Annotated in this window: 87 protein-coding genes, 1 rRNA gene and 2 pseudogenes (1 of these 90 running past the window's edge); 48 read left to right on the top strand and 42 right to left on the bottom strand. The window is 69.8% G+C overall.

Annotation, left to right across the window (positions count from 1 at the left end):
* The first annotated feature begins 168 nt into the window (after positions 1-168).
* Positions 169-285 (top strand): 5S ribosomal RNA (gene rrf / locus ACIRA5_RS11575).
* 203 nt (positions 286-488) lie between these two features.
* Here rrf and ACIRA5_RS11570 read toward each other — a convergent pair.
* Entirely contained in the window at positions 489-1250 is a 762-nt protein-coding gene (locus ACIRA5_RS11570) for a CDP-alcohol phosphatidyltransferase family protein (RefSeq protein WP_054232199.1), read from the bottom strand.
* A gap of 123 nt (positions 1251-1373) precedes the next feature.
* On the opposite strand from ACIRA5_RS11570, the gene ACIRA5_RS11565 reads away from it, so the two are divergent.
* A complete protein-coding gene (locus ACIRA5_RS11565; protein WP_403689708.1) occupies positions 1374-1916 on the top strand; it encodes a GNAT family N-acetyltransferase in 543 nt (180 codons plus the stop codon).
* A 23-nt stretch (positions 1917-1939) separates the two neighbouring features.
* Here the strand turns inward: ACIRA5_RS11565 and ACIRA5_RS11560 are convergent, their stop codons facing one another.
* The 10 genes from ACIRA5_RS11560 to ACIRA5_RS11515 form a co-directional block, all read right to left on the bottom strand.
* Positions 1940-3442, bottom strand: coding sequence for a type IV secretory system conjugative DNA transfer family protein (locus ACIRA5_RS11560; protein ID WP_403689706.1), 1503 nt, complete (start codon positions 3440-3442; stop codon positions 1940-1942).
* Position 3443: 1 nt separating this feature from the next.
* Positions 3444-4868, bottom strand: coding sequence for an ATP-binding protein (locus tag ACIRA5_RS11555; protein ID WP_067371420.1), 1425 nt, complete (start codon positions 4866-4868; stop codon positions 3444-3446).
* A 14-nt stretch (positions 4869-4882) separates the two neighbouring features.
* A complete protein-coding gene (locus ACIRA5_RS11550; protein WP_352043955.1) occupies positions 4883-6442 on the bottom strand; it encodes an SCO6880 family protein in 1560 nt (519 codons plus the stop codon).
* Positions 6439-7776, bottom strand: a complete 1338-nt coding sequence (locus tag ACIRA5_RS11545) for a hypothetical protein (protein WP_403689702.1) — start codon at positions 7774-7776, stop codon at positions 6439-6441. The genes ACIRA5_RS11550 and ACIRA5_RS11545 overlap by 4 nt, the downstream gene beginning before the upstream one ends.
* The gene (locus ACIRA5_RS11540) at positions 7766-8626 is read right to left on the bottom strand and encodes a hypothetical protein (protein WP_403689701.1); all 861 of its coding nucleotides are present in this window, start codon (positions 8624-8626) and stop codon (positions 7766-7768) included. Before ACIRA5_RS11540 ends, ACIRA5_RS11545 begins: the two co-directional genes overlap by 11 nt.
* 186 nt (positions 8627-8812) lie before the next feature.
* Complete coding sequence (locus ACIRA5_RS11535) at positions 8813-9121, bottom strand: hypothetical protein (protein ID WP_054232206.1); 309 nt, start codon at positions 9119-9121, stop codon at positions 8813-8815.
* Between the two features lie 562 nt (positions 9122-9683).
* Positions 9684-11051, bottom strand: coding sequence for a peptidase S8 (locus tag ACIRA5_RS11530; protein WP_403689699.1), 1368 nt, complete (start codon positions 11049-11051; stop codon positions 9684-9686).
* Positions 11052-11421: 370 nt separating this feature from the next.
* Positions 11422-12324, bottom strand: a complete 903-nt coding sequence (gene bla / locus ACIRA5_RS11525) for a class A beta-lactamase (protein ID WP_403689770.1) — start codon at positions 12322-12324, stop codon at positions 11422-11424.
* Complete coding sequence (locus ACIRA5_RS11520) at positions 12318-12554, bottom strand: DUF397 domain-containing protein (protein WP_403689698.1); 237 nt, start codon at positions 12552-12554, stop codon at positions 12318-12320. The genes bla and ACIRA5_RS11520 overlap by 7 nt, the downstream gene beginning before the upstream one ends.
* Positions 12555-12673: 119 nt before the next feature.
* Complete coding sequence (locus tag ACIRA5_RS11515; RefSeq protein WP_403689696.1) at positions 12674-13558, bottom strand: helix-turn-helix domain-containing protein; 885 nt, start codon at positions 13556-13558, stop codon at positions 12674-12676.
* Positions 13559-13787: 229 nt separating this feature from the next.
* On the opposite strand from ACIRA5_RS11515, the gene ACIRA5_RS11510 reads away from it, so the two are divergent.
* The 3 genes from ACIRA5_RS11510 to ACIRA5_RS11500 all read left to right on the top strand — a co-directional run bounded on the left by ACIRA5_RS11510 (position 13788) and on the right by ACIRA5_RS11500 (position 16629).
* Positions 13788-14546: a trypsin-like serine peptidase gene (locus ACIRA5_RS11510; protein WP_403689694.1), complete on the top strand. Its 759-nt coding sequence runs from the start codon at positions 13788-13790 to the stop codon at positions 14544-14546.
* 189 nt (positions 14547-14735) lie between these two features.
* Positions 14736-15737 carry an NlpC/P60 family protein gene (locus ACIRA5_RS11505; protein WP_403689692.1) on the top strand — a complete coding sequence of 334 codons (1002 nt, stop codon included), beginning with the start codon at positions 14736-14738 and terminating at the stop codon, positions 15735-15737.
* Between the two features lie 190 nt (positions 15738-15927).
* On the top strand, positions 15928-16629 hold the full coding sequence (locus tag ACIRA5_RS11500; RefSeq protein ID WP_403689689.1) for a phosphatase PAP2 family protein: 702 nt from the start codon (positions 15928-15930) through the stop codon (positions 16627-16629).
* Between the two features lie 40 nt (positions 16630-16669).
* Here the strand turns inward: ACIRA5_RS11500 and ACIRA5_RS11495 are convergent, their stop codons facing one another.
* Positions 16670-18256, bottom strand: coding sequence for an FAD-dependent oxidoreductase (locus ACIRA5_RS11495; RefSeq protein ID WP_403689688.1), 1587 nt, complete (start codon positions 18254-18256; stop codon positions 16670-16672).
* 191 nt (positions 18257-18447) lie between these two features.
* Positions 18448-18621 (bottom strand): hypothetical protein, encoded by a 174-nt coding sequence (locus ACIRA5_RS11490; RefSeq protein ID WP_403689687.1) that lies wholly within the window; start codon positions 18619-18621, stop codon positions 18448-18450.
* A 117-nt stretch (positions 18622-18738) separates the two neighbouring features.
* Between ACIRA5_RS11490 and ACIRA5_RS11485 the strand changes: the two genes are divergently transcribed.
* A complete protein-coding gene (locus tag ACIRA5_RS11485) occupies positions 18739-19578 on the top strand; it encodes a hypothetical protein (RefSeq protein WP_403689685.1) in 840 nt (279 codons plus the stop codon).
* Between the two features lie 132 nt (positions 19579-19710).
* Positions 19711-19896, top strand: coding sequence for a hypothetical protein (locus tag ACIRA5_RS11480; RefSeq protein WP_217574644.1), 186 nt, complete (start codon positions 19711-19713; stop codon positions 19894-19896).
* A 42-nt stretch (positions 19897-19938) separates the two neighbouring features.
* On the opposite strand, the gene ACIRA5_RS11475 is transcribed toward ACIRA5_RS11480, so the two are convergent.
* The gene (locus ACIRA5_RS11475) at positions 19939-20424 is read right to left on the bottom strand and encodes a metal-sensitive transcriptional regulator (protein ID WP_403689682.1); all 486 of its coding nucleotides are present in this window, start codon (positions 20422-20424) and stop codon (positions 19939-19941) included.
* A gap of 209 nt (positions 20425-20633) precedes the next feature.
* Here ACIRA5_RS11475 and ACIRA5_RS11470 point away from each other — a divergent pair, with 209 nt between their 5' ends.
* Positions 20634-21254: a DUF47 domain-containing protein gene (locus tag ACIRA5_RS11470; protein WP_054232360.1), complete on the top strand. Its 621-nt coding sequence runs from the start codon at positions 20634-20636 to the stop codon at positions 21252-21254.
* Positions 21255-21259: 5 nt separating this feature from the next.
* Positions 21260-22258, top strand: a complete 999-nt coding sequence (locus tag ACIRA5_RS11465) for an inorganic phosphate transporter (RefSeq protein WP_067371449.1) — start codon at positions 21260-21262, stop codon at positions 22256-22258.
* Between the two features lie 374 nt (positions 22259-22632).
* On the opposite strand, the gene pstB is transcribed toward ACIRA5_RS11465, so the two are convergent.
* From pstB to ACIRA5_RS11410, 11 genes are all read right to left on the bottom strand, one after another.
* Positions 22633-23409 carry a phosphate ABC transporter ATP-binding protein PstB gene (gene pstB, locus ACIRA5_RS11460; protein ID WP_101404245.1) on the bottom strand — a complete coding sequence of 259 codons (777 nt, stop codon included), beginning with the start codon at positions 23407-23409 and terminating at the stop codon, positions 22633-22635.
* A 53-nt stretch (positions 23410-23462) separates the two neighbouring features.
* Positions 23463-24527, bottom strand: coding sequence for a phosphate ABC transporter permease PstA (pstA, locus tag ACIRA5_RS11455; protein ID WP_403689681.1), 1065 nt, complete (start codon positions 24525-24527; stop codon positions 23463-23465).
* A complete protein-coding gene (pstC, locus tag ACIRA5_RS11450) occupies positions 24524-25531 on the bottom strand; it encodes a phosphate ABC transporter permease subunit PstC (protein ID WP_403689679.1) in 1008 nt (335 codons plus the stop codon). Before pstC ends, pstA begins: the two co-directional genes overlap by 4 nt.
* Before the next feature lie 104 nt (positions 25532-25635).
* Positions 25636-26772: a phosphate ABC transporter substrate-binding protein PstS gene (pstS, locus tag ACIRA5_RS11445; protein ID WP_403689677.1), complete on the bottom strand. Its 1137-nt coding sequence runs from the start codon at positions 26770-26772 to the stop codon at positions 25636-25638.
* 271 nt (positions 26773-27043) lie between these two features.
* The gene (locus ACIRA5_RS11440; protein ID WP_403689675.1) at positions 27044-27466 is read right to left on the bottom strand and encodes an NUDIX hydrolase; all 423 of its coding nucleotides are present in this window, start codon (positions 27464-27466) and stop codon (positions 27044-27046) included.
* A gap of 10 nt (positions 27467-27476) precedes the next feature.
* Positions 27477-28580, bottom strand: coding sequence for a CHAD domain-containing protein (locus ACIRA5_RS11435; protein ID WP_403689672.1), 1104 nt, complete (start codon positions 28578-28580; stop codon positions 27477-27479).
* Positions 28561-30792, bottom strand: a complete 2232-nt coding sequence (locus ACIRA5_RS11430; protein ID WP_382016640.1) for an RNA degradosome polyphosphate kinase — start codon at positions 30790-30792, stop codon at positions 28561-28563. The genes ACIRA5_RS11435 and ACIRA5_RS11430 overlap by 20 nt, the downstream gene beginning before the upstream one ends.
* A 318-nt stretch (positions 30793-31110) precedes the next feature.
* The gene (locus tag ACIRA5_RS11425; RefSeq protein WP_403689670.1) at positions 31111-32055 is read right to left on the bottom strand and encodes a hypothetical protein; all 945 of its coding nucleotides are present in this window, start codon (positions 32053-32055) and stop codon (positions 31111-31113) included.
* Positions 32052-33083: an ABC transporter permease gene (locus ACIRA5_RS11420; protein WP_403689668.1), complete on the bottom strand. Its 1032-nt coding sequence runs from the start codon at positions 33081-33083 to the stop codon at positions 32052-32054. The genes ACIRA5_RS11425 and ACIRA5_RS11420 overlap by 4 nt, the downstream gene beginning before the upstream one ends.
* Positions 33080-33985, bottom strand: a complete 906-nt coding sequence (locus ACIRA5_RS11415; RefSeq protein ID WP_403689667.1) for an ABC transporter ATP-binding protein — start codon at positions 33983-33985, stop codon at positions 33080-33082. The genes ACIRA5_RS11420 and ACIRA5_RS11415 overlap by 4 nt, the downstream gene beginning before the upstream one ends.
* Positions 33982-34368 (bottom strand): GntR family transcriptional regulator, encoded by a 387-nt coding sequence (locus ACIRA5_RS11410; protein WP_403689768.1) that lies wholly within the window; start codon positions 34366-34368, stop codon positions 33982-33984. The genes ACIRA5_RS11415 and ACIRA5_RS11410 overlap by 4 nt, the downstream gene beginning before the upstream one ends.
* Before the next feature lie 168 nt (positions 34369-34536).
* On the opposite strand from ACIRA5_RS11410, the gene ACIRA5_RS11405 reads away from it, so the two are divergent.
* From ACIRA5_RS11405 to ACIRA5_RS11385, 5 genes are read left to right on the top strand one after another with little or no spacing between them, the layout of a single operon-like run.
* A complete protein-coding gene (locus tag ACIRA5_RS11405; protein WP_060895010.1) occupies positions 34537-35079 on the top strand; it encodes an RNA polymerase sigma factor in 543 nt (180 codons plus the stop codon).
* Positions 35076-36113 carry a zf-HC2 domain-containing protein gene (locus tag ACIRA5_RS11400; protein ID WP_403689665.1) on the top strand — a complete coding sequence of 346 codons (1038 nt, stop codon included), beginning with the start codon at positions 35076-35078 and terminating at the stop codon, positions 36111-36113. Before ACIRA5_RS11405 ends, ACIRA5_RS11400 begins: the two co-directional genes overlap by 4 nt.
* The gene (locus tag ACIRA5_RS11395; protein ID WP_403689664.1) at positions 36110-36970 is read left to right on the top strand and encodes an ABC transporter ATP-binding protein; all 861 of its coding nucleotides are present in this window, start codon (positions 36110-36112) and stop codon (positions 36968-36970) included. The genes ACIRA5_RS11400 and ACIRA5_RS11395 overlap by 4 nt, the downstream gene beginning before the upstream one ends.
* Positions 36967-38541: an ABC transporter permease gene (locus tag ACIRA5_RS11390; RefSeq protein WP_403689661.1), complete on the top strand. Its 1575-nt coding sequence runs from the start codon at positions 36967-36969 to the stop codon at positions 38539-38541. The genes ACIRA5_RS11395 and ACIRA5_RS11390 overlap by 4 nt, the downstream gene beginning before the upstream one ends.
* Positions 38529-39263 (top strand): ABC transporter, encoded by a 735-nt coding sequence (locus ACIRA5_RS11385; RefSeq protein ID WP_403689658.1) that lies wholly within the window; start codon positions 38529-38531, stop codon positions 39261-39263. The genes ACIRA5_RS11390 and ACIRA5_RS11385 overlap by 13 nt, the downstream gene beginning before the upstream one ends.
* Before the next feature lie 117 nt (positions 39264-39380).
* Here ACIRA5_RS11385 and mshD read toward each other — a convergent pair whose 3' ends face one another.
* Positions 39381-40307, bottom strand: coding sequence for a mycothiol synthase (gene mshD, locus ACIRA5_RS11380; RefSeq protein WP_403689656.1), 927 nt, complete (start codon positions 40305-40307; stop codon positions 39381-39383).
* Between the two features lie 200 nt (positions 40308-40507).
* Here mshD and ACIRA5_RS11375 point away from each other — a divergent pair, with 200 nt between their 5' ends.
* From ACIRA5_RS11375 to ACIRA5_RS11360, 4 genes are all read left to right on the top strand, one after another.
* The gene (locus ACIRA5_RS11375) at positions 40508-42307 is read left to right on the top strand and encodes a bifunctional metallophosphatase/5'-nucleotidase (RefSeq protein ID WP_403689654.1); all 1800 of its coding nucleotides are present in this window, start codon (positions 40508-40510) and stop codon (positions 42305-42307) included.
* Between the two features lie 265 nt (positions 42308-42572).
* On the top strand, positions 42573-42710 hold the full coding sequence (locus tag ACIRA5_RS11370; RefSeq protein ID WP_403689652.1) for a hypothetical protein: 138 nt from the start codon (positions 42573-42575) through the stop codon (positions 42708-42710).
* Positions 42711-42781: 71 nt separating this feature from the next.
* Positions 42782-42922 (top strand): hypothetical protein, encoded by a 141-nt coding sequence (locus ACIRA5_RS11365; RefSeq protein WP_403689651.1) that lies wholly within the window; start codon positions 42782-42784, stop codon positions 42920-42922.
* Positions 42923-43014: 92 nt separating this feature from the next.
* Entirely contained in the window at positions 43015-44769 is a 1755-nt protein-coding gene (locus ACIRA5_RS11360; protein WP_403689649.1) for an ABC transporter ATP-binding protein, read from the top strand.
* Here the strand turns inward: ACIRA5_RS11360 and ACIRA5_RS11355 are convergent.
* Both ACIRA5_RS11355 and ACIRA5_RS11350 read right to left on the bottom strand, forming a co-directional pair.
* Entirely contained in the window at positions 44745-45449 is a 705-nt protein-coding gene (locus ACIRA5_RS11355) for a response regulator transcription factor (protein WP_403689647.1), read from the bottom strand. The genes ACIRA5_RS11360 and ACIRA5_RS11355 overlap by 25 nt on opposite strands.
* 153 nt (positions 45450-45602) lie before the next feature.
* Complete coding sequence (locus ACIRA5_RS11350) at positions 45603-47669, bottom strand: pectinesterase family protein (protein ID WP_403689646.1); 2067 nt, start codon at positions 47667-47669, stop codon at positions 45603-45605.
* Positions 47670-47883: 214 nt separating this feature from the next.
* Here ACIRA5_RS11350 and ACIRA5_RS11345 point away from each other — a divergent pair.
* Together ACIRA5_RS11345 and ACIRA5_RS11340 are read left to right on the top strand one after the other, a co-directional pair.
* Positions 47884-48027, top strand: a pseudogene (locus ACIRA5_RS11345) (DUF397 domain-containing protein); the annotation flags it as partial.
* Between the two features lie 41 nt (positions 48028-48068).
* Positions 48069-48344 (top strand): hypothetical protein, encoded by a 276-nt coding sequence (locus ACIRA5_RS11340; RefSeq protein ID WP_403689775.1) that lies wholly within the window; start codon positions 48069-48071, stop codon positions 48342-48344.
* On the opposite strand, the gene ACIRA5_RS11335 is transcribed toward ACIRA5_RS11340, so the two are convergent.
* The 4 genes from ACIRA5_RS11335 to ACIRA5_RS11320 all read right to left on the bottom strand — a co-directional run bounded on the left by ACIRA5_RS11335 (position 48338) and on the right by ACIRA5_RS11320 (position 52385).
* A complete protein-coding gene (locus tag ACIRA5_RS11335; protein ID WP_403689644.1) occupies positions 48338-49831 on the bottom strand; it encodes a sensor histidine kinase in 1494 nt (497 codons plus the stop codon). The two genes, ACIRA5_RS11340 and ACIRA5_RS11335, sit on opposite strands and share 7 nt — an antisense overlap.
* Positions 49828-50559, bottom strand: a complete 732-nt coding sequence (locus tag ACIRA5_RS11330) for a response regulator transcription factor (RefSeq protein ID WP_266433129.1) — start codon at positions 50557-50559, stop codon at positions 49828-49830. Before ACIRA5_RS11330 ends, ACIRA5_RS11335 begins: the two co-directional genes overlap by 4 nt.
* Before the next feature lie 321 nt (positions 50560-50880).
* Positions 50881-51129, bottom strand: a complete 249-nt coding sequence (locus ACIRA5_RS11325; RefSeq protein WP_403689642.1) for a hypothetical protein — start codon at positions 51127-51129, stop codon at positions 50881-50883.
* A 35-nt stretch (positions 51130-51164) separates the two neighbouring features.
* Positions 51165-52385 carry a S1C family serine protease gene (locus tag ACIRA5_RS11320; RefSeq protein WP_403689640.1) on the bottom strand — a complete coding sequence of 407 codons (1221 nt, stop codon included), beginning with the start codon at positions 52383-52385 and terminating at the stop codon, positions 51165-51167.
* A gap of 370 nt (positions 52386-52755) precedes the next feature.
* Here ACIRA5_RS11320 and ACIRA5_RS11315 point away from each other — a divergent pair, with 370 nt between their 5' ends.
* Positions 52756-54501, top strand: a complete 1746-nt coding sequence (locus ACIRA5_RS11315) for a trypsin-like serine protease (protein WP_403689638.1) — start codon at positions 52756-52758, stop codon at positions 54499-54501.
* A gap of 150 nt (positions 54502-54651) precedes the next feature.
* Here the strand turns inward: ACIRA5_RS11315 and ACIRA5_RS11310 are convergent, their stop codons facing one another.
* Both ACIRA5_RS11310 and ACIRA5_RS11305 read right to left on the bottom strand, forming a co-directional pair.
* Positions 54652-55674 (bottom strand): LacI family DNA-binding transcriptional regulator, encoded by a 1023-nt coding sequence (locus ACIRA5_RS11310; RefSeq protein ID WP_403689636.1) that lies wholly within the window; start codon positions 55672-55674, stop codon positions 54652-54654.
* A gap of 71 nt (positions 55675-55745) precedes the next feature.
* Positions 55746-56537, bottom strand: coding sequence for a winged-helix domain-containing protein (locus tag ACIRA5_RS11305; RefSeq protein ID WP_403689634.1), 792 nt, complete (start codon positions 56535-56537; stop codon positions 55746-55748).
* A gap of 285 nt (positions 56538-56822) precedes the next feature.
* Here ACIRA5_RS11305 and ACIRA5_RS11300 point away from each other — a divergent pair, with 285 nt between their 5' ends.
* The 8 genes from ACIRA5_RS11300 to ACIRA5_RS11265 all read left to right on the top strand — a co-directional run bounded on the left by ACIRA5_RS11300 (position 56823) and on the right by ACIRA5_RS11265 (position 62149).
* Positions 56823-57731 (top strand): alpha/beta hydrolase, encoded by a 909-nt coding sequence (locus ACIRA5_RS11300; RefSeq protein WP_403689631.1) that lies wholly within the window; start codon positions 56823-56825, stop codon positions 57729-57731.
* A gap of 69 nt (positions 57732-57800) precedes the next feature.
* Positions 57801-58055: a MoaD/ThiS family protein gene (locus ACIRA5_RS11295; RefSeq protein ID WP_054232388.1), complete on the top strand. Its 255-nt coding sequence runs from the start codon at positions 57801-57803 to the stop codon at positions 58053-58055.
* Positions 58056-58063: 8 nt separating this feature from the next.
* On the top strand, positions 58064-59269 hold the full coding sequence (locus ACIRA5_RS11290; RefSeq protein ID WP_403689628.1) for a hypothetical protein: 1206 nt from the start codon (positions 58064-58066) through the stop codon (positions 59267-59269).
* Positions 59270-59418: 149 nt separating this feature from the next.
* On the top strand, positions 59419-60171 hold the full coding sequence (locus ACIRA5_RS11285; RefSeq protein WP_403689624.1) for a DUF2993 domain-containing protein: 753 nt from the start codon (positions 59419-59421) through the stop codon (positions 60169-60171).
* Positions 60172-60421: 250 nt separating this feature from the next.
* Positions 60422-60502: a putative leader peptide gene (locus tag ACIRA5_RS11280; protein WP_350310325.1), complete on the top strand. Its 81-nt coding sequence runs from the start codon at positions 60422-60424 to the stop codon at positions 60500-60502.
* Between the two features lie 140 nt (positions 60503-60642).
* Positions 60643-61482, top strand: a complete 840-nt coding sequence (locus ACIRA5_RS11275; protein WP_403689621.1) for a sulfurtransferase — start codon at positions 60643-60645, stop codon at positions 61480-61482.
* A 30-nt stretch (positions 61483-61512) separates the two neighbouring features.
* Complete coding sequence (locus ACIRA5_RS11270; RefSeq protein WP_054232391.1) at positions 61513-61800, top strand: DUF1416 domain-containing protein; 288 nt, start codon at positions 61513-61515, stop codon at positions 61798-61800.
* Positions 61801-61888: 88 nt separating this feature from the next.
* Positions 61889-62149 (top strand): DUF3099 domain-containing protein, encoded by a 261-nt coding sequence (locus tag ACIRA5_RS11265; RefSeq protein WP_403689619.1) that lies wholly within the window; start codon positions 61889-61891, stop codon positions 62147-62149.
* 19 nt (positions 62150-62168) lie between these two features.
* Here ACIRA5_RS11265 and ACIRA5_RS11260 read toward each other — a convergent pair whose 3' ends face one another.
* The gene (locus ACIRA5_RS11260; RefSeq protein WP_101407995.1) at positions 62169-62531 is read right to left on the bottom strand and encodes a DsrE family protein; all 363 of its coding nucleotides are present in this window, start codon (positions 62529-62531) and stop codon (positions 62169-62171) included.
* 135 nt (positions 62532-62666) lie between these two features.
* Here ACIRA5_RS11260 and ACIRA5_RS11255 point away from each other — a divergent pair, with 135 nt between their 5' ends.
* From ACIRA5_RS11255 to ACIRA5_RS11230, 6 genes are all read left to right on the top strand, one after another.
* The gene (locus ACIRA5_RS11255; RefSeq protein WP_403689616.1) at positions 62667-63482 is read left to right on the top strand and encodes a hypothetical protein; all 816 of its coding nucleotides are present in this window, start codon (positions 62667-62669) and stop codon (positions 63480-63482) included.
* Complete coding sequence (locus ACIRA5_RS11250) at positions 63479-64456, top strand: hypothetical protein (protein WP_403689613.1); 978 nt, start codon at positions 63479-63481, stop codon at positions 64454-64456. Before ACIRA5_RS11255 ends, ACIRA5_RS11250 begins: the two co-directional genes overlap by 4 nt.
* Entirely contained in the window at positions 64453-65391 is a 939-nt protein-coding gene (locus tag ACIRA5_RS11245) for a hypothetical protein (protein WP_403689611.1), read from the top strand. Before ACIRA5_RS11250 ends, ACIRA5_RS11245 begins: the two co-directional genes overlap by 4 nt.
* A gap of 248 nt (positions 65392-65639) precedes the next feature.
* Entirely contained in the window at positions 65640-66215 is a 576-nt protein-coding gene (locus tag ACIRA5_RS11240) for an FABP family protein (protein WP_403689609.1), read from the top strand.
* 95 nt (positions 66216-66310) lie between these two features.
* On the top strand, positions 66311-66748 hold the full coding sequence (locus ACIRA5_RS11235; RefSeq protein WP_352044008.1) for a transcriptional repressor: 438 nt from the start codon (positions 66311-66313) through the stop codon (positions 66746-66748).
* A gap of 9 nt (positions 66749-66757) precedes the next feature.
* Positions 66758-67723, top strand: a complete 966-nt coding sequence (locus ACIRA5_RS11230; RefSeq protein ID WP_352044009.1) for a folate-binding protein — start codon at positions 66758-66760, stop codon at positions 67721-67723.
* 27 nt (positions 67724-67750) lie between these two features.
* Here ACIRA5_RS11230 and dtd read toward each other — a convergent pair whose 3' ends face one another.
* Positions 67751-68188: a D-aminoacyl-tRNA deacylase gene (gene dtd / locus ACIRA5_RS11225; RefSeq protein WP_060897698.1), complete on the bottom strand. Its 438-nt coding sequence runs from the start codon at positions 68186-68188 to the stop codon at positions 67751-67753.
* 258 nt (positions 68189-68446) lie between these two features.
* Between dtd and ACIRA5_RS11220 the strand changes: the two genes are divergently transcribed.
* The 3 genes and pseudogenes from ACIRA5_RS11220 to ACIRA5_RS11210 all read left to right on the top strand — a co-directional run bounded on the left by ACIRA5_RS11220 (position 68447) and on the right by ACIRA5_RS11210 (position 71774).
* Positions 68447-69172: an AmfC protein gene (locus tag ACIRA5_RS11220; RefSeq protein WP_403689604.1), complete on the top strand. Its 726-nt coding sequence runs from the start codon at positions 68447-68449 to the stop codon at positions 69170-69172.
* 237 nt (positions 69173-69409) lie between these two features.
* Positions 69410-70387 (top strand): asparaginase, encoded by a 978-nt coding sequence (locus ACIRA5_RS11215; RefSeq protein WP_403689601.1) that lies wholly within the window; start codon positions 69410-69412, stop codon positions 70385-70387.
* Positions 70388-70483: 96 nt separating this feature from the next.
* A pseudogene (locus tag ACIRA5_RS11210) lies at positions 70484-71774 on the top strand (GNAT family N-acetyltransferase).
* Between the two features lie 216 nt (positions 71775-71990).
* Here the strand turns inward: ACIRA5_RS11210 and ACIRA5_RS11205 are convergent.
* The gene (locus tag ACIRA5_RS11205) at positions 71991-72176 is read right to left on the bottom strand and encodes a hypothetical protein (protein WP_054232402.1); all 186 of its coding nucleotides are present in this window, start codon (positions 72174-72176) and stop codon (positions 71991-71993) included.
* A 170-nt stretch (positions 72177-72346) separates the two neighbouring features.
* On the opposite strand from ACIRA5_RS11205, the gene ACIRA5_RS11200 reads away from it, so the two are divergent.
* A complete protein-coding gene (locus tag ACIRA5_RS11200) occupies positions 72347-73267 on the top strand; it encodes a winged helix-turn-helix domain-containing protein (protein WP_099921906.1) in 921 nt (306 codons plus the stop codon).
* 18 nt (positions 73268-73285) lie between these two features.
* Here the strand turns inward: ACIRA5_RS11200 and ACIRA5_RS11195 are convergent, their stop codons facing one another.
* Positions 73286-73474: a hypothetical protein gene (locus tag ACIRA5_RS11195; RefSeq protein ID WP_054232404.1), complete on the bottom strand. Its 189-nt coding sequence runs from the start codon at positions 73472-73474 to the stop codon at positions 73286-73288.
* Between the two features lie 214 nt (positions 73475-73688).
* Here ACIRA5_RS11195 and ACIRA5_RS11190 point away from each other — a divergent pair, with 214 nt between their 5' ends.
* Positions 73689-74570, top strand: coding sequence for a GntR family transcriptional regulator (locus ACIRA5_RS11190; protein WP_403689597.1), 882 nt, complete (start codon positions 73689-73691; stop codon positions 74568-74570).
* The gene (locus ACIRA5_RS11185; RefSeq protein WP_403689595.1) at positions 74519-75307 is read left to right on the top strand and encodes an HAD family hydrolase; all 789 of its coding nucleotides are present in this window, start codon (positions 74519-74521) and stop codon (positions 75305-75307) included. Before ACIRA5_RS11190 ends, ACIRA5_RS11185 begins: the two co-directional genes overlap by 52 nt.
* A 38-nt stretch (positions 75308-75345) precedes the next feature.
* On the opposite strand, the gene ACIRA5_RS11180 is transcribed toward ACIRA5_RS11185, so the two are convergent.
* Entirely contained in the window at positions 75346-75534 is a 189-nt protein-coding gene (locus ACIRA5_RS11180) for a hypothetical protein (protein WP_403689592.1), read from the bottom strand.
* 194 nt (positions 75535-75728) lie between these two features.
* Between ACIRA5_RS11180 and ACIRA5_RS11175 the strand changes: the two genes are divergently transcribed.
* From ACIRA5_RS11175 to ACIRA5_RS11165, 3 genes are all read left to right on the top strand, one after another.
* Positions 75729-76634, top strand: a complete 906-nt coding sequence (locus tag ACIRA5_RS11175; protein WP_403689589.1) for a GntR family transcriptional regulator — start codon at positions 75729-75731, stop codon at positions 76632-76634.
* 220 nt (positions 76635-76854) lie between these two features.
* Positions 76855-79119, top strand: coding sequence for a phosphotransferase (locus ACIRA5_RS11170; RefSeq protein ID WP_403689586.1), 2265 nt, complete (start codon positions 76855-76857; stop codon positions 79117-79119).
* 40 nt (positions 79120-79159) lie between these two features.
* On the top strand, positions 79160-80089 hold the full coding sequence (locus ACIRA5_RS11165; RefSeq protein WP_403689584.1) for a hypothetical protein: 930 nt from the start codon (positions 79160-79162) through the stop codon (positions 80087-80089).
* Here ACIRA5_RS11165 and ACIRA5_RS11160 read toward each other — a convergent pair.
* A complete protein-coding gene (locus tag ACIRA5_RS11160; protein WP_403689583.1) occupies positions 80034-81014 on the bottom strand; it encodes a zinc-binding dehydrogenase in 981 nt (326 codons plus the stop codon). The genes ACIRA5_RS11165 and ACIRA5_RS11160 overlap by 56 nt on opposite strands.
* Positions 81015-81163: 149 nt before the next feature.
* On the opposite strand from ACIRA5_RS11160, the gene ACIRA5_RS11155 reads away from it, so the two are divergent.
* The gene (locus ACIRA5_RS11155) at positions 81164-81769 is read left to right on the top strand and encodes a TetR family transcriptional regulator (RefSeq protein ID WP_403689580.1); all 606 of its coding nucleotides are present in this window, start codon (positions 81164-81166) and stop codon (positions 81767-81769) included.
* 97 nt (positions 81770-81866) lie between these two features.
* A complete protein-coding gene (locus ACIRA5_RS11150; protein ID WP_403689579.1) occupies positions 81867-83987 on the top strand; it encodes a HelD family protein in 2121 nt (706 codons plus the stop codon).
* A gap of 173 nt (positions 83988-84160) precedes the next feature.
* On the opposite strand, the gene ACIRA5_RS11145 is transcribed toward ACIRA5_RS11150, so the two are convergent.
* Together ACIRA5_RS11145 and ACIRA5_RS11140 are read right to left on the bottom strand one after the other, a co-directional pair.
* The gene (locus tag ACIRA5_RS11145; protein ID WP_403689577.1) at positions 84161-85009 is read right to left on the bottom strand and encodes a nitroreductase/quinone reductase family protein; all 849 of its coding nucleotides are present in this window, start codon (positions 85007-85009) and stop codon (positions 84161-84163) included.
* 321 nt (positions 85010-85330) lie between these two features.
* Positions 85331-85540 (bottom strand): hypothetical protein, encoded by a 210-nt coding sequence (locus tag ACIRA5_RS11140; RefSeq protein ID WP_403689576.1) that lies wholly within the window; start codon positions 85538-85540, stop codon positions 85331-85333.
* A 234-nt stretch (positions 85541-85774) separates the two neighbouring features.
* Between ACIRA5_RS11140 and rox the strand changes: the two genes are divergently transcribed.
* Positions 85775-87226, top strand: a complete 1452-nt coding sequence (rox, locus tag ACIRA5_RS11135; protein ID WP_403689575.1) for a rifampin monooxygenase — start codon at positions 85775-85777, stop codon at positions 87224-87226.
* A gap of 223 nt (positions 87227-87449) precedes the next feature.
* Positions 87450-88135, top strand: partial view of a TnsA-like heteromeric transposase endonuclease subunit gene (locus tag ACIRA5_RS11130; protein WP_403689572.1) — the 5' portion only. The gene runs 163 nt beyond the window's last position; only the first 686 of its 849 coding nucleotides appear in the window; the start codon lies at positions 87450-87452; the stop codon falls past the right edge of the window.

Raw genomic sequence — 88135 nt, 5'->3', positions numbered from 1 at the left:
GGTTGATAGGCCGGATCTGGAAGGCGGGTAACCGCTGGAGGTGACCGGTACTAATAGGCCGAGGGCTTGTCCTCAGTTGCTCGCGTCCACTGTGTTGGTTCTGAAACCACGAACAACCCCATTCCCAGGGCCACTGGGTGTGGTGCGGTAGTTACAGTTTCATAGTGTTTCGGTGGTCATAGCGTGAGGGAAACGCCCGGTTACATTCCGAACCCGGAAGCTAAGCCTCACAGCGCCGATGGTACTGCAGGGGGGACCCTGTGGGAGAGTAGGACGCCGCCGAACTAATTGTAGGGAGAACCCCCGTACCGGGAAATCGGTACGGGGGTTTTCTGCGTTCATTTGAGAAGAGCCCCAACTTCGGGTAGGTACCCGAAGTTGGGGCTCTTTTGCGTTCACCTTGGTGTCCGGCTGCGGAGGCGGCGGGGTGCATGCGGGGCCGGACAACAGCCCCGCATGCCCTCACTCGGTTCCTGCGGGCGACTCGGTTACTTCAGGCGGGACGACGCGACGATCGAGACGATGTGCGCGGGGACCAGCAGCCAGACGATCGCCGTCACGGCCACGGTCGCGATCTTCGTCGCCGTCAGGTCGCCGAGCGCCAGGTCGACGATCGCCGTCACGAGCAGCAGGATGGTGCACTCGATGCCGTTGACCAGGCGGTGGAGGCCGACGGCCGAGGTGAGGCGGCGGACCCGGGCGAGGCCGCTGGAGCGCGGGACGACGGACTGGTCGGTGGCCTTCTGCATGCCGCTGTCGGAGCGCGCCACGTGCACGAGGTCGGAGGACGACTTCAGGAGCAGTACGCCGATCGCGGCCGCCAGGCCGGCCACCAGGTAGAGGTTCAGGCCGAGTTCGGCGGCGCGGATGCCCATGCCGACCATGACGGCGGCGTCGGCGAGGTAGGCGCCGAGGCGGTCCAGGTAGACGCCGAGCGGGCTGAACTGGCGTCGCCAGCGGGCCACTTCGCCGTCCACGCAGTCCAGGAGCAGATACAACTGCATGAAGAGGACGGACAGTACGGCGCCGCCCAGGCCGGGGACGACCAGGGCGACTCCGGAGAGTACGCCCGCGAAGACCATGACCGTCGTGATCTGGTTCGGTGAGACGCGGGTGCCCAGCATCAGCCGGGTCACCCGCAGGGAGAGCGATCGCATGTAAAGGCGGCCGGCCCAGTGTTCCGCCCTGCTCTCCAGCTTGCCCGCGGGGTGGATGACCTCGCGGAGTTCCTCTAGTTGGACCTTGGTCATGCGGCTTTCTCCCCTGGGATCAATGTGAGTACAGGGAAGAGCATGACGGGGTCCCGGACGGCGGGGATCGGCAGGGTGGAATTCAGATGAGCGATGTCGAACGCGAAGACTACGGTGGCTTCCATGAACCACGTGATTCGTTCCATAAGTGCCGACGAGTGGCCCGCGGTCAAGAAGTTGCGGCTTGCCGCCCTGCGGGACCCCGTGGCGCACCTCGCGTTCCTGGAGACCTACGAGCAGGCGGCGGCCCGGCCCGACTCGTTCTGGCAGGAGCGGGCGGCGGGGGCCGCCGAGGGGGACGGGGCGCGGCAGTTCGTCGCGGTCGGGCCGGACGGGGTGTGGGCGGGTTCCGTGGTCATGCTGGTCGAGAAGGCCGGGCAGCGGGACTTCTTCGATGCTGTGATCGACCAGGACCAGGGGCATCTGGTGGGTGTCTTCGTGCAGGCCGAGTACCGGGGGAGTGGTGTGACGGATGCGCTCGTCGACGGCGCTCTCGGCTGGGCCTGGGAGCGCGGGCTTGAGCGTGTACGGCTGTTCGTGCACGAGAAGAACGGGCGCGCCGAGGCCTTCTACCGCAAGACGGGCTTCGTGCCGACCGGGGGATCCGTGGCATCCCAGGGGAACGAGGGGACCCGGGATCTGGAGTTCGTGATCGCCAGGCCGTAGGTGTCGTCAGGCCGTAGGTGTCGTCAGGCCGGGAGTTCGTGCTGGGGCCAGCGGGCCCTGGCCTGTTCCTGGGAGCGGAGGAGGGCCAGGGTGGGCAGGCCCTGGTCGGCTCCGGTGGCGAGCAGCTCCGGGAGCTGGGGGAGCGGGGCCACCGCGGCGACGTCGTCCAGGACGAGCGTAAGTGGTGGGTCGAGGCGACCGGAGGATGACCGTTCGGCCATGCGCCGGCCGCGCTCGACCACGCTTGAGGCGAGGGCCGTCAGGAGCGGCATCGCGCCGGGGTTCGCCTTGGGGTCCTCGATGGGTTCACCGACCACATAGAGCGTGCCCCCTTCGTTGACGAAGGAATCCAGCGTGAGGGCGTCACTTCGGTTCGGGGTGCAGGATTCGCGGACGTTGACCGTGAAGAGGGCGGACAGGGCGCGGGCCGTCAACTCCTGTGCTATGTCGCGGCGTTCCGGGTGAGAGGTGAGGGCGGCCTCGAGTTCGCCCGCCGCGCCGGAGGCGGCCTTGGGGTTGGTGCGGAGGGCTCGTACGGCGTCCTGCACCTGGGTGCCCTGGGCCCAGCGGTGGACGTGGCGGAAGGCCTTGCCCTCCACCGCGGCGGCGTGCAGATAGCTGCGCAGGAGCGTTTCAGCGACGTCTGCCATGGCCTGGTCGACCTTGGCGGTGGGGCGTACGGGGCCGAGGAGGGCGGTGGCTCTCGACGCGGCTGTTGCCTTGTCCTCGCAGCCGGCGGAGGGGGACCAGTGGAGGCGCGCCGGGGTGTCGCAGAGGTGGGAGGGGTCGTAGAGGAGGACGGGGCCGAGTTTGGCTCTGGCGTCCTTGGTTTCCGACCAGATGGCGGGGTTGGAGGTGACCACCAGGGCGGGGCCGTCCGCGTCGCGTACGGCTTGGGTCGCGGTGGTGTGGCGGGTTTCGGCGGGGCCGAGGATGAGCGCGGCTGTTGTTGGGTTGCTTTCCCACCCACCCAGCCGTTTACTGTCCGCTGCCAAGGTGGCCGACGCGGGCTGGTGTGGTTCCGTCTCTGCGGGTAGCAGCTCCGTCGGTTCCGGCGCTGGGCGCTGCACCGGAACCTCAAGCTGCGCCGCGGCCGGTTCAGGTACCGGAGCGGGGATCGGCGTCGGCGCCTGTCTCGCGTACGCCCCCGCCCTGCGTCTCGCCCGGACCGCGCGCCACCGTGCCCACGTCCCCATCACGAAGATGGTCATCACGACCAGCACCATCAGCTGGCCGATGAACAGGCCCCAGAAGAGCCCGTACCCCGAGAGCTGGTCCGCGGGAGTGTCCGGCCAGGCGCCCGTCACATCGTGCGGGTGCCCGATGAGGTGCCGCAGGGCCAGCGGCGTACGGGCGAAGGTGACCGCGTTCGGCCAGGCGCCGTGGGCGAACCAGCCGGCGAGACCCGTGGCCGACCAGATCAGGAAGGTCATGCCGAGCAGGAAGGCGAGCACCCCGACCAGCAGGCCGTCCGGGATGCCGCCCTCGCTCTCCGCCTTGCGGCGGTCCCGCCCGTCCCGGCTCATCTCACGCCACCGTGGACTCGGACGAACCGTCGAGGTCGGCGAGGTGCTGCTCCACGAAGGCCGCGGCGCGTTCCTCGGCCTCGAGTTCGGCGGCGCGCAGCGCGTCGTCGGCGAGGTGGTCGGCGGAGGACTCGGTCATGGCGCGGTCGGTGAAGACGAGGGGGCGTTCGGTCTCGGTGATGAGGTGTTTGACCACCTGGACGTTGCCGTTGACGTCCCAGACGGCGATACCGGGCGTCAGGGTCGGGATGATCTCGACGGCCCACCGGGGCAGGCCGATCACCCGGCCTGTCGCCCGTGCCTCGTCCGCCTTCTGGGCGTAGATCGTCCGGGTGGACGCCATCTTCAGGATCGCGGCCGCCTCCTTGGCCGCCGCGCCGTCCACCACGTCGGACAGGTGGTGGACCACCGCCACGAAGGACAGACCCAGGCGTCGGCCGAACTTCAGCAGGCGCTGGAAGAGCTGGGCCACGAAGGGGCTGTTGATGATGTGCCACGCCTCCTCCACCAGGAAGATGCGCTTCTTGCGGTCGGGGCGGATCCAGGTGTGTTCCAGCCAGACGCCGACGATCGCCATCAGGATCGGCATGGCGATGGAGTTGCGGTCGATGTGGGACAGGTCGAAGACGATGAGCGGGGCGTCGAGGTCGATGCCCACCGTCGTGGGGCCGTCGAACATGCCCCTGAGGTCACCGTCGACCAGGCGGTCGAGGACCAGGGCGACGTCCAGGCCCCACGCCCGTACGTCGTCTATGGCGACGTTCATCGCCTCGGCCGACTCCGGCTCGGGGTGCCGTAGTTGTTCGACGATGTCCATCAGTACGGGCTGGCGCTCGACGATCGTCTCGTTGACATAGGCGTGTGCGACCTTGAGGGCGAAGCCGGAGCGCTCGTCGAGGCCGTGACCCATCGCGACCTCGATGATCGTGCGCAGCAGGGCCAACTGGCCCGTCGTCGTGATCGCCGGGTCGAGCGGGTTGAGGCGGATGCCCATGTCCAGGGCCGCTGTCGGGTCCAGCCGGATGGGAGTTATTCCCAGCTCTTCCGCGATGAGGTTCCACTCGCCGACGCCGTCCTCGCCCTGTGCGTCGAGCACGACGACCTGGCGGTCGCGGAAGCGCAGCTGGCGCAGGACGTAGGTCTTCTCGAGCGCCGACTTGCCGTTGCCGGACTCGCCGAGCACCAGCCAGTGGGGCGCGGGGAGCTGCTGGCCGTACAGCTGGAAGGGGTCGTAGATATAGCCCTTCCCGGAGTACACCTCGCGTCCGATGATGACGCCCGAGTCGCCGAGGCCGGGTGCGGCGGTCGGCAGGTAGACCGCCTGGGCCTGGCCCGTGGAGGTGCGCACGGGCAGGCGGGTCGTCTCGACCTTGCCGAAGAGGAAGCCCGTGAAGGCGTCTGTCGCGGCGGACAGCGGATCCCGCATCAGAACATCAGCTCCTACCTGCGGATTCCGGTGGCGAACGGCAGTGTGTTGACGAAGGCCCGGTGATGCTCGCGGTCGCACCACTCCAGCTTCAGATACGACTTTCCGGCGGAGGCGCGGATGGTGCGCTTGTCGCGGGCGAGGGCCTCCGGGGAGCGGGAGCTGACCGTGATGTAGCCGACGAGGTTGACGCCGGCGGCGCCGCTCGCGAGGTCCTCGCCGCGCTGGTCCAGGCGGTTGTGGGAGGCGACGTCGCGGGGGTCGACCGTGCGGTTCATCTTCAGCTGGCGGCTGGCCTCGGCGTCGTCGTTCGTCTTCTCCGTCAGCATGCGCTCGATGGCGACCTCGGTGGGTTCGAGGTCCATCGTGACGGCGACGGTGCGGATGACGTCCGGGGTGTGGACCAGGAGTGGGGCGAGGAAGTTCACGCCGACCGGGGTCATCGGCCATTCCTTCACCCAGGCCGTGGCGTGGCACCAGGGGGCGCGGGTGGAGGACTCGCGGGTCTTCGCCTGGAGGTAGGTGGGCTCCATGGCGTCGAGCTCGGCGGGCCAGGCATTGCGTTTCGTCATCGCCTGGATGTGGTCGATCGGGTGGTCGGGGTCGTACATGGAGTGCACGAGGGAGGCCAGTCGCCCCTGACCGAGCGGCTGGCGTACGCGGATGTCGGCTTCCTGGAGGCGGGAGCAGATGTCGGTCAGCTCGCGTGCCATGACGACGGCGAGCCCGGCGTCGCGGTCCAGCTTCTTGCCGCCCTGGGGACGGGCGGCGCGCGCCATGGCCTGGGCCTCGGCGGCGAGTTCACGGTTGTAGTGCATGCACGCGACGAGGTACGCGCGGTGCTGCTCGCTGCTGGTGGACACCATGGACTGGAGCTGGTCGTAGGACTGCTGGAGCCAGGCCGGTGCCTTCTCGTCCCCGCGCTGGGCGACGTCCTTGGCGTGGGCGTCCGGGTCGGCGGGGAGGGTGCGGGCGAGCATCTGGAGGCGGGTGACGAAGCCGTCGCCGTTCGCCACGTGCTTGAGCAGCGTGCCGAAGCGGTCGACGAGGGCCTCCTGGTCCTCGCTGTCGCGCAGGCCGACGCCCGGGCCCTCGATCTCGATCGCGGCGGTGACGGTGCGGCGGTCGGCGTGCAGGAGTACGGCGATCTCGTCGGGGCCGAAGGGGGCCGCGAGCCAGGAGATGCGGCCGATGCCGGGCGGTGGCCCGATCTCGACCTCCTTGCCGTCCAGACGCGTGCCGGCCTCCTGGACGCTGCTGCGGTACGCCGTGCCGCTGCGCAGGTTGCGCTTGTAACTGCGGTTGATCTCGAACCACTTGTAGAACGTGCGGCGCTTGTACGGGACGTACACCGCGGCGATGGCCACCAGCGGGAAGCCCATCAGCAGCACGATCCGCAGGGACAGGACGGGGACGAGCAAGCCGCACATCATGCCGAGGAACGCGCCCGCGATGATGAGCGCGATCTCGCCGGACTCGCGGTTCCGGCCGACGATCGCGTTCGGCCGGGCGCGGCCGATCAGATATGTACGGCGGGGCGTGACCGGATGGGACACGTGGGAATCGGTCGTCAACGCCCTTCACCTCCCGTGCGGTTGGTACTGCTGCTGTTGCGGGTGTTGCCGGTACGTGGTGGGGGTGCGGCGGAGGGGACAGATCCGCCGCCTCCGTTCGGCGTACGGGTGCTGTGGGCGGACACGCCTCCGGAGACGGGGTTTGCGGGGCGCGGCTGGCTGTTGCCGCCGCCTGCGCCGCCTCCGCCGTTGTTGTCGGCGCGGGTGCTGTGGGTCTTGATGCCCTGGGCGACCAGGGTGGCGGGGGAGCTGATCACGGCCGCGGCCTTGCCTTCGGCGCCCTGCATGATGCGGTTGTTGCGGCCGTTGGCGATCTCGTCGCCGAAGCCGGGTACGAAGCGGTAGATCATCGCGCTGGCGAAGATGGCGAGCAGGATGATCGCGAGGCCGGAGACGACGGCGGAGAAGGAGTCCGGGCCGCCGTTGGTCGACAGCGCGCCGGCGAGGCCCAGCACGATCACGATGACCGGTTTGACCAGGATGACGGCGATCATGATGCCGGCCCAGCGGCGGACGTGGCCCCACAGGTTCTTGTCGACGAGCCCGGCGTAGACGACGGTGCCGAGCAGGGCGCCGACGTAGAGCAGGGCGGCGCGGATGACGAGCTCCAGCCATAGGACGCCCGCGGCCAGGATCGACACCAGGGAGACGACGATCAGCATGATCGGGCCGCCTCCGATGTTCTCGCCCTTGGCGAGGGCGCCGGAGAAGGTGCCGAAGAAGGTGTCGGTCTGGTTGCCGGTGGTCTTGGCGAGGACGTCGGTGACGCCGTCGCTGGCCGAGACGACGGTGTAGAGGATCAGCGGGGTGAACGCCGACGCCAGCACCGTGAGCCAGAGGAAGCCGATCGCCTCGGAGATCGCGGTGCCGAGGGGGACGCCTCGCACCGCCCGCTTCGCCACGGCCAGCAGCCACAGGAGGAGCGTGAGGATGGTGGACGCGGCGAAGACCACGGCGTACTGCTGGAGGAACTTCTGGTTCGTGAAGTCGACGTTCGCCGTGTCCTTGACCGCCGCGGAGAGCTTGTCGATGGTCCAGGACGCGGCCTCGGCGCAGCCCTTGGCCAGCGAGGAGAGGGGGTCGAGCGTGGAGGTGGTACCGGGGTCGGTGGTACCGCCGGTAGTGTCGCCCTTTTTGCAGTACTTCTTGGCCTCGCCGACGATGAGCCTGCACGAGTCGGTCGAGGCGCTCGCGCTCGCACGGGGACTGGGGCTCGAGTTCGGCGTCGGGCTCGGTGGAGCCGCGTAGGCGTGGGACGCCAGCAGAACGACCGCGGTCTGTACGGCCGCGACGGCGCCGGTGAGCCTGAGTACACGGCGCGGGCTACCGGGCATAAGTGAACCCTCCGTACTCCTCGATGACCTTGCTGATCTCGTCGGAGGTGGCGGCCTTGTCGTCGCCGGGGACCGGGGCGGGGCCGTCCTTCTGCGAGTCGGTGACGATCTTCCAGTCCCCGCCGGACCACTGGAGCTCGAAGGTCCACGTCTTCCAGGTCGAGGTGACGGGGTCGGTCGAGTTCTGCGCGGACATTCCGATGAGTCCCAGGTACCAGACCGACACCTTGGCGTCGGTGGCGCTGTACTGCTCGACCTTGCTGCCGACGGGGATCGTGCGGGAGACGAAGGTGCTGCCCCGGGGCGCGTTGCCGGCCGCGTCGAGTCCCAGCTTGTTGAGGAAGCCCGTCGAGTAGGCGTCGTCCAGCGGGCCCTGGAGGCGGCCGGCCGCGGCGGAGGTGTAGAGGGTGTCGACCAGGTTGTGCCGACTCGCCTTCTGGAACATGCTCGTCGACCCCAGCGCCGCCGCGTAGTTCGCCGCCGCGCTCTGCGCGCCCTGCTCGCTGTGCGCGAACCCGGTGGGGATGCCCCCGGTGTTCGTGTCCACCGGGCGTTGGCCCGAGGGGGCCGTGGGGGCGGTCTTGGTGGCGTTGCCGCCTCCGTTGCCGGTTCCGGAGGAGGAAGAGGAATCGTCTCCTCCACGGTTCGCGAAGGCGATGGCCGCGATGAGGAGGACGACGACGCCGACCACCGTCACCAGGCTCCGCGAGGAGGAGCGGCCACGGCGGGCGCCCCCGTAGACGTCTCCGGGGCGGTCGGGGAGGCGGGTCCGGGTCTGGCCCGTCCCCCCGTATCCGCCGTCGTCGCCGCGGGAGCCGTCCCCGTATCCGGGTTCGTCACCGAGACTCATGTCGCGTACGCCCCCTCAACCTCTTCCTGAACCGCGTAGTACGACGGTAGCCGTGCTGGTTCCCGCGCGGACGCGGTGTGGTGACTCGACATCAGGGAAACGCAACCTCAGCCGGTGGGCACGACGGACGGGTGGGTCGGACAGGGAAGGAGGAGATGAGGTGAGGAGCCGGGTGCCCGGCCGAAGCTAGACGGCCATGCCGTACACGATGGTGAAGAGCGTGCCGAGGGAGCCGATGATGAAGACCCCGGTGAGGCCCGCGATGATCAGACCCTTGCCCTGTTCGGCGCTGAACGTGTCGCGGAGCGCCGTTGCTCCGATACGTTGCTTCGCCGCTCCCCAGATCGCGATCCCGAGGCAGAGCAGGATGGCGACGGCCATCACGACCTGGATCATCGTCTTGGCCTCGTTGCCCAGGCTGCCGAAGGGACCCCAGTCCGGGGCGATTCCGCCGATGATTGTGGTGATGTCGCCCTTGTCGGCTGCGAAAAGCATGTAAGTCACCGCCCCTAGTGGGTAGTTCTGCACCCCCTGCCACTGTGCGCAGAGGTCGGGCCCATTCTCGCCGACAATGCCGCTGTCGTATGTCGACTTGGCGTCATTGATTGGCGGTTTTCGTACGAATCCCTTGTCGCCGGCGTACGCGGGCCCCTTTCGGGAGGCGTGCGACGGTATGCAAAGGGTCGTATGGTCACTCTGTGTATCACGCCTGGTCACGCCGGGCAATGAAGTCGAACCGGAACCTGTGGTGTGGTTCCGTCGTTAACCCCTTCTACGACGAGTGCGGGGTGGTCACCCCGCCGCTCCTCGCGGTATCCCTGCGTGCCCGTCGTGTTTCTGACGGGTCGTCGAGCCGATGTTCTCCGGGTCGCGCGTCCGCCCGATGTGGACGCACGGCCGCTGCCCCGAAGGCTATCCCCGTCGCCGTGGCGCACGGAAACGGGCCGCGGCTGGTTGCCGCGGCCCGTTCCCCGCACTGCCGGAGGATCCCCACGTCCTCCCCGGCAGTTCCCCCCGCTTTCCCCTGCTTTCGGGGGTTTTCCGTGTCTCCGGCGGGTCAGCCGGTGAAGGCCGCGACTCCCTCCGGGGTGCCCCAGCCGGTCGGGCCGTCGTAGCCCGACTTGGCGGTGCAGAAGTAGCTCGTGGAGCAGGAGCCGTTGCTGCCCGACGTCACGTCGTTGAGCGCGGACGTGCCGGCCGAGCCGTACGGGAACTTCGCCGGGTACGAGCCGCTGGACGGGGTGCCGGCCAGGGCGTACACGGCCGCGATGATCGGCGAGGAGGCGCTGGTGCCGCCGTAGGTGACCCAGCCGGTGCCGTCGCCGTAGGTGTCGTAGACCGAGACGCCGGTCGCCGGGTCGGCGACGGCCGAGACGTCCGCGATCATGCGCTTCGAGCAGGAGGTGTCGGTCTGCCAGGTCGGCTTCGCGTCGTAGGCGGAGCAGCCCGAGCCGGTGCCTTCGGTGCTGCTGGTGTTCCACACCTTCTCGGTCCAGCCGCGGCTGTTGGAGCTCGAGGAGAGGGCGGTGCCGCCGACGGAGGTCACGTACTTGGAGGCGGCCGGGTACTCGGCGCCGTAGCCCTCGTCGCCCGCGCTGACCGTGATGGCGACGCCCGGGTGGTTGAAGTACGAGGTGTCGTAGGAGGTGTCGGAGGAGGACTCCGAGCCGCCGTAGCTGTTGGAGACGTACTTCGCGCCGAGCTTGACGGCCTCGTTCACCGCGGTGCCGAGGTTGGCCATGGAGGAGGACTTCGCCTCGACCAGCGTGATGTTGCAGTTGGGGCAGACGGCGCTCGCCATGTCGAGGTCGAGCGAGATCTCACCGGCCCAGCCGCTGTCGGCGGAGGGCAGGGAGGTCGTGGAGCCGGTCTGGCTGACCTTCTTGAAGCAGCCGTTGGCGACGGTGCAGGCCGAGAGGCCGTAGTACGAGCGGTACGCGGCGAGGTCGGAGGCCGCGTTCGGGTCGTCGTAGGCGTCGACGATCGCGATGGTCCTGCCCGAGCCGTTGGAGGCGGCGGCGTCGGTCAGGCCGTATGCGTCCTGGAGGTCGCTGGGGCCGTAGCCGGTGGGGGAGTCGGCGGCGGCCTTGGGGGTGACGGCGTTCGCGTGGGCGTTGGCCTGCATGAAGGCGGTCGTGCCGCCGGTCACGCGCAGCGCGTTGCAGGCCATCTCCCCCTTCTTCTTGGGCTCGGCGCAGGAACGGGTCCAGGTGACCTTGGCCGAACTGGCCTTGGCGGTGGTGCTCTTGCTCGCGACGGTCTTCGTCGCGGTCGTGCCGGCCGCCGCGCTCGCGTCGACGGCGGTGCCGAAACCGGCCACCAGGAGGGCGGCGGTGGCGACGGCCGCGGAGCCCAAGCGGCGCCAGTCGGTGCGTGCGGCCGATCTGTTGCCGGGTGTGGGGGGTATGGGGGGTGTAGTACGCAACGTACAGCTCCTGAGAGAGGTTGACAGGGGCGGTGCGGGTGCTGTTGCCGTCGGTGTGGTGTCCCCGGCGGCCGGGTCGTGTGACCCGCGTAGACACTCGCTTGTTGAGTACGCGACAAACAAGAGGGATCTGGAATTCTGACTTCCGCCTTACCGAACCCGGGTGATCGGGTGACCGCTCAATGGCCCCTCGTTGGCCGGAAGTTGACGTCGGCTTGACTTGCTTCGCGGCTCGGCTGTGCGTCGGGCAAGGCACAGGTGGTGACGGCGGAAGCCGCCGCCCGTGGGGCCGCGATCGCACGAGCGCGGCATACACGGGGGCGGCGCCCGCCTAGTGACGACGGGGGGCCGACTGTCTCGGGGGCTCGCGTCAGCCCACGGCCGCGGCCAGGACCGAGGCCGTGGCGGCGACCAGGGGGCTGTCGGCGGCGGCGTCCCGCGCGGGTTTGGTGCTCAGGACGGCGAGGGCCACGGGGGCACCGTCCGGGGTCCAGGCGATGCCCACGTCGTTGCTGGTGCCGTAGTCGCCGGTGCCGGTCTTGTCGGCGATCGTCCAGTCCTCGGGCAGGCCCGCCCGGAAACGGTCGCCGCTGGTGGTGTTGCCGAGCAGCCACGTCGTCAGGCGGTCACGGTCGCGGTAGTGGAGCGCGTCGCCGAGGACGAGCCGGGCGTAGGTGCCTGCGATGGCAGCCGGGGTGGTCGTGTCCTCAACCCGCCAGGGCTCCGCCGAGTTCAGCTCCGGCTCCCAGCGGTCCAGGCGGGTCTTCGGGTCCCCCAGCGAGCGGCAGAAGCGCGTGATCGCCGTGGGGCCGCCCAGCTCGCGGAGCAGCAGGTTGGCCGCCGTGTTGTCGCTGTAGCGGATCGCCGCGTCGCACAGTTCCCCGACGGTCATGCCGCCCGCCAGGTGCTCCGGCTCGCCCGTCTTCGGTGAGTACCCGGCCAGGTCCGCCGCCGTGTAGTGGATGCGCCGGGTGAGTGTCTCCCCGTGCCGGTCCAGATCCCGCAGCACGGCCGCCGCCGCGAGCGTCTTGAACACCGAGCAGCCGGGGAAGCGTTCCGCCGCGCGGTGACGCACGGTGGCCTTCGTCCTCAGGTTGTACGCGAACGCGCCGATCCTCGCGCCGTGTTGTGCCTCCAGCTCTCGCAGCCTGGCGCGGGTGTCCCGTTGCCGGGGATCCTCCGCGTACGCCGGTCCCGCGCCGAGCGCGAGGGTGGCGGCGGTGGTGGTGGCCGCGGTGAGCAGGGTGCGGCGTGTTGTCGTGGTTCCTAAGATCTCTCGTCCTCCAGTCCTTCCACGAAGTGGTCGAACTCGCCCGCCCGTACACCCAGGACGAAGGCGTCCCACTTCTTCTGAGTGGTAGTGACGATGTTGGTGGGGTCGCCGGTTTCGCGGATGTAGACCAGGTCGTCGGCGCCGAAGGCGAGTTCGATCCAGGGGCCGGGGCCGGTCGCGTCGTCCGGGGCGGCACGGACCCAGTCGAGGTCCGGGGGGACGTCAGCCACGGGGAGCTTCCTTAGGGGTGAGGCGGAGGGGTGGAAGAGGGGTGAGGCGGAGGGGTGGAGGAGGGGTGAGGCGGAGGGTGTGGAAGGAGGCGGGGCGGCCCTGAGTGTCTCGGTCCTTTTCACAGGTCGTGGATCAGCTTGTGGAGGAAGTCTCGCGAGTGCTCCGGGGCGAGGGACACCGATTCCATCCGGTCGAGCAGGGCGCGGTACCTCCGCAACTGGGCCTCGGCGTCGAGGAACACCGGGCCGTGGGACTGGTCGAGGCACACGGTGTCGAGTGGGGGGACCGGTCCGCCGAAGTAGAAGACCGACTGGCCGGAACCAGGGAAGGATCCGGTGGCGAACGGGAGCACCCTGAGGGTGATGTGGTCCCGCTCGCTCATGTCCAGCAGGTGCCGCAACTGGGACGTGGCCACGGTGAGACCGCCGAACCGCATGCGCAGGGCCGCCTCGTGGATGACCGCCACCAGGGCGGTCGGGGCGTCTGCGAAGAGGACGGTCTGGCGCTTGACGCGGAACGACACCCGGTGCTCGATCTCCGGTGGCGAGAGCTCGGGCACGACGTGCCGCAACAGCTCCCGGGCGTGATCGGTCGTCTGGAACAGGCCCGGGATGTGCATCGTGACCGCGGTGCGCAGCCGCTCCGCGTGGTGCTCCGTCTCGGCGAGGTCCAGCAGGGCGGCGGGCAGGATCTCGCGGTACTCCTCCCACCAGCCGCGCGAGCGCTCGGTGGTCATGGCGCTGAGCGCGTCGACGAGGGCCTTGTCCGAGCAGCGGTAGTGGCCGGCGAGCGCGCGCACCCGCTCGGCGCTCACGCCCACGCGCCCGGCCTCCATGTTGCTGACCTGGGTCTGCTTGATGCCCATGAGCTGACCGGCCCCGGTGGCGGTCAGGCCCGCGCGCTCCCGGAGTTTGCGCAGCTCCGCGCCGAAGCGGAGTTGGCGACCCGTCGGGTTGCTCCTCACGGGCTCCTCCGTCTCCTGGCTGTCGCCGGTCGTCCGCACGCATGATAGTGAACCCGATCCCTACCGGCCGGTGAACGTGTTTACCGTTCGCCGTGTTCGTCCACAGGCTGTGGACAGTTTGGGGTGTCGAGTGTGCGTGCGAGGGCCGGGGATGGGCCGTACGGTGGACCTGCCGTTGTGACTCCGTTGGCTCCCACCGGTGACTCATAGGAGATTCTCAGTGTGGTTCCAGGATTTTTCTTAATTTCGTGGGCCAGAGTATGAACCGATGAAGCGCACCACTCGTCCCCCTGGTAACCGGCGGAACGCTTTGTTCGTCGTGGTCGTGACGCTCGCCGTCACGTCCGCGTCCGTGGCGTCCGCCGATGACGGCCCCGGGCCGTTCGGCGTGACCGTGCAGGCCGACGCGAACAAGGCGAGCGCCCGCGTGGGCGCCTTGTTCGGCGTGGGTGATGGCCTGAGCGGGCACTTCTGCACCGCCTCGGTCGTGCACAGCGAGGGGCGGGACCTTCTGGTGACCGCCGCACACTGTCTTGACGGGGGCGGAAAGTTGCGGTTTGTCCCGGGTTATCGGGACGGCAAGGCGCCGTACGGGATCTGGGACGTCAAGAAGACCTTCGTCGGTGACGCCTGGACGGGCGGTCAGGACGAGGACAGTGACGTCGCCTTCGCCGAGGTCGCCAAGCGGGGCGCGAAGGGCATCGAGGACGTCGTCGGCGGGAACGCCCTCGCCACGGGGCGGGAGACCGGGGCCACCGCCGTCACGGTCACCGGCTACCCCAGCACCCTCGACGCGCCGCTCATCTGTACGAACAAACCGACCGCCCACAGTCGCACCCAGCAGCGCATCGAGTGCCCCGCCTTCGCCGGCGGCACCAGCGGCAGTCCCTGGGTGAACGGCGACGGGGCGGTCGTCGGGGTCATCGGCGGCCACGAGGCGGGCGGGGACACCGACGACGTCTCGTTCAGCGTCGTCCTCGGGAACGAGGCCGCGAAGTTGTACAAGGCGGCGCGCAAGGCGGGTTAGAGGCGCGCGGGGCGGGTTCGAAGCATGCAGGGCGGATTCGGGGAGTACGGGGCGGGTTCGGGGCGTACGGGAGGGATTCGGGGCGCACTTCGCGCCCCCGTTTCTTGTCGTGTGTGATCGTTTCCTCGCACAGGGGTCGCCTCTAGACTGACGTCCGGCGGACTCCCGGGCGGCGAGGGGCGGTTGACGGTGCGTAAGACGTGGGTCGTGGTGACCGCCGTCGCCGGGGTGGGGCTCGCTTTCATGGCGGCGCTGGTCGTCGGCGTCTACATGGTGGCCGGGAACCTCGCCAACGGGGTCGGCGGCGGATCGGTCGGGCTCGCCAAGGGCGCCGTGCCGGCCGCGTACCAGACGCTCGTACAGAAGTGGGGCAATCTGTGCGGCGCGATCAATCCGGCGCTGCTCGCCGCACAGCTGTATCAGGAGAGTGGATTCAACCCGAACGCCAAGAGTCCGGCGGCGGCCGAGGGCATAGCGCAATTCATCCCCGGCACCTGGGCCACGCACGGAATCGACGGCAATGGGGACGGCAAGCGCGACGTATGGGACCCGAATGACGCGATTCCGTCGGCCGCCTCCTACGACTGCAAGCTCGCGTCCTATGTGAAGGACGCGCCCGGGAACATCACCGAGAACATGCTCGCCGCTTACAACGCGGGGGCCTACGCGGTCATCAAGTACGGAGGAGTGCCGCCGTACAAGGAGACCCAGAATTATGTGAAGACGATCACGACTCTGGCGAAGAGCTTCGCGCGGCCGGTGAGCCGGGTGGATCCCTCGCAGCAGGCCGCCGCGGCGATCTACTACGCGCAGAAGAAGCTCGGCACGCCCTACCTGTGGGGCGGCAACGGAGCGGCTGACCAGGGCGGACGCTTCGACTGCTCGGGTCTGACCAAGGCGGCGTACGAGAGTGTCGGAGTCACCCTGCCGCGCGTCGCCAACGACCAGTACAACGCCGGACCGCACCCCGCGCGCGCGGAACTGCTCCCGGGCGATCTGGTGTTCTTCTCCGACGACCTCACCAACTCGCGGGCCATTCGGCACGTCGGTATCTATGTGGGTGGCGGGTACATGATCGACGCACCGCGAACGGGCGCCGTCATCCGCTTCGACCCCATCGACACCCCCGACTACTTCGGCGCCACGCGCGTGACCGAAGATGGCGCGAAAGCGTTGCCGACGACGGTTTGATCCCACCCCTGAGCTGCGGCGATGTATCTCTCTTCGATAACGTCTGCGTGATCATTCGGTGGAGGGTGGAACGTACTGAAGGGGAATGTGCGTTCCTGTTGACGTAGAGCCGATCTACGACCACGGGGGTGGATCGGGCGGCGCACGAAAGGCTGCGCCCGCGGAAAGACGACGAAGGGGCCGCAGCACCATGGCTGGACTCGCCGAATCCGGTTCGAACCCCGACGTGGACCTGCTGTACGACATCAACGGCCTCGCCAAGAACGCGCCGCACTGGTTCGACCGCGGCATGGAGTTCGTCGGAGAGTACGGGCTGCTGCTCGCCATGGTGCTGCTGGTGCTGTGGTGCTGGTGGACCGTGCGGCGGCGCGGCGACGAGAACGCCGCCCCGTCGGTGGCCGCGCTCGTCTGGGCGCCCCTCGCGGCCGGCGTCGCGGTGCTGGTGAACGTGCCGATACGGGGCTTCGTGGAGCGGCCCCGCCCCTTCGTGGACCACCAGGGGCTCGACGTCCTGGTCGGTGGCAAGACCGACTTCTCCTTCGTGAGCGACCACGCGACGCTCACCATGGCGATCGGCGTCGGGCTGTTCGTCGCGAACCGGAGGTTCGGGCTCGTCGGGATAGGGATCGCGCTGCTCGAAGGCTTCTGCCGGGTCTACATGGGCGTGCACTACCCGACGGACGTCATCGGCGGCTTCGCCCTCGGCACCGCCGTCGCCCTGCTGCTGTCCCCGCTCGCCATGGCCCTGCTGACCCCGGTGATGAAGGCCGTGGAGCACTCGCCGCGCGCCGGATGGCTGATCCGGGCGCGGAGCGTGGGGCGTGCGGGACAGGAGGCGCTGATTCCCGGGGCGCGGGTGGAGCGCCCCGAGGAGCCGGACCTCGCCGCCTAGGCGCTCCGCTGAGCGGCGGGGGCGGTGGTGAGTCTGCGGGTCAGAGTGACTGGGGGAAGGAGAAGAAGCGGTTCGGGTCGTACTGCTTCTTCAGGGCCGCCAGGCGGGTCGCCGCGTCGCCGTAGTACGCCTTGCGCCAGTTGGTGAGGGTCGCGTCCGTGTAGTTCTGGTAGGCGGCACCGGAGGCGTGGGCGGCCATCGCCGAGTGGGCGGAGACCAGCCAGGACTGGACCGTGGTGCCGGAGGCGCCGGCACCCCAGGAGGCGAAGTACTGGGCGAGCATCCGGGAACGCCGGTGCACGAAGGCCGTCGCGGTCGGCGAGACCCGGTTGACCGCGCCGCCCAGCGCGGTGAGCGCGATGCTGCCCGCGCCGCCGCGGACCGAGGAGATCTGGTGCAGCAGCGTCTGGATGCCGGCCGCGGAGATGGACCGGTCGAAGAAGTCCGAGCGGGCCGCGAACGTATCGCGGCTGAGGGAGCCCTGCGGGGAGCGGCCCGGCGTCGAGCCCGGCAGATGGCACTGAGCCTCGGTGGGGAATGAAGAGCAGCCCGCGTACGCCTCCATCGACTCCTTGTAGGAGTGCTTCTTGAGCGAGACGCTGCGCGCGGGGCCGCCGATCTTGGTGGCCAGGCGGTCCACGGCGTTCTGGAGTTCGCCGTAGGTGCCCAGGGAGAAGGCGGCGACGGCGACGGTGGGCGTGCCGCCGCCGTTCTCCAGGTGGAGCGAGGACCAGATCTCGTCAGGCTGGCTGGGACCCCACTCCTGCCAGGCCTTCACCACGGCGGCGGCCTTCGCCCAGGGCCACGTCATATACGCCGACACGGCCTGCGGGGCGGCGTGGGTCTTGAAGCGCAGCTCGGTGACGACACCGAAGTTGCCGTTGCCGGCGCCGCGCAGGGCCCAGAAGAGGTCCTTGTTCTCGCTCGCGTTCGCCACGAGCTGCTTGCCGTCCGCGGTGATCAGCGTCGCCTGGGTGAGGCTGTCGCAGGTCAGGCCGTACGCCCGTGACACCACGCCGTGGCCGCCGCCGAGGGTCAGACCGGAGACGCCGACGGTCGGGCAGGAACCGGCCGGGATCGTGACGCCCTTCGCGGCGAGCGCCCGGTAGACGTCGATCAGCTTGGATCCGGCGCCGACCACCGCCTCGTTCGCGGACGCCCGGATGGTGTTGAGCTTGGACACGTCGAGGATCAGGTGGCCGTTTCCGGAGGACCAGCCCGCGTAGGAGTGGCCGCCGTTGCGGATCGACAGCGGGATGTTGTGGGCGCGGGCGTAGGCCATGGTCGTACGGATGTCGTCCGCGTGGGCGACATACGCAACGGCGGTGGGCTTCAGGGAGTCGAAGCGGGTGTTGTACAGCAGGTGGGCCGTCGACCAGCTGCGGTCGCCGGGGCGGACCAGCGGGCCGTCGAGGTCCTTGGCGAGAGCCGTCCAGTTGGCGGCGGCGTGGGCGGCTACGCCGCTGCCCGTGCTGCTCGTGCCCGTGCCGGTGGTGGCCGTGCGTATCGAGGTGCCGGCCGTGTCCGTGGCCGCCGCCTTGCCCCCGCTGCCCTTGCCGTTGCACGCGGCCGTGGCCGCCGCCGCGAGTGCGGCCGCGCCGCCACCGATGAACGTACGCCGTTGCATGTGCGCCTCCCATTGCTTCCCGTGCGTGGGACGAGACGTGTGCCGGGTCCTGGGGGTTCCGCGGCGGGCGGGCGCGGGACGGAACCGGGACATGCCCGTGATCCCGCGCGGATCTCGTCCCCATCTTGGACCTGGCCTGGGCCTTTTCGGCTGAGGGTGGGCGAGAGGTTGGTCACGCCGCTTACGGGGCGCTACGCGAGCGGTGTGTTCTGCACGTGGCCCTCGGCGTCGGTGCGGGCCAGGCTGCGGGCGCGGCGGGCCGGGCCTCGCCAGCCGCAGGTGCAGCGCGCCAGACAGAAGCGACCCTGCTCGATCGTCGTCGTTCGGTGTTCCTGGACGGGATGGGTCTCCTCCGGTTGCGCCACAGTGACAACGTTACCCAAGGCAAGCAAATGAATCGCCGCCGCGTGACGGCCGTCCCTACCCGTCGTTAACCGGAACGACAGGAGGCCCGGGACGGACCGGCTGGGGGTCGGCGGACGATGGTGGCGCAGCAGCAGAGTCGGACGGGCACGGGCGTCGTCGCGGTCGCGATGGCGGGGCTCATGGTCTGCGTCGGCGGATGTTCCGTCGGCCGGGCCGGTGCCGAGGACGCGCGCGAGGGCATCACCTCCGTCGAGGTACTGCACCGGGCCGCCGCCACACTGGAGCGCGCGGGCAGCGCCAAGACCCGTACGTCGATGGAGATGGCCACCGGCGGGACCCGGGTCACCATCCGCGGCCAGGGTGTCTACGACTTCAAGAAGCAGCTGGGGCAGTTGAAGGTGCTGCTGCCGCAGGATCCTGCGGGCGCCGTCGAGCACCGGCCGATCACCGAACTCCTCGCCCCGGGCGCTCTGTTCATGAAGAACCGCGGCGCCGGTGTCCCCGCCGACAAATGGGTGCGCGTCGACACGGCCACCCTCTCCGACGGGAACCTCGTGACCGGCGGCGCCACCGACCCGTTCGCCGCGGCGGAGTTGCTGCGGGGGGCGCGGACGGCGACGTACATGGGGAGGACGGAGGTGGCCGGGACGCCGGTGCGGCACTATCGCGGGACCGCCGACCTGGACATCGCCGCGCGCGGCGCCTCGCGGGGGAACCGGAAGGCACTCGCGGCGGCGGCGAAAGGGTTCGCCACCGCCGAAGTCCCGTTCGACGCCTACCTCGACGACCAGGGGCGCGTCCGCAAGCTCCGGAACCGGTTCAGCTTCATCAACGGGCGGCAGAAGGGCACCGTCGCGGTCGCCTCGACGACCTTGCTGTACGACTTCGGGGTCCCCGCCCACGTACGGCTTCCGGAACCCGAGGACATCTTCGCGGGGAAGATCGCGGAGCCGTAGACGCCCGTCCGCCGGCGTGGCTGCCGGTGCGTGGACGAGGTGGAGTTGAGGGCTGGAAATGGCCCTTCCGTGCCATGCGCGGTGTGTAGGCCGCTCCCTACTCTAGGAAGTCGGTGACGGCAGGAAGAGGTGATGCACGTGGCTCCGGTCGGCGGTACGGCAGTTCAGGACCACGTGGCCCTCGCCGAGATCGAGCTGTGCGGCGACCTGATCATCGCGGCCTCGGCCGCCCACGAGGAGCGGCTCAGCCTGGAGAGCATCGACGAGGTACTGAAGGTGGCCGAAGAGCGCATCCGGGGGAGCGGCGCGGGGGAGTAGGCCCGCTTCACGTGCGCGCTTCGGTGTCTCCGTGCGTTTGTGTCATGTGCGCAGCAGGCGGCCGATCGCCTTCGTGGCCTCCTCGACCTTCGCGTCGACCTCCTCGCCGCCCTTGAGGGCCGCGTCCGCGACGCAGTGGCGCAGGTGTTCCTCGAGGAGCTGGAGCGCGAAGGACTGGAGGGCCTTCGTGGAGGCGGAGACCTGGGTGAGTATGTCGATGCAGTAGACGTCCTCGTCGACCATCCGCTGCAGACCGCGGATCTGGCCCTCGATGCGGCGCAGGCGCTTGAGGTGTTCGGCCTTCTGCTTGTGGTAGCCGTGGATGCCGCGGTCGTGGTCGGTCACGACGCCTCCGGCCTGGACGCCTCCGGTCTCGGCTCCCCCGCTCACGAGGTCCTCGCTCCCGGCGCCGTCGCTCCCGACTTCCGCGGTGTCGATGGGGGCCTCGATGTTCGAAATGTCCGGGACCTCCTGAACCGTTTTGGCCTTGCCGGAGGGCGCCGTCGCGCCGGCCTCGGTGGTCGTCATCGCGTCCTCCTGATGGTCCGGTATATATACCCCTGGTGGGTATATGGTAACGAACTTTGCTGGGTATAGGGCCCTTGCCGGATGCGGGGACCGGACCCTGTGCTGATCACTGTGTCTGATGGGCGACACTGGGGGACGGCCGGTTAGCCGTGGCCGGATGATGCGCCTAGCATCAGCCTGACCGAACAAAAGGACCCCGAGGACCCCAAGTGCGCTTTCGTCTGACCCCCAGGGAGACGAGCTTCTACGACATGTTCTCCGCCTCCGCGGACAACATCGTCACGGGCTCGAAACTCCTGATGGAACTGCTCGGGGCGGACGCCTCCGCCCGGGCCGAGATCGCAGAGCGCATGCGGGCCGCCGAACACGCCGGTGACGACGCCACTCACGCGATCTTCCACCAGCTGAACTCCTCCTTCATCACGCCGTTCGACCGCGAGGACATCTACAACCTGGCCTCGTCCCTCGACGACATCATGGACTTCATGGAGGAGGCCGTCGACCTGGTCGTGCTGTATCAGGTCGAGGAGCTCCCCAAGGGCGTGGAACAGCAGATCGAGGTACTGGCCCGGGCCGCCGAGCTGACGGCCGAGGCCATGCCGAACCTGCGGACGATGGACAACCTCACCGAGTACTGGATCGAGGTCAACCGGCTGGAGAACCAGGCCGACCAGATCCACCGCAAGCTGCTCGCCCATCTCTTCAACGGCAAGTACGACGCCATCGAGGTCCTGAAGCTCAAGCAGATCGTGGATGTGCTGGAGGAAGCGGCCGACGCGTTCGAACATGTGGCGAACACGGTGGAGACCATCGCCGTCAAGGAGTCCTGAACTTCGTGGACACCTTTGCACTGGTCGTGACCATTCTGGTCGCGCTCGGATTCACGTACACGAACGGCTTCCATGACTCGGCGAACGCCATCGCCACGTCGGTGTCCACGCGGGCGCTGACCCCGCGGGCCGCGCTCGCCATGGCCGCGGTGATGAACCTCGCCGGTGCGTTCCTCGGGAGCGGGGTGGCGAACACCGTCAGCAAGGGGCTGATCGCGACGCCCGAGGGGTCGAAGGGGATGGGGATCCTCTTCGCCGCGCTCGTCGGGGCGATCGTCTGGAACCTGGTCACCTGGTACTTCGGGCTTCCGTCGTCCTCCTCGCACGCGTTGTTCGGGGGACTGGTGGGGGCCGCGCTCGCGGGCGGTACGAAGGTGTTGTGGTCCGGGGTCGTGGACAAGGTCATCATCCCGATGTTCCTGTCGCCGGTCGTCGGTCTGATCGTCGGGTATCTGGTCATGTGCGCGATCATGTGGCTGTTCCGGCGGGCCAATCCGCACAAGGCCAAGCGGGGGTTCCGTATCGCGCAGACGGTGTCCGCGGCGGGGATGGCGCTCGGGCACGGTCTTCAGGACGCCCAGAAGACGATGGGTGTCGTCGTGATGGCGCTCGTCATCGGCGACGTCCAGAAGTCGGACGATCCGATTCCGGTGTGGGTGAAGATCGTCTGTGCGGTGATGCTGTCGCTGGGGACGTACGCCGGTGGGTGGCGCATCATGCGGACGCTCGGACGCAAGATCATTGAGCTGGATCCGCCGCAGGGGTTCGCCGCGGAGACGACGGGGGCGTCGATCATGTTCGCCACGGCGTTCCTCTTCAAGGCGCCCATCTCGACCACGCATGTCATCACTTCGGCGATCATGGGTGTCGGGGCGACGAAGCGGGTGAACGCGGTGCGCTGGGGTGTCGCCAAGAACATCGTCCTGGGGTGGTTCATCACGATGCCGGCGGCAGCGCTGGTGGCTGCCGCCAGCTTCTGGGTTGTCGACCTGGCGTTCCTGTAGGACGCCGGCCGCCCCAACGTTTCTCGCCCCCGCCGCCCCTACCCGACCCATCCCCAGGGGCTCCGCCCCTTCAACCCCGCCAGGGGCGCTGCGCCCCCTGGACCCCCGCATCACCCGAAGGGCTCGTCCTCCGAAGGGCTCGTCCTCAAACGCCGGACGGGCTGAGTGATATGGGCCGGGGTGAGGCTTCAGGGGCGCGGGGAACCGCGCGAGCAACCCCCGCCGGACCGCAGCCGGAGGATTCCTCGGCCCAACCTCACCTTTGGTCCTCGTCAAAGACGAGCGGGCCCGCCCCCGGGAGCCAGGGGCGGGCCCTTCTCGTCCTCGCGGTGGCACCGCCATGCAGCACCGCGAGGGGTATGGGGGGAAACGGCTCAGCCGAAGCGGCCGGAGATGTAGTCCTCCGTGGCCTGCACCGACGGGTTGGAGAAGATGCGCTCCGTGTCGTCGATCTCGATGAGCCGTCCCGGCTGGCCCACCGCGGCCAGGTTGAAGAACGCGGTGCGGTCGGAGACGCGCGCGGCCTGCTGCATGTTGTGCGTCACGATGACGATCGTGAAGCGCTCCTTCAGCTCGCCGATCAGGTCCTCGATGGCGAGGGTCGAGATCGGGTCGAGGGCCGAGCAGGGCTCGTCCATGAGGAGGACCTGCGGCTCCACCGCGATCGCCCGCGCGATGCACAGACGCTGCTGCTGACCACCGGACAGACCCGAACCGGGCTTGTTGAGGCGGTCCTTGACCTCGTTCCAGAGGTTCGCGCCCTTGAGGGACTTCTCGACGACGTCGTTCAGCTCGGACTTCTTGTACGAGCCGTTCAGACGCAGACCCGCCGCCACGTTGTCGAAGATCGACATGGTGGGGAAGGGGTTGGGGCGCTGGAAGACCATGCCGATCGTGCGGCGCACGGCGACGGGGTCGATGCCCTGGCCGTACAGGTCCTCGTCGTCGAGGAGGACCTTGCCCTCGACCCGGCCGCCGGGGGTGACCTCGTGCATACGGTTGAGCGTGCGCAGGAACGTCGACTTGCCGCAGCCGGAGGGGCCGATGAACGCCGTCACCGAGCGCGGCTCGACCGTCATCGAGATGTCTTCGATCGCCTTGTGGGAGCCGTAGTAGGCGGTGAGACCGCTTACGTCGATTCGCTTGGCCATGTCAATCACTGCTTCTTTCGAGGGGGATGCTGCTGGTCGCTGATATGGCCGCGTCAGCGACCTGTCTTCGGTGCCTTCCAGCGGGCGATGCCGCGGGCCACCATGTTGAGAATCATCACGAAGGCGATCAGGGCGAGCGCAGCCGCCCAGGCACGGTCGTACGCCGCGTTCGAGCCGGCGCTGTTCGCGTACTGCTGGTAGATGTACAGCGGCAGCGAGGCCTGCGCTCCGGAGAACGGGTTGGTGTTGATGAAGTTCGTGCCCCACACCAGCAGCAGCACCGGGGCGGTCTCGCCCGTGATGCGTGCGACGGCGAGCATGACACCGGTCGTGATGCCACCGATCGAGGTCGGCAGGACCACCTTGAGGATCGTGCGCCACTTGGGCACGCCGAGCGCCAGGGAGGCTTCGCGCAGCTCGTTCGGTACGAGCTTGAGCATTTCCTCGGTGGAGCGGACCACGACGGGCATCATCAGGATGGCCAGGGCCAGCGAACCGGCGAAGCCGAAGGGCTGCAGGTCCATGATGAGCATCAGGCTCAGGATGAACAGACCGGCGACGATCGAGGGGATGCCCGTCATCACGTCGACGAAGAAGGTGATGGCCGTGGAGAGCCTGCCGCGCCCGTACTCCACCAGGTAGACCGCGGTGAGTACACCGATCGGCGCCGCGATCAGGGTGGCGAGACCGACCTGCTCCAGCGTGCCGATGATGGCGTGGTAGATGCCACCGCCGGGCTCGGAGTCCGCGACCACGCCCATCGAGTGGGTCAGGAAGTAGATGTCGAAGACCTTCACACCGCGCTTGACGGTGGTCCAGATCAGGGAGGCCAGCGGGACGACCGCGATGAGGAAGCAGACCCAGACGAGGCTGGTCGCGACGCGGTCCTTGGCCTGCCGGCGGCCCTCGACGCGCGCGGCGATGCCGTACGTACCGAGGACGAAGAGGATGCCGGCGATCAGGCCCCACTGGACCTTGCTGTCGAGACCGCCGACCAGGCCGACGACCACGGCGAGCACGACGGCTCCGGCGGCGATCGCCCACGGGGACCACTTCGGCAGGGTCGCGCCGCGCAGGGTGCTGGCGCGCTTGTCCATGGCGGGTGCTGAGTGGCTCATGCGTTGGCCCCCGAGTACTCCGCGCGACGGGCGATGATGACCCGGGCCGCGCCGTTGACCAGCAGGGTGATGACGAAGAGGACCAGACCGGACGCGATCAGCGCGTCACGGCCGTCCGCGGTCGCCTCGCCGAACTTGCTGGCGATGTTCTGTGCGAAGGTGCCGCCGCCCGGGTCGAGCAGGCTGGCGTTGATGTCGAAGGTCGGCGAGAGGACCGTGGCGACGGCCATCGTCTCACCGAGCGCGCGGCCGAGACCCAGCATCGACGCGGAGATGACGCCGGAGCGGCCGAAGGGCAGCACCGACATGCGGATGACCTCCCAGCGCGTGGCGCCGAGGGCCAGCGCGGCCTCCTCGTGCATCTGCGGAACCTGGCGGAAGACCTCGCGGCTCACGTTGGTGATGATCGGCAGGATCATGATCGCGAGCAGGATGCTGACGGTGAGCATCGAGCGGGGCGCGCCGCCCTGCCAGCTGAAGATGCCGGTCCAGCCGAGGTACTTGTCCAGCCAGCCGAAGAGGCCGTTCATGTGCGGCACCAGGACGAGGGCGCCCCACAGGCCGTAGACGATGGACGGCACGGCGGCGAGCAGGTCGATCACGTAGGCGACCGGGCCGCTCATCCTGCGCGGTGCGTAGTGCGTGATGAACAGCGCGATGGCGACCGCGACGGGGACCGCCAGGGCCATGGCGATGATCGAGGAGACCACCGTGCCGAAGGCCAGGACGGCGATGCCGAAGACCGGCGGGAGGGTGTTGGTGTTCCACTCGAAGGTGGTGAGGAAGTTGCCGTGGTCCCTGCTGATCGCGAGCGAGGCGCGGTAGGTGAGGAAGACCGCGATGGCGGCCATGATCACCAGCAGGAAGATGCCCGAGCCGCGGGAGAGACCGAGGAAGATCCGGTCACCGGGTCGGGTGGCGCCGCGGCCCGCGCGCTTCTGCACGGCCGCGGAAGGCTGGGAGGTGGGGGGAGGTGCGTCTGTGTTCTGTGTAGATATGTCCATCGGGATCTCCGGTCTGCAGAGCCGTACTTGGTGTGCGGCTCCTGGCGGCGGTGCACCGGACGGTGCGGCCCGGCCCCGAACCGGGGCCGGGCCGCACGCTTAGGTCAGCTGAGGCCCGCGATGGTGGTGCGGACCTTGGCGATGATGTCGGCCGGGATCGGCGCGTAGTCGATGGAGGAGAGGACCTTCTGGCCGTCCTCGCTCGCAATGTAGGTCAGGAACGCCTTCGTGGCGGCCAGCGTGTCCGACTTGTTGCCCTTGTCGCAGACGATCTCGTACGTGACCAGGGTGATCGGGTAGGCGCCCTCGGCCTTGGTGGCGCGGTTCAGCGAGAGCGAGAGGTCCTTGCCCGTGCCGACGACCTTGGCGTCCGCGATGGCCTTGGTGGCGTTCTCGACGGTGGCCTCGACCGGGGCGCTGGCGCCCGTGTCGATGCTGGCCGCCTTGATGCCGTCCTTGGCGAACGACAGCTCCATGTAACCGATGGCGCCGGAGGTCTGCTTGACCTGCTGGGCGACACCGGAGGACTGCGGAGCGGACTGGCCGCCCTTGGCCTGCCAGGCCTTGCCGCCGGAGTACTTCCAGTCGGAGGGGGCCGCGGCGATCAGGTACTTGGTGAAGTTGTCCGTGGTGCCGGACTCGTCCGAGCGGTGGAACGCCTGGATCTTGAGGTCGGGCAGCTTGACGCCCGGGTTCAGCTTCGCGATCGCCGCGTCGTTCCAGTTCTTGATCTGGTCGTTGAAGATCTTGGCGGTCACGGAGGCGTTCAGGACCAGCTTGTCGACGCCCGGGACGTTGTAGCCGACCGCGATCGGGCCGCCGACCATCGGAAGGTCGATGCCCTGGCCGCCGCCGGTGCACATCTTCTTGGAGGCGGTGACCTCTTCGGGCTTCAGCGCGGAGTCAGAGCCGGCGAAGGCGACCTGGCCCTGGGTGAACGCGGTGACGCCGGCGCCGGAGCCGCCGCCCTTGTAGTTGATCTGCACGCCGGAGCAGGCGGCGCTGAACTCCTTGACCCAGGCGTCGATCGCGTTCTTCTGCGCGGACGAGCCGTCGGCGAGCAGCTGGCCCTTGGCGTCGTCACACTTGATCGAGCTGGCGGAGCCCGTCGTCGCGCCGCCCGTGGCGTTGCTCTTGGTGCCGGTGTCGTCGGAGCCGCACGCCGTGAGGGCCAGGGCGCCGGAGACGGCGACAGCACCGAGCGAAAGGGCGCGAAGCCGGTTCTTGCGCTGAAGCTTCACTGTTGGGGTGTTCCTTCCAGGAGCCGCCGTCTGGTTGGCGGCGTGCGAGGTCTGTGTGATGCGGAGGCCACACGCAGGAGGCGTTCCGCACCGGGTAAGGCCGAAATTAGGCAGATCAGGTGAAGGCGTCGATGGCCGTAAGTGAACGGAGGGTGAACCCCTGTGGGCGGTGCGGTGAGGTCACGGAACGCTTACGTCGAGGACACGGTGGGATCCCGATCGTTGTCACTGCATGCGACCAGATGTGTACGTATATGGCTGGGAGGTCCGGCTAAGTGAGGTGCAGCACGCTCAGCAGGGCGTCCACCAGATCGGCGTCCCTGGGCTGGGTCAGACGGTCGCGGGCCGCGGCGGGGGAGAGCCACAGGACGCGGTCGACCTCGTCGTTCGGGGTGAAGTGGCCGTCCGTCGCCTCGGCAGCCCAGTAGCGGACCTCTTTGGGGCGGCCGGCGACGGGATAACGGAGGGTGGGCAGGGCCGTGCCGGGCACGGCGGAGTACCCCGTTTCCTCCTGGACCTCCCGCAGTGCCCCCGCGAGCGGTTCCTCGCCGCGCTTGAGCTTGCCCTTCGGATGCGACCAGTCGTCGTACTTCGGCCGGTGGACGAGACATATCTCCAGCTCACCGCCGAGTGGCGAGCGGCGCCACAGGACGCAGCCCGCCGCCCGTACGGCCTTGAAGGTGTCCTCGGTCATCAGGCCTCCCTCACGGGGTGCGCACGGTTTCCTTCTGCCAGTTCTGCTGGAACGCGAACCGTGCCGCCTCCACCTCGTGCCGCTGGTCGGCGTGGAGCACGCCGAGCGCGTACGCGGTGGCCGGGGCGATGCGCGGGGTGCGGGCCGCCGACGCGGCGGCCGCGGCCGCCTCCGCCGCGTCCCGGTGCCGGTTGAGGGCCTGACCCGCGCGGAGCAGTCGTACGTCGATGGGGGCGTCCTCTCCGTGGAGGACCTCGCACGCGTAGCGGTGCAGGCGCAGCAGCAGCCGGACCTGGTGCCAGGGCGCGTCCTGGGGATGGGGCGCGGTGTCCGCGGAGAGGCCGTGCACGAGGGCCTCGGCGTTGTACGGGTGGCCCGCGGTGACCAGCGGCAGCGCGGCGACCGCGTCGGTCAGCCGGTCCGTCGCGGCGGCGGCGAGTGGGCGCAGATCGGCCGTGGTGGCCGCCGGGGTGAGCGGCACCTCGCTGGCGAGCACGGCGACGCTGTCCGCGACGGCGTGGAAGCGGGAGGAGCCGAGCGCCTGCAGCGCGGCCGAGTGGGCCCGGGTGCGGGCCAGCGTCAGCTGGCGGTCGAGCAGCGCGCCCGCCTTCGCGGCACCGACGGTCAGACTGCCTTTGGCCGGCGCCCCGGTATCCTGTGCGGCCTGTGCCGGGAAGCCGGCCGCGCCGGAGAGCCGGTTCAGCGCGCCGATCAGTCGCTCCAGGCGGGCCGCGTAGGCGTGTTCACGGGCCAGGGTGCCCGAGAGCCACGCCAGTTCGGGCCGCATGCCCTCCGACCACTCCGCGTCGAGCAGCGGTCGGAAGGTGTGCAGGGTGCCGCTGATGCGGCGGGCCGAGCGGCGCAGGGCGCGTGCCGCGTCGACCGATTCGCCGGAGCCGTTGTCCCCCGCTCGTGACACGTCCCGCATCTCGGCGCGCGACTCCGTTCTCGGCTTCGCCCGGGCGGTGGTACCCGCGTCGGTGCCGTTCTCCCGGTGCTGTCGCAGGGAGCGGAGGAACTCCGTGGCCTGGGCCCTCAGGTAGCCCGCGAGGGCGTCTCCTGACATGGGCCCGGCCGGGGAGTCGGTGGGGGGTTCAAGGTGTTGCTGTGCCACGCCGGCGCCTCCGGGCGTCTATGAGCATCTCCTGGACGTTCCGCAGGGGCTGGCCGTCCGCGTCGGTCGAGTGCCGGGTCCACTCGCCGTCCGGGCCCAGGTGCCAGGAGGCGGTGGTGTCGGACATCCCGGTCTCGAACAGCCGGTTGAGGGCCGCGCGGTGTGCCGGGTCGGTGATCCTGACCAGCGCCTCGATCCGCCGGTCCAGGTTGCGGTGCATCATGTCCGCGCTGCCGATCCAGACCTCGGGCTCGCCGCCGTTGCCGAAGGCGAAGACACGGGAGTGTTCGAGGAACCGGCCGAGCACGGACCGTACGCGTATGTTTTCGGACAGGCCGGTGACGCCCGGCCGGACCGCGCAGATGCCACGCACCCACACGTCGACGGGCACTCCGGCCTGGGACGCGCGGTACAGCGCGTCGATGATCGCCTCGTCCACCATCGAGTTGCACTTGATGCGGACGTAGGCGGGGCGTCCGGCGACGTGGTGCTGGACTTCCTTGTTGATCCGCGCGATCAGCCCGTCACGCAGGGACTTGGGGGCGACGAGCAGACGGCGGTAGGTCTCGCGGCGCGAGTAGCCGGAGAGCCGGTTGAAGAGGTCGGACAGGTCCGCGCCGACCTGCGGGTCGGCGGTGAGCAGGCCGAGGTCCTCGTACAGCCGGGCGGTCTTCGGGTGGTAGTTGCCGGTGCCGACGTGGGAGTAGCGCCGGAGCGTCTCCCCCTCCTGCCGGACGACCAGCGACAGCTTGCAGTGGGTCTTCAGCCCGACGAGTCCGTACACGACATGGCAGCCGGACTCCTCGAGCTTGCGGGCCCACTTGATGTTGGCCTGTTCGTCGAAGCGCGCCTTGATCTCGACGAGGACGAGGACCTGCTTGCCGGACTCGGCGGCGTCTATCAGCGCGTCGACGATCGGCGAGTCGCCCGAGGTCCGGTACAGCGTCTGCTTGATGGCCAGCACGTCCGGGTCCGCCGCCGCCTGCTCCAGGAAGGCCTGCACGGAGGTGGAGAAGGAGTCGTACGGGTGGTGCAGCAGGACGTCGCGCTCGCGCAGGGCGGCGAAGATGTCGGGCGCGGACGCCGACTCGACCTCGGCCAGGTCGCGGTGCGTTCCCGCGATGAACTTCGGGTACTTCAGCTCGGGCCGGTCGAGGGCGCCGATGCCGAAGAGGCCGGTGAGGTCCAGGGGACCCGGCAGCGGGTACACCTCCGCCTCGGAGATCTTCAGTTCCCGTACGAGGAGATCGAGGACGTACCGGTCGATGGACTCCTCGACCTCCAGGCGCACCGGCGGCCCGAAGCGGCGCCGCATGAGTTCCTTCTCCAGCGCCTGGAGCAGGTTCTCGGTGTCGTCCTCCTCGACCTCCAGGTCCTCGTTCCTGGTCAGCCGGAAGGTGTGGTGCTCCAGGACCTCCATGCCCGGGAAGAGCTCCTCCAGGTGTGCCGCGATCACGTCCTCGATGGGGACGTAGCGGTTGGGGGAGGCCTCCAGGAAGCGGGAGAGCAGCGGCGGGACCTTGACGCGCGCGAAGTGCCGGTGGCCGCTGACCGGGTTCCGTACGACGACCGCGAGGTTCAGGGACAGACCCGAGATGTACGGGAAGGGGTGCGCGGGGTCGACCGCCAGCGGGGTCAGGACCGGGAAGATCTGGTGCCGGAAGAGGGTGAAGAGGCGGGCCTGCTCCTTCTCCGTCAGTTCGCTCCAGCGGACCAGATGGATGCCCTCCTCCGCGAGTGCGGGGGCGACGTCCTCCTGGTAGCAGGCCGCGTGCCGGGCCATGAGCTCGCGCGAGCGGGCCCAGATCATCTCCAGGACCTCGCGGGGCTGCAGGCCGGAGGCGGACTTGGTGGCCACGCCGGTCGCGATGCGGCGCTTCAGTCCGGCCACCCGGACCATGAAGAACTCGTCCAGGTTGCTGGCGAAGATCGCCAGGAACTTCGCCCGTTCGAGCAGGGGCGTGCTCGGGTCCTCGGCGAGCTCCAGCACCCGCTCGTTGAACGCCAGCCAGCTGCGCTCGCGGTCCAGGAACCGGCCCTGCGGCAACATGATGCCGTCCTGCACCGCGTCCTCGTACGCGTCGAGGTCGGCGTCGATGTCGGGCTCGAGGTCGGAGACGTTCGCCGCCACGGTGTGCGGGCGGTGCGCGGCGATGGAGCCGACGGAGGGCTGCGGGTGCTGCACCGGTGCCTGGGCGCTGGTCTGGTTCATGGAACCATTCTTCCGCGCCGGGAGCGAGACCGGCGCGTCGGAGAGCGCGAGCGGCAGCGGGGTGAGGCGGATGTTCCCGTTCCGCGTCCCCGGTACCGCCCTGCCCCCCGTTGTCGGAGAGGTCTCGCCCTCCGGCGGAGGTGACGGCTCTGGCACGGCGGGTTTCATTGGGTGAGCGTCGCAAGCCCGTCTGAATCGATGGTTACGGCGACATGACGTGCGGGATATCGGGGAGCGGCTCCGGGACGTCTACATGCCCGGGAGCGGCGTGCGCCGCACCCCCCGTGGGGGGCGTACGCAGCCCTGGCATGGGGGGAGTTAGGCGGTGCGGCGGTGCAGCAGCCGGAAGGCGGCGGCGGTGGCCACGGCGGTCACGGCGAGGACGATGCCGGTTTCCACCAGCTGGAGGGGCCAGAAGTGCGAGGCGGGGTGGTAGACGGAATAGCGGCCCGTGACACCGTGCTCGGCCAGGCACCGCTTGGCTTCCGCGGTCGTGCCCTCGCAGTTCCCGTAGCTGGGGTCCGGGACTCGTTTCCCGTGGACGAACACCCCGGACTCCAGCTGCCAGACGGGACTGGGCTGGTTGTAGAACGCGGCGCCGGTACGGGTGATCGTGGGCCACAGGTCCGCGCGGTACCGGTCCAGGCATTGGCTGAGCAGCAGCATCATGGCGAACGAGACGCTCAGAGCGGGCAGCGAGCGCCGTAGCGCCAGACCGGTGACTGCGCCCACGGCCAGGGCGCACAGGGCGTACGCCACCATCGCCGGGCCGCGGGCGACGAAGACGGTGGTGGCGGGCCAGTCGCCGATGACGCGGGCCGGTCTGTTCGACCAGCTCCAGCGGTACGCCGCCATGAGCACCGTGCCGCTGAGCGTGATCAGCAGCGCGGGCACGGCGAGCTTGGCGGTCAGCCACCGTACGGGGGACACCGACTGGGTCCAGGCGAGCCACGCGGTGCCGGACTCCAGTTCACGGGCGATCAGCGCGGCGCCCGCCCAGGCGGCGACGGCGTAGAAGGAGTAGCACAGACCGGTGGCGGTGTATCGGAGGATCGCGCTGTACTCGAGTGTGGCCGTGACCTCGCAGCTGTCGGAGCGGAGACAGCGGAAGGCCTCCGCCCGGGCGGCGTCGGCCGTGACCCCCATCGCCCACGTCAGGAATCCGATGACGGCGGCGACGAACGAGCCCCAGACGATCAGCGCGGTGCGGTGCACGCGTACGACGGTCCACGGCAGGCCGCCGACGGCACCCGCGGTGCTCACAGGGCGGCTCCCTTCGTGGGCGGGGCGCCGCCGGTGTCGCGCTTGAGCAGCCGGAAGGCGACGAGGAGAACGAGCGCGGTGAGGACGAGCACCAGGCCGGTCGCCATCAGCTGGAGGGGCCAGTAGTGGGACTGGGGGTGGGAGTCGGTGTAGAAGCTGACGGCGTCGAGCCGGTGGTACAGGGTGCTGCACTGCGTGCTGTGGCTGCTGCCGCACAGCGGGTCGGGCAGCCGGGCCCCGGTCGAGGTGAGGAGACCGGCGTGGACGGTCATCCCGAGGCTGGTGGGGCTGTCCTGGGTCAGGCTGGTGACCGTCCGCACCGTCGGCCACAGGTACGGCAGGGCGAATCCGAGGGCGGCCCGGACGCCGACCGTCCACACCACCGACACGACGAGGGCGCTCAGGGAACCGCGCAGCCTGGTGCCGGCGAGCGCGCCGACGGCCAGGCCGGACAGGGCGAGGGCGACGGTGGTGGGGCCGTTGGCGTGGAAGACGAAGGCGTCGGTCCAGTCCTTGGCGGTGTCGATCCGGCCCTGGCCGCGCGCCCACATCTGCCGGTGCAGCACCACCAGCACGCTGGTCCCGACGGTGACGAACGCGGCCGGCACGGCCAGTTTCACCGCCAGCCAGCGGGCCGGGGAGACCGACTGGGTCCACGCGAGCTGCGCGGTGCCGGACTCCATCTCGCGGCCGATCAGCGAGGCGCCCGCCCAGGCCGCGACGAGGAACGGCAGGAAGGTCAGCGCGAGGGAGGCGTACAGGCTGTACGACTTGTACCTGAGGATCGCGTCCTGGTCATAGGCGCAGGTGGGCTTCGTGCAGCGGTCGTACGCCCGCCATGCCGCGGCGGCCGCGTCCGTCCCCGGGCCGTACAGCCACAGCAACAGGACGGCGAGCGCGACGAACAGACCGGCCCAGATGTAGAGCGCCGGGCGGTGCAGTCGCAGCACCGTGCGGACGAGGCCGCGCGAGGCGGACGGGCGGCGGGCGGGCGCCGGCGTGCTGCCGGAGGCGGTCAGCGTGGTCATGCGGCGGACTCCTGGGCGGCGGTGCGGGCGGAGGCGAGGATCAGCGCGGGAGCCTCGGGGTTGCGCAGGTGCGCGAGGACCAGGTCCTCCAGGGAAGGCGTGGTGACGAGGGCGTCGAGTCCGCCGGAGACCGGGCCCTGAGGGCGGATCAGGGCGGTCAACTGGCGCCCCGTGGTGCGGGATTCGACCACGGTGTGCGGAGCGAGGTCACGGACCGGCCCGGTGGTCAGGGTGTGCGCGGCCAGCAGGTCGTCCAGGTCGCCCGCCAGTCGCACCTGGCCGCCGCCTATCAGCAGCAGGTAGTCGCAGGAGCCCTCCAGCTCGGCGACGACGTGCGAGGACATCACGACCGTCGTGCCGTACTGGGCGGCCTCGGCCATCAGCGTGCCCATCAGCTCGTGGCGGGCGAGCGGGTCGAGGTCGGCCATCGGCTCGTCCAGGAGCAGGAGTTCGGGCCGCTTGCCGAGCGCCAGGGCGAGCGCCACGCGGGTGCGCTGACCGCCGGAGAGCGTACGGACCTTGGCCTTCGGGTCCAGCCCGCCGCTCTCGTACGTGATCCGCTCGGCGACCGAGGTGTCCCAGCGGTCGGGGTTGAGCTCGTGGCCCAGGCGCAGCGTCTGGGCCACCGTGAGCTGCGCGTACAGCGGCTTGTTCTGGGCGACGTACGCGATGCGTTCGCGGGCGGCGGCCGGGTGGCTGCCGAGCACGGTCAGGGAGCCCTCGGTGGGGGCGAGCAGTCCGGCGGCGTGGGCCAGCAGGGTCGACTTGCCCGCGCCGTTGGGTCCGACGACGGCGCAGACGCGTCCGGCGGGGAGCCGGAAGGAGCACTCGTGCAGTGCCCAGCCCCCGCGCCGCCCGAACCGCTTGCCGAGGCCGGCCGCCTCCATGGCGGTGTCGCTCATTCCGTGTCTCCCTTGCTGAACTTTTCCAGTACGGCGGTGAAGAGCGCCGCCATGTCGTCGTGATCGAGCCCGGCCTCGCGGGCCCTGGCCGCCCAGTCGTCGAGCTCGGCGCGCAGGGGCGAGTCGGCGGGGGCGGCGCCCAGCGAGCGCTTCACGAAGGTGCCGAGGCCGCGTCTGGCCTCGACCAGACCCTCGCGCTCCAGCTCGCGGTAGGCCTTCAGGACGGTGTTCGGATTGATCGCCGTGGCCTCCACGACCTCGCGGGCCGTGGGGAGCTTGTCGCCCGGTTCCAGCAGGTTCAGGCGCATGGCCTGTTTGGTCTGCTGGACGATCTGGACGTAGGTGGCGACACCGCTGCGCCGGTCGATGCGGTACTCGACCACTCGGACAACCACCCTTTCACTAATTGAGTAGTGAAAGGGTGGTGGATGAGGGTGACCGGAGTCAAGCCCGGACATCGCGGAGGCGAGTTCGCACATCGCGGAGGCGAGTCCGGAAAATTCGATGCCGGATGCGTGAACCGATCGGCGGGGCTCGTCCGATGAGGGGATGTGAGGGAAACGAGAAGCGACGGGGAGCTGCTGCGGGCCATCGCGGCGGACACGGACCGTCGCGCCTTCGAGGAGCTGTACCGGCGGTATGCGCCGTGGCTGACCGCGCGGCTGCGCGGCCGGTGCGCCGATGCCGGGGTCGTCGACGACGTCGTGCAGGAGACCTTCCTCGCCATCTGGCGCGGCACCGCGAGTTACCGGGAGGAGGGTGACGCGGCGGGCTGGCTGTGGCGCATCGGATCGCGGCGGCTGATCGACACGCTGCGCGGCGACGGCGCGCGCGGCCGGTTGCGCCAGACGCTGGCCCGCTTCCGCCACCGCCACGAGGCCTCCGCCGAGGAGCGCGTCCTGGCCGGGGTCGAGCACGGCGACCTCGCGGGCGCGTTGATACGGCTCTCGCCCGAGCTGCGCGCGGTCCTCCAGGCCACGGTGATCGACGGACTCACGACCCGGGAAGCGGCCGTCCTGCTCGGCATTCCACCCGGCACGGTCAAGACGCGGGCCCTGCGGGCGCGCAAGCAGCTGCGGGAGGAGCTGGCATGAGCGGCGGAGATGACGAGGCCATCGGCGGAGACCGCCGGGACATGGGTGGGGGTGGAGAGAACATGAGCGGGTGGGACGAGGACGCGGCCGCCGGTCGGAGCGCGTCCGGTGCGGACGCGAGTGACGCCGGTCGGAGCGCGTTCGGCGGCGACGGTTCCCCGGACGGGCGGTGGCACGCGGACGCCGAGGACCTCCGGGCCTATGCGCGGAACGAGTTGGCGCCGCCCCGGCTCTGGTCCGTCGACACCCACCTCGTGGCGTGCGCGCCCTGCCGGGAGGCGCTCGCCACCGTGAGCGATCCGGTCGCCCTGGACGCCGGATGGGAGCGGCTCGACGCCGAGCTGGACGCGCCACGACCACGGCTGCTCGAGTCGCTGCTGGTGCGGATCGGCGTCGCCGACCACACGGCACGGCTGCTGGCGGCCACGCCCGTGCTGCGCCGCTCCTGGCTGGCCGCGGTCGCCCTCGTGCTCCTCATGGCCGTGGTGGCGACCGACGTCGGAGGGGTCGCGGCCTCGCCCACGCTGTTCCTGGCCCTCGCCCCCCTGCTCCCGCTCGCCGGGGTCGCGCTGTCCTACGGACCGGTGCTCGACCCGACGTACGAGATGGCCGTGGTGTCACCCCTCCACGGATTCCGGCTGCTGATGATCCGCACGGTGGCCGTGCTCACCACCGGCCTCGTTCTGAACGGCCTCGCGACCCTCGCGCTTCCCGCGTACGGGCTGCGCGCGCTGGCCTGGCTGCTGCCTGCCCTCGCCCTCACCGGGACGGGACTCGCACTGACCGCCCGCTGGGGCCCGGTCCTGCCGCCCTGCCTGGTCGGCGGAGCGTGGGTCACGCTGCTGATGGTGGCCCACGCGAAGGCCGACGGCGGCACCCTCGCGCCGTTCACGGCACTCGGCCAGGGCGTCGCCGGCGCGGTCGCGGTACTGGCCGCCGGGCTGCTCTATCTCGTACGGGACCGGTTCGACTTCTCCCCCTCGCACGCCTTCTTCGCCGACCACACCGACTTCTCCGACAGGAGCGCCGCATGACCCCCACCGTCTCCGCCTCCGGGCTCACTCTCCGGTACGGCGGGACCGTCGCCCTCGACGACGTCTCCCTGCGCCTGAGTGAGGGCGTGACCGGGCTGCTCGGGCCCAACGGCGCCGGGAAGACCACCCTGTTGCGGGTGCTCGCCACCGCCGTGCCCGCCGACCGGGGAGCCTTCACGGTGCTCGGACACGACCCCGGCACACCCTCCGGCCGCCTGGACGTGCGGCGCGCGCTGGGCTATCTGCCGCAGACCCCGGCGTTCCACCCGGACTTCTCGGCCTTCGAGTTCGTCGACTACGTGGCGATCCTGAAGGAGCTGACGGACCGCTCCGCCCGGCACCGGGAGGTGCGGCGCGTGCTGGAGACCGTCGACCTCTCCGACGTGCGGGGCAAGCGCATCAAGAGGCTTTCGGGCGGTATGCGTCAGCGGGTCGGGCTGGCCGCCGCGCTGGTCGGCGACCCCGGCTTCCTCGTCCTGGACGAGCCGACCGTCGGCCTGGACCCCGAACAGCGCATGCGGTTCAGGGAAATGATCGCCGAGGCGGGCATGGGACGCACGGTCCTGCTCTCCACCCACCAGACCGAGGACGTCGCGATGCTCTGCCACCGCGTGATCGTCATGGTCCGCGGCAGCATCCGCTTCGAGGGCACCCCGGCCGAGCTGACCGCGCGGGCGGCGGGGCGGGTGTGGAGCAGTACGGCCCGCGACCCCGGCGCGAGAGCCGGCTGGCGTACGGGCACGGGTTCCTTCCGCAATGTCGGCGACCCGCCCAAGGGTGCCGACCTCCTCGAACCGACCCTGGAAGACGGCTACTTGCTCGCTCTCGACGGCGAGCCGGCGGAGGTGGCGGCATGAGCGAGCTGGTGACCCGCACGGTCGTGGACGAGGCGGCCCCCACGGGGGTGGAGCCGCCCGCCCAGGACCTGCAGCAGAACAGGACGCGGGCCGTCATCGCCCTAGCCCGCTTCGAGGCACGCGAACTGCTGATGCAGATCCCGGTGCTCGTCTTCCTCCTCCTGTACGTCGCCTACACCGGCTGGGGAATGTTCAACGGCAGGGAGGGCATGGACGACTTTCCGGTCCTCCACGATGTCGACCGCTCGACCCAGACCGCCCCTCTGCTCGTCGCCCTCGTGCTGTTCGTCAGCATCAACCGCGCCGTGCTCCGCTCCCGCAGGCACGGCACCGACCTGCACTTCGACGTGCTCGTCATGGAGCCGTGGCGGCGCTCGCTGGCCCACGCCCTGTCGGCTGTGCCGTTCGCGGCGTTCACCGCGCTGGTCGTGGGATTCGAGTTCACCTGGGCGGCCCTGAAGCCCGGCGCGGTCGGCCACGGCTCGCTCGCCGAACTGCTCGTGGGCCCCCTGTCGATACTCCTCGCCGGAGCCCTCGGCGTCCTGGTCGCACGGTCGATCCCCTTCACGTTCGCCGTCCCGCCCTTCGTCATCGGTATGTACGTCCTCACGACCCTCGTGGCCGCGAGCACACAGGGCACGCACTGGGTGCAATGGCTGGCACCGGTGGTCACCGAGGAAGGCGCCCACCCGTTCCCCTCCGACCTGCTGGGCCGCCCGGCCGCCTGGCACGTGCTGTATCTGGTGGGGCTCACCGCACTGCTGCTGTGCCTCGCGCTGCTGATCAACGGCGGTCGTTCGCCCAGGATCAAGACGATCACGGTCCTCGCCCTCGCCGCCATGGCCCAGGGCATAGCGGGGCAGGCCCCGGGTGACTCGGCCGCGCTGATTGAGGCCCGCGCGAAGGCGTCCGCCACCCCGGAGAAGGTGCAGACCTGCGTCGCGCACGAAAGGTCGACGTACTGCGCCTACCCCGAGTGGACCGGCCGGACCGCCGACTGGGCCGAGGTGGTCCAGCGCGTCCAGTCCCTCGCGGGCGGCCCGGCCTCGGCCGAGCGGCTGACGGTGCGCCAGCTGGTCGACGCCCGCTCCGGCCTGGAGGGCGACTCCGCGCTGGAGCCGGCCAAAGCGCCGGGAGTCGTGACCGTCGGCACGCGCTGGGGCGGCAACCGGATTCCGGAGTTCGCCGTGGGGGTGGCCTCGGTTCTGGTGACGGGGGACGAGACGTCCAGCGTCGACGTGTGCGACGCCCGCGCGGTGATCATCATGTGGCTGGCGCTGGGCTCGGAGCCCCAGCCGCTGACCATGCTGCGCCATGTCCGCATCGACGACTCCATCACCGGCGGAGGGGTCGCTCTCGAGCCCACGAATTCGCTCTCCATGAACGCCGCGCAGACAGAGGTGATCAAGGAGTTGCTGCAGAAGCCCCGCTACAGCGTCATCCCCAAGGTGAAGGCCCACTGGGCGGAGCTCACGTCCCCCAAGACGACGACGGCCCAGGTGGCGCAGCTGCTGGGAGTGCCGGCGCCGACCGGTCCGGGCGCGCTGAGCGTCAAGACATGCGAGGAGTGACCGTGCTCGACGACGACACAGGTACGGCCGGAAGCGCGGAGAGTGCCGAAGGCACCCCGTCCCGGGGGCGCCCGCGCACCGTGGCCCGCGCCCTCCTCCGTCCCCTCTGGCGCAGCCTCCCCCGGCGGGCGCTGGTGACCGGTGCCGGACTGGGGCTGCTGTTCGCCGCGATACCGCGGCTGTTCAACCTCCGGCTCGACACGTGGGCCGGCCTCAACCTCCTGCGGGCCGTCGCGCTCACCTTCGCTCTGGGCCTGGCCTTCCTGCTGGACGATCCGGCCCGGCACATCACCGCGGCGGTGCCGACCCGGCGTCCGGTGCGGGTCGGCCTGCGGGTGGCGCTCGTCGCCCCGTCGGCCGTGCTCTGGTGGACGGCGGCGCTGTTCCTCATACCGGGACAGGCCCGGCCTCCGGTGGGCGCTGTGACCTTGGAGGCCGCCGCCACGGCGTTGCTCGCGCCGGCGGCCGCGGCGGTCATGGTGCGGTTCACCAACCGGGCCGAGCCGGGAGGCGCGGTGTGCGTCGGACTACTGGCCATGGCGGTGCTGGCATCCCGGCTGCTCCCCGAGCGGTGGACGCTTTTCCCCGCGCCGTCCGCCCCGCGCTGGGAAGGCGCCCATCAGGCATGGGCGGTGGTCCTGGTCGCGGCGGCGCTGGCCGGGGCGTGGTCCTGCGCGGAACCCCTCCGGAGGTGGCGACCCGCCGTCTTCGCTCACCGGTGACACGAAGACGCGGGCACGGACGGGTGGGGACACCGGACAGGACCGGCAAGGACACCGCGGAGCGAGACACACCGGACCGGTAAGGCCAGCGGACCGGTAAGGACACCGGACCGGCGGTCAGGACTCGCTGCGGTACATGAGGTCCGTCTCGTGCGTGCGGAAGCCGAGCCGCTCGTACACGGTGAGGGCTGCCTTGTTGTCGGCGTCGACGTAGAGCATGGCGGTGGGCAGACCCTGCCGGGCGAGGTGGCGGAGCCCGATCGTGGTGAGGGCCTTGCCGAGACCGCTGCCCTGGGCGCCGGGGCGGACTCCGAGGACGTACACCTCACCGATGCCCTCCTCGGCGTGGACCTTCGTCCAGTGGAAGCCGACGAGTTCGTCGCCGCGGAAGGCGAGGAAGAACCCGGACGGGTCGAACCACACCTCCGCCTTGCGGTCGTCCAGGTCGCGCTGAGTGAGGGAGCCCTGCTCGGGGTGGTGGGCGAAGGCCTCGGCGTTCAGGGCGAGCCAGGCCGCGTCGTCCTGGCCGGGCACGAAGGTGCGGACGTTCACGCCGTCCGCGAGCTTCGGTTCGGGCAGGTCGAGGTCGGTCAACGGCCGCCGCAGCTGGCGCAGTTCGCGGAAGAGGGTGAGGCCGAGGACCTGCGCGAGATGCCGGGCGGCGGAGTGACCGCCGTGCGCCCACACGCGCAGCCGCTTGCCGGACTCGGCGAGCAGGGCCGAGCCCAGGGCCCGACCGTGGCCGTGGCCGCGGTACGCCGGGTGCACGACCAGTTCGGCGGCCGGGGCCTCCACCGGGTCGGTGTCCTCCAACTGCGCGTAACCGATCAGCTCCTCGCCGAGGGTCAGCAGCAGATGGCGTACGCCCTCGCGGGCGCCGCCCTTCAGCTGGAGCCGGCCCTGCTCGGAGACCGCCTGCTGCCCGTCGGCCCGGGCGGCCTCCGCGAGCAGCCGGAGCACGTCCTCGGCCTGGGCCGGGGAGAGCGCGGTGTGGGTCTCGATGGAGCGGGTGAGGGCGTGGGGCGCGGTGTCGTCGCTGGTCATGGATACGAGGGTACGGCGCGGTGTTTTGCGGACAAGGAGTTGCGCGGCGTCGATGTGGCTCGTGGCGGGGTGAGGAGGGGCTTCCGTCAGGTGGTGGTGAGGCGATGGCAACCAGTCTGTAACCCCGAACCCCCTGTTGCGCTACGCGCGTTGATTCTAAAGTGCGCGTAAAACCACAGCCGTCCCACAGGGGGGAACCCATGCTGTCGACGCCCCGGCACAGACGTACCCATCGCATCCTCGCCGCCGCCGCTGGGCTGGCCACCGTCGGCGCCCTGGCCGCCGCGATGCCCGCGAGCGCAGGGCAGGACAGGTCGACCCCGCACCACCACCCCGGCAGCGGCCGTTACCAGGACGTACAGCTGCTGTCCTTCAATGACCTGCACGGCAACCTGGAGCCGCCGGCCGGGTCGTCCGGCCGGGTCACGGAGCTTCAGGCGGACGGCACGACGAAGTCGATCGACGCGGGCGGTGTCGAGTACCTCGCCACGCATCTGCGCGAGGCCCGCAAGGGCAACAAGTACTCCATCACGGCCGCCGCCGGAGACATGGTCGGCGCCTCCCCGCTGATCTCCGGGCTCTTCCACGACGAGCCGACGATCGACGCGCTGAACAAGCTCGACCTGGATGTGACGAGCGTCGGCAACCACGAGTTCGACGAGGGCGCCAAGGAGCTGGCCCGCCTGCAGAACGGCGGCTGCCACCCTACGGACGGCTGCTACGACAAGAAGGCGAAGTTCCGGGGCGCCGACTTCCCGTACCTCGCGGCGAACGTCACCGACGAGAAGACCGGCAAGCCGATTCTCAAGCCCTACTGGGTGTGGAAGAAGAACGGCGTCAAGGTCGGCTTCATCGGCGTGACGCTGGAAGGCACCCCGAACATCGTGTCGGCCGACGGCGTCAAGGGACTGAAGTTCGGCGACGAGGTCGAGACGATCAACAAGTACGCCAAGGTGCTCCAGCGCCAGGGCGTGAAGTCGATCGTCGCGCTGATCCACGAGGGCGGCGCGCCCGCGTCGACGGCGTACAACTACGACTGCGACAGCCCCGGCGCCGGTGACGGCATCTCCGGGCCGATCGTCGACATCGCCAAGAACGTCACGCCGGCCGTGGACGCCCTGGTCACCGGTCACACCCACCAGGCGTACGCGTGCACCATCCCGGACCCGTCGGGTAAGCCCCGCATGGTGACGTCGGCCTCGTCCTTCGGGCGCCTCTACACGGACACGACGCTCACGTACGACCGCTGGACGGGCGACATCGCGCGTACGGCGGTGAAGTCGGCGAACCACGTGGTCACCCGTGACGTGGCGAAGGCCGCCGACATGACGTCCCTGATCAGCAAGTGGAGGACGCTCTCCGCTCCGATCGCCTCGCGTCCCATCGGTTACATCGCGGGCGAGATCGGCAACACCGGTGCCGAGTCCCCGCTCGGCGACATGATCGCCGACGCGCAGCTCGCGTACGCCAAGTCCGTCGATCCCGAGGCCGACCTCGCGGTGATGAACCCGGGCGGCATCCGCGCCGGGCTCACCTACGCGGCGAGCGGCAGTGAGGGCGACGGAGTGGTGACGTACGGGGAGGCGTACACGGTCCAGCCGTTCGCCAACACCGTCAACCTGGTGAACCTCACCGGCGCTCAGGTGATCACGGCACTCCAGCAGCAGGTCAGCGGGGCCAACGAGGCCGCGCCGAAGATCCTGCAGATCTCCAAGGGCCTGACCTACACGCTGGACCTGACGAAGACGGGCGCGGCGCGGGTGGTCGCCGACTCGGTCAAGCTCAACGGCGCGGCGATCGACCCCGCCGCCACCTACCGCGTCGCGATGAACTCCTTCCTCGCGGGCGGCGGCGACGGCTTCGCCGAGCTCGGCAAGGGCGGAGACGTCCTGGTCGGCGGTGACGACCTGGCGGCCTTCGAGTCCTACCTGACGGCCAACTCCTCGGCCGCGGCGCCGTACCCGGTGCCGACGGCGGACCGGATCACGGTCGTGCGGTAGTCCCTTACGGGAACGGGCGGGGCCGGTACGCGGATGCGTACCGGCCCCGCTTTTTTCGGCCTAAATTCTGTGTGATCGACCTAAATTCTGTGTGAGTAGAGGATTGGTTCCACGGTCCATCTGAAAATTTGTTTCAGCCGTAATTCATTGAGGTCTCAGTCGAATTGGCGATTTCAGGGTCCGGGGTCCCGTAGTGTTTTCCATGTCGAAAGCGAACAGCGCAAACGGCAAAGGGAATTCACCCGCAGGGAACAAGGAGACACCCATGAGCTTCCACAAGATCGCCCCGGTCAAGAAGCACCACAAGCCGGCCCCGGCCCCGAAGAAGCCCGCGCAGCGCCAGCCTGCCAAGCCGGCCCCGGTGGCGCAGAAGCCCGGGCGCCGTCCTGTCGGCAACAAGTAAGCAAGATCCACCCCTGATCAACAGACCCACCCGCGACCAGCGGATCAGTCAGAGCTACGAGAGGGAAACCCATGAGCTTCCACAAGATCGCCCCCGTCAAGAAGCACCACAAGGCCGCCCCGGTCGCGAAGCGTCAGCCCGCCAAGCCGGCCCCGGTGGCGAAGAAGGCCGTCGCTCCGAAGAAGCGCCCGGTCAGCCGTCAGGGCCAGTAGCAGTCCGCGTGAGGCGGGGTCCCCGGGAATTATCGGTTTCCGGTGGCCCCGCCTCGGCCATGTTCCGGACCCGAAAGGGAAGTTGATTTGATATGCGGGAAGTACGGGAGGCATTTGCACGCTTCTGGCCGCTGACGCGCGGCGACCGCACATGGCTGTTGCTGATCATCGGCTGCGTGGTCGTGGCCGCGCTCGCCGAGACGGCCTCGATCCTGCTCTTCGCACAGCTCACGGACCACGCCCTGAAGGCCGGTTCGCTCTCCGCGTTCTGGGGGCCGGCCGGAGCCTGGCTGGGTGTCGCCGTGATCGGCGCGATCGTCGGCTACCTCGGCAATTCGCTCGCCGTGTGGACCGCGGAGAGATTCGTCCTGCGCCTGCGGGCGAGTGTCTTCCGGCACGTCCAGGACCTGCCGCCCGACTTCTTCCAGAAGCACCGCCAGGGCGACCTGGTCGAACGGCTCACCGGCGATGTCGAGGCCATCGAGCAGATGGTCGTGTCGGGTGTCGTCGGCACGGTCTCCGCCGCCTTCTCCGCCGTCTTCTACGCCACCGCCGCGCTCTGGCTGCGCTGGGACCTCGCCCTCGTCACCTTCCTCCTCGCCCCCCTCTTCCTCGTCGCCGCCCGCCGGTTCGCCGGCCGCATCAAGACCGCCTCCCAGGAGGAGCGGGCCGCCGACGGCGCGATCACCTCGGTCGTCGAGGAGTCCCTCGGCAACGTGGTCCTCACTCAGGCCTACAACCGTCGCCGCGCCGAGGAGAAGCGGCTCGACCGCGAGGCGCGCGCCTGGATGCGGGCGTCGGTGCGCGGGGCACGGGCGAGCGAGATGTACGAGCAGTTCGTCGAGGTCGTCGAGACGCTGTGCGTGCTCGCGGTCATCGGTCTCGGAGCGTGGGAGATCTCGAAGGGGCGCATGTCGCTGGGCCAGTTGCTCGCCTTCGCCGCGTTCCTCGGGTACCTGTATCCGCCGATCCGCAATCTTGGGCAGCTCGGCCTCACCCTCACCGCCGCCACCGCCGGCGCGGAACGCATCCAGGAGATCCTGGACACCGAACCCGCCGTCACCGAACCCGCTGACCCCGTCCGGGACTGGCCCGTACACGGCTGGGTCAGTTTCCACGGCGCGTCGTTCCGCTACCCCGGCGCCGACCGCGAGTCCCTGCACGACGTGACCTTCACCGCGGGACCCGGCGAACTCGTCATCGTCACCGGCCCGAGCGGCGCCGGAAAGTCGACGCTCTCCAAACTCCTCACCCGCTTCTACGACCCCACGGCCGGCGTGGTCTGCCTGGACGGCGTCCCGCTGCCCGACATGTCCCTGGAGTTCCTGCGCGAGAACGTGGCGCTACTGCCCCAGGAGACGCTGATCCTGCACGGCACGATCCGCGAGAACATCGAGTGCGGCAGGCCGGGCGCGTCCCAGGCGGACATCGAGCGGGCGGCGACGGACGCGGTCGCGCACGACTTCATCAGCGCGCTGCCCGACGGGTACGACACCGAGATCGCGCCCGGCACGGCCACCCTGTCCGGCGGCCAGCTCCAGCGGATCGCGATCGCCCGCGCGATGCTGCGTGCCGCGCCCGTCCTGGTCCTCGACGAGCCGACCGCCGGGCTCGACTCGATCGCCGCACGCCGAGTGGTGCAGCCGCTGCGGCGCCTGATGGCGGGCCGTACGACCATCATGATCACGCACGATCTGAGCCTCGCCCCCGACGCCGACCGGATCCTGGTGGTGGACGGCGGCCGGCTGGTGGAGGCGGGCACGCACGACGAGCTGATGGCGTGGGGCGGAGCGTACGCCCGGCTCGCGACGCCGGAACTCGACTACTTGGCGGCGCGGAGCGTGTAGCCGAGCCCCCGGACGGTCTGGATGAGCCGCGGTTCGCCGCGGCTCTCCAGTTTCCGGCGCAGGTACATCACGTACACGTCCAGCGTGTTCGACGTCGGCTCGAAGTCGAAGCCCCAGACCTCCTTGAGGATCTGGGCGCGGCTGAGGACCCTGGCGGGATGCCGGAGCAGATACTCCAGCAGGGCGTACTCGGTCCTGGTCAGGTCGAGGGGGCGGTCGCGGCGGGTGACGGTGCGGGTGGGCCGGTCCATGGCGAGGTCCGCGAAGGCGAGCCGGTCGTCGAGACGGGGAGCGCACTGTTTCGGCTGCGGGCTGCGGCGCAGCAAGGCCCTGACCCGGGCGAGGAGTTCCTCGGTGGCGAAGGGCTTCATGAGGTAGTCGTCGGCGCCGTTGTCGAGGGCGACGATACGGTCGCCGACCGCGTCCCGGCCGGTGATCATGAGAATGGGGACGGTGGACCCGGAGGCTCTGATCCGGCGCGTCGCGGCCAGCCCGTCGAGGCCGGGCATGGTGACGTCCATCAGCACCAGGTCGGGCCGCTCGTCCACCCCGGCCGCCAGTTCGAGGGCCTCGCGGCCGTCCCCGGTGAGGACGGTCTCGTACCCCTCGAACCTGAGCAGCCGGTCGAGCCCCTCACGTACGGCCTCGTCGTCATCGGCCAGCAGGATCTTCCGCGCCATCCCCCCAACGTGTAACGGGGTGCTGTGGGAGGGCTTGGAGAGGGGTGTGGGGAGGCTGGGCGGTGTCCGCGCCCAGCCTCCCCGGCCGGGAAGACCCGGCCTTCCCCGGAAGGCCCCCCGGCCTCCCGGGGAGTCAGGAAGCAGCGGTGGACGTCAGGAGGCGGTGGGCGTCCAGTCGCCGAGCCAGGCCTTGACCGTCTGGTCGGCGGCCTGCGCGTCCGTCAGCTGCGGACGGTCACCGCTCGCGGCGCCCGCGCCGGCGCCGGTGTTCTTGTACTCCGCGAAGCGGTCGCTCTTCCAGGAGAAGCCGCCCATGTCGGACCACGGGTTCGACCGGATCGCGGCGCTGAGCGTGGAGTTACGGACGGTTGTCTGCGGCCGGAGGGCGGCGTCGCCGCCCGCGTGCCAGTTGCGGCCCAGGGAGAAGGAGCCCGCGGCGACGTCGCCGGTCACCGTGGAGTGGGTGATCAGGAAGCCCTTGCGGTTCGCCTGCGTGCTGGGCGCGGTGACGAAACCGGCGGACGAGCCGTCCCAGCGCTTCTTCAGGTTGATGACCGACTTGTTGATCACGGCGGTGGCACGGCCGAAGACGAAGTCGACGTTGCCGGTGATGTAGGAGTTGGTGACATAGACCCGGCCGAGCTTGTCCGAGCCGGGGGTCTCCATCTCCAGGGTGTCCTGGTCGCCGGTGACGATGACGCTGTCGAGCATGACCTTGTCGGCGCCGGTGCGCAGGGCCACGGCCTGGTGCCCGAGCACGTTCTGGTTCCTCGCCTCGTCGAAGTCGTTGGCGATGGTGAGGTTGCGGGCCTGGAAGTCGTCGCCCTCGACGGCGACGGTGGCGCTGCCGGTGGTGCCGTACGTGGAGCCGTCGGCCTTCTTCGTGCCGGCCGCGTTGCCGAAGGTGATCACCGTGTCCTTGCGGCTGCCGCCCGAGCCCTGGAGGGTGACGTGCGGCTTGTTCGAGGGGACCTTCACCGTCTCGCGGTACGTGCCCGGCTTGACGGAGATCGTGACGCGCGCGGTGTTGTTCACGGGTACGGCGTCGACGGCGGCCTGCACGGTCCTGTACTGGCCGGAGCCGTCCTGGGCGACGGTGAGGACCTTGCCGGTGACGGCGGCCGTAGTCGCGGCGGTGCCCAGCGAACTCCGCGGCCCCGCCAGGGACTTGAGGAGCGCCGGTACGTCGGCGGCCTTGTCCAGCGTGTACTTGTAGTACGTCTTCGGGTCGAACGACGTACCGCTTCCGCCGCTCTCGTTGCGGCCACTGGTGCCGGAGAAGACGTTGCCGCGCTGGACGAGGGTCGCGGTGCTGTCCCGGATGACGGGGTTGTTCATGCCCTGGAAGTAGCTGTTCTCCAGGACCATGTGGGTCTTGCCGCGCGCGTAGTTGCCGTACGAGGACGTGATGGCGGTGCCCGCGTCGTCCTCCAGGTAGTTGTTGTAGAGGTGGGCGTGGGCGACGTTGTCCGTGGACGGGTTGCGCTGCTCGGTCTCGCGGATCCAGTTGTGGTGGATCGTGATGTCGGCGGTGGTGTTGGCGGTCCAGCCGATGCCGAAGGCCTTGTTCTCGTTGCTCAGCCTGTTGTACGAGACCGTCAGGTACGTGGTGTCCTTGCGGCTGTCGATGAGCCCGTCGGCCATGTGCCGGATGTCGTTGTGATCGATCCAGACGTGGTGGGCGCCGTCCATCTGGATGCCGTCGAAGTCGTGCTCCTTGTCGTTCCAGATGCCCTGGTACGCGTCGCGGATGGTCAGGTTCCGGATGATGACGTTGTGCACGCCCTGGCCGAGGAAGAAGCCGCCGCCGACGATCTGCCCGGCGGTTCCGGAGCCGATGATCGTCTTGTCGCTGGCGACCTTGATCTCCTTGCCGACCGGATCCATGTCGATCGTCGCGGCGACGACGATGACGTACGGATCCGCGGCGGTCGCGTACTTCTCCAGGTCGGCGAGGGTCTTCACGGTGACGGTCCTGCCGTCCCGGCCGCCGTAAGTCCCGTTCTGCCCCATGGCGTGGACGGAGGCGAAACCGTCGGCGGCCTCGGTGGCCCAGGCCGGGGTGTTCGTCGCGGCGGACGCCTTCGGCTGGGCGTCGTCGCCGAAGAGTCCGAACACCGTGCCGTACGCCATCGCTCCGGCGGCGGTCAGGGCCAGCGGCACACCGACGACGAGGGCGGTTTTGCGTCTGCGGTGGCGCGCCTTGCGGATCTCAGTCACGTGGTGGTCCCGTTCGAGTGCTGTGGAGGGGGTCCGTCACGAGGCAGTCGCCACCGGGGGAGGAAAGGTTGCCGCGATGAAGCGACGGATCGCGCCCCGTCCGGTGCGTGACGGCGGCACGCGGTGCTGTTCACCCATGTGGCCCTCGGCGACAACACGCCTCCGCACCGAACTCCTCCGCCTGGCCCGACAGGGACGGTCAGAGCGCCACCCGATCCACCCCGGGGGAGACAACAACTGCGTCGAGGTCGCCGACGGCCACCCCGGTCTCGTGCCCGTCCGTGACAGCAAAGCCCCGCAGGGCCCCGTGCTGGTGCTCGGCGCCGGGGCGTGGGCGCCTTTTGGGGGAGCGATCAAGAACGTAGACGCGTTCGGCGGCGTCTCCCAGCCCTGTGCCTCGTGCGAGCGGAAGAGACTGACGAAGGAGCCGCGAACAAGCTGCTCACGCTGCCGGGGGTCCTCGTCGACCCGCTGGGCCAGACGGCGGCCACCTCGGTCGGAGGGATGGTTCGCGAGGGATGGGGCGGCGCGGACACCTGCCATGCCATCTACGTCGCGACGCCGCATCTGGAGACCGGCGGCATGTCCATCATCCTGACGGGCCGGGAGGACGACTACCCGCCAGGATTCCTCGCCATCGACATCGACGCACCGGGAATGCTCGGCTTCTACTGATCCTCGGCCCCGTCCTGACCCAGCTCGGGAGGCGGTGTGGGCGCGCCCGGCAGTCGTAGCGTCGCCACCGTTCCGCCGCCCTGGGCTGGTTGCAGGGACACCTCGCCGCCCGACTGCTGCACGGTACGCACGACGATCGACAGGCCCAGCCCCGAGCCCGGGAGGGCCCTCGCGCTCGGGGAGCGCCAGAAGCGGTCGAAGACGTGGGGGAGTTCCTCGGAGGGGATGCCGGGGCCGTGGTCGCGGACGGTCAGTTCGCCGGCCTTGAGGATGACGTCGATGGCCTCGCCCTCGGGGCTGAACTTCACCGCGTTGTCGAGGATGTTCACGATCGCCCGCTCCAGTGCGGACGGCTCCGCCCGTACGAACCAGGGCTGGAGGTCCGCCGTGATCGTCAGCTCGGGGCCGCGCAGGCGGGCCCGCTGCAGGGCCGCCTCGACCGTTTCCTGGAGGTCGACGACCTGGATACGGTCGCCCGACTGGCCCGCGTCCGAACGCGACAGCGTCTGCAGGTCGCCGATCAGCGCCGCCAGCTCCGTCATCTGCGCCTTCACCGACGACAGCAGTGCCCTGCGGTCCGCCGGGGGGATCGGGCGGCCCGTCTCCTCGCTGCGGGTGAGGAGTTCTATGTTCGTACGCAGCGACGTGAGCGGCGTACGGAGCTCGTGGCCCGCGTCGGCGATGAGCTGCTGTTGCAGCTCGCGGGAGTTGGCGAGGGCGGAGGTCATCGAGTTGAAGGAGCGGGAGAGACGGGCGACCTCGTCCTCGCTGTCCTCCTCGACGGGGATACGGATGGAGAGGTCCTCCGTGCGTGCCACGTGCTCCACGGCCTCGGTGAGCTTGTCGACCGGGCGCAGGCCCGCGCGGGCGACCGCCAGCCCTGCGGCTCCGGCGCCGACGACTCCGATGCCAGAGACGAGGAGGAGCACGAGGGCGAGGTCGTTGAGGGTGGCCTCGGTGCTCTTCAGAGGTACGGCAACGATAAAGGCGGCATTTCCGTACAACACGCGGGTGTCGGGCAGTGCCTGGGGATCACCGTTGACAACGAGTGCCGTCGTCAGCACTCGTACGTCGTTGCCGTCACTGTCGGTGCCGTTCCGGATCGTGACGGCGCCGAACTTCGCGTTCTTGGCCAGGTCCTTGTCGCTGCTGGTGATATTCACCGTGCCCGCAGAGCCGTTGAAGACGCAGACAGTGCCGTCTGCCTGGACCACCTGAGCGTACGAATCGGACTGTCCGCGGTAGTCAGTGCTGTTGGCTTTCGGGGCCTGGCCGCAGTTTTTGAGGGCGCTCTGAACCACGGGGTAGGGCAGGGACTTTCGCTGAGACCAGAGAGAGTCGTCGACCTGGGCGTACAGCTTCTTCTCCACGATGAACCAGCACGTCACCGAAACCGCCGCCACCGCGAACGCCACCGCCGCCGCCACCAACAGCGCCAAGCGTGACCGGATCGGCAGTGACCGGTACCGGCGTACCACCCTCATCACTCCGCGCCGCCCGACCGCAGGACGTACCCCACGCCGCGCACCGTGTGCACGAGGCGCGGCTCGCCGCCCGCCTCGGTCTTGCGGCGCAGGTACATGACGTAGACGTCGAGGGAGTTGGAGGAGGGCTCGAAGTCGAAGCCCCAGACCGCCTTGAGGATCTGCTCGCGGGTGAGGACCTGGCGCGGGTGGGCCAGGAACATCTCCAGCAGGGTGAACTCGGTGCGGGTCAGTTCGACCGCCCGGCCCGCGCGCGTGACCTCGCGCGTCGCGAGGTCCATCCGCAGGTCGCCGAAGGTCAGCGCGTCGTCGTCCGGGGTGCCGACCGTCGCGGTCGCGTACGAGCTGCGTCGCAGCAGTGCCCGGACCCGGGCGAACAGCTCGTCCAGCTCGAACGGCTTGACCAGGTAGTCGTCGGCACCCGCGTCGAGGCCGGTCACGCGGTCGCCCACGGTGTCGCGGGCCGTCAGCATGAGGATGGGGGTCGTCGTGCCCGCCCCGCGCATCCGGCGGGCGGCCGTCAGGCCGTCCATCCGGGGCATCTGGATGTCCAGGACGACCAGGTCGGGCTGGTACGCGGTCGCCTTCTCCAGCGCGTCCGCTCCGTCGACCGCGACCTGGGTGTCGTATCCCTCGAAGGCGAGGCTGCGCTGAAGTGCTTCGCGCACGGCCGGCTCGTCGTCGACGATCAGGATGCGCTGGGTTTCACGGTCGCCTTCGGCGGGGCTCATGGGCGTGGGTTCCTAGGGGTGCGGTGGGACGGGGCCGGACGCTTTCAGCCTCGCACGTTCCGGCCGGTGCAGAAAGGATCAGCGGAGATCGGCGGGGATCGGTTGGGATCAACGGGGATCGGCGGGATCGTCCGGGATCGGTTGGGATCAGCGGGGATCGGCGGGGATCGGCGGGGATCGGCGGGGATCGGCCGGATCGGTTCGTCGGCTCAGGCTTGCAGCCCGTTCGGTCTGCTCGGCCTCCTCGGTCTGCTCGGCCTCCCCGGCTTCGGCCCGCTCAGCCTCCCCGGCCCGCTCAGGCAGCGCGGAGCGCTCGTCGGCTCAGACTCCCAGCGTGCTCAGCTGGCTGAGGCGGCTGAGGCGGCTCAGCGGGACCTTGCGGCGGTGCGGGTGGTCGGCGGAGGTGTGCAGGCCCATCATCTGCGGCTGCGGGACCGTCATCTGCGTCCGCGGGACCGTCACTTCCGGAGCCCGGGGCACCGGCCGGTGCAGTTCACGGGCGACGGAGAGGGCCAGGTCGAGACCGGCGGGGTCGGTGCCTTCGATGCCGTGGGAGACGCGAGTGATCATTTCAACCTCCGAGAAGGACTTGGCCGAGTAAGGACTCAGCTGTCGGAACCGCCGGCCCGCAGGCTCGCGAGGTCCGACTTGACGGTGTTGATCGGGATGGCGAAACCGAGGCCGACGCTGCCCGCGCTCGACGAGCTGGACGAGGAGTCGGCGGCCGAGTACATCGCGGAGTTGATGCCGACGATGTTGCCGTTCATGTCGATGAGGGCGCCGCCGGAGTTGCCGGGGTTCAAGGACGCGTCGGTCTGGATGGCCTTGTACGTGGTCGTCGAGGAACCGGTGTCGCCGTTGAACTGCTGGCCGCCGAAGGAGAACGGCCACTGGCCGCTGCCGCCGCCCTGCTGCTGTTGCTGGCCCTGGCTCTCGTCCGTGGAGACGGTCACGTCACGGTTGAGCGCCGAGACGATGCCGCTGGTGACGGTGCCGGTCAGTCCTTCGGGGGAGCCGATCGCGACGACGTCGTCACCGACCTGGACGCCGTCGGAGTTGCCGAGCGTGGCGACCTTCAGGCCGGAGGGCGCGTTCTCGAGCTTGATGAGCGCGAGGTCCTTCTTGCTGTCGGTGCCGACCACCTTCGCGGTGTACGACTTGCCGCTGCTCAGCTGCACCTTGATCTCGGAGGCGCCCGAGATCACGTGGTTGTTGGTGACGATCTCGCCGCTGGACGAGATGATCACACCCGAGCCGGTGGACGAACCCGCGTTCGAGGTCGCGCCGACCTCGACGATACTCGGGCTGACCGCCTGGGCGACACCGGCGACGGTGCCCTTCTTGGCGGCGGGCACCACGGTGGTGCTGGTGCTGCTCGACGCGGTGTCCTTGGCGGTCAGCTCCTGTATGCCGTACGCGGTGCCGCCTCCGATGGCGGCCGCGACTATCGCCACGGCGGCGAGCAGGGCGATCGTGCCCTTCGCGCGCTTCTTCGGCGCGGGGGCCGGGGCGGCCGGGACCGGCTGCGCCTGGAGTACCGCGGTGGAGGAGACGGCGTCCGGCTCGGGGTAACCGGCGTAGGCGCCGCCTGCGCCGTGACCGCCCGCACCGCCGTCGCCACCCTGACCGGAGCCCGGCCACACGGTGGTACCCGGGTCGACGGCGACCGGAGCGACCGGCTCGTACGCCGGCGGCGGCGGCCACTCGGGGTTCACGGGAGAGGAAGAGACGGGCTGCTGCTGGGGGTACGCCGCCCGCATGGGGTCGGTCGCCTGGTGGTCGTCGCCCTGGGGGTACTCGCCGCTGCGGCGGAAGCTCTCGGTCATGGAAAAAGCTTGTCCCCCGATCATGAGAGCTCCCTGAGTGCCCGCTGAGAAGCCCGACAGAACCTCGTATGCCCGATATAAAGGCGCCCGGGCCCGCTGAAATCGGGGAAACAGCGGGTTGCGTGGGGGTGATGTCACGGAAGGCGACGGACGAATACTTGTCTGCCTGCTGTGTAGTACATGTGTTCTGGGGCGGATGAGGCCTACGATCTCCGCGCCGGAGGGGGGCTCCGCGGTGTGCCTGAATCGATGCAGGCGGTTGCCGGCCATGGGCCAGTGACCGCCGCCGTCGATCGGGCCGGTGCGTCGTACGCCCTTCTCGGGCCTCCTACGTCATGGAATCCACACGCACCCACACCAGGAGCCCTGAGTGATACGTGCCCTGCGCGACCGCTGGAGACGCCCCGCCACGGCGTTGCCGACGGCCGCTCTTGCGCTGGCGCTGACCTGCGCCGGCGCCTTCGCGGCGCAGCCCGCCACCGCGGCGGACGGACCCTCGCTGCCGGAGGTGAACCAGTCCCAGCCCGCGAAGCCGACCGTCTCCGACAAGGAGCTGCGCGGCCGGGTCGCCGCGGCCGTCAAGGACCGGGCGACCCCGGACACGACCCCCAAGAAGACACCCTTCATCATCGGCGGCACCGAGACGACGATCTCCTCCGCGCCGTGGATGGTCCAGCTCTCCTACTACGACAGCACGGCCGGCGTCGGCTACTTCTGCGGCGGCACCCTCGTCGCCCCGAACAAGGTCCTGACGGCGGCCCACTGCGTCGCGGGCCTGGACTGGGTGAAGAACGGCGCGGTGGTGGCCGGCGCCACCGGACTGCTGGACGACACCAGCGGCACGGTCGCGGGCGTCTACCGCCAGTGGAACCACCCGCGCTACAACTCCACGACCGTCCAGAACGACATCGCGGTCCTCACGCTCGACCGCCCGCTGGACCAGCAGTGGCAGCGGCTGGTGGCCGCCGGTGACAGCGCCTCCTACAAGGCCGGCAACTCCGCCACCGTCTACGGCTGGGGCCTGACCTCCGGCGCCGACGACGCCGACCTGTCGGCGAACCTGCGCAAGGTGACCCTGCCGCTGGTCGCCGACTCCACCTGCAACTCCGCGATGCAGTCGGTCCTCGGCGAGGACGACTTCGTCGAGGGCGCGATGTTCTGCGCGGGCACCCCGGCCACCGGCACCGACGAGGGCACCAAGAGCCCCTGCAACGGTGACTCCGGCGGTCCCGTCATCGTCGGCGGCAAGGTCGTCGGCATCGTCTCGTGGGGCGTCGCGGGCTGCACCGCGAAGGGCGCCTACCCGGTGTTCACCAAGGTGTCCTCGTACACCTGGGCCGCCCAGCCGCGCATCGACGACGCGGACATGACCTTCGACGGCAAGGCCGACCTGCTGGAGCGCACGCCGTCCGGCGGCCTCTTCCAGCAGGACAGCAAGGGCACCTCGCTCGCCACCCGCGCCTACCAGGGCAGCGGCTGGCAGAACGCCAGCTGGGTCCTCCAGGCCGACCTGGACCGGGACTTCTACCAGGACCTGATCATGCGGGACAAGGGCGACGGCAAGCTGTACCGCAGCTACCTGAACCACAGCTCCGGTGAGTACGACTGGATGCAGATCAGCACGGTGTGGGGCGGCTACAAGTCGTACGCCATCCCCGGCGACATGACGGGTGACGCCCGCCCCGACCTGGTCGCGGTGGACGCCGACGGCTCCGTCTACCTCTACCCGGGCAAGGGCAACGGCCAGTTCTACGGCAAGGTCAAGGTCGTCGACAAGGCCTGGAAGAACGTGAAGATCTTCGGCCACGGCGACCTGTCCGGCGACGGCAGGGCCGACCTGCTGGTCCGCAACAGCTCCGGCGTCCTGTACCTCTACCGGGGCACGCAGGTCGAGAAGACCCCGTTCGCGGCGCGGATCCAGGCGCGTACGGGCTTCACCTTCACCTCGTACGTCGCCAACGGCGACGTCACGGGCGACGGCATCGCGGACCTCATCACCCGCGACTCCGCCGGCAAGCTCTGGCTCTACCCCGGCACCAACAAGGCCTCCAGCAGCCTCTTCGGCTCACGGATCGGCCTGGGCAGCGGCTTCAACCAGTACAACCTGCTGTTCTGAACGACCACAAAAACGCGCGCCGACCCCGCAACCCGCGGGGCCGGCGCGCGCCCTTGTTTTTAGGTTTTTAGGGGCGCGGGGAACTGCGCGACCAGCCCCCACTCGCCCGCACTCTGAAAACGACCCGCAAAATCCGCCCCACCAGCGGAGCTACTCGCACCCGCAAGAACGCCGGACGACCAACCGCGACGGAAACACCTTCAACCGCTCGCGCCGCGACCCCGCGACCCGCAACCCGTCATCCAGTACGAGATCCACCGCGGCCCGCGCCATCGCCGACCGGTCGGAGGCGATCGTCGTCATCGGCGGATCCGTCAGCGCGGCTTCCTTGACGTCGTCGAAACCGGCCACGGCCAGCTGCCCCGGCACGTCGATGCGCAGCTCACGCGCGGCGCGCAGCACGCCGATCGCCTGGTCGTCGGTGGAGCAGAAGATGGCGGGCGGACGGTCGGGACCGCCGAGGATCTGGAGGCCGACCTGATAGGCGTCGTAACGGTTGTACGGCGCTTCGAAGAGGCGCCCCTCGGTGGGGATCCCGGCCTCCTGCATCGCGCGCCGCCAGCCCTCGACGTGGTCGGAGACCGGGTCGCCGACGGTCGGGGTCTCCGCGAGGCCGCCGAGACAGGCCACGTATTCGTAGCCATGTTCGAGGAGGTGGCGGGTGGCGAGCTGGGCGCCGCCGATGTCGTCCGTGACGACGGCGACGTCGTCGATGGCCTCGGGGCGCTCGTGCAGCAGCACCACGCGGGCGTCCCACGCGTCGATCTCCGCGGCAGCGTTGTCATTGAGCGCGTGGCTGACGAGGATCAGCCCGGAGACCCGCATACCGAGGAAGGCGCGCAGGTAGTGGACCTCGCGCTCGGCGATGTAGTCGGAGTTGCCGACGAGCACCATTTTTCCGCGCTCGGCGGCGGCCTGCTCGACCGCGTGCGCCATCTCCCCGAAGAAGGGCTGGCGCGCGTCCGGCACGATCAGGCCTATGAGCTCGGTCCGCCGCGAGGCCATGGCCTGGGCGACCCGGTCGGGCCGGTACCCCAGTTCCTTGATCGCGGCGAGAACGCGCTCGCGCGTGGCCGGGGCAACCGGCCTCGGTCCGTTGTTGATGACATAGCTGACAACAGCGGTGGACGTACCCGCCAGTCGCGCTACATCGTCCCTCGTCACCTTGGCCACGCGCGGAGTCTACGCGGATGGACCCGCCGCTGGGCAGGGCGTACGGAGGCTTGCTGCGCCTCCGTTACCGCCTACTGCGCCTCCGCCGCCGCCTCGACCACCTCGACGGCGTCCAGGTGCGCCGTCTCGTCCGCATCCTCCGGCTTTGGCTGGGCCGCCCTGGCCCTCGCCTCGTCCGTGGCGCGGTCCACCTTCTCAGGTGTAACGAATCGATAACCGACGTTCCGGACGGTACCGATCAGCGACTCGTGCTCGGGTCCGAGCTTCGCGCGCAGCCGTCGTACGTGGACGTCGACCGTCCGCGTACCGCCGAAGTAGTCGTAGCCCCAGACTTCCTGGAGCAGCTGGGCGCGCGTGAAGACACGGCCCGGGTGCTGCGCGAGGTACTTGAGGAGCTCGAACTCCTTGAAGGTCAGGTCGAGGACCCGGCCCTTGAGCTTGGCGCTGTACGTCGCCTCGTCGACCGAGAGGTCGCCGTTGCGGATCTCCATCGGGGAGTCGTCGTTGACGATCTGCTGGCGGCCCATGGCCAGCCGCAGCCGCGCCTCGACCTCCGCCGGTCCCGCGGTGTCCAGGAGCACGTCGTCGATGCCCCAGTCGGCGGTGACGGCCGCGAGGCCGCCCTCCGTCACGACGAGCATCAGCGGACAGCCGGGCCCGGTCGAGCGCAGCAGCTGGCACAGGCTGCGCACCTGCGGGAGGTCGCGCCGGCCGTCGATCAGGATGACGTCGGCGCCGGGGGTGTCGACGAGAGCGGGGCCCTCCGCCGGAGCCACTCGCACGTTGTGCAGGAGCAGGCCGAGAGCGGGAAGCACCTCCGTCGACGGCTGAAGAGCATTGGTCAGGAGCAGCAGAGAACTCATCGCGCCCCACCTGCCTGGGTCGTCCTACGGTCATGCAAGGTTCGCTCGCCCATAACGTCTGGTTCCTCCTCGGTCCCTGCGAGGACGTTTGCGGCACTGCTTCCTACGGTGCGGCTCCCGCGCCCCTGGGAGTCGCCGGACGGCCCACGGGGGGTCGCCGCACGTTCTATGCGTTCGTGGGCTTCGTACACCTGCGGTTTCCCGCTTCGTATACAACGCTTCAGAAAGCACAAAAGGACCCGGGGGCTACGCTGCCCGAGTCCTCTGCCCAGCAGAATAGCCCACATGAGCTCAGGTCCGGCAGGTCAAGCGACGGGATCTTCCGATCGTCCACCCCTTGAGACGCCCGCGCGCGCCCCTTTGCGGAGGTTTCTGCACACGGTCGACGGGGTGACGATCGATGCGGCGTACGACCCTGGAACGCGGCCTCCTGGTGACTCGGCCACTGGCTTGAACGATGTGGTCATTGTCGTCGCGCACGGCTTCACGGGCGATCTGGACCGTCCGCACGTGCGTCACGCCGCGGCCGTTCTCGCCCGGCACGCGGCGGTGGTCACCTTCTCCTTCCGTGGTCACGGCGCCTCCGGCGGCAGCTCCACGGTCGGTGACCGTGAGGTCCACGATCTGGCCGCCGCGGTGGCCTGGGCCCGCGAACTCGGGCACACGCGTGTGGCCACCGTCGGCTTCTCGATGGGCGGTTCGGTGGTGCTGCGGCACGCGGCGCTGCACCGCGGCCCGGACGGTGACTCCGAGGGGGGCCCGGACCGGGGCGCGGAGATGGAGCACGAGGGGCGCACCGGGGCGCGTACGGACGCCGTGGTTTCGGTGAGCGCACCCGCCCGTTGGTACTACCGGGGTACGGCCCCTATGCGGCGGCTGCACTGGCTGGTAACCCGGCCGGTGGGCCGCGCGGTCGGCCGATACGGCCTGCGCACCCGGATCCACCATCGTGACTGGGACCCGGTGCCGACCTCCCCGGTCGAGTCGGTCCCGCTCATCGCGCCCACTCCGCTGCTGATCGTCCACGGCGACCAGGACGGCTACTTCCCGGTCGACCACCCGCAGATGCTCGCCGCTGCCTCCGGCGGCCACGCCGAACTGTGGATCGAGCACGGTATGGGCCACGCCGAGCACGCGGCCGACGACGAGCTGCTCGGCCGTATCGGGGCGTGGGCCGTCGCGGCGGCGGGCTAGCCTGACCGTGTTCACAGAAACCACTGATGACTGATCCGTGGTCACGGAAAACACCGATTGAGGAAAGAGATGGCAAAGGGCACGGTGCGTTACTGGGCCGCCGCCAAGGCCGCGGCGGGTGTCGCGGAGGAGCCGTACGACGCGGGCACGCTCGCCGAGGCGCTCGACGCGGCCCGCGTGCGACACCCCGGCGAACTCGTCCGCGTGCTGCGGCGATGCTCCTTCCTCATCGACGGTGACCCCGTGGGCACGCGCGAACATGAGACCGTACGGCTGGCCGAGGGCGGCACGGTCGAGGTGCTCCCGCCGTTCGCAGGAGGGTGAGCGAGACGATGAGCGACCAGCCGTACGAGGGCCGGTACGAGGGTCCCTACGAAGGTCCCTACGAGGGGTACGACCCGTATCCACAGCCTCAGCAGCAACAGCGGCAGGGGCGGCCTCAGCAGCAACAGCCGCCGCAGCCCGAGTGGCAGCAGCACACCCAGCAGTGGGAGGGGCAGACCTGGGAGACCCAGGTGCAGCCCCCGATGCCGACGGCGGAAACGACGTATCTGCCGCCGCAGGGCTACCAGGCGTACCCCGAGCCGCAGACGTACGGCACGGTCGGGCAGCCGCTGCCGCAGGAGGCGCCCACGCCGACACCGGCACCGGCACCGGCACCGGAGTGGACTCCCGCGTACCAGCCCCCCGTCCAGCAGGCGCCCGGCACCGGCACCGGCGGCGCGGTCACCCCTGACACCGCCTCCGGCTACGGCCCCCCGACCGTCACCGGCAACGCCCGCGTCACCGACGCCCAGCGCGCCCGCGCCGAGGGCCGCTCCCCGATCATCGAACCCGGCATCCAGCCCGCCGCGCTCACCGCGGTGCTCGGGCTGCTGCTCTCCGGGGCGGCGGCGATCGGGCAGTACGCCCTCGTCGTCCCCCTCGTCCTCCTCCAGGCCGTCACCGCGGCGGGCTGGTTCCGCCTGAACGGGATGTGGCCGGCCCGTCAGGGCATCGCGCTGGCGTTCCTCGGCGCGGTCACCGCGGACGTCGCGCTCCTCGCGGCGGGCCGGGAGAACGCGCCGGCCGCGATCCTCGGCACCCTCGGCGTGTGGGTCCTGCTCACCCTCGTCCTGCAACTGCGCAGCCACGCCGACCCGGACACCCGGATGTACGGCCTGATGGCGACCGTCACCTCGGCGGCGCTCGCGATCATCGCGACCGGGCACCTCGCGGCCGAGCCGGACGCCGTCACGGTGGGCGCCGCCGCGGTCGCCGTCGCGATCCTCGCCCGCGCCCTGCCGCTGCCCACCGCGGCCTCCGTGGTGGTGGCGCTGCTGGCCGCCGCGGGCGCCGGTATCGCGGTCGGCGGGATGACGGACCTGGGCAGCAAGGGGGCCTTCCTCGGCCTCGGCGCCGGGGTCTGCGCGCTGATCGGCCACCGGGTCGCGAGTTACGACTACCCGTCCCGCTTCGTCCACTTCACCGCGGGCGTGGCCCTGCCGCTGGCCGCCGCGGCCCCCGCGGTGTATCTGCTGGGCCGCGCGCTCGGCTAGAACTCGGCTGGAAACCGGGCCGGTGGCTGTTCGTCACAGGTGATCTACAACTACTTCGGAGGGCTCCGTCGCGGGGCCCTTCGGGGTTAGGTTCGCGAGGGAGGGCCACTCGGTCGTCCGGATCCGTTCGAGGTGGGGGAACACCGCGCATGCGTGCACTGCGAATAATCCTGATCGTCACCGTCATTCTGGGCGGCCTGTTCGTGATCGCGGACCGGGTGGCGGTCGGTTTCGCGGAGAGCAAGGCTGCGGACCGGATCAAGAGCACCGAGGGCCTGGCCGGCACGCCGGACGTGTCCATCGAGGGCTTCCCCTTCCTCACCCAGGTCGTCGGTGGCGAATTCGACGACGTGAAGATCGGCATCAAGGACTACGAGGCGTCGACGAGCGGCGCGGGCAGTGCGGGCGGCACCGGCACCATCCGTATCGACGACCTGAACGCCGAGATGCACGGCGTCACCTTCAACGGCGACTACAGCTCCGCCACCGCCGACAGCGCCACCGGCTCCGCGTCCATCGGGTACGCCGAGCTGCTCAAGACCGCCAAGTCCCAGCCCACGCAGGTCGGTCCCGAGGTCACCGCCCGAGTCGTCGGCCTCTCCGACGGCGGCAACGGCAAGATCAAGGTGGTGGTCGAGGTCAGCATCGGCGGCACCAAGGTGCCCCAGCCGGTCTCCGTGCTCAGCACCGTCACGGTTGTCGGCGGCAACACGGTCAAGGTGCACGCGGACTCCCTCCCCAAGCTGGGCGTCGCCCTCGCCGAGAACCGGGTGCGCGCGATCACCGACTTCGAGCAGAAGATCGGCGAGCTGCCGGGCGGCATCCAGCTCGACACGGTCCAGGCGGCAGCGAACGGCGTGGACGTCTCCGTGAAGGGTTCGAACGTCAAGCTGGTCGGGTAGAAGGTTCAGCGGCCGGAGGGCGGACGGCAGGGGCCAGAGGGCAGGGAGACTGCGGCCGGGGAGCTGTCCGAGGGGCGAGACGTGCCCGTCCGTACCGCAGATGTGCGGTCGGTGTGATGACGGATACGGGCACCCGGAATCCCTGCGGGAGCCGCCCCGGCCGAGAAGGCGTCCCACATCCCGGACGATCGCATCTCAACATCCGACACACCGGTGACACGCCCGCCTGTCCGTCCCTACGATCGGACCCATGAAGCGACAGGCGGATCTCACGAAGCGGCGGGCAGTAGACCTGTGCCGCGTCGCCGCCATGCTCTGTCGCACCTTCTGAGCGGGACATTCGTCCGTCCGCCCTCCCCTGGCCTCTCTTCGTCAGGGTCCCCGTGCGCGCCGCGCAGCCTCGACTGGCATGACCGCGCACCCTCTGTCTAACGCACCGCCCCGCCGCAACTGCCCCGGAGGAGAAACAGCATGAGCCGCAGCGACGTCCTGGTCGACGCCGACTGGGTCCAGGACCACCTGGACGACCCGAGCGTGGCCATCGTCGAGGTCGACGAGGACACGTCCGCGTACGAGAAGAACCACATCAAGAACGCGATCCGGATCGACTGGACCAAGGACCTCCAGGACCCGGTCCGCCGTGACTTCATCGACCAGGAGGGCTTCGAGAAGCTCCTGTCGGAGAAGGGCATCGCCAACGACACGCTGGTGGTCCTCTACGGCGGCAACAACAACTGGTTCGCGTCCTACGCCTACTGGTACTTCAAGCTGTACGGCCACGAGAACGTCAAGCTCCTCGACGGTGGCCGCAAGAAGTGGGAGCTCGACTCCCGCGACCTGGTCGTCGAGGTCCCGAACCGCGCCGCGACCGACTACAAGGCCAAGGCCCAGAACACCGCGATCCGCGCCTTCCGTGACGACGTCGTGGCGGCCATCGGTTCGCAGAACCTGGTCGACGTCCGCTCGCCCGACGAGTTCAGCGGCAAGCTGCTCGCCCCGGCGCACCTTCCGCAGGAGCAGTCGCAGCGTCCGGGCCACGTCCCGAGCGCCCGCAACATCCCGTGGTCGAAGAACGCCAACGACGACGGCACCTTCAAGTCGGACGACGAGCTCAAGGAGCTCTACGCCGACGAGCAGGTCGACCTCGCCAAGGACACCATCGCGTACTGCCGTATCGGTGAGCGTTCCGCGCTCACCTGGTTCGTGCTGCACGAGCTGCTCGGCGTGGAGAACGTCAAGAACTACGACGGTTCCTGGACCGAGTACGGCTCCCTGGTCGGCGTCCCGATCGAGCTCGGCGCCAACAAGTAACCCTCAAGGCCTGAAGGACGGAATCGAAATATGTGTGGAGCGAAGGCCGGCGGCCCCGACGCCTCGACGATCAAGCCCGGTGAGACCACCATCCAGGGCCAGGTGACCCGCGACGGCGAGCCCGTCACCGGTTACGTGCGCCTGCTGGACTCGACCGGCGAGTTCACGGCGGAGGTCCCCACCTCCGCGACGGGCCAGTTCCGCTTCTACGCGGCCGAGGGCACCTGGACCGTACGCGCCCTGGTCCCCGGTGGCACCGCGGACCGCACGGTCGTCGCCCAGACGGGCGGCCTCGCCGAGGTCGCGATCGCCGTCTGACGGCACCTCTGAGTGGCCGAAGGGCCGCACCCCAGGGTTGGACGCTCGGGGTGCGGCCCTTCGGCATGTACGGGCCTACGCTTGAGGTATGTACGCACGACGGCGACACGTCTACTTCGCCATGATGGGGACGTGCATCGGTCTTTTCGTCCTGGCCTGGGGAGTCGTAAGGATCTGGTCGATTCCCGTGGCCGTGGGGATGTGTGTGGTGGCGATGGTGATTCCGCCGTTCGCCGCGGTGGTCGCCAACCGGCGCGGGCCCGAGGACCGCTGGTGGGACGACCCGTCCGGGGACCAGAAGTCCGACGAGTGGTGGGACGAGCTCGACGGCAAGAAGCGCCGCCCGTAGGAGGGCGCGCGCGGCTCCTTCAGTAGACGAGCGCCTGGGTCTCGTCCGCCATCGCCTCCTGGACGAACACCTGGGCGCCCGCGATGCGTACGCCGTCGATGACGTCCTTCTCCGTGATGTCCCGGCGCGCCGCGCACTGGGTGCACAGCGTGAGCCGGCCCGCGGCCAGGACCGAGTCGATCAGATCGGGCAGCGGCGCCGCGTGCGGCAGCTCGAACTCGGCGGCCCGGCCCGGTAGCGCGAACCACGAGGACTCGCCGGTCAGCCACAGGGAGACCTCGACCCCGCTGGCCACGGCCACCGCCGCGACCGTGAACGCCTGCGAGCAGCGCTCGGGGGCATCGGCCCCCGCCGTCACCTTGATCACGAGCTTCTTCGCCATGGCCGCATGGTAGTCCGGGAGCGTTCGGGGAGAGTCCGAATCGTGATCATGCCCCTTACAACCCCGTGAGATTCCCATGGGTCTCCTGTGCGCGCGGATACGGAATCCGTGCGTCGCGTTCCGTGGGGGGATGTCGTGGAAGTCGAAGAGATGGATGAGGAGATCCGCGAGGAGATCCCTGAGGAAATCCGTGAGGAGACCCAGGGGGAGATCCAGGAGGAGATCCGGGAGGAAACGCCTCGCGTACGTCGGCGGGGGCGTACGGCCCTGTTGATCGCCACGGCCGCCGTGCTGGGGCTGGTCGGGGGTACCTGTGCCGGCTTTCTGATCCAGGCCGACCGGGAGCCGACCAAGCTGCCGTCGCTCTCGCAGCCCGTGGTCGCCCAGGCCAGGGGCGCCGGTCCCGAACCGCTGTCCGCCGCGCAGGACCGCCGGGTGAAGACCGACGACGACCTGCGCAAGCTGCTGGTCAAGCGGCCGAAGGGGACGCGGGACGCCGCGTACGTGCCGGGCGACAAGGGCTGGATGGGCATCGCCGACTACGCGGAGGAGTACACCAAGCCGGCCAACGCCTTCGGCGACCTGATCAGCGCCGAGTTCCGGCGTGCGGCTGCCACCGGCTGGATGGTGGGCAGCACGTACAGCGTGGAGGTCCGCCTCATCCAGTACCGGCAGGAGGAGAAACTCGGCGCCTCCGACGCCGCCGCCGAGGGCCGCTACTGGGCGAACACGAAGAGCGGCACCCAAGTTTGGGCCGTCCAGGGGACGGGCGACGGCATGGCCTACGTCCACACCAAGCCGGACACGAAGCCCGGTTACCTCCCGATGTACGAGGCCGAGGCGCACGCCTGGCGCGGTGACATCGCCATGGAGATCTGGATCTACGACACCAAGCCGATTCCCAAGGCCAAGATCATGAACCTGGCCGAGCGGCAGATGGAGCGGCTGTGACCGACGAGCAACCGATGAGCGAGCAGCCCGTCCAGGAACGCGTCGAGGAGCTTGTTCAGGAGCGTGAGGAGAAGCCTGTTCAGCAGCCCGCGCCCGAACCCGCCGCGCCCGAACCCGCCGCGCCCGAACCCGCCGCGCCCGAACCCGCCGCGCCCGAACCCGCCACGCCCGAATCCATCGCCCCCGAATCCATCGCCCACGTCAAGAAGCCCAGGAAACCCCTCCGCCGGGGGCGCATCGCCGCCGTCGCCGGTTCCGTGCTCCTCGTCGCGGCCGTCCTCGGCGGCGCCGGCTACACCGTCGTGACCGTCCAGGACGCCGACCGGGACCCCGGCGCGCCCTCCTGGACCTTCCCGGTTCCCGCCCCCAACGACGCCAAGACGGCGAAGACCGCCTCGGGACTCGCCGCGATGCTGGTGCCCTACGGCACCGAGGGCTGGAGCCGGGGCCCGGACATCGGCGCGTTCGGTTCCGACGCCTCGCTCAGCGGGCCCGAGGCCACCGCGTTGCGCAAGGAGGCGCTGCGCGACCTGCCGCGTTCCCAGCGGCGGGAGTTGGAGGAGCGGATCGACAAGCAGCGCACCAAGGGCATCGCGATGCGCAGCTACCTCAGCACCTCCAGCGGGTTCAGCTCCACGCTGTATGCCGACAGCGGCTTCACCATGAGCGTCGAGCTGGCCCAGATCGAGGACAAGGCGGCGGTGAAGGGCATGTCGACGTTCCAGAACGAGTTCTTCGACGCCCTCAAGATCTTCCGCAAGGGGCCCGAGATCAAGGGCCACAAGAACGCCGAGTGCTTCCTGCCGCCCAAGGACAAGGACGAGAAGCTCGACATGATGGTCTGCTCCGCCTACCAAGGTGACGTGCTGGTCAGCGCGACCGCCTACGGGGCCAAGCCGTTGAACACCAAGGGTGTCGCGATGCTGCTGCGCGAGCAGCTCGACCGCATCGCCGAGCCGGGGGAGGCGGTATGACCGAGCAGACGAGCTCCGCCGAGGACGCGGCGGCGACGCCCGTCGAGCACGGGACGTCGACGCCCGTCGAGGACGCGACGCCGACGCCGGTCGAGGACGGGACCACGACTCCGGTCGAGGTACCGGTCGCGCTGCCACCCGGGCCCGAGGAGGCGCCGGCCCCGGTGCGCAAGGACCGTCGGGTGCTGCGGGCCCTGCTGCGCTGGACCGCCGCCACCGTGGTCTTCGCGGCGGTCGGCACGTCGGCCGCGTACGGCATCACCCGCATGGACCGCACCGACGTACCCGGTCTGGCGACGGAGTCGGACGGGCGCTGGGACTACCCGGCGATCACCCGGCCGCCGCTGCCCTCCGGCAGCCCGCGCCCGCTCGCCGAGTCGAACAGGACCGGCGCCCACTACGCCGACCTGCGGCGGCTCGTGCTGCCCGCCCCCAAGGGCGCACACGTCGACGCGGCGCTGAGCGGGACGGACGGCTGGCTGGCGACGAAGACGTTCCTGGCGGAGTACGCCACGGCGGACGACCGGGAGACGATCGGGCAGCAGCTGACCGACAACGGTCTGCGGCACATCGCGGCGCGCGGCTGGACGACGCCGGACGGTACGCACACACGGATCTACCTGTTGCAGTTCGACTCGGTCGTCGTCGCGGACGAGGTGAACTCGCCCGGGCTGACCAGCTACAACACGCCGATCTACGCGCTGCGCGGCGCCGAGCGGACGATGGCCGACGACCGGTTCCCTGACCGCGCCACGGTCGACGACGTGATCCGTCACGCGTACGACGAGGTCAAGCCGTACGGCGCCGAGCAGGTCCGCCAGGCGTACCTCTCGGCCGGGGACACCCTCGCCCTGGTCGTGCAGTCCCGCAAGGGCGCCGCGAAGGCGGTGCCGTTCCAGCAGACGGTGGTCCTCCAGAGCCAGCTGCTCGGCTGAACACGCCTGGGCGTACCTCGCGGAGAACCGCCCAGGAGTACCTCGCAGAGAGCCCCGAGCCCCGGCCCACTAAGCTGGGGCTCGGCTCTTGTACCGCCCACCCCGCTCATCCGAGGAGCACCCCGTGGAGATCTTCTTCGAAACCCTGCTGGTCCTGGTCTGCGTCGGCGTGCTCGCCTTCGCCGCACTGGCCGTGAAGAAGCTGTACCAGGGCCAGCGCTGACCCCCATCGAGGAACTGCCGAGCTCATGATCGAGATCCCGTCCGACCTGCACAAGGACCTGCTTCCCCTTGCCTTCCTGCTCGGCAACTGGGCCGGTGCGGGCGTTCACGACTTCCCCGGCTCCGAGAAGTGCAACTTCGGGCAGGAGGTCACCTTCACCCACGACGGGCGCGACTTCCTGGAGTACCAGTCGCACACCTGGGTGCTCGACGCCGACGGGAACAAGGTCCGGCCGCTGGAGACCGAGTCCGGCTTCTGGCGCATCGACTCCGACCGCAAGGTCGAGGTCGTCATGACCCGCGACGACGGTGTCGTCGAGATCTGGTACGGCGACCTGGCCGCCAAGACGCCGCAGATCGACCTGGTCACCGACGCCGTGGCACGGACAGCGGCCTCGGGTCCCTACACCGGTGGCAAGCGCCTCTACGGCTATGTGAAGAGCGACCTCATGTGGGTCGGTGAGAAGCAGACCCCCGAGGTCGAGCTGCGCCCCTACATGTCCGCGCACCTGAAGAAGGTCGTCACTCCGGAGGACGTCGAGCGCTGGGCCAAGGCCCTCCCGGACGACATGCCGGACGACGGAATCGCGTTCTTCAAGTAGTCAGGAAGCAGTTCGGAAGCAGTTCGGAAGTGATGCGGCCGGTTCGGCGGCTCTCCTCAGGGCGGCACATCCCGGAATGGTCCTAGACTTCCTGTGTGGTGAGCACCGACTGGAAGAGCGACCTGAGGCAGCGCGGCTACCGGCTGACGCCGCAGCGCCAGCTTGTCCTCGAAGCTGTGGACACCCTGGAGCACGCGACCCCCGACGACATCCTCATCGAGGTGAGGAAGACGGCGTCGGGGGTCAACATTTCCACCGTCTACCGGACCCTGGAGCTCCTGGAGGAGCTCGATCTGGTCAGCCACGCGCACCTCGGGCACGGCGCGCCGACCTACCACCTCGCCGACCGGCACCACCACATCCACCTGGTCTGCCGGGACTGCACGAACGTCATCGAGGCCGACATCTCGGTCGCCGCGGAGTTCACCGCCAAGCTCCGGGACACGTTCGGCTTCGAGACCGACATGAAGCACTTCGCGATCTTCGGCCGGTGCAAGGACTGTTCTCTCAAGAGTTCAACTACCAAGTCGTAGGCTAGGTGTATGAAGAGCCCTCTCCTGTCCCTGCCCGGCGCCGTCCCCGCCGAAGGCGTGGATGAACAGGTCGCAGCCCATTACGGCGACCTGTTCCGCGAGCAGCGTGCCCTCGCCGACGGCAACGGCTTCGTGGACCTCTCGCACCGCGGCGTCGTCGCCGTCACCGGTGAGGACCGGCTGAGCTGGCTGCACCTGCTGCTCACCCAGCACGTCACGGACCTCCCGGCGGGCCGCGCCACCGAGGCGCTGATCCTCTCCGCGCACGGCCACATCGAGCACGCGCTGTACCTCGTCGACGACGGCACCACGACCTGGGCCCACGTCGAACCCGGCACCCAGGACGCGCTGCTCGCGTACCTGGAGTCGATGAAGTTCTTCTACCGCGTCGAGACCGCCGACCGCACGGACGACTTCGCGGTCGTGCACCTGCCGGCCGGTTCGATCGCGGAGGTCCCCGAGGGCGTGGTCGTACGCGAGACGCCGTACGGGCGTGATCTCTTCCTGCCCCGTACGGACCTGGAGTCGTACGCCGAGAAGGCCGGTCCGGCGGCCGGGCTGCTGGCCTACGAGGCGCTGCGCGTCGAACACCACCGCCCGCGGCTCGGTTTCGAGACCGACCACCGCACGATCCCGCACGAGCTGGGCTGGATCGGCACCGCGGTGCACCTCCAGAAGGGCTGCTACCGGGGCCAGGAGACCGTCGCCCGCGTACAGAACCTGGGCAAGCCCCCGCGCCGGCTCGTCTTTCTGCACCTGGACGGCAGCGAGGTCCATCTGCCGCCGCACGGCGCCGAACTGCGCCTCGCGGACGACGGCCCCGACGGCCGGAAGATCGGCTTCATCACCACCTCCGTACGCCACCACGAGCTCGGCCCGATCGCGCTCGGCCTGGTGAAGCGGAACGTGCCGCTGGACGCGCGGCTGCTGGCGGACACGACGGCGGCGGCGCAGGAGGTCGTGGTCGAGCCGTAGGGGCTCAGGCGGGTCGCATGTCCCGGGTCACATCTCCAGGAGCACGGTGAACGGGCCGTCGTTCGTCAGCGAGACGCGCATCTGCGCGCCGAACCGGCCCGTCGCCACCGTGGCGCCCAGCGCGCGGAGTTGGGCCACGACCTCGTCGACGAGGGGTTCGGCCACATCGCCGGGGGCGGCCGCGTTCCAGGTGGGGCGGCGGCCCTTGCGGGCGTCGCCGTACAGGGTGAACTGGCTGATGACGAGCAGCGGCGCGTCGATGTCGGAGCACGACTTCTCGTCCGCCAGCATCCGGACGGACCAGAGTTTGCGGGCGAGTTGGGCCGCCTTCTCCTTGGTGTCGTCGTGCGTGACACCGACGAGGACGCACAGCCCCTCGCCGTCGATCGCCCCGACCGTCTCCGGACCGTGTTCCCCGTTCACGACGACGCTCGCGCCGTCCACCCTCTGCACCACCGCACGCATGGGAACCATCATGCCGTGCGGGACGGACCCCCCTTCACGGGGCTCAATGCTTTCGGGTCACGCGGTTCATTGCTTTCGCGCGTGATCCCCTGACCTCTTTCGAGGGGTCCTTTGGGGGTTTCTTTTTGCTCCTTACCCCCCCATCTGGGGCCTATCGGGGGCACTCGGTCACATAGCGGCCACTTGGGGTGGCACGATGCGTGTGTTGCGGTGCAACCGTGGGGTGGACCGCGCCGGTCGAGGGGACGGTAGAGGCACATGAGCACACCGAGTACCGGGCAGCAGCCGCCCGGGGCTGTGTCGTTGACCCGTACGAGTCCGCGGGCGGGAGGCGGTCGTTCGGGGGTTCATCGTCCTCCCGTGCAGCGCACCGACAGCCCGCTGCACCCGGACCCACCCGCGCCCGAGCTGCCCCTGCTGCGGCTGCCCGAACTGCGGACCCTGCGACGCGACGCGCAGCGCGACGAGGCCGACCTCAGCTATGTGCGGCGGCTGCTCCAGGGGCGCATCGACATCCTGCGGGCGGAGCTGGCGCGCCGCAGGGGACTGCGGGCGCCCTCCGCGACGCCGGGAGCACCGCTGGTCTCGGGCCTGGGAACGAGTCCGGGGCTGCGTCCGGCCGGGGTGCGGGGAGCGGGCCCGGGCTCCGGTTTCCGTGAGGCGTCGGTCGTCGACCGGCTCCCCGAGATCCTCACGGACGCGCCCGCCCGGCACCGTTCGTCGGCCCGCCATGTGACAGTGGGCACACCGTACGGCGAGGAGTACCGGCGGCTGGCCGCGGACATGCTCGCCGAGGTGGAGCTGTCGGACCTGGAAGCGCGTACGGACGACGAGCTCGGCGCGGGGATGGGACGGCTGGTGCGCTACGAGCAGCAGGTCTCCCGGCGGCGCCAGCACCTGCAGCGCACCGCCGACGATTGCAGCGCCGAGATCGCCCGCAGGTACCGTGATGGGGAAGCACAAGTAGACGACCTGCTCATGTGACGCGGTGGCCCCCGGCGATCCCGGCGGCGCGTGCGAGGGCTGTGGCGGCGCCGGCGCTCCGGGACATCCGGGGCCGGGCCCCATGGCCGCGCCCGGTTCCGCGGTCGCGGCGGCCGCGTCCGGGAACGGCCCGGGTCGCGGTCGTGGGGCTCGGCCGGGGACACGCCACCGGGAACCTCCCGTACGGCGCCGCGGTTCGATCACCGGGCGGGTCCCTGTCATGGAAGGCCACCGCCGATGTCCGCCGCCGCTCCTGCCGTCCCCGCAGACCCCTTCATACCGCCTGTTCTCGCCGAGGTCGTCCGTTCGGGATTCGTCGAGGGGCGGCATCGGGGCAGCCTGGTGCTGCTGGCCGCGGACGGGTCGGTCGAGCTGGCGCTGGGCGAGGTGACCGCGCCGGTCTTCCCGCGCTCGTCGAACAAGCCGATGCAGGCGGCGGGTGTGCTGCGGGCGGGGCTGGACCTGGCCGGCGAACGGCTGGCTCTCGCCGCCGCCAGCCACTCCGGGGAGGCCTTCCACCGCGATCTCGTCCAGAAGATGCTGGCCGAGCACGGGCTGGACGCCGGGCAGTTGCAGTGCCCGCCGGATCTGCCGCTGGACCCGGCGGAGGCGGAGACGTATCTCGCCGGGGGCGCGGTCCGTGACCGGGTCACCATGAACTGCTCCGGCAAGCACGCGGCGATGCTCGCGGTGTGCGCGCTGCGAGGCTGGCCCCTGGACTCCTACCTGGACCCCGGGCATCCGCTCCAGCAGCTCATCCACACGGTGGTCGAGGAGGCGGCGGGGGAGTCGGTGGCGGCGGTCGGTACGGACGGCTGCGGTGCGCCGCTGATGGCGATCAGCCTCACAGGCCTCGCCCGTGCCTTCCGGTCCTTCGTCCTCGCTGCCCCCGGCTCCGCCGAACGCCGTGTCGCCGACGCCATGCGCGCCCACCCCGAGTACGTCGCCGGCACGCGCCGTCCCGACACCTGGCTCATGCGCGAGATACCGGGTGCCCTCTCCAAGATGGGCGCGGAGGCCGTCCAGGCGGTGGCCCTCCCCGACGGCAGGGCCCTCGCCTTCAAGATCGACGACGGCGCCACCCGAGCACTCGGGCCCGTCCTCGCCCGCGCCCTGTCCCTCCTGGGCACGCAATCCCCCATCCTCTCCACCATCGGCCACGCCCCCCTGACAGGCGGAGGCGTCGAGGTGGGCGAGATCCGAGCGACGTTCTAGGCCCGACCCCCAAACGTTCCTCGCCCCCTTCAGGGGCGCGGGGAACTGCGCGAAAACGGTGCGACAGGGGCGGGCTCGGCGCCCTAGCGTGCCCCCATGAGCCGTCGCGAAGAAATCGACGTACGAACGATCACCGAGACCGAGATCCCGGCCTGGATCCGCGCCCTGAACACGGGGTTCCTCCGCTCCCCGGCCGTTTCGGACCAGGAGATCACCAACCGCGGTTCGAGCATCCTCCCGCAGCGAACCCTCGGCGCGTTCGACACCGGCCTCCCCCCTCGACTTCGCTCGAGCGGGGGGGACCCCCATCGTCGCCACCTTCCGATCGTTCCCGCAGCAGCTCACCACCGTCGGCGGCACCCCCGTCCCCGCCGACGCCATCACCAACGTCTCCGTCACCCCCACCCACCGCCGCCGAGGCCTCCTCACCCGCATGATGGCCACCGACCTCACCGCGGCGAAGGACCGCGGCGACGTGGTCGCCACCCTCATCGCCGCGGAGTACCCGATCTACGGGCGGTACGGCTTCGGCCAGGCCACCACCGCCACCGAGTGGACCATCGACGTCTCCAGGTCGGGCCTGGACCCCCGCTGGTCCGGGCCGGCCGACGGCGCCCGTATCGACCTCGTGGACGGCGAGGACGTACGCAAGCTCGGCCCGGACCTGCACGACCGCCTCCGTCGCACCCAGCCGGGCGCGGTCGGCCGCGACGAGCGCTGGTGGCAGATCAACACCGGCGCACTGAGTCTGAGCGGCGACTCCTGGAAGGAGCCCTTCTACGCCGTGTACCGCTCGGCGACCGGCGAGGTCGAGGGCCTGGTCTCGTACGAGTCGGACGACAACTGGGGCGACGTCAAGCAACCGCTGAACACGGCGGAGGTGAACTGGCTGATCACGGTGACCCCGGCGGCCGAACGCGCCCTGTGGCGGTACCTCTGCTCGATCGACTGGATCGCCCACGTCAAGACCGGCTGGCGGGCCCCCGACGACCTACTCCCGCACGTCCTCCCCGATCCGCGCGCCGCCCGCATCACGACCCAGGCGGACTGGCTGTGGGTGCGGATCCTGGACGTCGTACGGGCTCTGGAGGCGCGTACGTACGCGGGGTCCGGGACCTTGGTCCTGGACGTCACCGACGGGGACGGACTGTCCGCCGGGCGCTACCGCCTGGAGGCCGGACCCGACGGGGCGACCTGCGCACCGACCACGACGACCGCCGATCTCACCCTGAACGTGGGTGAGCTGGCGGCCCTGTGGCTGGGCGACGAGTCGGCGGTGCGGCTCGCCGCGCTCGGGCGGGTGCGCGAAGAACGAGAGGGCGCCGCCGTCGTCGCCGACGCCCTGCTCCGCACGTCCAGGCGACCGTGGTGCCCGGACATCTTCTGATTCCGATTCCGATTCCGATTCCGATTCCGGTTCCGATTCCGAATGGTGCGGTCTGTAAGGGGGTGTGGTGCTCCTTCCGGTTCCGTCGGTGAGTGGTGGTGCACTGCATCCGTAGCCGTGCGGTGGTGCGGTGGTGCGTGGTACGGACTGACCGAGCTCCCGGCTCCCCTCCGGAGGGGAGCCCGGTCAGCCGGACTGCCGGACGGTGGCGTCCGATCAGCCGGACTGGGCGAGCAGCATCACGAGCAGGACGGCTCCGATGCCGCTGATGGTGGTGTTCTTGGCCTTGAGGCCGACGGACAGCGCGACGAACGCGATGATGCCCAACGGCCCGTACTTCCACTGGATGAGTTGCTCGAATCCGATGGCGAGGGCGGCGACGGCGAGAGCGATGAGCGGCATGACGTTCCCTCCTTGGGGTCCTGGGGAGGACGGCTCTGGCGGCCAACCCTCGGGAAGTGTGACCATGTTGCGTAAGTTGGCAACCAACTCACTGGTACTTATCTCCGCGTTGGGTCGACTCATAACCACCTATCCCGCAACTGCCCAAAGATGGCGCGAAGTTGTAGTGTTTGGTCGTGGAACCGGAACACGCCTCCGTCAATGGACGGAACAGGTCACCACGGCCACAGAGGTCACACCGCGAGGTGGCCGACGAGCTGCGCAGCCGGATCAGGTCCGGCCAGCTGCGGCCGGGGCAGCGCATGCCCACGCAGGCCAAGCTGGCCGACGAGTTCGGCGTCGAACGCGGGGCGGTCCGGCAGGCGCTGCGCATCCTGCAGTCGGAACATCTGCTCGTCAATGTGTCCAAAGGGAGCCCGGCGACCGTCGCCGACACCCTGGGACGGGCTCTGACCGGCCCGGAAGCCTCACCGCAGCCCACCACGGTGGCACTCGGCGGCCGGATCACGGCCGCCTTCGAAGCGCCGCACGTGGAGATCGACGCGTTGTGCCTGACGTCGATATCGCTCACCCTTGCCATGGGCGAACCCCTCCGGCAAATTCACGCGGGCCGAATAAAACCGGCCAGGGTGGACGTCCGCGTGCTGCTGCCGAGCAGCGACATCGACCTCGCCTTTCCCGCGCCGGTGGACGCGCCGGTGGACGCCTCGACGGCCGGCCGGCTCCAGCGCAGCTGGCTGACCAACCGCAACGCCCAGGGCCAGGTGCTGCGTCACAACCTGCTCGCCCTGCGCGCCACGCACGGCATCGACGTCAACGTCACCTTTCGCGCGCTCCCCTTCACCCCGCCGGTGAAGTTGTACCTGCTCAACGGGGTCGAGGCACTCTTCGCTTACTACACGCTGACCAGGCGCGAGGAGGAAGTGGACCACGAGTACCTGGAGATGTACGACGTCCAGGGCACCCAGTCCATGCTGTTCCCCTTCGCGCAGGGGACCGGTCTGCGGGACACCACGTTCGTGGAGCAGTCCCACCTCTGGTTCAACGCGCTGTGGGAGACCATCAGCTCGAAGCTGCTGCTCTCGAGCTGACCGACTCTCCCCTGCACATCACAGGGCAGGACCCGCGACCATCAGGGCGAGGACGACCGCGCCGATGGAGCTGCAGGTGGGGCTCTTGGCCTTGATCCCGATGGTGAGGAGCAGCAGGCCGATGACGCCTGTCGTGCCGTACTGCCACTGCACGAACTGGTCGAAGCCGACGACGAAGAGGGCGGAGAGAAGGGCTATGGCGGGCATGGGCGGTTCTCCTGCTTCTACTGTGGCGTGGTGGTTCCTTTGGGGAGTGCGAGGGTGAGGCCGGGTGAGTCGGTGACGGACTCGGGTGGGGGAGGCAAAACTTCCGCCAACTTGGCTAAGTTGGTGACCAACTCTGATTAAGTTGTCCCCACTTGGCTGCTATCCATAAACAACTTTCAAACAACTCCCCGTAGATGGGCGAGAGTTGTAGCGTTTGGTCGTGACCCAGGAGAACGTTGCAGTGAACGGCAGCAGAAGGCTCTCGCCCCAGGAGATCGCCGACGCCCTGCGGGATCGGATCCGAGCCGGTGACCTGAAGGCGGGCGACCGCCTGCCAACTCAGGCCGAGTTGGCAGAGGAGTTCGGTGTCGAGCGGGGCACCGTCCGGCAGGCCCTGCGCGCGCTCCAGGACGACGGACTGCTGAGCAACGTCAGCAAGGGCAGCCCCCCGCGGATCGCGGAGCCGCCGGCCTCGGCACGGAACGAGCCGCAGACGACGATGGTCGGACTGGCTCCCCGGCTGGCGGACGCGTTCTCCGCGCCGCACGTCCGGGTCGACGCGGCCTGCCTGACCGCCGAGACCCTGATGCTGGCGCTCGGCGAACCGGTCCGGCTGATCCACGAGGGCCGTATCCGCCCGGAGTCGATCGACGTCCGCATCCTGCTCCCGTCCCGGGACATCAACCTCGCCTTCCCGGTCCCCGTCGACGGCCGCGGTGACGACGACCCGGTCCACGAACGCTGGCTCGCCCAGCGCAACGCCCAGGTCCACGTCCTCCAGCACAACCTGCGCGCCCTGCGTTCCTCGCACGGCATCGACGTACGCGTGGCGTTCCGGGCCCTGCCCTTCACCCCGCCCATCAAGCTGTACCTGCTCAACGGCGCCGAGGCTTTAATCGCCTACTACATGGTCACCCGGCGCGAGGAGGAGATGGCCGACGTGACGCTGGACATGTACGACGCCCTCGGTTCGGACTCCCTCCTCTTCTCCTTCGAGAAGCGGACCGGTCAGCGGGACGCCGCGTTCGTGGACCAATCCCAGAAGTGGTTCGACGCCCTCTGGGAAACCATCACCACGGACCTGACACTCTCCTAGTGACTTCTGATACGGCGCAGACTGAACCTGTGGCAGCAGAGACCGAGAACTTGCGGGAAGTGATCGAACGCGCTCGCTTTGTGCTCTTCGACTTCGACGGGCCGATTTGTCGGCTCTTCGCGGGGCACTCCGCGGAGGACGTGGCGAAGGACCTGGTGGAGTGGCTGGAGCGGCAGGGGCTGCGGGGACTGCTCACCGAGGAGGAACAGGTCCACCCGGACCCGATGGTCGTCCTCTACGCCGTCCACCGCCGCCATCCGCACAGCGATCTGGTGAGCGAGCTGGAGGAACGTCTGACCCAGCAGGAACTCAAGGCGGTGCCCTCCGCCTGGCCCACCGCGTACGCGGACCCGCTGATCCGGACCTGGAGCGCCGTCGGCGCACGGCTGGCCATCGCGACCAACAACTCGGCCCGCACGGCCGGCGGTTACCTCGCGAGCCGGGACCTCACCAACTGCTTCGCCCCCAACATCTACGGCCGGGGCCAGGACCTGCACCACCTCAAGCCGGACCCGCACTGCCTCAACCGCGCCCTGAACGCCCTGGGCGCGGCCCCCGCCGCCGCCTTGATGATCGGCGACGCCCCCTCGGACTACGAGGCCGCCCGCCAGGCCGGCGTCCCCTTCCTCGGATACGCCCACACCGCCTACAAGGAGAAGCTCCTGCGCGAGGCGGGCGCCGAGGACGTGGTGAGCTCACTGGAGCCGGTGCTGAGGGTGCTTCGGGGGTTGGCGTGAGGCGTCGGTAGGCCTGGAGGTGTGAGGGCCTGGAGGTGTCAGGCCTGGATCTGAAGGGTCAGCAGGAAGAAGAGGGCCGCCGACCACCAGGCCAGGCGTGGGTGTCCCGCTCGGACCCCCACCAGAAGGAGGGTCAGCAGAACCAGACCCACCAGCCCGAGCTCCCTCCGCACGATCTGCGTCACACCCAACTCAAGTCCCACGCACACCAGTTGAAAGAGGATCACGTATCCCACCCCGTCCACTTCAGCGAATCCGTCAACTAGTCGTCCAATTGGACTGGTTTCCTTGAATTGGATGTGCCCTGTCTGCTTGATCCCTTAACGGGCAGTCAACTTCCAGCCCTGCCAACCTTCCAATCCGGTCACTCAAGTGCCGGGAGGCGGGTTTGCCCATGGGGCGGGCGAGGTACGGTCGCGGTGTGAGCGGAGAACGCGGCGCGGGAGGCGGTACGGAGTTCCAGCGCATCCTGGAGACGCTGCGAACCCGTATCGCCGACGGCACGTACGCGATCGGCTCCCACTTGCCCGCGCAGCGTGAGCTCGCCGAGGAACTCGGGGTTTCCCGCGACACCGTGCAGCGTGTACTGCGAGAGCTGAACAACGAAGGCTGGATCAAGTCCCGTCAGGGCAGCGGATCGCGGGTCGTGAAAAGCCCGACTCACCTGGGCAACCCGAAACAGGAAGTGCCCCGGGTGCGCGCGACTCTGGGCACCTTCGTCGCACGGGCCTTCGCCCAGCCGACCGTACGGCTGGACGTGTTCACCCTCACCTCGGAGTCCCTGGACGCCCACATCCGACTCCAGGCCGAGCACATCCGGCTCAAGGAGATCACCCCCGAGCGCATCGAGCTGCGCATACTGCTGCCCTCGGAGTCGCTGGACCTTCCCTATCCGCGTATGAAGAAGCCGGGTGAGGGCCAACCCGCGCAGTCGGAACCCGACCAATCGGGCCGGTTGCAGGACCGGCTCCGTGCCATCACCTGGCGGCATACGATTTCGTTGCGTGCCGCGCTGCGCGATCTGCAGACGGAGGGTCTGGTGCCCTCCGTGCGGGTGGAGATCCGGCATGTGCCACTGGCACCGGCGTTCAAGCTGTATCTGCGTCCTGGCGTCGAGGCGCTGTTCGGTCCGTATCAGGTGGTGGAGCGGCCCATCCTGCTGGACGACGGCGTGGAGGTCGACGCCACGGACGTCCTCGGTCTCGGAGCGACCCTGACCCGTCACATCAACGACGAGGGCGATCCGGACTCCTCCGGGTCTGTGTTCATGGAGAGCATGCAGGCCTGGTTCGACTCCTGCTGGCAACTCCTCGCGGATGCGCCCTGAGGTGACGGCGGCACCCCCGGGGTCGGCGGGGAGCACTGGGCCGACGGGAAGTCGACCGGGCCTCCAACAACTCCGTGTTTGCGGGAGGTACAACTCTTTCTCAAGTAGGCACCGATTTCGTAGAGGACTCAGCCGGACTTCTGGGCGGGCACTAGGGTGTGCTCACCCTCATCGCTATGCATGAACATCAGCGATAATGCACAGTTATTCAGGAGTGACCGTGGGTGTTCCGTCGCTGCCCGGCCTGCCCGGCCTGCCCGGCCTGCCCGGCCTGTCCGGCCCGCCGGCTCTGGAGAGTGCGGCGGACACGGCGTACGAGGACTTCGTGCGCTACGCCAGGGCATTCGGGTCGTTCGGCCGCGGTCACCACAACCGGAACTACATGGTGCGCCCGTTCACGGAGAACGACTCCCGTCTCGTGGCGTGCGACGACCGTGCGCCGGTGACGGTGCGGGAACGTATTGCCTCGGTCGTGCCCGTGGTCATCAGGACCTGGCAGGACGAGGCGGAGATCCTCAACACGATCTGGCGTGTGCTGCCGCACGTTCCGCGGTGCCTGGTCAAGCGCGGTGACGTGAGCATCCTCAGCTTTGTCGAGGGCGTGCCGCTGTCGCGCATCTGCCCCAACGGCAAGCCGGTGGAATCCAGCCTGGTCCTCGCGCTGGTGGATCTTCTCGCGGACATGACGCAGGTTCGCAGGCAGCATCTCCCTCCGCTGCCCGCGTCCTGGCCGCGCTCCAGCAGGGACAGCAGAGGCTTTCTGCGGGCGTTGGCATCAGCGGCGGAGGAACAGATCCGCCGGCGTAACTGGAATGATTTCGGTGGGCTGTTCGCGATGCTGGGCATCCCCGAGGACGCGATGGTGCGGTTCGCGGAACGGGTGCCGGCGCTCATCAGCCGCCCCTTCAGCCTGCTCCACACGGACCTGCACCGGGACAACGTCATCGTGTCGTACGACGGTGACCCGCCCCTGATCTGCGTCGACTGGGAGCTGGCGAGCTACGGCGATCCGCTGCACGACCTCGCGACGCACCTCGTGCGCATGAAGTACCCCGACCACCAGTGGCCCGAGGTGATCGAGGCATGGCGTGAGGTCATGGGCCGACGGCGGCCCAAGGCCGTACACGGTCTGGACCGGGACCTGAAGCACTACCTCGCCTTCGAGCGCGCCCAGTCCGTCTATCCGGATGTGATCAGAGCCGCCACGTCGCTTCGTGGCTCCTTCGACCAGCGGGAACTCGAAGCGGCGACGCAGGAGGTGTACCGGGCCCTGAGGCTGGCCGAGGAACCGCTGCGGCTCGCGAGCGTGCCGGACACGGCCGAGATCGAGCGCATTCTCTTCCGCTGGAACGAGTCCCACGCGGGCCGAGATCACCCGAACGGTCCGATCTCACAGATCGTCTGGGAACCCGACGGCCGAGTCCAGCCGCATCCACGGTTTCCCGCGCCCGTCGTGAGCAGGGCCCTCTTCGAGGAGGGGGCCGCGTCCGCGGAACGTGTGTTCAAGGGGACGGCCCATCTCAATACGGCGGTACGGGTGCCGGGATACTCCCTTCCCGTCATGGTTCGCCGGAAGATCGGCACGGCGAACTCCCGGGAGCGCCGGTTCCTCAACGAGCATGCCGTTCTGGGCGCCATCGAGCGGTCAAACGTTTCCGTACGCGCCCCGCGAGTGCTGGCCCTGGGCACCAGCGGCCTGCGAGAGCAGTTCACCATCCAGTCCTACGAAGGTCCGGCGGACGGGTTCCGCCCACCGGACCATCCCACCGACGGGCTCCGGCCGCACGAGGCGGACGATCTCGTGGATCAGCTCGCGGCGCTGACCCTCGTCGCCTACGACACGCTGGATCCCGAAGCGGCGCGGTTGAATTTCTACCGGGAGCTTCAGGGCGAACTGGTCCGCATGGTGACCGAACTCCCCCCGGCGACCCGAGACCTGATGCGAGAACTGGGGCTCCCCAATGGAGGTCGTCTCGGTGAGATCCTCGGTCGCCACACCCTGGTCCCGCGCCGCCCCGTGCTCCTGCACGGCGACCTCAACCCCTGGAACCTCGTGCGCCGTGAGGGTGGCGGTCTGACCCTCATCGACTGGGAGATGGCGATGGTCGGTGACCCGCTGTACGACCTGGTCCGCCACATACACCTCACCCCCACGCGTCCGGAGATCCGTGAGCGCCTCTTCTCCCGCTGGGCCCGTCTGCTGCCCGAGGACTGCACGAAGGGCTGGCGTGAGGACTGGCGTTTCTACCGTTGGATGGAAGTCGTCCGCTCGGCCTATGTGGACCTCGACCGCCTCGTGACCAGCGACAGCCTGGACGCCCCGAACGTCCGCCGTGCGGTGGGCGGCTATGCGATGACTCTGGCCGAAGCCATAGCGGCGCTGGGACTTCCGGGCAAAAGCACGGTGAACCCCTATCTTGCCCGTGCGCTGCCGTACGGGGACCATGTAGGTCAACGGGCGGCTGAGGTCTCCGCGGGCATCTGACTCTCCGCCGGACGCTTCGGCACGGGGGAGGGGACTGCCGATGTCCGGCGACGGGGGCAGAACTGCCGAGGGTGGCCTGAACGCACGTCTGAAGCGGTTCCAGGTCCGCTATGAGCCCATGGTCACGCGCGTCCTGTTACTGGTTCTGTTCGTCACGGAGGTGACCGCCCAGTTCGTGACGCCGCTCGGGGACTTCCTGCAGGACAAGGCGTTCCTCGGGGGCGCGTTGCTCAGCCTGGTCGGCTATGTGCTGTACGACTCGGTGAAGGACCTGGACAGTTCGCTTCGCCGACCGACCCCTCTCCAGGTGAAGTCGCAGGAACTGGGTACTTTCGTGACCAAGGCCTTCCAGGCCCACACGGTGGACATCAGATTTCTCGGCTACACCGGCGAGACGCTCTACCACGAGCTCTACCACCGCCTGGAGCGTCTCCTCGACGACCCCGGGCCGACCAGGCACGTATGCATAAGGGTGCTGATCCCGGACTTCGGGCAGCCGATGACCGTTCCGTCGAGGGTGGGTCCGGATGGCAGGCCGCAGGACGACCCCGCCTACCGCAGAGGCCTCGAAGCGCAGTGCCAGATGTACGACCAGCGATTGTCGGCGATCGCGGAGCGGCTGACCTCGGGTAGGCGGGTGACGGCGGAGTGCGAGTACCGCCTCTACCCGGGCATACCGCGGGACAAGATCTGCGTCTTCAACCGGGAGTTGGCGCTGCACGGTCTCTACGACGTGGTCACCCGGACCGTGCAGCGCAGTTCGGAGCCCGAGTTCTACGACCCCAAGGGCTACCGCACCGACCTCAATGTCTGGTCCAGGGAAGGTGACGAGGACTCCAAGTCCATCGTCGCCACCTGGAACAAGCATCTCGACGACCTGTGGAGCCTGTCGTCGGCCCCGAGCTGGCGCTCTCTCACACCGACAGCACCTCCAGCACCACCTTCCCCACCAACCCCCGCCCCTCAATAGCCGCATGGGCCTGAGCCGCCCGTTCCAGTGGAAATACCTCCCCGATCACCGGCCGCAGCCGCCTCGCCGCGGCCTCGGCATGGGCGGCGGAGGTGAAGCGGCTCAGGTCGGTGGGGCTGAACTGGACGTCGGTGATGCCGAAGAGCCGGATCCCCCGGCGGGTGGCCTCCTCCGTGTCGAGGGGGGAGAAGCCGCCCGCCGCCGCCCCGTGGGCGGAGAACCTGCCGCCGTCGACCGTCAGGGGCAGGGCCGCGGCCCCCAGGTCGCCGCCCACACCGTCCAGGACGACGTCCGCCCCCTCGACGTCCCCGCCGAGCGCCTTGAGGGCGGCGGACACCCAGTCGTCCCGGGTGGCGTCCACCACGTCGTCCGCCCCGAGGTCCCGTACCAGGGCGAGTTTCGCGTCCCCGCGGGCCACTGCGACCACCCGTGCCTCGCGCGCGTGGGCCAGCTGGACGAGCAGCGTGCCCATGCCACCGGAGGCGCCGAGGACCAGTGCGCGGTCGCCGGGGCCCACGGCGGTCAGGTCGAGCAGGCCGTTGGCCGTGACGCCGTCGTGCACCAGAGCCGCCGCGCTGCGCAGGTCCAGGTCGTCGGGTACCACCGTCAGCGCCGACACCGCCGCCACGGCCCGCTCCGCATAGCTGCCCGTGACATAGGACGTGACCCGGCGCCCCAGCCACTCGCCGGGAACGCCCGCCCCCACCGCACCGACGACACCGGACACGCCGCCCCCGGGGACGTACGGCGGAGCCACCTGGAACCATTCCCGCCCCCACCCCGCCCGCACCTGCGTCTCCACGAAGATCGTGTCCACGTACGCCACGTCGATCACGACCTCCCCGGGCCCCGGAACCGGATCGGGAAGATCCACGGGAACCAGGACCTCGGGGCCGCCGAACTCCTTCACCTGCACCGCACGCATCGCAACACTCCTCAAAACCGAAGACAGGTAGGGCCGAACGCCGGACAGTCTTCGACCTGAAGCCTGGTTGAGGTCAAGGAGGGCCGAGGAGGGCCGAGGAGAATCGAGGAGGGGGCAAGGAGGTGCCGGGGCGTGCGTAGGCTCGGGGCATGGGTGAGATCGGACTGCGCGAGCGCAAGAAGCAGCGGATGTACCAGGCTGTCTCCGACATCGCGATCGGACTCTTCCTGGACAAGGGGTTCGACGCCGTGTCCGTCGCGGAAGTGGCCGCCGCCGCCGAGATCTCCAAGCCGACCCTCTTCCGGTACTTCCCGACCAAGGAGGACCTGGTCCTGCACCGGTTCGCCGATCACGAGGACGAACCCGCGCGCGTGGCCGCAGGCGGGCCGTCCCCGCTGACGGCGCTGCGCCGTCACTTCCTCGACGGGCTGGAGCGCCGCGATCCCGTCACCGGCCTCAACGACGCCCCGCAGGTCCTGACCTATCACCGTCTCCTCTACGGGACGCCCTCCCTGGCCGCCGGGATGTTCCGATACGTGGAGCGCTCCGAAGCCGCGCTCGCGGGGGCGCTCGGCGGTGACCTCGGCGCGCGGCTCGCCGCCGGACAGATCATCGCCGTACAGCGCGTCCTCGCCCTGGAGAACTGGCGGCGGATCGCCGACGGTGAGGCCGTCGAGCAGGTGCGGCCCGACGCGGTCGCCGCGGCCGAGGAGGCGTTCGCGCAGCTGGAGGCGGGTCTGCCGCGCTATGCGTAGCTCCGCTGTGCGCAGCTTCATGGGATGAGTGACCGGGCACAGAGGGCTACTGAGTAAAGAATGTTACTCAGTAACGTTATTCGGTATCCTTGGCCGAGTGACGTCTACCGACCCCGCCCTCGCCCGCTCCCTCACCCATGAACGCGCCCACCACGACGCCTGCCGGGCCGGCCTCGCCGCGATGGTCGACGGCGCCGAGGAGCAGGTCGTCACCGGCGAGGACGTCTCCGCCTCCGGTGCCGACGCCGAAGTGCTCGGCAGGCAACTGCGTGGCCAGGCCAGGGATCTGCGCGAACTCCCCGAAGGCCCGCTGTTCTTCGGCAAGCTGGACTTCGCACCCGGCGGTGGTGAGCACGCCGGGCAGAGCTACCACATCGGCCGCCTGCGCATCACCGAACACCCCGCCGCACCACCCCTCGTCATCGACTGGCGCGCCCCCGTCTCACGCGCCTTCTACCAGGCGAGCGCCCGCGACCCCCAGGGCGTGGCCGTGCGCCGGCGCTTCGGCTGGGCGCCGGGGAGCAAGGGGGCCTCCGCGGACCTCACCGGCCTGGAGGACGAACGCATCGGAGGGGGGCGACCGGATAGGGACGGCCACCGATGTGAGGACGGCCGTCGTCGGGATGAGGACGGCCACCGGGATCGGGGCCATGAAGGCGCCTCGGTTCCGGAGAGCCGCATTCTCACGGGCGAGATCGAACGCCCCCGCGTCGGCCCCATGAGGGACATCGCCGCGACCATCCAACCCGAGCAGGACCACCTCGTCCGCGGAGACCTCGCCACGTCCGTGTGCGTACAGGGCGCCCCCGGCACCGGCAAGACGGCCGTCGGCCTGCACCGGGCCGCGTACCTCCTCTACACCCACCCGCAGCGCATCCGGCGCGGTGGACTGCTGATCCTCGGCCCCAACCCCACCTTCCTCGCGTACATCGCCGAGGTGCTGCCCGCCCTCGGCGAGAGCGGCGTACGGCAGTCGACGCTCGGGGACGAGATCGCCCGCCACCCCGTCACGGCGCGCGACGACGAGCGTGCCGCCGCCGTCAAACACGACGCACGGATGGCGGAGGTGCTGCGCCGGGCCCTGTACGGGAACATCGGCACCTACGCCGACCCCCTCGTCGTGCCGGACGGTTCGTACCGGTGGCGGCTGTCGGCCGCGGAACTGAACCGCATCGTGGACGGCGTACGGGCGGAAGAACCTCCGTACGGCATCGGGCGCGAGCGGGTACGGACGCGGGCCGTACGGCGTCTGCGGGAACAGGCCGAATGGCGCGCCGGACCCCAGACGAACGCCTGGGCGCGGAAGGTCTCTGGGTCACGGCCGGTCGGCGGGTACGTCGACGCGGTCTGGCCCCGGATGCGGCCCGAGGAGGTTCTCGCCCGGCTCCTCACCGACGCCGAGGCGCTGGCCGGCGCGGCGGACGGGCTGCTGGACGCCGACGAACAGCAGGCGATCCTGTGGGCGAAGCCGCCCCGCTCGTACAAGTCGGCCCGGTGGTCGGCCGCCGACCTCGTCCTTCTCGACGAGGTCGCCGGGCTGGTCGAACACCCGGAAGGCTACGGCCACGTGGTCGTCGACGAGGCGCAGGACCTGTCACCGATGGAGTGCCGGGCGATCGCGCGCCGGGCCCCCTTCGGGTCGCTCACGGTGCTCGGGGATCTCGCCCAGGGCACGACGCCCTGGGCGGCCCGGGAGTGGGGCGAGCTGCTCGGGCATCTCGGGAAGCCGGATGCCGCCGTGGTGCCGCTGACGATCGGGTTCCGGGTGCCGGAAGCCGTCGTCGGGCTCGCCAACCGGCTGCTGGCACGACTCGACGTGCGCGTACCGCCGGCTCGGTCACTGCGCCGGGACGGGGAGCTGACGGTCCGCGCGGTTGCCGCGGCACGGGACGTACTGCCCGCCACCGTCGACGCGGTGCGCGGCGCGCTCGCGCACGAGGGGTCCATCGGCGTCATCGCCGCCGACCCGGACATCGGGAGGGTGCGCGAGGCGCTGCGCGCCGCCGGGGTCGAGGCGGCGGGGCCCGAGGAACTGGGCGCACGTGTCGCGGTGGTGCCCGCCACCCTCGCCAAGGGGCTCGAGTACGACCATGTGGTGGCCGTCGAACCGGCGGCCGTCGCCGAGGCGGAGGCGCGCGGCCTGCACCGGCTGTACGTGGTGCTCACCCGGGCCGTGTCGCGGCTTGAGGTCGTGCACGCGCGGCCCCTGCCCTGGTGACCCGGCGGCCGGCGGGGCCAGGACCGGCTCTGTGACCCGGCGGGTACCACGGCAGGGGCTGCCCGTCACGGAAGAAGCCGCCGGTCGGGCCGTCGTCCGGACCACGGCAGGCGTACGGGGGTCCGGTCACCGCCCGCGCCACTCGGCGGAGGTCGGCCGACTTCAGGAGCGGGTCAGGGGGTGGCCACTGCCTCCAGGGCCGGGATCAACTGTTCCTCCTCGTAGGCGAGATGGGCTTCCAGCTCCTCCGTCAGGCGCACCACCTCGGGGAGTCCGCGGGCCGGGTCCGCGGGCCGCTCGCCGACCACCCGGCGCAACTCCTCGATCAGCACCGCGATCCGCTCGTGTTCGACGCGCAGCCGGTCCAGGACCGGGGTGAGGCCGGGGTGGCCGTCGGCGAGGGCACGGAAGAGATGGAGGTCCTCGCCGGTGTGGTGCCGGTGCAGGCCCCGGCAGAGGGAGAGGCAGTTGATCCGGAGCTGGGTGCCGAGGGAACTGCCCGAGGTGGCGAACTCGTCGCGGATGAGCGCCAGTTCGCGCCGGAAGGCGTCGTGGATGACCTTCAGCGCCTCGCTCGGCGAGCCCGCGTCGACGTGCGGCGGACCATCCCCGGGGATCTCGCGGAGCGCGACGACGGGGATCACCCGGTCCGTCTTCGCCTGGTACTCCGCCCATCCCGGGTCGGCCTCCACCGCGCGGGCGAAGAGCCGGTCGCGCTCGGCGCCCTCGAGGACGACGGCCTCGGCGTCGTAGGTGAAGACGCCGCTCTCGACCCGCACGCGCGGATGGGCGACGAGGTTGCGGTACCAGTCCGGGTGCCGGTGCGCGCCCCCGGCGGAGGCGATGACGATGACGCGGTCGCCGTCGTCGGGGTAGTAGCCGACGGGGGTGGTGTGCGGGGTTTCGGTGCGGGCGCCGGTGGTGGTGAGCAGGAGGAGCCGGGCTCCCTCGAAATATCCGCCGACTTTCCCGTGGTGGGCGCGGAACTCTTCGATGACTTGCTGATTGAAGGGGTTGGGCATGCGTCGCTTTCTTTTGTTTTCGGGCAGGGTGAATTGCCGCGGGGCGTTTTGGGGCGCGGTGCGGTAGGGGGGTGCGGGAGAGCGCGCGGAATTCCGGAAGGAGCGGACGCGCGGTGAGGTGAAGACGTGATGCGAAGGAGAGGGTGGTCGGGGTGGGCGGGGCTCTACCCCGCCGCGGCCTCACTCGGAGGCCGGGCAACCAACTCGCTCACGGCACAAGGCCGACCCGGCAGTCATGGGCGCAACGGTAATGCCGTACGCGCGTCGAGGCAATCCCGTATCGAGTGAAGTACGGGATTGCCTCGGTGACTTTCCTCGCTGTCAGTTGTCGAGAACGGCGATTTCGAGTCGGCCCAGTCGTTCCGGCTCCGCGAGCACATCGATTTCGGTGATCAGACCGTCCGTGAACGCGAAGACGAGTACCACGGAAAGCCGGCCGCGCGGAGCCATCGCCAGGCCGACCGTCCCGTCGACGAGCGCGAGCCCGGTGAACGCGGCGCGGCCGGTCGCGGCCGTCGCGCCCTTGGCCACGGTGTGCGCCCCGCGGACCACGGCGGGTTCGGGGGCAGCGAGGCCGGCGGCAGGCGCCGCCCGCTGCTCCCCCTGCGGATGCCCGGACAGGCCGGCCGCGCCTACCGGGCCGGCGACACCTCGCGGAGCGGGTGGGATGATCGAGGGAAAAGCGCGGGAGAAGCGAGGGGGATACCCAAAGGGGGCTGCCCACTCTGCGGTCGGCCGAAGTCCCATCTCGTTGAATGGCGTTCGATGATTGACGTGATCGTGGTCGGCGGCGGACCGACGGGCTTGATGCTGGCCGGAGAGTTGCGGCTGCACGGCGTGCACGTGGTCGTGCTGGACAAGTTGACCGAGCCGACCAAGGAGTCCCGCGGGCGCGGCCTGCACACGCGCAGCGTCGAGATGATGGATCAGCGCGGTCTGCTGGACCGGTTCCTCGCGGTCAGTGAGAAGTTCCAGGTCGGCGGCTTCTTCGGCGGCATCCTCAAGCCGTGGCCGGACAGGTTGGACACGGCTCACCCGTACGGTCTGTCCACCCTGCAACCGGCCACCGAGCGGCTGCTCAACGAGCGTGCCCTCGAACTCGGCGCCGAGATCCGGCGCGGCTGCGAAGTGGTCGGGCTGAGTCAGTCGGACGACGGGTCCGGGTCCGGGTCCGGGTCCGGGGTGACCGTCGAGCTGGCGGACGGCACGCGCCTGCGCTCGCGCTACCTCGTCGGGTGCGACGGCGGCCGCAGTGTGGTGCGCAAGGAACTCGGTGTCGGTTTCCCCGGTGAGCCCGCCAAGGTCGAGACGCTGCTGGGCGACATGGAGATGACCGAGGATCAGGCGACGGTCGCGGCCGTCGTCGAGGAAGTCCGCAAGACCCAACTGCGGTTCGGCACCATCCCCAACGGGGACGGGACGTACCGCGTCATCGTGCCCGCCGAGGGCGTGTCCGAGGACCGTACGACCGCGCCGACCCTCGAGGAGTTCAAACAGCGGCTGCGGGCCGTCGCGGGCACCGACTTCGGCGTGCACTCGCCGCGCCGGCTGTCCCGGTTCGGCGACGCCACCCGGCAGGCCGAGTGCTACCGGGTCGGCAGGGTGCTGCTGGCCGGCGACGCGGCGCACATCCACCCGCCGACCGGCGGGCAGGGGCTCAACCTCGGCGTGCAGGACGCGTTCAATCTCGGCTGGAAGCTGGCCGCCGAGGTCAACGGCTGGGCACCGGAGGGGCTCCTCGACAGCTACCACGCCGAACGGCACCCGGTGGGCGCCCGCGTGCTGGACAACACCCGCGCGCAGATCACGCTGCTGGGGACCGATCCGGGTGCGACCGCGCTGCGGGGGCTGCTGTCGAAGCTGATGGACTTCGAGGAGGTGAACCGGTACGTGACCGGGATGATCACCGGGGTCGGGGTCCGCTACGACTTCGGCGAGGGCCATGAACTGCTCGGCCGGCGGATGCGGGACGTGAGGCTGAAGCGGGGACGCCTTTACGAGCTGACGCACGGTGGCCGCGGGCTGCTGCTCGACCAGACAGGCCGGCTCTCGGTGGCGGGCTGGGCGGATCGGGTCGACCACGTCGTCGACGTCAGCGAGGAACTGGAGGTGCCCGCGGTGCTGCTGCGGCCGGACGGCCATGTGGCGTGGGTGGGTGAAGACCAGCAGGATCTGGTCGGCCGGCTGCCCCAGTGGTTCGGCGCCGCCATCGGCTGAGCGCGCGGGCACCTCCTTCGTGGCGCAGCGCACAGGCACTGTGACTCGCAGCGATAACTGTCACCGAGCGGGGGATCTGACCTGGTCCTCTCGGTCGAGTTCGCAGCGATAGTTGTCACCAGTTGCTCGGGCTAGTTGTCACAAGGCGCGTGTTCGCAGTCGGGTTGTCACCAATTTCGAAGTGTGCCGGTGCGGGCGTCGTGGTGGGCGTCTGCTTGAAGGCATGGCCGATGAGTACGGACTGCTGCCTGTGGCGGCCCCCGAGGCGGGGGCGGTGTGGTCACACCGCTGCCGCTGGGACGACTTGCTCGTACGGGCGTCGGTTGCCTCTGGACGTCAGGATCTGGATCTTTCGGATGGCTGGACTCGTCGCTGGGCGGTCACCTTGAACCGCGGAGGCGGCGAACTGATCGTGCCGGTCCGGGACCTTGCCCAGGTTCAGCTTCCTGGGGTCGGTCCGGTTCGCTGGTTCTCGTGGCATCGGCGGCAGCGCCACCGGCCCGGGCTTCAGTACATGGTCAGCACAGGGCGGCATCACGGTTTCGAGAGCTTGGAGGAAGCGAAGGTCCTGCTCGCGCTGGACTTCGCCGGCCAGGTGCGGGAGGTGGTCCCGCAGCCCCTGAAGCTGCAGTTCCGGACCGGCAGTGGGCCGCGTGTCCATGTTCCGGACTTCTTGGTGCTGTCCCGGGCCGGGGTGTGCCTGATCGATGTCCGCCCGCTCGACCGGGTGCGCGCGAAGGACATCGAGTCGTTCGCCGCCGCCTTTGAGATGGCACTGGCCTGCGGCTGGGAATACGTAGTGGCCGCAGGCTGGAGGCGGCACGTCTTCATGGGGCTGGACGCTTTGTCCTGCCAGCGTCGACCGCTGCCCGATCCACTCGGGCTGCGGGCGGATCTCCTGGAACGGGC

Origin of the sequence: Streptomyces sp. NPDC096311 (assembly GCF_044763085.1) — a bacterium.
Taxonomy (GTDB): domain Bacteria; phylum Actinomycetota; class Actinomycetes; order Streptomycetales; family Streptomycetaceae; genus Streptomyces.
The sequence above is the reverse complement of the archived record's forward strand: the minus strand, read 5'-3'. Positions and strand labels throughout refer to the sequence as shown.

Coding starts and splice junctions, on each gene's coding strand:
- ACIRA5_RS11155 (WP_403689580.1), top strand. CDS start 81,164: ATGGGTGAGATCGGACTGCGCGAGCGCAAGAAGCAGCGGATGTACCAG.
- ACIRA5_RS11545 (WP_403689702.1), bottom strand. CDS start 7,776: ATGCCCGGTAGCCCGCGCCGTGTACTCAGGCTCACCGGCGCCGTCGCG.
- ACIRA5_RS11215 (WP_403689601.1), top strand. CDS start 69,410: ATGTCCGCCGCCGCTCCTGCCGTCCCCGCAGACCCCTTCATACCGCCT.
- ACIRA5_RS11475 (WP_403689682.1), bottom strand. CDS start 20,424: ATGACGACCACCGAGGCCGGCGCGACGGCGCCCTCCGGCAAGGCCAAA.
- ACIRA5_RS11540 (WP_403689701.1), bottom strand. CDS start 8,626: ATGAGTCTCGGTGACGAACCCGGATACGGGGACGGCTCCCGCGGCGAC.
- ACIRA5_RS11420 (WP_403689668.1), bottom strand. CDS start 33,083: ATGACCACGCTGACCGCCTCCGGCAGCACGCCGGCGCCCGCCCGCCGC.
- ACIRA5_RS11355 (WP_403689647.1), bottom strand. CDS start 45,449: ATGGCGCGGAAGATCCTGCTGGCCGATGACGACGAGGCCGTACGTGAG.
- ACIRA5_RS11280 (WP_350310325.1), top strand. CDS start 60,422: ATGAAGCGACAGGCGGATCTCACGAAGCGGCGGGCAGTAGACCTGTGC.
- ACIRA5_RS11485 (WP_403689685.1), top strand. CDS start 18,739: ATGGTGGCGCAGCAGCAGAGTCGGACGGGCACGGGCGTCGTCGCGGTC.
- ACIRA5_RS11285 (WP_403689624.1), top strand. CDS start 59,419: ATGCGTGCACTGCGAATAATCCTGATCGTCACCGTCATTCTGGGCGGC.
- ACIRA5_RS11480 (WP_217574644.1), top strand. CDS start 19,711: ATGCACGTGGCTCCGGTCGGCGGTACGGCAGTTCAGGACCACGTGGCC.
- ACIRA5_RS11240 (WP_403689609.1), top strand. CDS start 65,640: ATGATCGAGATCCCGTCCGACCTGCACAAGGACCTGCTTCCCCTTGCC.
- ACIRA5_RS11325 (WP_403689642.1), bottom strand. CDS start 51,129: ATGATCACTCGCGTCTCCCACGGCATCGAAGGCACCGACCCCGCCGGT.
- ACIRA5_RS11145 (WP_403689577.1), bottom strand. CDS start 85,009: ATGCCCAACCCCTTCAATCAGCAAGTCATCGAAGAGTTCCGCGCCCAC.
- pstA (WP_403689681.1), bottom strand. CDS start 24,527: ATGAGCCACTCAGCACCCGCCATGGACAAGCGCGCCAGCACCCTGCGC.
- pstC (WP_403689679.1), bottom strand. CDS start 25,531: ATGGACATATCTACACAGAACACAGACGCACCTCCCCCCACCTCCCAG.
- ACIRA5_RS11305 (WP_403689634.1), bottom strand. CDS start 56,537: ATGAGTTCTCTGCTGCTCCTGACCAATGCTCTTCAGCCGTCGACGGAG.
- rox (WP_403689575.1), top strand. CDS start 85,775: ATGATTGACGTGATCGTGGTCGGCGGCGGACCGACGGGCTTGATGCTG.
- ACIRA5_RS11295 (WP_054232388.1), top strand. CDS start 57,801: ATGGCAAAGGGCACGGTGCGTTACTGGGCCGCCGCCAAGGCCGCGGCG.
- ACIRA5_RS11510 (WP_403689694.1), top strand. CDS start 13,788: ATGAAGCGCACCACTCGTCCCCCTGGTAACCGGCGGAACGCTTTGTTC.
- ACIRA5_RS11320 (WP_403689640.1), bottom strand. CDS start 52,385: ATGACCGAGAGCTTCCGCCGCAGCGGCGAGTACCCCCAGGGCGACGAC.
- ACIRA5_RS11440 (WP_403689675.1), bottom strand. CDS start 27,466: ATGACCGAGGACACCTTCAAGGCCGTACGGGCGGCGGGCTGCGTCCTG.
- pstB (WP_101404245.1), bottom strand. CDS start 23,409: ATGGCCAAGCGAATCGACGTAAGCGGTCTCACCGCCTACTACGGCTCC.
- ACIRA5_RS11260 (WP_101407995.1), bottom strand. CDS start 62,531: ATGGCGAAGAAGCTCGTGATCAAGGTGACGGCGGGGGCCGATGCCCCC.
- ACIRA5_RS11375 (WP_403689654.1), top strand. CDS start 40,508: ATGCTGTCGACGCCCCGGCACAGACGTACCCATCGCATCCTCGCCGCC.
- ACIRA5_RS11205 (WP_054232402.1), bottom strand. CDS start 72,176: ATGCCGCTCATCGCTCTCGCCGTCGCCGCCCTCGCCATCGGATTCGAG.
- ACIRA5_RS11270 (WP_054232391.1), top strand. CDS start 61,513: ATGTGTGGAGCGAAGGCCGGCGGCCCCGACGCCTCGACGATCAAGCCC.
- mshD (WP_403689656.1), bottom strand. CDS start 40,307: ATGACCAGCGACGACACCGCGCCCCACGCCCTCACCCGCTCCATCGAG.
- ACIRA5_RS11220 (WP_403689604.1), top strand. CDS start 68,447: ATGAGCACACCGAGTACCGGGCAGCAGCCGCCCGGGGCTGTGTCGTTG.
- ACIRA5_RS11265 (WP_403689619.1), top strand. CDS start 61,889: ATGTACGCACGACGGCGACACGTCTACTTCGCCATGATGGGGACGTGC.
- ACIRA5_RS11290 (WP_403689628.1), top strand. CDS start 58,064: ATGAGCGACCAGCCGTACGAGGGCCGGTACGAGGGTCCCTACGAAGGT.
- ACIRA5_RS11415 (WP_403689667.1), bottom strand. CDS start 33,985: ATGAGCGACACCGCCATGGAGGCGGCCGGCCTCGGCAAGCGGTTCGGG.
- ACIRA5_RS11495 (WP_403689688.1), bottom strand. CDS start 18,256: ATGCAACGGCGTACGTTCATCGGTGGCGGCGCGGCCGCACTCGCGGCG.
- ACIRA5_RS11370 (WP_403689652.1), top strand. CDS start 42,573: ATGAGCTTCCACAAGATCGCCCCGGTCAAGAAGCACCACAAGCCGGCC.
- ACIRA5_RS11195 (WP_054232404.1), bottom strand. CDS start 73,474: ATGCCCGCCATAGCCCTTCTCTCCGCCCTCTTCGTCGTCGGCTTCGAC.
- ACIRA5_RS11430 (WP_382016640.1), bottom strand. CDS start 30,792: ATGAACCAGACCAGCGCCCAGGCACCGGTGCAGCACCCGCAGCCCTCC.
- dtd (WP_060897698.1), bottom strand. CDS start 68,188: ATGCGTGCGGTGGTGCAGAGGGTGGACGGCGCGAGCGTCGTCGTGAAC.
- ACIRA5_RS11275 (WP_403689621.1), top strand. CDS start 60,643: ATGAGCCGCAGCGACGTCCTGGTCGACGCCGACTGGGTCCAGGACCAC.
- ACIRA5_RS11300 (WP_403689631.1), top strand. CDS start 56,823: ATGAGCTCAGGTCCGGCAGGTCAAGCGACGGGATCTTCCGATCGTCCA.
- ACIRA5_RS11160 (WP_403689583.1), bottom strand. CDS start 81,014: ATGCGTGCGGTGCAGGTGAAGGAGTTCGGCGGCCCCGAGGTCCTGGTT.
- ACIRA5_RS11330 (WP_266433129.1), bottom strand. CDS start 50,559: ATGAGCCCCGCCGAAGGCGACCGTGAAACCCAGCGCATCCTGATCGTC.
- ACIRA5_RS11365 (WP_403689651.1), top strand. CDS start 42,782: ATGAGCTTCCACAAGATCGCCCCCGTCAAGAAGCACCACAAGGCCGCC.
- ACIRA5_RS11560 (WP_403689706.1), bottom strand. CDS start 3,442: ATGAGCCGGGACGGGCGGGACCGCCGCAAGGCGGAGAGCGAGGGCGGC.
- ACIRA5_RS11395 (WP_403689664.1), top strand. CDS start 36,110: ATGACCCCCACCGTCTCCGCCTCCGGGCTCACTCTCCGGTACGGCGGG.
- ACIRA5_RS11230 (WP_352044009.1), top strand. CDS start 66,758: ATGAAGAGCCCTCTCCTGTCCCTGCCCGGCGCCGTCCCCGCCGAAGGC.
- ACIRA5_RS11535 (WP_054232206.1), bottom strand. CDS start 9,121: ATGCTTTTCGCAGCCGACAAGGGCGACATCACCACAATCATCGGCGGA.
- ACIRA5_RS11555 (WP_067371420.1), bottom strand. CDS start 4,868: ATGCGGGATCCGCTGTCCGCCGCGACAGACGCCTTCACGGGCTTCCTC.
- ACIRA5_RS11570 (WP_054232199.1), bottom strand. CDS start 1,250: ATGACCAAGGTCCAACTAGAGGAACTCCGCGAGGTCATCCACCCCGCG.
- ACIRA5_RS11165 (WP_403689584.1), top strand. CDS start 79,160: ATGTCCGGCGACGGGGGCAGAACTGCCGAGGGTGGCCTGAACGCACGT.
- ACIRA5_RS11360 (WP_403689649.1), top strand. CDS start 43,015: ATGCGGGAAGTACGGGAGGCATTTGCACGCTTCTGGCCGCTGACGCGC.
- ACIRA5_RS11385 (WP_403689658.1), top strand. CDS start 38,529: ATGCGAGGAGTGACCGTGCTCGACGACGACACAGGTACGGCCGGAAGC.
- ACIRA5_RS11565 (WP_403689708.1), top strand. CDS start 1,374: ATGAACCACGTGATTCGTTCCATAAGTGCCGACGAGTGGCCCGCGGTC.
- ACIRA5_RS11500 (WP_403689689.1), top strand. CDS start 15,928: ATGGCTGGACTCGCCGAATCCGGTTCGAACCCCGACGTGGACCTGCTG.
- ACIRA5_RS11245 (WP_403689611.1), top strand. CDS start 64,453: ATGACCGAGCAGACGAGCTCCGCCGAGGACGCGGCGGCGACGCCCGTC.
- ACIRA5_RS11400 (WP_403689665.1), top strand. CDS start 35,076: ATGAGCGGCGGAGATGACGAGGCCATCGGCGGAGACCGCCGGGACATG.
- ACIRA5_RS11390 (WP_403689661.1), top strand. CDS start 36,967: ATGAGCGAGCTGGTGACCCGCACGGTCGTGGACGAGGCGGCCCCCACG.